The following is an 87,253-nucleotide window of genomic DNA, read 5'->3' on the forward strand; positions in this document are numbered from 1 at the left end:
CATTCTCCCCCACCCCGCCCAACAACCAGCAGGATCACGACCCGAGGCGCCCCACCAACCACCCGCCACGCCCACCCAGGGCAGCACGAAACCGGCGAAACCAGCGGCTCCCCCAAGATCAATGGGATCACGCCCACCAACCCCACCACCACCCCGAACTCCACGTCTGTGGATAAGCCGGCAGTGACCGGGAGGTCGGGATGGGTAGGCGCATCAGGTCACCGGTATGACCTCGGCCAGCGGTGATACGAGGTGTTGCCTGTAGGGCCACTGAAGGGGGCTAGAGCCAGCGCCAAGGCATGACCGTACCCGGCGGTCTACCAGCCCCTGTCCAAGCCCCTGGGCAGGGGCTGGACAGAAGGCCCTGCCCAAGCCCCGCTTCGACTCCGTCTCAGCCCAGGTCCAGAGCCGCGTGCGGGTGCTGTAGGGAGAGCCTTCTCCACCGTCGTCGCTACTGACGTCGTGGCTGCTGAGGTCCGTGAACACGCCCCTGCGTCCCTGACCAAGGCCGCGACACGACAACGACCACAACGGCGCCACCAACCACGACAACGACCACAACGGCCACGACAACGATCACAACGGCGACAACGGCCGCGACATGACAACGTCGGCGACCGCTATCGACTACCACCGATAACACCAGGTGAGGCGCAGGGGTGGGGGGAACCGACCCGTGGTGGGCACGGGTCGTACTCGACGGGCCAGGTCAGGCCCGTGGCGGAGAAACAGCCCCTAGTCTTCGTCGACCTCCGGGGCCTCGATGAGCTGCCGCAGCAGCGCAACGAAATCGTCTTCGCTCATCGCCGACCAGTCCACGTGCTCGTTCATGTCAGCGATCTCCCCAGAACCCACGGCTGATAAGCCTCGGAGAACCGTATTGCTTCGAGAAGTCTGGGTTAACAACCCGTTGCCGCAGGTGGAGACGGGTGGCCGAAAGCGGACATCGGCCTTTAAGAGGTCAGATGCGCTGCTGGAGGGCGGCTCGGCATTCGGGGCAACGGCAGCGCTTGTTGTAGCCGGTGACGGTGCCGTGCGGCAGCGAGGGGTCACGCTGCTCGGTGAGGGTGGCGTCCAGCTGGTCGCCGAAAGCGGTGAGGACGCGGGCGGTCGAGAACACCTGTTTGGGGCCGATCCCGAGTTCCGCTGCCGCGTCGTCGATGTGCTTACCCATACGGAGTTTCGCGATGAGACGGGACCGGGTACTCGGTGGCATCTCCGCCTCCGCGTTCGCGATCAGCTGCTCTGCGTCGTCAAGCGGGTAGCTCATGGGTTTCCTCTACATGTGCGGGTACGCCCGCCGTGGCGGACACCTCCTGCATCGTACGCGCCTCCTGGCGCGCCCCGGTTGGGTCCGACGCGTCATGGGAGGGCCACGACGAGTGAACGACCTCTTGTGGGTCATGTGACCACCCAACACCGAACTTTCGCTCACCCATCGTAACAAATACCTGGAATCGGCGAAGGAGAAGCGAGTCACGTCGCCCTTGTTGCATCGAATCCGCAGCGGTTTTCTAGAAACTCATTGCTAGATGCTAGGCATCGTGTTTCGCTGGAGGGACACTTCCGACACTCTGCGTCATTGGATCAGTGTTATGACCAGTCCCACGGTCCGTCGACGGCGTCTGTCCGCCGAACTTCGCCATCACCGTGTGCGGTCGGGGATGACCCTCAACGACGTGGCCGAGGAGTTGGAGTGGTCGCCGGCCAAACTCGGCCACATCGAGACCGGGATCCGTAAGTGGCCCTCGGTCATGGAGATCTCCGCCCTGCTGAAGCTCTACGGGGTCACCGGCGGTCGACGAGAGGCCATCTTGACCCTCGTTCGAGAATCCCGACTTCGTCCCTGGTGGACGGAGTACGAGGACGTTCTCTCCTCCGCCTACGTGGGCAACGAGGCCGGAGCGGTCACCATCCGCACCTACGCCGGGATCCTCGTCCCCGACCTGCTCCAGGTCCCGGACTACACGGCCACGGTGGCGCGGTCCCTCGGCCATGGTGACCACGGTGCCGAACGCATGGTCGCAGCGCACCTCAAACGCCAGGAGATCCTCGAATCCGGTGCTCTGGGCCGCTACCACGCCGTGATCGAAGAGGACGCGCTCCAGCGTGTCTCCGCGGACCTCTCCCTGCTGCGGGCACAGGCGGGGCGCCTGGTCGAACTCGCCACCGGCTCTGACCACGTCACGGTGCAGCTCCTCCCCACCTCGGCCGGGCCCCACCCCGGGCTGGCCGGCCCGTTCTCGATCATGGGGTTCGAGGAGGACGAGGCCGACCTCGCCTACGTCGAAGCGACCCAGGGCGGGGCGATCGTCGAGTCGGAGGAGGCCGTCCGTTTCTGCCATGGGGTCTGGGACCGGCTCACCGGCATCGCCGTGGACCCTCAGGCCACCAAGGGGATTCTGCGCCGTATGGCACTGCTCACCTGAGGGTCCGAAGTGGGCCGACTCGAGAAACCCGGTGTGAATCGGTCCACGATGGCAGGGACCGCCCGCAATAGCTTGCTAGTCTGCTAGGTGACAACCTCATAAAGTTGCCCTCGGTGCCCTCGCCCAATGGCGGGAGCCCGTGTGTACGACCGGTTTTCCAACTGAGAAAGGGTCCGGACAGTGAAGAAGATCATCGTTCTGGCGCTGGTGGCCCTCGGGGCTTTCGCCGTCTACCGCAAGATCCAGGCGGACCGCGCCGAGCTCGACCTGTGGACGGAAGCCACCGCGGCCAGCGAGAGCTGATCGCGGACCCTCCTGGCCACCGACAGGGGGCCGGTGGGTTTCCCGTCGCGGGTTCGACGGTGCACACCACGTGTGTCGCCCGGCGTCCGCTAGTGACACGAAGACGTGGGTGGGCCGACAACCCCGTGGTGCGACCCACGGCTTTGTGCTGTGTCCGGCCCTCTGTCATGTGCGCCCGGAGCACCCTCCGATACGGGTATGCTCTGCAATGGTGAACGGGTCAGGCCCGGAACCGAAACGGGGCCATAGCTCAGCTGGCAGAGCGCCGGTTTTGCATACCGGAGGTCAGGGGTTCGACTCCCCTTGGCTCCACTCCTCTTCGAGACGACCCTGCTCGCGCGTACGACGCGCCGGCAGGGTCGTTTCGTCTTTCCGGGTGTGATCTGGGCCATCGGCGCGGGCCGGTGGTCGGTTCGAGCCGCCCGGCGGCCACTCCTCTCCCCCCTGACTCCAGGCGTCCCCTCGCGGCCGTCCATGCGTCCAGGCCACTGTCCACCGGACGCGACGACGAGGATCACCGCCGGGCCGAGGCGACGCTTGTGGACACGGAGGAGCTCCTCGCCACGTCGGTGTCACGCCGGTCGTGGTAGTCACCCTGGTCGAGATGGGCCTGGTGGACTACACCCGGATGGTTCTCGGGACGGCCGCCGGTGGTGCTGTAGAGGACCCGGGACGGGGTCATCGTGCCGGGGTGCGGCCTGGCCGCGGCCGACTTCCCCAACGTCGACCTGGTGATCGTCGTGGGAGCCGACGGCGTGGTCGACCCGGTGGCCGACCGGGCGATCGGAGCCCCGAGCGCCGGGGTGCCCATCTGGACGTGGAGAACGCCGACGGCTGACGGTGGTGAAACTGTTCGAGCCGGACCACCACATGAGGCTGTTCGGCGACGCGAAGCAGGGCCCGGAGGACCTGACGTGGGAGTTCCGGGCCGTGCTTCCGGCCACTGAGCCCTGGGAATAATTCGTCGGAAAAACCATTTTTCGGGACCTTCTTCCGGTTGGAAAGAAGGTCCCGGGTGTCGTGCCGGCGCATTTGTCTAGGTTACTGAATAGTAGTTCCTGGGCGCCCCATGCAGGTGGGGAAAGGGCGGGTGGTGGGATTGCGCAGTGTGGTCATCGGAAGGCGTTCTCTAGTCCGTTCGGGTGGGTTCGTGTCCTGCCCGCCCGGTTCGGTCAGGCCTGTCCGTGTGGGGCGTCCTGCTCACGAGATGGCATGAAGTCGCAGGTCATTAAGGTTGTGGAAGAATGGTCCGAAGGGGAGGTTTCCCTCCTTTCCCCGGAGAGGGCTCCTATCACATGTAGTGACTCTCCGTGTGTGTATGATGACACTTCCAGTGGAGGCAATGGTCCTAGTGGGCCATATGAGAAATAGGCCTCTTGGGGTCTGTTGGTGAACTGGGACGATCCGTAGTTTCGACACCAACGACAACGAGGAACACAGCACGCCGAAACGAACGACCCCCGAAGGTGAGCCGAACGGCCCCCCGTCCGGCCTCTTGCAAAGTCCTCGGATCGGTCCGCTGAACCCCTCGCCCGCCGACAGCCGGTCGGCGGGTTTCGATCACCACACATGCTGATCTTGGGAGTGGGGCAACATGTGGAATGAGAAGACGGCGGCTCGTGCCAAGTGCCGCGAAATCGACCCCGACGCACTGTTCGTCCAGGGTGCCGCGCAGAACCGTGCCAAACTGATCTGCCGTGGCTGCCCGGTTCGGACCCAGTGCCTCGCCGAGGCGCTGGACAGCCGGATCGAGTTCGGAGTCTGGGGCGGTATGACCGAGCGCGAGCGCCGCGCTCTACTGCGTCGTCGCAAGGACGTCACCAGCTGGTATGACCTCCTCACCAGCGCCGAGAAGCGTTATGAGGAGGAGAGGACCCAGCAGGAGCCGGTGCACGGCGAACCGGCCGTCGCCGCCGGGCACTGACCCGAGGAGGGCGTTGGGGAGGGGAGCCCCGACGCCGATCGTGACGAGGATGCTCGCGCGAGGCCGTGAGGGAGGCCGGGCGCGGAGCGAGGGGACCAACCCGATTCATCGACATGCCGACCCGGCTGGACGGGCCGATGGTCGGAAGCCGCCACCTCCTTTCGGAGGACCGGCGGATCAGGGGAGGATCAGGGACGACCCCCATATCCGCACCCGTCTCCATGCCGCATTATGGAGGAGGGCGCGATCATCCTCGTACGGTCGAGCCCCACACAGTCTTTGGGAGTGGGGATGTCAGAGCAGAGCCGGCGGGACCCGCGGCCATGGGTCCCGAACGAGCCAAGGCCACAGGTACGTCTCACCCACCAGGACCGGGACGCCGTGGCGGAGGTCCTGCGCGAGGCATACGCCAAGGGGCAGCTGGAGGAGGACGAGTTCGACGAACGGATCGACCAGGCGATGCGGGCCAAGGTCGCTTCGGAGCTCGTCCCGCTCACCACGGACCTGGGTGTTCAGGGATTCGACGGGAACACGCCTCCCGGGCAGGCCCGGGAGGAACGGTCCCGGGGTGGCAAGCGTGGTCCGAACGACCTACGGAACATGCGGACCGACAATCCGGTGGAGAAGGTCGGAGCCGGCCTGAGTCACGCCTCGGCGTTCTTCTTCCCGCTTCTGGGGCCGTTGCTGGTTCTGTTGGTCAGTCCGAACAGCACGAGTTTCATGCGCAGGCACGCGCTGGAGGCGCTGAACTTCCAGCTCTGGTGGCTCGTCGCCATCCTCAGCAGTGTGGTGCTGTCGGCCCTGGTCCTCCCGGTCTTGCTGCTGATCGCCGTGGCCATCGGCGGGTTGGTCCTGCCGGTCATGGCGGCGGCGACCAACATCATGGGCAACGGGTGGCGTTACCCGCTGACCTATCGCTTCATCAAGGACGACCAGGAGTGATGACACACCTCGGGCCCGGGGAGGAGATCCCCGGGCCCGAGGTACAGGATCACTTGCCGGGCCGGCCGTTGTCCTTGGCGCGACCCTCACCGGTGGTGGCGCGCACCTTCTCCTTCGTCTTGGCGGAGGCGGTCTTGGCGTTCTCGGCCGCCTCGTCCGCCACCTCGGCGGCCTTCTCCCCCAGGTTCTCGCGGGTCTCACGGACCTGTTCGCGGGCCTGGTCCAGGTGCTCCTGCCATTCGGCGTCCTGGGAGGCCTGGCGCAGGCGGATCAGTGAGTACACGACCACGCCGCCGACCAGGGCGGCGCCGCCGATCACGACACCGCGGGGGATCCGACGGCCACCTCCGCGGAACAACCGCAGCCCACGACGTGCGGGCTTGGGGTCGATCCGCTGGGCGGCGGTGGTCAGCAGGCCGGCCACTCGCGGGGCCACGGTGTCCTCGACACGCAACGCGGCGCTCTCCAACCGAGGTGCGGTCCAGCCACGGGCCTGGATGAGCTTCAGGGCCGCCTGGTCCCTGGCCTGGTCTGCGTAGGGGCCGAATCGGTCGGCCTGGTCCCTGGCCAGGTCCTGCAGGCGGGCGAGGGCAACCTCCGCCTCCTTGCGTGCCTTGCGACGCTTGGCAGTGATAGGCACGTCGTCAGCTCCTTTGATCGTTTCGCCTGTTCGTACGGATTCTCCACCCGATGGTCGACGCGTCAGACCATGGATGGTGCTGCTCGTCGTCCTTCCCCGTTATCCGGGTGTTATCTCAACATACGTCCTCTGCGTCTGTGATCTACGTTTCGACACTGTGTGCGGCCCTTCGGGATCTGCCTGACCGCCGTGGAGGGAACGGTAACGTGAGCACGTAATCTCACTCGATCGAAAGGCACTGTGGTGTCGGACTCCACGGGTCAGCCCACCGCGCGGCTGAACACCTCCAAGGGAACCATCGTCGTCAAGCTGTTCGAGGAGCAGGCGCCGGAGACGGTCGCCAACTTCATCGGGCTGGCCGACGGCTCCAAGCAGTGGATGGACCCCGCCACGGGCAAGCCGTCCAACAACAGCCTCTACGAGGGCACGATCTTCCACCGTGTCATCGACGGCTTCATGATCCAGGGTGGCGACCCGCTGGGCACCGGTCGCGGTGGCCCCGGCTACACCTTCAAGGACGAGATCCACCCGAGCCTCCGTTTCGACCGTCCGTTCCTGCTGGCGATGGCCAACGCCGGTCCGGGCACCAACGGCTCGCAGTTCTTCATCACCGTCACCGAGCCCAACTGGCTCGACGGTCGCCACACCATCTTCGGTGAGGTCGTCGAGGGCGCCGAGATCGTCAGCGGCATCAGCAAGGTCGACACCGACGCGCAGGACCGTCCCCGCGAGGACATCGTGATCAACAGCGTCGAGATCACCCGTTAAAGACACGGTGAGAACCAAGGAGTGACCAGACGCCCATGACCGCTTCTCCCCCTCCCTCCGGATCCACACCGGGCGCCGGAGCGCCGCGCACCTGTTACCGGCACACCGACCGGGAGACCGGGGTGAGCTGTACCCGGTGCGGGAAACCGATCTGTCCCGACTGCATGGTCGAGGCGTCCGTCGGGTTCCAGTGCCCCTCGTGCGTGGCGGAGGGGAACCGCAAGGTGCGGTCCACCCGGACCACCTTCGGGGGCAAGGTCGTCGCCAAGCCGTACGTGACCTGGACGATCCTGGTCATGATGGTGGTGGGCTTCGTACTCCAACTGGGGACCTCGAACCCCATCGGTCAGGCGACGATGTCGCCGTTGACCGGGTTGTTCAGCATGTGGGGATACGGCGTCGTCGAGTACGGCGAGTGGTATCGACTCATCACCGCCGCGTTCCTGCACGCGGGCGTCTTCCACCTGCTGTTCAACGGGTACGCGATGTTCATCCTGGGCCCGCAGTTGGAGCGGTGGCTGGGCCACGGGCGGTTCCTCGCCCTGTGGATCCTGGGCGCTCTGGCGGGCTCGGTGCTCAGTCTGCTCGCCACACCCGACTCGGGTTCCGTCGGTGCTTCGGGGGCGATCTTCGCGCTCTTCGGCGCGGTGTTCGTGATCGGTCGACGGCTGCGGCTGGACACGCGGATGATCATGGTGCTGCTCGCCCTCAACCTCGGAATCACCTTTTTGGTCCCCAACATCTCCTGGACGGCCCACATCGGTGGTCTGGTCGGGGGGCTGCTGATCGGGGCGGTCTTCGCCTACCTGCCGGGCCGTGACGCCACGGCGGGGCGGCGCACCCTGGTGCACGCCCTGCTCCTGGCGGCCTTCGTGGTCCTGCTGGTGGTGCTGACCCTGGTGGCTCCGAGCCTGTGGACGACGTTCCTGGTCTGAGCACTCATGTGACGGCCCCCGGAGAGCGCGCTCTCCGGGGGCCGTCACGTATGTCCAGGTCGAACCGGCTTTCGAGTACGTCGAACAGAGCTATCCACGCCCTGTGGATAACTCTGTGGAAAACCGGATCAAGGCGGGGCGAACGCCCCTGCCGTTGTCAGGGTGTGGCGGGGGTCAGTGCCAGCGGGTCGACAGAATGACCGCGACGATGATGCCGCTGAACCCGATCAGCAGGTTCCAGTTGTGCCAGTCCTGCATGTACGGGATCTGGGAACCCGCGATGTAGTACACGCCGATCCAGAGGATGCCCACGATGAAGAAGCCCAGCATCGTCGGCACGAGCCAACGGGGACTGACCTTGGGCTGCTCCTTGGAAGGAGGCGGCGTGTAAACGGCCTTCTTCTTGCGATCGTTGCGGGACTTGGGCACGGTCGCTGCTCCAGGACTGTGGGGCGGTTCGGAATAGGCCCACAGTCTACGCCCCGGCCGGTGCGGGCGTCACCGCCGGGGAGGTCCCGAAACCCCAACGGTCCCATGACCGCGAGAAGGGCCGCACCCCGCCGGGTACGGCCCTTCTCATGTCTGTCCCGCGTCCTCTAGCCGCGGCGCGGGACCGCGAAACCGTCGTCCGGCGGGCCCGGGAGATCCGGCGGGCTCGGAATCTCCGGACCGTTCGTGGGCTCATCGGGATCGGTCGGCTCCTCGGGTTCCGACGGTTCGTCGTCCGCCGGAGCGATGGCGAGCGTCACGGTCACCGTGGTACCGGTGTTCACGTTCTGGCCGGCCGAGGGGGACTGGCTCATGACGGTGTCCACCGGGTGGTCCGGGTTCTCCTGCTCCTCGAACTGAGCCACCAGGTTCGCCTGGTCCAAGGCGTTCTGGGCCTGGTCACGGGACATGTTCTGCAAGTCCGGAACCCCGACCTGGTCGGGTCCTGAGGAGACGCGCAGGGTGATCTCGGTGTCTGGGGCGACCTCGTTGCCGGCGGACGGATCCGTACCGATCGCGTTGCCCTGAGCCACCGTCTCGTGGGCCTGCGGCTCGGTGGTGACGTTCTCGAAGCCCGCCTCGCTCAGGGCCGACTGCGCGTCGGCCTCCGTCTGCCCTTCCACGCTCGGGATCTCCAGGGCGCCGGGACCGGAGGAGACCATGATGACGACGGACTCATCGAGCGGGGCCTCCGTACCGGCCGTCGGGTCGGTCTCGATGACCGTACCCTCCTCGACCTCGTCGTCGGCCTGTGTGTCCACGGTGAAGGTCTCGAAGCCTTCCGCCATCAGGGCCGACTCGGCCTCCTCCTGGGATTGGCCGGCCACGTCGGGAACGGTGCCCTGCTCGATCTCCTCGGTCCCGTCCCGGGTCATCAGGAAGACGACCAGACCGATCGAGGCGATGACACCCAGGACGAGCAGGACCCAAAGGGCCGTCTTGTTCCCGCCCTTCTTCTCATCCCGGTAGTCGTCGTAATCGTCGTCGTAGTCGTCGTACCGGTCGTCGTTCGTGGGCGGAAGCGCCGTGGTCGCGCCGGCGGCGGCCATGGCCATGGTGCCGGCCTGCGTGGGCATCCCGGCCATGCCGCGCTGGATGTCGGCGCGCATCTCCGCTGCGTTCTGGTACCGCTCCTCGCGGTCCTTGGTCATGGCGCGGAGGGTGACGTCCTCCAGCCACTCCGGGACCTGCGAGTCCACCTCGGACGGCGGGATCGGGTCTTCACGGACGTGCTGGTAGGCGATGGAGACAGGGGAGTCGCCGGTGAACGGCGGCCGGCTGGTGAGCAGCTCGTACAGCACACAACCGGTGGAGTAGATGTCACTGCGCGGGTCGACGCGCTCGCCACGGGCCTGCTCCGGAGACAGGTACTGAGCGGTGCCGATGACCTGCGACGTCTGCGTCATCGTCGCCTGGTCGTCGCCCATGGACCGCGCGATGCCGAAGTCCATCACCTTGACGTCGGCGTTGCGGGTCAACATGACGTTCGCCGGCTTGATGTCACGGTGCACGATGCCGTTGTCATGGCTGTACTCGAGGGCCTTGAGGATGCCGTCGACCAGCTCCGCCGAACGCTCCGGCAGCAGCTTGCGCTCGTCGTCGAGCAGTTCCTTGAGAGTCCGACCGTCCACGTACTCCATGACGATGTACGGGATGGACACGCCATCGATCATGTCCTCGCCGGTGTCATAGACGGCGATGATCGCGGGGTGGTTCAGGGACGCCGCGGATTGGGCCTCACGGCGGAACCGTGCCTGGAACACGTGGTCCCGGGCCATGTCGTGTCGGAGGGTCTTGATCGCGACGAGCCGGTCGAGCCTCAGGTCGCGAGCGCGGTATACCTCGGCCATGCCACCGCGCCCGACAACCGTGTCGAGTTCGTAGCGTCCGCCGAGGAGCCGGGGCTGGGACATGTCGTGCACTAATCCTCGTGTCTTCCGGTGGCCGCCCGCGGGCCGCCGCCTACCCTGAGCGTCTCTCGCTCATTGCATGGTCACAGGCTCTGGTCTTCGCAGTGGAATCAGGATCCCTCCCCGTTGGCGCCGTCGCCGCCTCCGCTTCCGCCTCCGCCGCCACCTCCGCCGGGGTTCTCACCGCCGGGGTTCTCACCGCCGGGATCCTCGTTCTCGGGCGGATCGGGGACGTCTTCCTCGGGCGGATCGGTGGCATCCTCCTCTGGCGGGGGGGATTCCTCCTCACCCTCACCATGCCCCGGGGCCTCGGTCTGGTCCCAGTCCTGAGGGGGCGGAGTCCACTCAGGGGTGTCCGGGACCGGATCGAGGGGCTCGGGCGGCTCGGTCTCCTCCGGTTCCTCGCTGGGGCTGGGAGCAGGGGACTCATCGGTGACGGCCGGCCGGTCGCTGTTGTTGACCGGTTCGGTTCCGGTGTCAGCCATCATGAACCCGGCCACCGCCGCACCCACGATGAGGACGGTCGCGGCCACGGCCGCGAGCACGACCGGCATCCTGACCCGCCGACCAGAGTCCGGGTTCTCCGTCAGCCTAGTGGAATCCATGCCCTGATCAGGGGGTATGGGAGATTGGCCGGTGGTTCGCCGTACCTGATCGGTGGCGCCGCTACGGGGGCCGAAATCGGGCACCGCGCCGACCACCCTGGTCTGGGCCATGCCGTTGAATCCGGTGGAGGGGGTGGGTGGCCCGGTACCGGCGTTGGAGCGGATCACCGCGGCCAGGTGTGCGACCTCCCCGGCTGAGGAGGGGCGATCCTGCGGGTCCTTCTCCAACATGGAGAAGACGAGGTCGTCGATGTCCGCGGGGACGTGTTCGGGCAGGGAGGGCGGATCGTCGCGCGTGTGCGCCAGGGCCAACGCCACCGGACTGTCCCCGGTGAACGGCGGCTGCCCGGCCAGGCACTCGTAGGCCACCACACCCAGCGCGTACAGGTCCGAGGCCGCGGTCGCGGGTCGTCCCGACGCCTGCTCCGGTGAGATGTACTGGGCCGTGCCCATCACCATGCCGGTCTGGGTCAGGGTCACCGACATGTCCCCGCGTGCGATGCCGAAGTCGGTCAGCTTCAGCTGTCCGTCCTCGGCCACCAACAGGTTGCCCGGCTTGATGTCGCGGTGCACCACGCCACGGGCGTGCGCCGCGGCCAGCGCCTTGGCCGCCTGGCACACGAAGTCGAGGGTCTGGTCCGAGCTCAGCCCCCCCTGTTCCCGCAATACCTGCGACAGGGGTTCGCTGACCACGAGCTCCATGATGAGGAAGGCACGCCCGTGCTCCTCGCCGTAGTCGTAGACCTGCGCGATCCCCGGGTGGGACAGACCGGCGGTGATCCGGCCCTCCGTACGGAACCGTTCACGCGCGGTCGGTTCGGCCATCTGGGCCGGATGAAGCAGTTTGACCGCCACCGAACGGTTGAGCAGGGTGTCGGTCGCCCGCCACACGGTGCCCATGCCGCCGGAGCCGATCTGCTCCTCGAGCCGATATCGGTCGCTCAGAACGGTCCCGGTGAGGTCACCGGGACCGTTCCGGGAAGACGGTTCGTAGGCGTTCACTACAGAACCACTGCCTCCATCATGTTTCGCGCGATCGGCGCGGCCAGCTCGCCACCGCTGCCGCCACCGTGTTCGATGACGACCGCGACCGCGACCTGGGGGTCGTCGGCCGGGGCGAACCCGATGAACCAGTTGTGGGTGCCCTGTTCCCCACCGGTCTCGGCGGTACCGGTCTTGCCGGCCACGTCCATGCCCTGGATGGCTCCGTTGGTTCCGGAGCCGTCCGGCCCGGTCACCCGGACCATCATGTCCGTCAGGTCGGACGCGGTGCTGGCGCTCATGGCCTGGCTGTAGACCTCGGGTGTGGTCTGGGTGACGACGGTGCGGTCGGAGTCGCGCACCGAGTCCACCATGTACGGGTGCATGACCTCACCGGAGTTGGCCACGCCCCCGGCCACCATCGCCATTTGCAGCGGTGTCGCCTCCACGTTGGACTGACCGATGCCCGCGCGGCCCAGGATGTTGCGGTCCTCCTCCACGGGGGCGTAGCTCGGGATGACCGGCAGCGGAACCTGCATTTCGTCCTCGGTGACCTGCGGGTGGAAGCCGAACGCCTCCGCCTGGTCCGCCAGGGCCTGACCGCCCATCTCGATCGCCCAGTTGGCCATCGAGGTGTTGCAGGAGATCTGGATGGAGTGCGCCAGGGTGTCGGGATCCCCGCCGTTGCACGTACCACCGGGTGTGGCGTTGGGCAGCGGGTGACCGAGTTCCAGGGTGTCCGGAGCGTCCATGGTGGAGTCCGGCCCGGCGTCCAAGTGCTCCATGGCCGCGGCGGCGGTCACGACCTTGAACGTGGAACCCGGAGGGTAACGCTCCCTCAGCGCCCGGTTGAGCAGCGGCTGGTCCTCGTCGGCCGCCAAGGTGTCGAAGTTCGCGACCGCGTCCGTGATCTCCTCGATGCTCACGACCTCGTTGGCGTCGAAGGAGGGGTAGGAGACAGAGCCGAGGATCGCCCCGCTGCTCGGGTCGATCGCGACCGCGGCACCGTTCATGCCCAGCTGCTCGAAGCCTTCGTAACCGGCCTGTTGCACGGCGGGGTCGATGGTGAGTTCGACGCGTGCGCCCTCGGGCTCACGGCCGGTGATGACGTCGCGGAAGTTGCGCACCGCGAGCCGGTCGTCGGTGCCGTCCAGCAGCGCGTTCTCGCTCTTCTCGATGCCGTCCGCACCGTAGCTGCGGAAGGAACCGACCACCGGCGTGTACAGGGGGCCGCCCTCGTACACGCGTTGGTAGCGGGCCGGGTCGTCCTCGGCGGCGATGTTCTCGGAGTAGGCGACGTTCTCCCCACCGACGACGATGGGTCCCCGCATCTCGGTGAGTCGCTCGCTGTACTGGCGGGTGTTGAGCGAGTGGTCTCGGATGGCTTCGGCCTGGAAGCCCTGGATCCAGGTGAGCTGGGCCATCAGGGCACCGAACAGGATCATCGAGAAGACGCTGAGGCGTCGGATGGGTGTGTTCATCGTCGGATCACCTGTGTGGCCCCCTCGTCCTGGATGGCCTGTGGCGCGGGCCTGCGCGCGTTGTCGCTCATTCGGAGTAGTAGACCGACCATCAACCAGCTGGCCATCAACGCGGAGCCACCCGCGGCCAGGAACGGTGTGGTCATACCGGTCAGCGGAATGATCCTGGTCAGGCCGCCCAGTACCACGAACACCTGGAAGCACATGACGAAGGCGATGCCGCTCGCCAACATCTTGACGAAGAGCTCACGGGAGGCCAGCGCGATGCGCATACCGCGCTGGACCAACAGGAAGATCACGATCAGGATGGTCATGAGTCCGGTCAGGCCCAGGTCCTCCGCCAGTGAGGCGAAGATGAAGTCGCTGTCCGAGGCGAAGATCTTGTGCGCCTGGCCGCCACCGAACCCGGTACCGAACAGGCCGCCGTAGGCCATGCCCACGATGCCCTGGACCAGCTGCATGCTGCCGCCCAGCCGGTCGTAGACCTCCTGGTCGAAGGCGTGGAACCAGATGTCCACGCGCTGGCGGAAGTGCCAGAAGATGTACATCGCCGCGGTGGCCGCACCGATGAACACCGTGAGGCCGATGAACACCCAGGAGGATCGCTGGGTGGCCACGTACAGCATCGCCAGGAAGGTGCCGAAGAGCAGCAGCGAGGAACCGAGGTCCTTGGTGATGACCAGCAGACCGATCGCCGCCACCCAGCCGACGACCATCGGCATGAAGTCACGGGCGCGCGGCAGGTCCAGGATCTTGAACCGGCCGACCTTGATCGACTTGGCCGCCAGCGACAGCACCTGGCGTTTGGTGACCAGATAGGAGGACAGGAAGATCACCAGTGCGATCTTCGCGAACTCGGACGGTTGCATGGTGAACGGACCGATGCCGATCCACCGTCGGGCACCGAACTCACTGATGCCCAGGCCCGGGATCATCGGCAGCGCGATGAGGACGATCGCGGCCAGGGCGCTCAGGTAGGTGTACCGCTGTAGGATCCGCGGTTCCTTCAGGAAGAACAGCAGCGCGATGCACAGGACCATGCCGACCGCGGTCCACACCAGCTGCATGCCGATGCCGGCGTGCTCGATGTCGCCGGACTTCGCCGCGTCCAGGCGCCAGATCATCGCCACACCGATCCCGTTGAGGAACAGTGCACAGGGCAGGATCAGGGGGTCGGCGTACGGGGCGATGAACCGCAGCGCCACGTGCGTGGCGAGGGCGAGCGCGCCGAAGATGAGGCCATAGCCCCACATCGCGCCCGGGACCTGGTTGTTGAGGTTCAGCCCCGCGGTCGCTACCGCGCTCATCATGATGAAGATGGTGATGAGGACCAGGACCAGCTCGGCGTTGCGCCGTTTGACCGGCGGAAGCGCCGTTGGTGCCTCGGGTTTCGTGGTGCTCAATGGGTCACCCCGATTCCTCGGTCTCGGTCTCCTGGCCACCCGAGTCGGTCCGGGTCCGCTCGGAGTCCTCGACCTCGCCTTGCAGGTCCTCGACCTTCGCCTCGGCGTCCGCGAGGTCTGTCGCATCGATGTTGTTCTGGAGGGCTTCCTGGTCGGTGGGGGCGAGCGAGTCCACTCGGAGATCGGTCCTCTCCACCTCCTCGGACAGGTCGACTCCGGCGATGTTGGTGTCGATACCGCGGTAGATGCTGACGTTCTCCCCGTCGGCGGAGACGCCCACGTAGTACTGATCATCGATGTACCGGCTACCGAAGTAGTAGCCGCCACCGGCGATCGCGCCGACCACGATGACGAAGACGAGGATGATCGGCCACCAGCTACGGGTCCGGTACTCGGGCTCCGGGTCCCGGTCGCCAGGGGGCGAGGCCTCGTAGTCGTCGTAGGCGCGCTCCTCGAAGGGAGACGCGCCGTACGTACCGGGTGGAGGCGGTGCCTGTTCGTCGATGGGGTCCATCTCGGCGGTGTCGCCGCCGCTGCCGCGAAGTTCCTGCGCCCGTCTGGCGGGGCTGGTCTCGTTCGGGCCCGTCGCCACGTCACGCTGGTCCGCGGCGCCCACGACCTGGGAGCCGACGGTCGGGCCCTCGTGGTCGCCGTCCGTCTCGATGACGTCCGCGACCACGGTGGTGATGTTGTCCGGACCGCCGCCGCGGATCGCCAGCTCGATGAGCTTCTTGGCGGCCGCGCGCGGGTCGCTCTCGGTGGCCAGGGTCTCGTGGATGGTCTTCTTGCTGACCACGCCCGACAACCCGTCGGAGCACAGCATGTAGCGGTCGCCGGGCTTGGCGCGGCTGATGGAGATGTCCGGGTCGACCGGGGTCTTGCCGTCCAGGGCGCGCAGGATCAGGGACCGCTGCGGGTGGGTGGCGACCTCCTCCTCGGTGATCTTGCCCTCGTCCACGAGGGTCTGGACCAAGGTGTGGTCGTGGGTGATCTGCTCGAACCGCGAACCTCGCATGAGGTAGGCGCGCGAGTCACCGATGTGGATCAGGGCGACCTGTGAACCCGACCACAGCATGGCGGTCAGGGTGGTGCCCATGTTCTCGAGCTGGGGTTCCTGCCGGATCCGGAGGGCCAGGGACTCGTTGGCCTTCTCGACGGCCTGTTGCAGGACCTCGGCCATCTCTTCGGCCCGCGGATCGTCGGAGGTGTCCAGGCTGCGGATCGACGAGATCGCGATCGAGCTGGCCACCTCTCCGCCCGCGTACCCGCCCATGCCGTCGGCCACCGCGAGGAGGTGCTGACCGGCGTAACCGGAGTCTTCGTTGCCTTCGCGGAGGCATCCTACGTCGGAGTACGCCGCGTATCGGAGAGCGATTGTCATTTGCGCAGTTCCAGGACGGTTTTGCCGATACGGATGGGCTGACCCACCGTGATGGGCTGGGGGCGGTTCAGCTTCTGCTGGCCGAGGTAGGTGCCGTTGGTGGAGTTGAGGTCCTCGACGAACCAGCGGCCGCTTTCGGTGTAAACGCGCGCGTGCCGCCCCGACGCGTAGTCATCGGTGATGACCAACGTCGAATCGGGAGCGCGGCCGATGAGGATGGGTTGGGAGGACAGATTGACCGTCGTCCCCGTCAACGGGCCCTGGGTCACGGCCAGCACCGTGGGCTCGTTGCGCGATGCCCGTGAACGTCCCTGAGAGGAGGCAGAGGAAGGGGAACGACGCGGCGCGGGGCGCGGAGCCGATCGCGGCTTCTTCTTGCGGGACTTCCTCTTCGACTGTCCGAAGAGGTCCGTACTGATAACGCCGACCGCCATGAGGACGAACAGCCAAAGCACCGCGAGATACGCGATCTTGATCAATATGAGGGTCAAGTTGGACATCGAACTGCTCTTCAGCCCCTGTCGTGCTTCGGCCGGGGTGGCGGTCATCGGCGCCGCCACCGTGTCTGCCCCACCTTCGGGTCGGTGAGTCCAGGTCGCTGTCCGCGACCCAGAGCCGGCCGCGGCCATTTTGCCCGATCGGTCAGGTCTTCGCGGAGACTACCCTCCCGGCCGGATCCTCCGACAGTGGTTCCTTGTCGGCCCACCGCCGGACCCGAACCTTCAGATGCCGAAGCGAAGTGGTTGGTTGCGGTCCGGGAGGGACCGGAATCGGTGACCTGTCGGGGGAGCGGTCAGTCGCGGCGGAAGGTCATGGTGGTGCGCCCCAGACTGATCCGGGTACCGTCCACCAGCCGTGCCTGCCTGACCTGCTGCCCGTTGACGAAGGTTCCGTTCGTGGAACCCCTGTCCTCCAGGATGACCTCGTCGCCGTCCACGCGGATCTCCACGTGGTGACGGGAGACACCGTTGTCCACCAGGCGCAGGTCGCAGTCCGTGCCGCGCCCCAGCAGGGTCACCGGCGTGGTCAGTTCGAACGACTGCTGCATGCCCTGGCTGGCGATGTTGCCCTCGGCCGTCGCCCCACCGGGGGAGATCAGCAGACGAGGACGACCCGTCTGGGGCTGCGCCGAGCCCGGAGCCGGATCGCCCACCGGCTGGCGGAGCTCACCGCCCTCCACCAGGCTCCCGCGAACGACACCGGAACGGATCCGGAACCGCCCGGTCTTCAAACCCTCGTCCGAGCGGAACTGCACCCGTACCGGACCGACGAACGAGTAACCCTGTTCGGTGGCGTAGTCACGGGCCAGCTTCGACAGTTCCTGACCCAGGCTGTCGGCGTACACCTCCAGGCGTTCCTTGTCACTGGCCGACAACTCGACGATGAAGTCGTTCGGGACCAGTGTCCGACCCTGGGCGACGATGGCGGCCCGTTCGTCCATCTCTCGTTGAACGGCGCTCGCGACCTCGACCGGCTGGAGCTCCGACTTGAAGGCCATCGCGAAGGTGCCTTCGATCATGCCCTCAAGCCTGCGCTCGAAGCGTTGGAGCACTCCCACGAGGTACCTCCCTTTGTACTCCACTCCGTATGTGTAGACGATCGTAACCGGGCCGAGGCGCCCCTGGTCTCAGGTGCACCCCCGTCAGTGGCGTTGGACGGCCAGGATCGGGGCCGTCCACAAACGATGTGCGAGCCGCCTCCAGCCCGTGCTAGTCTTTTTCTTGTCGCCAGGACGAACCGGAAGAACGTCGGATCACCTGGCACTATAATTGGATAAGTCACTCGGGCGGGTGGCGGAACGGTAGACGCGCACGGTTCAGGTCCGTGTGTCCGAAAGGATGTGAGGGTTCAAATCCCTCCTCGCCCACTTGAATATAGACGACCCTGGAAGCAAGCTCGGCTTGCGACCGGGGTCGTCTTCGTCGTGTCCTCTGCGGTACGAGCTCCTGAACCTCCCGGTACGCCGCTCGGTCGCGGCCCTTGGCCGTCACCTCCTGTCGCGCTACACCCGATGGTGTCGATGGTGCTCATGGGGGCTCTTTTCGGGTGGGCCGTAATCGGGGGCAAGCGGTATCAACGATCTTGGATCGTTAGGTTCGGGGCAACCCGCCCTCCGGGGCCGGAACCGGTCACGGGGTGTGGATCAAGGTGGCACCGTCGAGGTCCCAGGTCTGAAGACCACCGCATATGACCGTTCTGAAATCCTTTGTTGTGGTGAGCGGGGTGGCGTCCGATAAGTGTCCTCCATCACTCTGAGAAAGTGCGTTCAAACGCCTCCGAGCGCTCCTGGTCCATTGAACGACGCCCGCTGAACGTGGTGATGCCGCACCCCACGGCCCTGTCGGCCCTGTCGCGGACCGGCTCGACCGTGGAGGACGACGTAACCCTCGGACGAGGCGGCGCGCGGGTGGGGGGAACCCCGGACCCCCGCTGGGTGAGCCGGTCGTAGGCCCACAGGTGCGAGGCGGTGGTTCCCCCCGGGAACGGGCCCAGGCGGGCTCCCCTCCTCAGGTACGTGGCGTCCGACCGAGGAGCGGTTCCACACGGGTGTCGCAGACGAGTCGACGCCGGTGGTCGACGACCCGGGTGGGGCCGGTCAGACGTACACGTACGGTGTGCCGAACGTCGGCGCTGGAAGCGGCCAGACCGAGGACGAGTTCCCCGGGGTCGACGACGCGTCGCAGGTCACGGCCGGTGTAGGCGGTCAGGTCGGCGGGAACGGTGAAGCGCACCGTCGATCCCTGTCCGGGTTCGAGGTCGACTCGGGCATAGCCGATCATGCGGCGCACCGGCTGCGTCACCTGGGCGACCGGGTCGGACAGGTACAGCTGCACGACCTCGGAACCGGTCCGGGAGCCGGTGTTGTGGACGGTGCAGCCGACGGTCACCTCGCCGTCGGTGGCGACTTCGACCGCGGTCTCCGTGGCCGGAGCGCCCTCGACCTCGGGGGCGGTCCACTCGAAGTCCGTGTACGACAGGCCGTGCCCGAAGGGGTGGCGCGGGGTGGGATCGACCGAACTCACCTGGCTCTTCCCGGCCAGCGGTGCCCCCAGGTAGGTGGCGGGCTGACCGCCGGGGTCCCGGGGGATCGACACGGGCAGGCGCCCACCGGGCTCGACCCGACCGGAGAGCACCCCGGCGAGCGCGGGACCGCCCTCCTCCCCGGGAAGGAACGTCTGGACGACGGCGGCCAGACGGTCGGCCACCGGCCCCAGCACGTACGGGCGCCCGCTCGAGACCACCGCCACCACCGGGGTTCCGGTGTCGACGAGTGCTTCCAGGAGGTCCTGCTGGACCCCGGGCAGACGCAGGTCGGTGGCGTCGCATCCCTCCCCGGAGGTGCCGCGGCCGAACAGGTCGGAGCGATCTCCGAGGGCGACCACGCACACGCGCGCGGAGCGGGCCGCCTCCGTCGCCGCGTCGAATCCGTCCACCGAGTCGCCGTCCACCGAGCAACCCTCGGCGTGGGTGATCCGGTGCCCGGGCAGTTCGTCACGAAGCGCCGACGCCAGGGTGGGGATGGCGACCCCGGTCTCCGTGCCGGGGTGGCGGCGCCCCACGTGGGCGGGGAAGGAGTAGCAGCCCAGCATGGCGTCCTCGGTGTCCGCGAGCGGGCCGATCAGCGCCACGTCCGCGGCGCCGTGGTCTCCGGCCTCCGGCAACGGCAGGGCGGCGCCTGAGTTGTCGAGCAGCACCACGGACCGCTCCGCGAGCCGGCGGGCCAGCGCGCGGTGTTCGGTCGGGTCCAGATCGATGACCTCGTCCCCGTCCCCCTCCGGGGACCAATCCGGATCGAGCATGCCCAGCTCGCACTTTTGGCGCAGGACCCTTCGGGCGGCCCGGTCCACGGTCGCCTCGGGGACGCGGCCGGCGCGGATCTCCTCGACCAACAGGTCCCCGTAGCAGTGGACGGTGGGCAGTTCGACGTCCACGCCCGCCGACAGGGCCAAGGAGCCCGCGTGCGCCGGGGACCCGGCGATCCCGTGCAGCTTGTGCAGGAAGTCGATCCCGAAGTAGTCGGCGACCACGGTCCCCTCGAAACCCCAGGTGTCCCGAAGGAGCCCGGTGAGCAGGCCTTCGTCCGCGGCGGCCGGCAGCCCGTCGTTGTCGTTGTAGGCGTGCATCACCGATCGGGCCCCACCGTCGCGGACCGCCATCTCGAACGGGGGCAGGATGACGTCGGCGAACTCGCGGGGGCCGATGGAGACCGGTGCCAGGTTGCGGCCCGAACGGGACGCCGAGTAGCCGGCGAAGTGCTTGAGGGTGGCCACGATCCCGCTGGACTGGAGTCCGCGGACGTAGGCGGTGGCGACCGTGCCGACCAGGTGGGGGTCCTCACCGATGGTCTCCTCGGTACGGCCCCAACGGGCGTCGCGCACCACGTCCAACACGGGCGCCAGTCCCTGGTGGGCGCCCACCGTGCGCATGCTCCGGCCGATCTGCGCGGCCATACGTTCGACCAGTGGTGGGTCGAAGGAGGCGCCCCAGGCCAGGGGCACGGGGTAGATCGTCGCGGTCCAGGCGGCGAATCCGGCCAGACACTCCTCGTGGGCCACGGCCGGGATGCCGAAGCGGTTGGCGGCCATGATCTCGCGTTGGCTGCGGGCCAGGGAGGCGCGACCCTCGACGGGGTCGACCGGTACGGTGCCGAACGGCCGGGTGAGCTGGCCGAGCCCGTCCTTGACGACCTCGTCCCAGGCGGGGGGTTCCTGGGACAGGTCGTGTTGGTGCGGGGCGACGGGCCCGCCGCCGGAGCTCGCCTGGACCCATACTCCGTACAGCTGGGAGACCTTCTCCTCGATGGTCATCGCGGACAAGAGTGACTCGACGCGCTCGTCGGTCGTCGCGGTGGGGTCCTGCCAGTGCTGGCCGGCCGGCACCGGCGGTGTGTCGGTGGGGCGGGCGGATGACCTGGTCAAGGAGTGCCTTTCCATGGTGGGGACACGGGGCACGTCGGGGGGCCGGCATGCTCCGAAAGTTTCGTAAATTTTCGCGAAACTTGTTGCCGGTGAATGTACGTTCACGTCCCCGCAGGGTCAACCCCCTTCGGAGGAGGGGCCACACTTTTCCGAGAAGCCCCGGCCGTCAAGCATCATCGGAGGTGGATGAGGCGAGGTCGGGGGAACCCGCGACCGACGGATTTCCGAAACTTTCGGTCAGACGGAACCACGCATGGAAAAGGGGCGGACCGGTGTTCGGTCCGCCCCTTCGGAGCCTTCGGAGCCTTCGGAGCCTTCGGGTCAGTGGGGGATCAGTGAGCGATCACGGTCTCGACGTCGCCGAAGCGTGCGATCTCACATCCGTTGCGCTTGTTGAACTCGGTGTCGATCTCGGTGTCCTCGATGTGACCGGTCACATGGGCCTCTTCGGGGCCACCGATCTGCATCGTGCACGCCATGTCGGAGGTGTCCATGGTGAACGGTTCGGTCCCGATCTCGTCGATCGTGGCGCAGGCGGCCTCGGGGTCGGGGTGGTCACCCCCGGCGGGCGAGCAGGTCAGTGTCCACGTGCCCTCCTCGAAGCCCTCCTGGACGGGCAGGTCGTCCTCACCGGACACCGAGGTCTCGATCACGAGCTCCACGGCGGCATCGCCACCGTCGGTGTCCTCGGCGTCCTCATCGTCTTCGTCGGTGGCGTCGGTCTCGGTCTCTTCGGGGGCTCCCGCGCCGGGGGTGGGTGCGTCCACCTCGGCGGGCTCGTTGCCGCAGGCCGTGATAAGCAGGCCAAGGGCTGCGAGAGCGGCGAGGCGGGTCGGCAGGGCCGTTGCGAAGGTGTGCGTACGCATACCGATTCGACGGAGAGCCGGATCACTCGGTTCCTCCGGTTCTCACATTCTTTGTACATACCTGACACAGGGGGTCACATGTTCGGTCGACAGGTCGCAGAGGTGCTGGTCGGCGAGGTACCCGAGGGCGGCTACCTCCTCGACGTCCGCGAGGACGACGAGTGGAACGCGGGGCACGCGCCGGACGCGGTGCACATCCCTCTCGGCGCACTGGGCGATCGTGTCGCCGAGGTGCCCAAGGACAAGAAGGTCTACGTCGTCTGCCGCGCGGGCGGGCGCTCGGCCCAGGCCACCATGGCGCTCAACCAGGCCGGCTGGGACGCGGTGAACGTGGCCGGCGGCATGCAGGCCTGGGAGCAGGCCGGACGGGACATGGAGACCGATTCGGACAGCGAGCCCCGGGTGATCTGAGCGCCGAATCCGGACGGATTGCGCAAAGGTCTGCCACTCGGAGGCTCCTGAGTGGCACTATGACGACGTGAGTTCCGAGCGCGCGCCCCTCAGCGCCGAAGCCATGCTCGCCTCTTCGGCGGACGCGGTCATCGGTATCGACGGCGAGCGCAGAGTCACCTTCTGGAATCCGGCGGCCGAACGGATGCTCGGCTGGTCCGCGGACGAGGTGATCGGTGGTGAACTACCGATCGTCCCGCCGGAGTTGAGGCCCGAGCACGGCGCGGTGCTCGAACAGGTGCGCGCCGGAACCCCGTTGACCATCTTCAGCCGCAGGATGCGCCGGGACGGGACCGCCTTGGACGTGCGGGTCAGCACCGGGTGCGTGTACGACGATCAGGGCCGGCACACCGGGTGGGTGCTGGTCCTCTACCCCCGAGAGAAGGAATCCCAGGCGCAGACCTCGGCGATGGAACGCGCCCGCCTGGTCCGCCGGCTCACCGACGTCGTCGCCGACATCAACGCCGAGCTCAGTCTCAAGTCGGTCCTGGACCGGATCACCAGCAGCCTCACCGAGCTCACCGGCGCCGACGCCGGCGGGTTCGTGCTGTTGGAGGAGGACAAGGTGCGGCTGGTCAGCCTCACCCACCTGTCCGGCGAGTTGTACGGGTTCAGCGCCTCGCTGGAGACCAGCCTGTTCGGTGAGCTGTTGCGCAGCGGCAAGTCCGTGCTGTTGGCCAACAGCGACACCCGCAGCCTGGAGGACCTCATCTGGGCCGACCTGCCCGGACTCCACACCATCGCCCTGTGCGTGTCCAACGCCCAGGGGCGTCCCTATGGCGCGCTGTACGCCTTGTACAGCCGGCGCAAGGTCGGGCACGTGGAGCTGGAGTTGCTGGAACTCCTGGCGTCGCACGCCGGGGTGGCGATCGGCAACGCGATGGCCTATGAGGAACTCAAGTTGCAGCGGGCGCGGGAACAGGCGGTCGCGGACTCCAGCGCGGACGGAATCGCGGTGCTGGACATCAACGGCAAGGTCCGTAAGTGGAACCGTTCCGCGACAGAGCTCACCGGCTACACCTTCGAGGAGATGGAGGGCAAACACCCGCCCTTCCCGATCCCGGTGGCCCACGGTGACCCGGTCAAGCACAAGAACGAGGGCGGTCGCTGGCTGGAGATCCTCATGGCGAGGATCCCCAGCACCGACGAATGGGTGGTGGACTTCCGCGACATCACGGCGCAGAAGGCCCTGGAGGAGGAACGCGAGTTCTTCCTGGCCAGCACAGGACACGAACTGCGGACCCCGGTCACGGTCATCCAGGGGTACGCGGCGATGCTGTCCCGCAAGGGCGAACGGCTGGGACCGGCCGGGCGCCAAGAGGCCAGCGAGATCATCCTCGACCGGGCACGGGCACTGGCCAAGCTGGTGGAGCGGCTTCGGCTGGGCTCGGACGTGGCCAGCGGCGAGATGACCCTGGACCGGGTCCCGTTCGACCTGGTGGAACTGCTCGGCCAGTCGGTGGCGGCGTTCCGGCCGTTGGCCCAGGGCCAGGAACTGGTGCTGGACTCGGAGGGCCCGCTGTGCACCGTGGGCGATCCACTGGTCACCGGCATGGTCATGGACCAGCTGTTGGAGAACGCGCTGAAGTTCTCGCCCGATGGCGGCCTGGTGCGGGTCCACGTGGACGTGGACGAGGACACGCTCACGATCCACGTGGACGACGAGGGCGTCGGCATCGACCCCGGTGACGAGGAACAGATCTTCGAGCGGTTCTTCCAGAGCGGGGAGCGGGGCGACCGCCGAGGATACGGAGGGCTCGGTATCGGTCTGTACATCGTGCGCCAGCTGGTCCGGGAGCAGGGTGGTGAGGTGACCGCGCAGCGGTTGACCAAGGGCACCCGGATGCGGGTCACCGTTCCCAGGCATCGAGGCGAGGATCCCGGCCCGGACGTGGTCCTGTCCGAATCCCACGTCCCGGGGGAGGGCGAAGGGGTGTCCTCTGCCCGTGCCTAGGCAGTGTTCTTGAGAGCCTCCGCTAGCGCTTCGTCCCACCCGTCGCCCGCCACCACCCTCGACGGACGGCCTGACGGCGCCCGAACGGGTGACCCCCGTGGTTGACGAACAGAACCTAGAACCCATGGGCACCAGTGCTCTCAGGAAACCCGAGAAACCCTGGAATTCAGATGATGAGGGGGCCGCACGCATCGTCGAGGGGCACGTGTCCGTAGTTTCACCTCGGGATTGGTTTCCTCCCCGGGTGTTCGGGGCATTTCCACCCCTGGTGGAATTCGCCGGCATACAATGGGCGGGTTCCGGGCCGGCTGATAAGCACGAACGCGCAGGGACGAAAGCCGTGACAGGAGACCACACCCCACTCGACGCCGAGGACCCCCAGAATCCTCGAGAAGTCGAGCGAAGCGTCACCCTTCCCTACGTTCCCGCAAGTGTCACCGACGCCAGACACGACCTTTGCGCGGATCTGCGGTCCCTACGGATCCGTGATTCCCTGGTCGACGACGCCGCCTTGATCCTCAGCGAGCTGGTCGGCAACGCGCTCCGTCACGCCGGTCCCCTGCCCGACGACACGGTGGGTGTCTCCTGGCGGTTGGCGGCGGACAAGGAGGCCTCCGGCGCCCGGTTGGAGATCGCGGTCCGCGACGGTGGGTCGACCACCACGCCGAGGGTGTTCCGTCCCTCGATCTCCGGGTTGGGCGGCCGTGGCCTGGGCATCGTCCAGACCCTGGCCGGACGTTGGGGCACCGAGAGGGACGAGACCACGACCACGGTCTGGGCGGTCCTGGACATCACCACCGACGACCTGCCCGGCGATGACGACGACGCCGTGACCGATTCACCCGTCTCCCTCCTGGAGCGGGCGCGTCGTGACCAGGACCGAGGCGTCGCCGAACCCGATCTGGACGTCCACCATGACGAACCGGCTTGGGGAGCCCTGCTCTGACCGGCCTCACTCTCGCTTCCGTCCCTGGTCATGGGCCCAGGAGTGGATGAACCTGACTGATGGCGCGAAACGCCGTCGGCGAGGTGGCCCGGCTCTTTCATGGGCGCTACAGTCACGACTGTGGAGTTGAAGATATCGAGCCGATCTCAAGATGACGTCGTGGTGGTAACCGTTGGCGGTGAGGTCGACCTGTACACGGCACCCCAGTTGCGCGACGAGCTCGTCGGTTCCCTCGAGGAGGGGACACGACGGCTGCTCGTGGACATGTCCCGGACGGAGTTCTGCGACTCGACCGGGATCAGTGTCCTGCTCGCGGCGATGAAGCGCGCCCGCGAGAAGGGCGGTGACCTGGAGATCGTGGCGCCCCGGCCCGCGGTCATGAAGGTCCTCGAAGTCACCGGGCTGCATGAGGTCTTCGCCATTCACTCCGACCTCGACGTGTTGCCGGTGGCCGCGGGAACCGGCACGGCACAGTAGCGGCCATGCCCCAGGAGCCGTACCGGCCCGGAGAAGCGGCCGGTGCGGCCGTCGCGGTGGTGATCCCCGCGAAGAACGAGGCCGAACGCATCGGAGCGACCGTCGGCGCCGCGCGCGGACTTCCCGGAGTGGACCTGGTCGTCGTGGTCGACGACGGGTCGATGGACGACACCGTGGCCCTGGCCCTGGCCGCCGGGGCCCGCGTGTTCCGACACAGCCGCAACCGCGGCAAGGGCGCCGCCATGGAGACCGGGGCCGAGGGGATCCGCCTGGTGGAGGAACACGAGGCGGCGTCGGGAACCGTGCACCCACCGCGCCACCTGTTGTTCCTCGACGCCGACCTCGCCGGTAGCGCTCAAGGCGCCGCCCCGTTGGTGACACCGGTGCTGGAGGGCACCGCGGACATGACCGTCGCCCTCTTCCCCTCCACTCGTCTACGCCTCGGCGGCCACGGGTTCGTGGTCAGCCTGGCCCGGAGCGGGGTCCACAAGGCCACCGGTTGGGAGCCGGAGCAGCCGTTGAACGGACAGCGCTGTTTGACCCGCTCGGCATTCGAGGCGGCGCGACCACTGGCCCCGGGGTTCGGCGTGGAGACCGGGCTGAGCATCGACGTCCTGCGCGCCGGTTTCCGTGTGGTGGAGGTCGAGGTGCCACTGGAGCACCGGGCGACCGGTACGGACCTGCGGGCCCAGATACACCGAGCGCACCAGTTCGTGGATGTGGCCAGGGCGTTGACCTCCCGGGAGCTGCGTCCGGCCCTGCATCGGACGTGGGGACGCACGGTCGGTGGTGTGCAGGACACTGGTCGGGAAATACCCGGGAAAATCGGGCAGATTACTCGCAAAAAACGCTAAGAGTAACCTCCTCGGTGCTATGCGTGGCGATACGCTCACGCTGTGTTCACTACCATTTTGGCTCTCATCGGACTGCTCATCGGACTGGGCGGCCTCGCCGTCGGCGGCTACGCGTTGCTTCGGGCCCGCGAGGCCCAAGACGAGTACCGGACCCTGGCCAAACGCGCGCTCGCCGTCAACGCCACCGGTTCGGACCCGCGTACCGTCCGCGACGTCGCGGTGCTGCACTACGACGCCCTGGAGGAGATGACCGGCGCACGCTCCTTCTCCTTGGCCCTGCTCAACAGCCACGGTGACGGCGTGGTGGTCACCTCCATAAACGGGCGTACCGAGACCCGTACCTACGCCAAGGTCGTCACCCGGGGCGAGCCCGAGGACCAGCTCAGCCCCGAGGAGTGCAGGGTGGTCCGGTCCGCGCGACTCGGCGACGGGATCGGCGCGACATCACCCGAGCCGGCGCGGGAAGAAGACGACACCGTACTCGCGGAAACGGAGAAGGACCTGGTCACCGTGGTGCCTGAACCCGAGAAGGGGACCGAGGCGGAGGAGACGATCGAGTCGGGTCTCGACGGCGCCGACGAGGCGCGCGCCCCGGAACCCAGGACCCCGGACTCCGAGATGACGGAATCCATGACTCCCGACTTCCGGAACTGATCCCATCTGCTCCACACGTCCCGTATAGCCTGAACAGCATGCCCAACCGTTACGCCTACCTCGGCCCCGAGGGCACCTTCACCGAGGCCGCCCTACGCGCGCTGCGCCCCGACGCTCCCGCGCAAGCCCGCGTTCCCTGCGATGGAGTGGCGGCGGTCTTCGACGCGGTTCGCGCCGGCACCGTGGACGGCGGGGTCGTACCTTTGGAGAACTCGGTCGAGGGCGGGGTCACCACCACCATCGCCGAACTCATCAACGGCGAACCCCTGCTCATCACCGGTGAGACCGCGGTTCCGGTCGAATTCGCGCTCTTCGCCCGGTCCGGAACCGTGTTGGAGGACGTCAAGCGGGTGGCCACGCACCCGCACGCCCTGGCCCAGTGCCGTGGCTGGCTGTCCCGGAACCTCCCGGACGCCGACACCCACACCGTGTCCTCCACCGCGGCCGCCGCCCGCGCGGTCTCCGAACCCGGATCGCCCTACGAGGCCGCGATCTGCGCCGTCATCGCCGGTGAACGCTACGGGCTGCACGCGCTGGCCACCGGGGTCGGTGACCGCTCCGACGCAGCCACCCGGTTCATCTACCTGTCGCGGGCCGGGGCCCTGCCCGAACCCACCGGGTCGGACCTGACCTCCCTGGTCGCCTTCATCGCCGACGACCACCCCGGCGCGCTCATCGAGGTGCTGAACCAGTTCGCCGTCCGCGGCGTCAACCTCACCCGCCTGGAGTCGCGCCCCACCGGCGACGGCCTCGGCAACTACTGCTTCAGCATCGACGCCGAAGGACACGTCGCCGACGCCCGTGTGGGCGAAGCGCTCATGGGTATCCGTCGGGTCTGCCGTGACGTCCGGTTCCTCGGCAGCTATCCGCGCCGCAGCAAGGGCACCGAACTCGACCCGCCGATGCGGCCGCGCGCGGCCACCGACGCCGACTTCGCCGAGGCGGAGCGCTGGCTCGCCCGTGTCCGCTCCGGCGTGATCGACTGAGGCGACCACCTCACCGGCGGTCGCCCGACCGCGCGCTCAACCGGTCTCGGAGAGGTCCTCCTCGTCGAACACCCACTCCTCGGTCGCGGCCCGACGCAGCTCCAGGTACAGCGCCAACCTCAGCGCGGTGTCCTGCGAACCCGCGTCGTCCAGCGCTTCCAGGGCTTCGGTGAGTTCCCCGGTCGTCATCTCACCCAGCGGTTTCACGACAGTCCCCCAAGCTCCGAACGCGCCGCCGGTGTCTCTCCCCGGCGGCCCTTCCTAGGAGGAAGACGGGGGAACGAGCCGTTCATGACGTGACCGCGGGGATAAAGATGTGGGGCCGGACCTGGGCGGGCGGTAACCTGCAAGGCGTGATCGACCTTCGCGCTCTTCGAGAAGACCCCGACCGACTCCGTGCATCGCAGCGGGCCCGCGGGGAGGACCCCTCCGTCGCCGACCGACTGCTCGAACTGGACACCAGTCGCCGTTCCGCGCTGACCCGGTTCGAAACCCTGCGCGCCGAACAGAAGAGCGTGGGCAAGTCCGTCTCCAAGGCGTCCCCGGAGGAGCGCGAGGAGCTCCTGACCAAGGCCAAGTCCCTGGCCGCCGAGGTCAAGGAGGCCGAGGCGGAGGCCGGGCGACTGGGCGAGGAGCTCGACACCGTCCTGGCCCGCGTGCCCAACCTCGTGGAGGAAGGCGCCCCGGAGGGCGGCGTCGACGACTTCGTGGTCCTGGAGACCTCGGGTGAGCCCCGCGAGTTCGACTTCACCCCGCGCGACCACCTGGAACTGGGCGAGATGCTCGGCGCCATCGACATGGAGCGCGGGGCCAAGGTCTCCGGCGCCCGGTTCTACTTCCTCACCGGCGTGGGCGCCCAGCTGGAGCTGGCGCTGCTCAACATGGCGATGAACCAGGCCATCGAGGCGGGCTTCACCCCGATGATCCCCCCGGTCCTGGTCAAGCCCGAGACCATGGAGGGCACCGGGTTCCTCGGTGAGCACTCCGACGAGATCTACCACCTGCCCGAGGACGACCTGTACCTGGTCGGCACCTCGGAGGTGGCCCTGGCCGGGTACCACGGTGGGGAGATCCTGCCGGCGGACGCCCTGCCCAACCGGTACATCGGCTGGTCGTCGTGCTTCCGTCGGGAGGCCGGCTCCTATGGCAAGGACACCCGGGGCATCATCCGCGTCCACCAGTTCAACAAGGTGGAGATGTTCGTCTACACCCACCCGGACCAGGCCCACGAGGAGCACGAGCGGCTCCTGGCCTGGGAGCGGCGGATGCTCGACAAGCTCGACCTGCCCTACCGCGTGGTGGACATCGCCGGTGGCGACCTGGGCACCAGCGCCGCCCGCAAGTACGACTGCGAGGCGTGGGTCCCCACCCAGGAGACCTACCGTGAACTGACCTCCACCTCGAACTGCACCGACTTCCAGGCTCGACGTCTCAACGTCCGCTACCGCGACGAGGACGGTAAGCCGCGCTTCGCCGCGACCCTCAACGGCACGTTGGCCACCACCCGGTGGATCGTCGCCATCCTGGAGAACCACCAGCGCGAGGACGGCTCCGTGGTCGTCCCCGAGGCGCTGCGCCCGTACCTGGGCAAGGACGTCCTGGAGCCGATCCAGACTCCCAAGGGCAAGAAGAGGTAGCGCGCCCACGCTCGCACACGAACACGCGGGAGCCCGGAGGACCTCGGTCGAGGTCCTCCGGGCTCCCGTTCGTTCGGGCGGAGCTCGGGGCGCGACGCCTACAGGTAGGGGCCCGACCCCATGCTCGAACGGTCCTGCTCCTCACCCGGGCCACCGGGGCCCTGCGTCTGGAGACCGGCCACGCCGGGCGGCAGCGCCTTGCGCATGTTCTCCAGCTGGGCACGGGCGGCCATCTGCTGGGCGACCAGGGTGGTCTGGATGCCGTGGAACAGGCCCTCCAGCCAACCCACCAGCTGTGCCTGGGCGATCCGGAGCTCGGCGTCGCTGGGCGCGGCTCCGTCCGCGAAGGGCAGGGTGAGCCGTTCGAGTTCCTCGATCAGCTCCGGCGCGAGACCGTCCTCCAGCTCCTTGATCGAGGAGGTGTGGATCTCCTTCAACCGGGAGCGGCTGGCCTCGTCCAGCGGAGCCGCCTTCACCTCTTCAAGGAGTTGACGGATCATGCTGCCGATCCGCATGACCTTGGCGGGTTGCTCCACCATGTCCGCGAGTGAGCGCGTCTCCTCCGCGCCCTCGCCCCCGTCGTCCTCGTGATCGGCGTCCGCGCCCACCACCAGGACCCGAGGCTCCTTCTGTTCGTCTGCGTTGCTCATCGATCCCCTAGTTCGGCTGTGTTCGGCACGCGTTCAACGGGCGAGAAGGATCTTGCCGGTGTGCGCGCTCGATTCCATGACACGATGCGCCTCCGTCGCGTCCCGCAGGGGCACCGTACGGTCGATGACGGGGCGGATGGTTCCATTTTCTACCAACGGCCAAACCTGCTCCAGTACTCCCGAGACGATCTCCGCCTTCTCCGCGGCCGGGCGGGAACGGAGCGTGGTCGCCTGTACCGAGAGCCGTTTGACCAGCATGCGGCCCAGGTCGATCTCCGAACGGCGCCCGCCCATCAGGCCGATGATCACCAGCCGGCCGTTGGTGGCCAACGAACGCAGGTTGGCGTCCAGGTACGACCCGCCCATGATGTCGAGGACGACGTCAGCTCCGCCCTCGGCGCGCAGCCGTTCGGTGAAGTCCTCGGTCCTGTAGTTGATGGTGATCTCGGCGCCCAGTTCCCGGCAGCGCGCGAGTTTCTCGTCGCTGCCCGCGGTGACCGCCACACGGGCGCCCATGGCGCGCGCGAACTGGATCGCGAACGTGCCGATGCCGCTGCCGCCGCCGTGCACCAGGACGGTCTCGCCGGCCTTCAACCGGCCCGCCATCACCAGGTTCGACCACACGGTGCAGGCCACCTCGGGCAGCGCCGCCGCCTCCACCAGGTCCAGGCCGGGCGGGATCGGCAGGAGTTGGCCGGCCGGTACCGCCACCCGTTCCGCGTAGCCGCCACCGGACAACAGGGCGCACACCCGGTCGCCCACGGACCTGCCCTCGACACCGGGACCGACCTCGACGATGGTTCCCGAGCACTCCAGCCCGGGGTACTCGGAGGCACCGGGCGGGGGCGCGTAGTCGCCCTGGCGTTGGGCGACGTCGGCGCGGTTGACCGCCGTGGCCGCCACGTCCACCAGGACCTCACCTTCCTTGAGGACGGGGTCTGGTACCTCTGACCAGGACAGGACCTCGGGGCCGCCGGGTTCGATGATTCGGATCGCGTGCATGGGGCGACAGTACCCATGACCGACCCGTGGAGTACATCGGAAGGATCGAAGACTGTTCAGGTGACCGGGAAGGATGCTTGGGTGGGCTCGCAGGGGTATGAGACCCCTCGAGGGCTCGATCCCGACATCTCCCACGGGAGGGCCCACCTCCACAGCAAGCCCCTTGACGCAGGAGAAACCCCGGTGGCACAGCACGAACACAACGGGTCAGGCGCCGAGTCGGAGTCGCCGGACCGATCCGAGCCGATCCGGCGTCCCCTGGGCGCTGCGGAGGAACTCGACGAACCGGCCACCGAGTCCACACCGGGCCCCTCCACCCCCAGCCCCCGCGAGCAGTGGTTCGGCGGGTTCGAGGGTGAGGCTCCCCCGCCCCCGCCCTACGCCCGGTTGCCCGAGGACACCCCACCGCCGGTGCCCGGGACCGCCTACGCCGCACCGGATCCAGAAGCGGAGTCGGTGGCCGGGGTCGAGGACGACAACGACGAGGACACCGGCGACGAGCCGGCGGAGACGGGTGGCGGCACGGTCCGGCTCATGCCCGGCGTCCGCCGGAGCGGGTCGGGGGACACCCCGTGGCGGGAGGAGGAGCCCCGGATTCCGCCACGGCCCTCACGACCCGGCCGGGTCGGTCGCGAGGACCAGGACCCGCTCGGCCCCCGCCGGATACGAGGTGACTCGGACGTCCCCGAACCCGAACAACTCCCGCCCCTGGAGGCGGAGCGGACCGAACGGTCGGACGTGGCCTCGCCGGAGCCGGTGGAACGGGCCGAACCCCTTCGGGACCGTTCCGGTCAGGTTTCCAGTGGCCGGAACGGTCCGTCCGCAACCACTGGGTCCACCGGGTCCACCGGGACGATCGAGCCCACCGGGCCGACGGAGGGCACCGAGAAGCGGGAACGCGGCGGTGACCTTGTCTCCCGGGGTACTTCTTCGTCCTTTCGACCATCCGAGTACGAACCCGGGGTGACCTCCGACGCGCTCAACGCCGCCACCCTGGTCCGCAACCGGCGCCAAGGGCCCACCGGGGGGTGGCGCCGCGCCGTGCACACGGCCAGCCTCGGCCTGATCAACCCGGGGGAGTCCCCCAAGGTCCTGCGCGAACGCGAACTCGTCGCCCGGGCCAGCACCCCCGTCGCCACCGGACATCACCGGGTCGCGGTGCTCAGCCTCAAGGGCGGTGTCGGCAAGACCACCACCACCGTCGCCCTCGGCGCGACACTCGGTTCCCTGCGCGGTGACCGGGTCCTGGCCGTCGACGCCAACCCCGACCGAGGCACCCTCTCGGACAAGGTGCGGTTGGAGACCGCCGCCACCATCCGCGACCTGCTCAACGAGCGCCACCTGGTGTCGCGGTACGCCGACATCCGTGGCTTCACCTCCCAGGCGCCCAGCCGGTTGGAGATCCTCGCCTCCGACCGGGACCCCGCGGTCTCCGAGGCGTTCAGCGACGAGGACTACCGCGAGGTGGCCCGCATCGTCGAGCACTTCTACTCGATCTGCATCACCGACTGCGGCACCGGTCTGTTGCACTCGGCCATGAGCGGTGTCCTCGGCCTCGCCGACCAGGTGGTGCTGGTCAGCTCCGCATCCGTGGACGGTGCGCGCAGCGCCAGCGCCACCCTGGACTGGCTCGAAGCGCACGGCCACGGCGCTCTCGTGGCCGGTGCCGTCGTGGTGCTGTCCATGGTGCGTTCCAACAGCAAGAGCAGCGTCGACCTCGACCGTTTGGAGGACCACTTCGCCGGACGATGCCGCTCGGTCGTGCGGGTTCCCTGGGACGGTCACCTGGAGGAGGGCGCGGAGGTCGACCTCGACCGCCTGGCCCCCGCCACCAAGGACGCCTACCTGCAACTGGCCGCGAACGTCGGGGAGGCCTTCGCCCACCACCGCTGACCCGGGGGAGGCCCAGGGGAGGGGGAGGCGACGCTTGGCCCCTACCCCTCTGGTTTATGGGTGGGCGGGCACGACAATGCAAGGGAGGGGAAGGGGTGGACATGAACGCTCAGGAACGCCCACCGGCGATCATCGTGGGGGTGGACGGCTCACCGGCCGCGCACGCGGCGCTGGTGTGGGCCACGGAGGTGGCCGCCAGGCGAGGTGAACAGCTACGGATCGTGCACGGCCTGGGCATGCCCATGGTGATGGGCGTCTTCACCTCAGGCGAGTCCGAGAGGTACGAGGCCGACGACCGGACTCGTGAGGCAGGCCACCGGCTGCTCACCGAAAGCGCCGAGTACGCGCGTGGGGCACGCCCCGACCTGGACGTCGCCATCGTCCTCGCGCCCGAGGACGCGCCGGCGGTCCTGTTGAACGAGGCCGCGCGTGGTGACGTCATCGTCGTCGGCTCGCGGGGATTGGGGGCGGTCCGGGCCATCATGCTCGGTTCCGTCAGCTCCCGCACGGCCTCGCACGCCCCTTGTCCGGTGGTGGTCGTGCCCGAGGACGGGGACGGGAACGAACGACATCACGGCAAGGTCGTCGTCGGTGTCGACGGCTCGGAGTCCTCGCGACGGGCTCTGCGGTTCGCCCTGCGGCACGCCCTGCTCACCGGTTCCTCCGTCGAGGTGGTCAACAGCTGGGAGGTGCCCCTGCCACAGGACGCCGAGTCCCTGGCGGTGGACGCCGAGGCGATGCACGAGGAGGTGTTCGACCGCCAGTCCGAGGAGATCGTCGCGGGAGTGCTCGCCGAGGTCGTCGACGACCAGACCGAGGACCTGGACATCTCCGCCGTTCGGATGCAGGACGACCCGGTCGAGGCGCTGATCCGTGCTTCACGGGACGCCGACCTCCTCGTCGTGGGGTCCCGAGGAAGAGGAGGGGTGCGGGGGCTCATCATGGGCTCCACGAGCCAGGGGGTCCTGCACCACGCGAAGGTTCCGGTGGCGGTCCTGCCACCACATTCGGACGAAACAGACTAATGGGCACGCTTCGGTGACCTTCGGCCTGTGCCGTTCACGCATGAATTTGCTCTACTCGGTGATGATGGGCAGCAGCGCAAAGGGGGATTCATGGCAGACAACAAGGTGGTCGTCGGTGTCGACGGTTCCCACCAGTCTCAGGCCGCGCTCGAATGGGCCTCGGCCGAAGCCGTTCGACGCGGCGTCTCACTTCACATCGTCCACGCCCTGGGGATGCCGCTGATCGTCTCGGCCTACGGGGGGCCGCAGCGTTTCCAGCCGACCAACGAGATGTCCGGTCAGGCGGACGCCGTCGTCACCGCGGCCAAGGAGAAGGCCGAGAAGCTACAGCCTTCGCTGACGATCGAGACCGTCACCGCGCTGGAGGAGGCTCCGCTGGCGTTGATCCGGCAGAGCCACCCGCACGACCTCATCGTTCTGGGCAGTAGGGGACTCGGTTCCGTGGCCGCCCTCTTCGTGGGTTCGGTCAGCGTCCGTGTCTCCGCTCAGGCGCCCTGCCCCGTCGTGGTGGTGCCGTCCGAGAACGGCAAGCCCACCAGGACCAGGCTGGACCGCGTCGTCGTCGGAGTGGACGACTCCAAGAACGCCCGCCGTGCCCTGGGACTGGCGGTGGAACTCACCGCCGAGACCGAGGGTGAACTGGTCGTCGTCAACAGCTGGGAGGTGCCCTTCCCGTATGACCCGGTCGCCATGACCTCGGCGGGGTACCAGCCCCAGGACGACGTCTTCGAGAAGCAGTCCGAGGCGCTCGTCGCCGAGCTGCTGGCCAACGTCATGGACGATCAGCGCGAGGACGTCAACGTCCAGGTCTCCGTGGTCCGGACCCAGTCCAACCCGGTGAACGCTCTGCTGGAGGCTTCCGCGGACACCAACGCCGACGCCATCGTCGTCGGTTCGCGGGGCCGGGGGAGCGTTCGAGGCCTGCTGTTGGGTTCGGTCAGCCAGGGGATCCTGCACCGGTCGAAGGTCCCGGTCGTGGTCCTGCCCAAGCACGCCGACGAAGACGATTAGTCGACAAGGGCGCCTGTCCCACGCCGCCGGAGCGGGATAGAGTGTCCTCGGGAAATGCATTGGGTAATGCATGCGGAAGGCCCCGATCGTTCTGGTCGGGGCCTTCCGCCTTCTCGACTACTCGCGGACGGTACGGAGCAGCGCCGACCACTCAGCGGACACGAACACCAGGTTCCCGGCCTCGCGATTCTGTGTGTCGCGTACCGCTGCTGCGGACGGCAGGTCGGCGACCTCCACGCAGTTCTGGTCGCGGGCGCCGCTATAGGAGGACTTTCTCCAGGTTGTCGGTGTGAGGTGGGAAAAGCTGCTCATGGGAGTGCCGCTTCCTTACGTCGGGGAGTCGAGCAGAGATCTGATCAGCGCCAGGGAATCCTCTACCGAGAGCGCGGTGGCCTGGACGTGCCTCCACAGAGTCTCGTATGCCTCGATCTGATGAGGTTCTTCCAGATAGAGCTCATCCGACCAGGTGGATACGTACACCGTGGACGGGTCGGTTCCTGGAAAGTCCAAGATGACGAACGGCGCTGTGAGCGCGGCATGTGGTCCGACCCTGTCGGGGATCACCTGGAGCCCGAGCCGGGGAGTCTGTACGTCCAAAAGGTGCTGGAGTTGTTCTGAGTCGCTCTTGCGCAGGGCCGCTTCATCGATGATGGCCCAGTACAGCGGGGCGCCCGGGGTGGCCAAGACCTGTTTGCGAAGCATGCGCGCCTGCACCCGCCGGTCAAGCTCGTCTTCGTCGGTGACCCCACCAGAGCGAACGACGGCCCGGGCGTACTCTTCCGTTTGGAGCAGACCGGGGATGGCCAGTGCCTCGAACGTCCTGATCGAGCGGGTCTCGGCCTCCAAACCGACGAACGTTCCGCTGCCGAGCACATCCGAGTAGGACACCCACCATCCTGGTTTCCTGGCCTGCTTCACCAGGGCCAGGAACTCCGAACGTTGATCGTCATCGGTCACTTCATAGACGTCGAGAAGATCTTCGATATCTCGGGCACTCGGCCTTTTCCACTGGTTCTGCTCGATGTGGGTGAGCTTGCCCCGCGACCACCCGAGCTGTTTCGTGACCGCTTGGGCAGTGACCCCGGCTTCTTCGCGAAGCCCACGAAGTAGGTAGCTCAGTCGACGCCTGCGGACGGTGGGGCTTCCAGACACATCGCTCCTTCGGGGTCGGTGCTGGGCCGATCCTACGTCGAACCTCGCACTCTGGGTCATTTGCGCATCCACCAACATTTTTCGTGGCTGCCACGGAAAGTATATTCGACCAAATAAAACTTTGGCATTGCGATTTTGGCGACCAGAGTAGAAGATGGCTTTACCCAATGCAGCGCCGGCCCTCCCAGCCGGCACCCGAACCAGGAGGTGTGCGTCCATGGCGCCCCGATACCTGAACCAGTCCGGACCGGCTTCCGTGCCCCGGTGCACGGAAGAGGTGCTCCGTCAGCGCCGCCCCCGCCGTGCCTCCCGGGTGCGTGCCTACGCCCACTTGTGGCCGGCCACTCGCACGCCCCACATTCCGCAGCCCCGTCCGCCCATGGACGACCTCCCCCTGCTCCTTCGGGTTCTCGACGGTCTCCACCGCATCCCGGTGGCGGCCTAGATGAGCGACCCGACCAACCCGCGCCCCACACCAAGGCCGCGGCAGGAACTCCCCGACGCTCCGGTCCCGCTGTGCACCGAGACGCACCTCAACGCATGCGGTTCCCCCCGCCGCTGCTGCCTGCTCACCGGCCACGGGGGTGACCACATGGAGGCCGGCGGCGACACCTGGGAACCGCCCTCCGTCGTGTTGGCGCGCTTGTACGAACGTTGGGGGCGCACCCACCGCTTCGCTTGGACGGGCCGGTTCTGGATGGCCACCCATCACAACCCCCGCAGCCACTGGCGCAGCGAGATCGAACCCACCCCGGAACTCCTGGAAGCGAGCCTGCGCCGCCATCACGGTGCTCCCTCTGGTCCCGACCCCGAGAACGCACCCCTCACCCCCGAAGAGGAACGTGCCTGGCAACGACAAGGCGAGCGGTTCAAGCGCGAATGGGGCTTAACGGAGCCGGGCAGCGGTTAGAGATCTCCGCGCCCCTCTGCGCGGGGCTCCGCTGGGACACACGCTGGGCCCGTCCCTCTTCCTTCCCCGTCTGGAAGAGGGACGGGCCCGGTGTCCGGCACAGCCGGTCGACATCCAAGGTTCAAGATTTGCGTTCTGAGGCCGGGATCGATGCCTGCCTCAACGCCTGGCCGAACGACTTCGTGACTAGGGGGCGTCCTCGCCCGGTCGGGGACGGTCATGACAGTCGATGTCCTGCGGCTCCTGACCGTCGATGAGGTAGGCCTCCACCGCATCGGCGACACACGGGTACATCTGGTCCCCTTCGTCGTCCGTGAGGGAGGAGCCGTAGTAGACGTGGCCACCGTTGTCGACGACGCTCACCAGCGGGCTGTCGAGCCGATCGGCCATGTTGGCCGCGCCCTGGTACGGGGTCCTGGAGTCGAACTCGCCGGCGATGACGAGTGCCGGGGTCTCCCACTCGCGGGTCAGGTCGACGGTGGGCTCGGTCGGCTGGTTCTCGGAGAACAGGCACACCGGTGGTCCGGCCTGCGACGCCGCCTGACCGAAGTCGTGTGACTCCCGGAGCTCGCGCACGTCGGCCCGGTACTGATCGGGATCCGTGGGCCATTCGGCCTCGCAGAGGAGCGACCAGACCAGGTGCGGGGGACCCTCCAGCCGTCCCAGCTGTTCCTCGGCCTCCTCCGGGTCCTCCGGCGGCATCGGCATGTCGGGCTCCCCCGGGGGCTCGGGGGCCTCCGGAAGGGGGGTCTCCTCGACCAGGGCCTTGAACAACAAGGCCGACTCGTCCCAGGCCCCTTGGTCGTCGGCCGAGATGCTCACCAGGCTGCGGAAGTAGTCCTCGTCGTAGATCATCCCGCTCTCGGCTTCCCGGGGTTCCTCCCGGAGCCGCTCGGAGGTCTGTTCGAACGAGCGCAAGACTTCTTCTCGCGTGGCCCCGAAGTCGAACTCGTCGTCACGCTCGGCCAGCCAGTCCGTGTAGCGCTCGACGTTGTCGGTCGCGGCCTGGGACTGGGACAGGAAGTTCTCGCGCCAGACCCCGTCGGGGTCGACGGCCGAGTCGAGCACGGCCCGGTCGAGTCGCTCGGGGAAGAGGGTTCCGTAGACCGCGCCCAGGTAGGTGCCGTAGGAGGCGCCGAGGTAGTCGATCTGTTCCTCCCCCAACACCGCGCGGACGACGTCCATGTCGCGGGCGGTGTTGGCGGTGGTGAAGTGGGGGCGCAGGTCGCCATCGGCCTCGTCGCAAGCCTTGGCGTACTCGCGCTGGTCGTCGAAGTGCTGTTCGAGCTCCTCGTCGGTGGGGTGCGTGTCAAGGAGGGGAGGGTCGATCTCACAGTCGAGCCAGGTCGAGGCGCCCAGGCCTCGCGGGTCCATGCCGATGACGTCGTAGACCTCTCCGAGCGGGGTGGAGCCGATCTCGTCCGCGGTCAAACGCCCGGTCGCACCGGGTCCGCCCGGGTTGGTGAACAGGACGCCCTGTCGTTCCCCCTCGTCGACCTGGGCGGGCCGGCGGCTCACCCCCACGTGGATCCGTTCGCCCTCGGGGGCGTCGTAGTCGAGTGGCACCTCCACCGTCGCGCAGTCGAGACCGGTGAGGAAGAAGTCCTCGCACTCTTCCCAGTCCACGTTCTGGTCGTGGAAGGCGGCCAACGCCCGGTCCTCGGCGGGCTCTTGTCGGTCGTCGGCGAAGGAATCCGACGGTAGCGCGCCGGTCAGGGAGAGCGCGAGGCCGGTCGTGACCACGGCGGCTCCCGCTCCCGTCAATATGTTCGCTCTTCCCACTGCGCATTCCTCGCTCGTTCGGCCACCGGTCTCGTACTCCACGGCCGGAAGCGCTTATCGGCTGGCGTTCGAGTGGCAATCTAGTGAGGGGAGCACCGCGGGCGGATCCACCTGGCTGACGAAACCGGGGGTGGCGATAGTAGGGCTCTCGGGCACCCGGGAACGGCTCGTCACCGACGAAAGTCGATGGACCACGAGCACAGGCCATCGAGGCCTTCCGCGCGGCAGTCCTCTGGCGGTGCACCCGCCGACCTGTACCGCTCGTCCTCTCCGAGTCCGCAGGTATCAACGAGCCGGATACCGCACGTGCCGCACAACGCGGCGCTGACCTGCACGAAGCGGCCCGACGATCGCCTGTTCCCGGTCCGGTGGGACGAGCTCGTGGGCGTGATGGAGGACGTCTGGCGGAAGGCGCTGGCCACCGACCTCGGGAACGACGAAGGCCGATGCGCCGGTCCATGTGCGATGGACCCGGCTCACCGGCCTTTTCTTCTTCCCCAGTGGGCCTCTGACCTGGGGACTCTGCGGAGGGTGTGGGATTTGAACCCACGAAGCCCCGTCAAGGACTTGGTGCTTTTCAAGAGCACTGCACTCGGCCGCTATGCGAACCCTCCAGGCGAGAGCCGTGGCTCTCTCCGCCAGACATGGTAGCTCACAGCGGGAGCTTCGGCGCAGGGGTACCGGGAGGTATGGCGCATCTGGGTTACTCGGGAGTAACCTACCTGCCATGGAGAAAATGGACGCCGGTACGGCGGAGTTCGTGAAGTCCGGGTTCCTCGCGGCCGTGCCCTTCGCGCGGCACCTCGGGATCGGCTTCGTCGAGGTGGAGCACGGCCGCGTGGTCATGCGCCTGCCCGAGAACGCGAACCACCACAACCACATCGGCGGACCCCACACGGGAGCCATGTTCACCCTGGCCGAGTCCGCGTCCGGCGCCATCATCATCGGTGACTTCGGGGACCAACTGGACCGCGCGGTGCCCTTCCCCAGCCGGGTCGAGGTCGACTTCCTCCAGATCGCCCTGGGCGACGTCATCGCGGAGGCCACACTCACCCACCCGCGCGAGCAGGTCGTGGCCGAACTGGACGCCGGCGAGCGCCCCGAGTTCCCCATCGAGGTGGAGCTGCGCACCGAGGACGGCACCGTCACCGGAAAGATGACCGTCACCTGGACGCTCAAGCCCAACAGGGGCTGACCCACCCCGCAAGCCGGCCCCGGTCCGCCACCCCTTCCGCCGGCCCGACCGGGGCCTTCCCCATCCCGCTCGGGGCTGCCGATTGTCGGTACCGCTGGGTACGTTGACCTGGAAAGGGAACCTGGCTGAAAGAGGAGGCCGTGCGGTGAGACTACGAGTGGATCGCGACGCGTTCGCGGAGGCGGTCTCCTGGACCGCGCGGGCGCTGCCCACCAGGCCGGCCGTACCGGTATTGGCCGGGATGCGCATGGAGGTCTCCGAGGACGGAACCACCCTTCATCTCTCCGGTTTCGACTACGAGGTCTCGACCAGGGCATCGGTGGAGGTCCTGTCGGAGGAACCCGGCGCGGTACTGGTACCGGGGCGTCTGCTGGCCGAGATCGTCAACAACCTGCCGTCCGGTTCCGTGCACATCGACACCGACGGCCCGAAGGTGAACGTGCGCGGAGGCGCCGCCCGCTTCACCCTCATCACCATGCCGCTGGAGGACTACCCCGGGCTTCCCGGAATGCCGGGAAGGATCGGCTCGGTGCCGGCCGACGCCTTCACCGCCGCGGTGCGTCAGGTGACCCCGGCGGCCGGCAAGGACGACACCCTGCCGATGCTGACCGGCGCCTACCTGGACTTCACGGGTGAGGCGCTGAAGATCGTGGCCACCGACCGCTACCGGATCGCGGTCCGCGAACTGTGGTGGCGGCCGGAGGACCCCGGGGTGGACGTGTCCGCCCTGGTCCCCGCTCGTACCCTCGCCAACACCGTGCGTGGGCTGATCGGCCACTCCAACGTGGACATCGCCCTGTCCACGTACGCCGTGGCGGAGGGTGTCGACCTGTCACCGGGCGAGGGCATGATCGGCTTCGCCAACGGCGAGCGACACACCACCACTCGGCTGATCGACAGCGACTTCGTCAAGTACGCGTCCTGGTTCCCCACCGACTTCTCCGGGCGGGCCGAGGTCGCCGTGGGGCCGTTGCTGGAAGCGATCAAGCGGGTCGCTTTGGTGGCGGACCGAAACACGCCTCTGCGGCTGGCGTTCACGGAGGGTGAGGTCGTTCTGGAGGCCGGTTCGGGTGAGGACGCCCAGGCGGTGGAGGCCATCGGCGTGGGGTACGAGGGCGATCCCCTGAGGGTGGCCTTCAAGCCCGACTACCTGGTCGACGGGCTCTCCGGGGTGGGCACCACCACCGCCTACCTCAACTTCACGGAACCGACGAAACCCGCGGTGTTCACCGACGTTCCGGCGAAGGAGGGCGAAGAGCCCTCGTTCCACTACTTGGTCCAGCCATTGCGTAGTACTTGACCAGCGGATTCCCTGTTCTTGGGGAAACCGTCCACAGGGCCGTCCACAAGTTATCCACAGGCTGTCTCCCCAGCCTGTGGATAACCCGGGGTGATCGGTCGCGCAGAAGGGTCGAAGAGCCCTTTGAAACGGCCTGTTCTCCGCTGTGACAAGGGAAAACGGTGTTCCTGTGGAAACTGTGCACAGCCTGTGGACAACTCCGCGTGAGTGGCTATTCGCCTTCGGCCAGAGTGGACGTTCCGCCACTGGTCACCGGGGTGTCCAGGCCCAGTTCGGCCTGGCGTCCGCGGCGGTATCCGGCCCGGTACCCGGCGGCGCTGTGGGTGCGCTCGGGGCGGTGTTTACGCAACTGTGGGAACTGCTTTTGGAACTCTTCGTTCACCCGATGCACATCTTCGCGCAGGACCAGTGCCGCCCCACGGGCGGAACCGCTTTCGTCACCGTCGGTAACGCCATCGGAGTCGGTTTCGGACGCGGCCATTCTCTGCAATCGGGCGCGGAACTCTCGAATGCGTTCGGCCACCGCCTGCCCGTAGGCACGGACGAAGGAACGGTAGTAGCGTTTACGCTCCGTCTCCAAGGCCGACCGTGTGTAGTTGCGCAGTTCTCGAATGTCGGTGATGTGCGCCGAACTCATGAACCGGGCGGAGGCCTCCATCTGCATGGAGATCGAAGGCAACAACATCCGCAGCGCGTCCAGCGCGCTGGCGGTACCCACCAGGATGATGACGCGCTCGGTGTTCTCCGAGTTGTTCCCCCGGACCGCGGACTGGCACCCGTAGGCGGCGGCGATGTCGGCGAGAGCGCGCACCCGGGACTTGCCGTGACCGCCCGCCCCCGAAACGGCGTAGTCCATGCGGCTGATCGTGTCCGGTTCCTCGCCCCGCTCGGCGCGGGCCTCGGCCTCGGCGATCGCGTGGCGGGTCATCAGCTCGGCGGCCTTGGCGGTGAACGCCTGGCTCTCGGCATCGGTGACCGCGGGGTCCTCCGCCATGCGAAGGAGCCCGCGGACCCGCTCGACCATCTTCTGACGGGCAGCTTCAGTCATCGGCGCCGGTTGTCTCCCCTAGGTGAGTGTCTTGTTCCGCCCCGGGCGGAAACAACGAGCCTAAGCCCTCTTGTTCCCCGCCACCGTCAGGGCGGCCTGGAAGACCGCTCACACACCTGTCCGAATCATGCCCGTCCCGTGCGGGGTGGCCGAGGTGATCGACCACCCGTCGGAGACCGCTCAGTTCTTGTTGCCCGCGACCGCGGCGACGACGCCGATGATCAGCCACAGGACCAGGCCCACACCCAGACCGGCGAAGAGACCACCGAACAGTCCGCTGAAGATGGCGAAGCTGCCGATGACGGACCCGATGTAGCTGATGATGGCGGTGGCGCCACCGGCGAACACGGCCGGCGCGGCCGCGTAGCGGAACGGGTAGTTGGCGGCCCAACGGCGACCCCGACGGTCGCTCTTCTTGCTGATCACACCGCCGATTCCGCCGATCAGCGCGAAGAAGAAGATGCCGGTCGTGACCGCGCCGGGGATCCCGGCCAGGCCGAAGTTCATCAGGAAGGAGAGGGCGCCGGCCACGGAGCCGCCCACGACCGAGGCCCCCCACGGCCAGATCATCGTCGCCGAGGCGACGGGAGTGAATGCGTTACCGCGCTCCAGCGTCATGTTCACAGCTCCAGTCGAGTTCGCGTGGCCTCCGCTCGCCGCGGGACCCTCCACCACCAGGATGGTGGGTCGGGGCGTCCCACGCATCAGGGCTCGTCCCTGACTTACCCCGGAGGTGGGGCCCCGGCACCTGGCGCGCCGGGAAAAGACGGCTCGAAGCCCCGAACCAGTGCACGGGGCGCCTCTCCTCCAAGAACGATCAAACGTCCACGGAAGTGCCCGAAGCACCCGGATTCGGTGGATGATCGTCGTAGGCGCCCTCCATGTCGGCCCGCAGACCTGGCCAGGCCGTGCGGAACGCCGGGAGCAGGGGGAGTGACTCCGTGGAGGTCACCGGAACCCACCGGATCTCCTCACTCTCCGAATTGCCGGGGCGGAACGGAGCCAGGGCGGGGACCCGCAGCAGGAAGGTGTCGTAGCGCCACACCGACAGGTCGTGTTCGTGTCGGGCCAGTACCGTGTAGTCGGCGAGATCGCCCGCGACCTCCTCTCGGAACTCGCGTACGGCCGCCTCCAGCGGAGTCTCGTCCCGATTACGCGCACCTCCCGGGATGCCCCAGGTTCCGCCCATGTGTGTCCACCCCGCACGGTGCTGGAGCAGCACGTGGCCGGAACCGGCCGCGTCGGTGGCGTACAACAACAGCCCGGCGGCGCCGTACAGTCCCCACCTTCGGGAGCCGTCGGGCAGTTTCACCCAGCCGTTTCCGTCGCCCTCCTGCATCAAGCCCTCCGATCAGCCCGGTCGCTTCAGGTGCGTGGTCGCCCATCGCACCCTGTGGACAGCGGGAGCCCGATTCGGCGGATCCCGCTAACCTCTTGAACCTATGGCCCCCTCGACGTCTTCCGCAGCCCTCCTGCCGGTTTACGCTCTCGACCTGGTGCGCCGCCACTGGGCTCCTCTGCTGTGCGTCTACACCGGCGGAATGCTGCTGCACAGCTGGCTCATGCGCGGATTGGTGGGTCTCACCGACGCGAACCCCACCCTCTCCCTGACCGGCCTCGGACTCACCCTGCTGATCACCCTGGTGACCTTCGTGGTGATGTTCCAGCTCCTACGCCCGGGGCTCCCCATGGTGGACAGGGAGCTGCACTCCGAGGTCGTCCGACGTGGGAAACGCACCGGCTTCGCCGAACGGGAACGTCGGGTCGTGGACGGGGTCGCCCTCGCGATCATGCCGTTCCTGGTCTTCTACGGGGCCTGGGGATTGATCAAGGAGGAGTACGACACCTACAGCATCGGTCTGCTCAACACCGGCGGCGTCGAGGCCTTCGCGACCCCGACCGAATTGGGCTGGTTCGGTCCGCCCTTGGTGGTGGCGGTCGTGGCCTGGCTGCTGCGGCGCGTGTGCGGATACTTCTACGAGTCGGGGCGCAATCCGGTCCTGGGCGTCCTCACGGCGCTGTTCGAGGGCGTCTGGATGTTCCTGGCCCTGTTCTCCGTCGGGGTCTTCATCGGTTTTTCCCATGAGTGGGTCGGCAACCGGGCCGCCTGGGTCGGGGTGGAGACCACGCTCAAGGACGCCATCGACGGTTTCGGGATCAAGCTGAACGTGCCCGAGCTCTCCGCCGGGATCGTCGCGGCGATCACCGCCGTGTGGACATCGGTCAAGGAGGGCTTCCTCGGCCCGATGCTGTGGCTGACCATCACAGCGGTGGTCTATCGGGCCCAGATCGACGACCACGACTCCCTCTTCGAGGAGCGCCGCGGCGGTGGCCGGGTCGGAGTGGCCGTCAACCTCGCCGCGAGGCTGGGCAAGGTGTTCGGACGGCAGGCGGACTCGGACTTCCGGGACAAGTTCACGCCCCTGCTCAACGCCGGGCGCTTCGTGCTCGGCGCGGGTCCGGTGTTCTACCTGACCTTCTGCCTGTACTTCGTCTTCCTGGACATGGCGTTCAGCCAACTGAACCGGGGACTCTTCGTCCTGCTCGGCCCGGGCGAGTTCCAGGGTGAGCTCTGGCCGTGGTTGCGGCCCATCGACTTCACCGTGGACGCCCTGCACATGTTGTTCCGCCTGTGCCTGCTGGCCGCGGCCTTCGAGATCGCGTTGCGCAAGGCGGAGGAGAACAGTGTGGGCCGGCACCTGTGGCACCCGGCCCGACACGCCTCCTAGGAAGCCCCCTCACCGGTCGGGATCACTCCAGGGGGTCGGCCTCGAAGAGCAGGGCCTGGGGCCTGGGACGGTCGAGGTCGCCCGTGGTCGTCACGGTGACCTCGTACCCGAGTTCCTCGGCCACGTCCTCGGGAACCAGGAAGGACAGCACCAGTGTCTGCTCCTTGCCCGCCGGGATCGGGGCCGCGTCGGCGTCGGAGCAACCGCTCATGGTCACGCCCTGGTCCTCGGAGAGGTCGCGCATGGCGTACTCCGTGGTGGGTTCCCAGGTACGTCCGTCCTCGTCCATGGCGCGGAAGCGGCAGTACGCGTTCAGCAGCTCGCCCGCGTCGTCGTCCTCGGGTGTGACCTTGAAGCCGACGTCGACCAGTTCCACGCCCTTCGGTGGTGGCGTCTGCCCCTCCACGTAACCGACCAGGTAACCGAGGACCTCCCACTCGCTGCCGGCCATGGTCGCGGTCGAACCCTCGACGACCCGAGGCTCGGGGCGGACGAGACCGCGCTCGCTCACTTCCCTGGTCTCCGTCAGGTACGGCCACCCGACCATGATCGGGAACAGCACGACCAAGGCGGCCACGTAGGGCAGGTGCAGGCGCTTCCACAGGGGGAGGGCGCGGCGTGGTCGACCGGAGTAGGGCGAGGGACGGGCGTGGTGTGTCGAGCGAGAGCCCGGTGCGGTCCGGGGCGAACGTGGGTCCCGGGCCTCCGGGTTCCACGGGTGGTTCCGGGGTGGCCGTCCCCAGTGCGGTCCGGGGTGTCCTGGAGGGACCTGGGCGCCGGTGGCCTGCCCACCCTGACCGGGATGCCCTCCGGGGCCTGGAGGCATCGGAGGGGGAGGGCTCGTGGGCGGCCCTCCGGCGGGCCGCCCCTCCCGGGGAGGTCGGCCCTGAGGCGGCCCCTGGGGCGGCCATGGGTGTCCCCCCGGTCCGACCGGGCCGTACGAGGGGTTAGGGCGCCCATACGGGGGCTGAGTGCCCGGCTGAGGACCTTGTCTGCGGGGATCATTCGGATGCATCGATGTTCTCCCCGGCCTGGATCTGCGGCGGAAGCAGTTCCGCGGGTTCGTCGGAGGGCGAGGTGTCCGTCAGCTTCAGGTCCACTACGGCCTGGGCGCCGAGGCGGCCCTCGAACCCGGGGGCGTTCGTGACGACCAGGGAGGGCTCGTCGATCTCCTCCTCGGGCGTCTCGAACACGAACGCGCCGTACAGGGGCAGACCGGGCGACAGGGTGGCACGGTCCATCGCGTCGGGGAACCAGCTCGGTTCGAAGTAGGTGGTGCCGTCCTTCATCCGCAGCTCGGCGGGGAAATGGACCATCGTGGTGTGCTCGGCGGTCATGCGGGCCCAGACCAGCACCCAGACGCCGTTGGCCTCGGCCGGCTCCGTGCTCTCACCGAAGTTGTCGGTGGCGCTCAGGGACGTGCTCAGCTCGACCCGGTCGATCTCCAGGGTGAAGTCGTCGGTGACGACGGGTTCCTCGGCGGACCCGGACGTGCCGATGGGTTCGACCATCTTGTCCTTGGCCACCACGAAGTGCTGGCAGAGGGTGATGCCGGCGGCCAGGAGCAGGCAGACGACGACGGTGAGGGGCCGGTTCATCTTCGTTCAGCCCCCGCCCAGGGGGAGCGAGACCGCGCCCGCCACATCGTTGGTGCCGACCCACAGGGTCCCCGTGCCACCGGTGGTCTGGAGCTCCTCGATCTCGTGCAGCGCCAAACCCAGGCTCTCCACGTCGTCGACGTCGAGGTTCCGGGGGAGTTCCCAGGACAGGATGGCCGACTCCTCCACCGAGTGCGGCTGTAGGTGCGACACGTAACCCGTCGGCTGACGCTCGTAGTCGATCTCCGGCCCCTTCACGCTCTGCCCGCCGGGTTCCGCGTGCACCACCAGGGCGCCGCCGACGTTGCCCATCGGAACGGGTCGTTCGGAGCCGCGCAGCTCGATGTCGGCCTTGACCTGGAGGTAGGTACCGAGGTCGTCGGTGTGGACACGCGCCTCGTGCGGGGTCACGGTGATGAGGTCGTTCTTCAGCTCGGTACCCGGCTCGGCCGGGTCGGCCATCGGGTCGTGGGTGTCGAGCCCACCGAACGCGGCCACACCGAGGAGACCGACCGCGCAGGCCGCGCCGGTCAGGGAGAACAGGGCGAACCTCGCGAAGGGGTTCGCGGGTAGGGGGGAGCGCCGTGGTTCCTCCGCGGCGCTGAGATGGTGCACCACGAGGCGAAAGTCTAGAGGTAATGGGTCGTGGGCACCTCAAAACGTCCGGAACCGGTCGAACAAGGTCGCGAATTCTCGCAGGTCCTGGCGATTTTCGGTGTCGTTCGAGGGTGAAGGTCCGGTCGGGCGGTTCGAGGGGCGCTCGGGTCGGGAAACGGGGCGGGTTATCGAGGGTGAAACCATAATTACCCGGAGTGAATAAATGGCTACGCATGGTGTGGATTCGGTTCGGGGGTTGAACCCGTTAATGCCAGAGGTCAACAATGGGTGTCCGCGGAACGACCTTGGGTTTTTTCCTCCGAACTGAAAGCGGTTTGTAAGCGTCTCGGAAGAGGATCTCCCTAGTGTGAAAATCGATCGCTGAGACCGGTGCCCGCGAGAGGACGGCTCGTGGGAGGCCCGCTGGTCCAGCGACGAATCGGACACGAGCCATCCGTGGTAGCCCCCAGGCGGAGGGCACCACGGATGGCGTTTCCGCCGGAGGGCGGTGAGTCCCATCATGCTTCGAAGACGACGTAGGGCCACATTGCGGCTCTACACGAGTGCGGTCAGAAGAGGAGTTCGAGTGCCGAAGATGCTGACGCTGGACGAGCGGTTCGAGGCGATCGTGGCGGGTGTGGCGCCCGAGGCCAAGATGCGTCCCATGGAGGAGCCCATCCCGAAGGAAGCGACTCCCAACGAAGCCGAAGAGGAGAAGGAGGAGAAGGAGGACAAGTAGTCCTCCCCTCCGGGGCCGTACGTTCCGAGTACCGACTGGAGGGGGGTACTCGGAGCGAACGGTCTCCCCATATTCCTATTCCACGAGTGGCGGCTTGCTAGGGTTGCTACTTGTGGATTTCGGCGTGCTTGGCCCCATTGCCGCGTGGTCGGACGGAAGATCCCTTCCGGTAGGTGGACCACGACAACGTTGTGTCCTGGGCGTGCTCTTGGTATACGCCGGTCGAGAGGTCACTTTCGACCAATTGATCAGCTATCTGTGGAACGACGATCCACCTCGGACCGCACGCTCGGTGATCCAGGTACAGATCTCTCACCTGCGCCGTTCCTTTCCAGGGATGATCAAAACCACCTCCGGCGGCTACCTGGCCGACATCGACCCGGACCGTGTCGACCTGTACAGGTTCCGGCGACTTCGGGAGTCGGCGGAGGGCGTCGCCTCCCCGGAGACCATGACGCGGCTGGCCAAGGCCCTCGAATCCTGGCGTGGGGTCCCCTTCTCGGGGGTCGGGTCGGAACACCTCCTCTACTCGATCGTGTCCCCGCTGCTCGAAGAGCGCTGGGCGGCCGTGGCCGAGTGGGCCGACTGCGCGCTCGAACTGGGCCGGGTCAAAGAGGTGGTCGCCTACCTGACCCCCATCGCCCGGCAGGAGGAACTGCGGGAACGGATCCACCACCTCCTCATCACCGCCCTTTGGCGGAGTGGCGAACGGGCCGCCGCGCTGTCCGCCTACGAGGCGATCCGTTCCCGGCTCGCGGAGGAACTGGGGGTCGATCCGGACCCCGAACTGATGGCCCTGCACACACAGATCCTGCGTGCGCACAGCGTCGAGAAGACACCGGCGAAGGGGTCCGGTGCGCTGGTGTTGAGCAGGGAGGACGGCTTCGTCGTCCGTAACGATCTGCCGCGGGACATCCCCGACTTCGCCGGTCGGGAGAGCTCCCTCACCCACATCCTGGACCTGGCCGCTCACGACGAGAAGCGGGCCAAGGTCTGCGTCATCACCGGGACCGGTGGGGTCGGCAAGACCACCGTGGCTGTTCGGGCGGGCCACGAACTGGCCGAGGAGTACACGGACGGGCAGCTGTTCATCGACCTCTACGGCTACACCCTGGACAAGGAGCCTCTGGACTCCCACACCGCCCTGGGAGCCTTGCTGCGCGCGGTGGGGGTGGACCCGAACGAGGTCCCCGAGTCCCTGGACGAGCGTTCCGCGCTGTGGCGGGCCACCCTCATGGGGCGACGGGTCCTGACGGTTCTCGACAACGCCGTCACCTACTCCCAGGTCGCCCCGCTCCTGGCCGCCTCCCCCGGATCACTGACACTGATCACCTCGCGCAACGACCTGTCGGGCCTCAGCGGAGCCCGGTACATCTCCCTGAACGTCCTGGAGAAGAAGTCCTCCCTGGAACTCTTCGCCCGTGTGCTGGGCGAGGACAAGGTCGCCCAGGAACCCGAACAGGCCCAAGAGGTCGCCAGGCTGTGCGGAGGTCTGCCCCTGGCCTTGAGGGTGGTGGCCGGACGGATGATGAGCCGGCCCCGGTGGACCTTCGCGCACGTGGTGCGGCGACTGAGCGAGCAGAACCGCCAGTTCCAGGAGCTTCAGGTGGACGGGCAGAGCGTCGAGTCGGCCATCGACCTCTCCTACCGCAGCCTCAACCCGGAGCTGCACCGGGCCTTCCTCCTGCTCGGCGCCGCCTTCGGCCGCAACATCGACCTTCACGGGGCCGCCACCATCCTCGCCCTCTCGCCGGTGGAGACCGACGAGGTGCTTCAGGACCTGGTGAGTGTCTGCCTGCTGGACGAACCCCACGCCGACGTCTATCGGTTCCACGACCTGATCCACGTCTTCGCCTCACAGAGAGGGAGGACGGACCTCGGGGTCATGGAGTTCGAACGCGCCCGACGAGCCCACGCCGACTACTTCACCGCGACCACCGATCGGGCGGCGGAACTTCTCGGCGGGCCACGTCACAGCGGTGAGAACCTCGTCAAGCCGTCTCGGTACAGCCCGGAACTGAACGACCGGGCCGAGGCCGAGGAATGGTTCGAGCTCCACCAGGACCACATCGCGGAGGTCGTCGAGTACTTCGCCGCACAGGAACGCGCGGAGGAGGCTTGGCGACTCGCCGATGCGACCTGGAAGTTCTACACGATACGTGGCAGATCCGGGATGATCCTGTCCCTCCACGAACGTGTCCTCGCCGCCAACGACGGAAGCGGACACGAACGTGGACGCGCGGTCACCCTGATCGGGATGGGCATCGCCTACTACATCGCGGGTTCCTTCGATCGTTCCCTGGAGATGTTGACCGAGGCCAAGGACATCCTGGAGGTGGTCGAGGACGAGTGGGGCATGGTCCGGGCGCTCTCCAATCTCGCCATGGTCTACGAACGCGTGGGGAGGTTCCGGGAATCGGCCGAGGCGATCCAGGGGGTGTTGGCTCACGCGACGGCCACCGAGGATCCGAGGGTCGAATCCCTGCAGTGGGGGAACCTCGCGGTCCTGCGCCAGACCCTGGGCGAGCACGAAGAGGCGTTGCGTTGTGCCGAAAGAGCGCTCAAGACCCCCATGGGTGACTCCGACGAGGAGGGCCGGGCCTACGTGAAGCGGGTCATGGGCGAGGCGTGTGTGGGACTCCAACAGTACGATCGCGCGTTCGCGGACCTGGAGGAGGCACTGGAGCTGTCCACACGGCTTCAGCTGGTCGGGAACCTGATCTTCGTGCACAACTCGTTCGGAGCCGCGCACCGCGCCGTGGGAAGGTTCGAATCGGCCGTCGCCGCCCATGTGAAGGCCCTCGAACTGGCGGAGGAAAGCGGCGACCGAAGTGGCGACGCGGAGATCCTCACCGATTACGGGACGACCCTCAGCGTGACCGGCCGTTTCGACGAGGCCACGGAGGTCTTGGAGAAGGCTCTGGCCACCGCCGTCGAGCGGGACGAGCGCTACATCGCCGCTCGGGCCTCGCTCGCCCTGGGCCGGATCCCCGAACCACTGGTGGCCCCGGGCCGGGCACGGGAACTGCTCACCGACGCCCTGCGGACCTTCGAGGAACTCGACCTGTCCGAGGCGGAGCAGGCGCGCGAGGCGCTCCGAGAGCTGGGCGGTTAGACGAGTCGGCGGCCGTTCCGCCTTCGCTTCGTCCCCTTCGTCCCCGGGGCCTTCCAGCCCCCATGACGACGCATCGACCGTAGGTACAGCTTCGATGGCAGGGTCCGTACCGGACGCGGGATCCTCGGATACACCGCCCTGGTCACCCGCATCAACCGGTCGAACCGGCGTTGCCTGGTGGCCGACCACGGAATGCCGAAGTCCCGACGTAGCCCCTCCGGCAGCAACCCACCGGTGAGGAAGCGCTGGGCGAAGGTGAGCGGCCACAGCAATCGGTTCCGTGGCCGGAAGACCCCGTTGGCCAACTCGCGGGCGACCGGTCCGACATCGAGGCACGCGAGGCTCCGCTCCCAGTACGCCTCGAACTCCTCCGGGGTCGAGGGCCACGCCTCCTCCGGCAGGCCCAGCGCGGTGGCGTACACCGCGGCCTCCCCCAGGAACGCCTCCCGCTCGCCCGGCGTGAACTCGCCGATGACGAGCTCGTGCAGCCGTTCCCCCGATCGATAGAGGGTCGCGCCGACCCACAACAGCAGGTCGGGGTCGAGCGCGTCGTAGCCGGGCCCGCGCACCTTGCGGTGCATGGCCCGCACGATCGCTTGGACCCGCGCGCGCTCCTCGTCCGTTCCCAGCGCCGTTCCGTACAGGTAGAACAGGGTGCCGCGCAGACGGTCGAGTGGACGGGACGTGAAGTCGCTGTGGTCGGACACGCCCTGGGCGACGGACGGGTGGGCGATCTGGAGCAGGATCGCGTAGCCGGCCCCGGCCAGGAGTCCGGACTCGGCCTGGACCCGGCGCAGCATCGATTGGTCGGACGATCGGTCCATGTCTGGATGGTAGGTCAAGGTCCGGATCCGTAGGTGATGACGCGCGCGTCCCGAGGAGCGCCGGAGGCGACGGTTCCGAAGCGCGTCGTGACGAGGGTGAGGCAACTGTCACCTGAAGGTGAGGTCCACCCGAAATTCCGCATGACCGGGCGCCTGATCGGCTCCTCCTTGCTCCATACCGGCACCTGATCTGGAAGGTGTCTTTCCAGTTGGGACGTTCATGTCGTCCGGAACCCACCAGTACCAGCGGCCGGAACCGGTTCCTCCGTTTCGGTCCCGCCGAACGGCCCCGGAGCCGGCTCGGGCCAACAGGGGTCTTGACGGGCCGTGACGCTCTCTTTACCGTCTTCGACAACCGGGTGGAGGACTTTCCCGACCACCACGGGGCCGTTCTCGGCCGAGCCCGGAACCCACGGACTAACCGGCCGTGGGACCTCCGCCCGATCCCCTGGACCGGTGCCGGTCCGGGTCATCCCGCTACGACCCTCCGGGGTCGTGACCCCCAGGAAGGGCACGATTCATGACCGTGCGCAGCAAGATCCGATCGACCGCCGCCGTCGCCGCCGGAACCGCCCTGGTCTTCGGCCTCATGCCCGCGGGCACCGCCAGCGCCCACGGCTACATCTCCAACCCGCCCAGCCGGCAGGCCCAGTGCAACGCCGGGGTGGTCGAGTGCGGTCCCATCCAGTGGGAGCCGCAGAGCGTCGAGGGCCCCAAGGGCCTGATGGACTGTGCCGGAGGCAACGAGATCTACGCCGAGCTCCGCGACGACGACTATGGCTGGGACGTCACCCCGGTCGGCACCACCGCCACCTTCGACTGGATCATCACGGCCAACCACTCCACCGCCACGTGGGAGTACTTCATCGACGGGGAGCTGGTCGCGAGCTTCGACGACGGTGGCGCCCAGCCGCCGGACTACTTCTCCCACGACGTCGACCTGTCCGGGTACAGCGGTGAACAGACCATCCTGGCCCGTTGGAACGTCGCCGACACCTCCAACGCGTTCTACAACTGCATCGACGTCAACGTCGGCGCCCTGTAACCTTCCGAGCCCGCCACCGAACCCCTGACCCCCGCGTTCCGATCCGGTCCGGCCCGCCACGGCCGGACCGGCACGCGTTCCCCCACCCTTTGACGGGAGGCGGGGCCCGTGCTCACCCGAAGCGACGTGGGATCATGTGTCGGGTAAGTACTCGACCACGCCGGACGGACCCTCGGATCGGGCGGGGATCGCTCCGGCGGCTGATCACCCAGAGCCGGTGGTGAAGGATCCCGGAGACGACGAAAGCCGGTCCCGTGGGACCGGCCTTCGTGCTCGTCGGGGTGGCGGGATTTGAACCCACGACCTCTTCGTCCCGAACGAAGCGCGCTGCCAAGCTGCGCTACACCCCGAAGCAACATCCCCAAGTCTAGCGGACTCGGGGAGTGCTCGCGACGCGGTTCACGCCACACTGTTCCGGTGCGGGTCAGGGCCCCGGGACCAGGTCCAGCAGGGATGCCTCGGGGCGGCAGCAGAACCGCACCGGAGCGTACGGGGACGTGCCCATGCCGCCGGAGACGTGCAGCCACGCCTTCCCGTACTCGTTCAGCCCCCAGGCCCGCTTGCGGTCGATCCCGCAGTTGGTCACCAGGGTCCCGTAGAACGGCAGGCACAACTGGCCGCCGTGGGTGTGTCCGGCCAACAGGAGCTGGTAGCCGTCGGCCTCGAACCGGTCCAGGTTGGCGGGTTCGGGTGAGTGCAGCACCCCCAGACGCAGGTCGGCGCTCGGGTCGGCCCGGCCGGCGATGGCGTCGTACCGGTCCAGCTTGATGTGCGAGTCGTGTACGCCACCCAAGGCCACGTCCAGCTCGCCGACCTTCAACGAACCCTTGTGGTTGTTCAGGTCCAGCCAACCCGACGCCGACATCGAAGCGCCCAACTCACGCCAGGGCAGGTCCGGCACCCGACGCTTCCTGTAGTCGTTCTTACTGGTCCGCCACAGGTACCGCGCCGGGTTCTTCAGCTGTGGTGAGAACAGGTCGTTCGACCCGTACACGAACGCGCCGGGGCGGTCCAGGAGCGGCCCGAGCGCGTCGATGAACGGCTCCACGGCCTCCGGGTGCGCCAGGGAGTCGCCCGTGTTGATCACCAGGTCCGGCTCGTACCGTTCGAGTCCGCGGATCCAGTCGATCAGCATCTTCCGCCCGGGCGTCAGGTGCGCGTCCGACAGGTGCAGGATCCGCATCCGGGGGCTGCCGGCCGGCAACAGGGGAAGTTCGTACCTGCGCAGCCGGAACCAGTTGCGTTCGATGACCGAGGCGTACCCCAGTCCGGCCACACCGACCGCGCCCGTGATCGCGGCCGTACGCCCGATCCCGCGCAGAAGTCGTCTACCGTCCACGCTCATCCGGCCCTCCTCTTTCGTCGATCGATCGTCTCAGATCCGGAACCGTCCCGTGCGCAAAGCGTTGGTCCGCGCGGGAGTCACGGCAATAGGATCAGGTCATGTCCGAACTCAAAGATCGCCTCAGGTCCGACCTCACCGCCTCGATGAAGGCGCGTGAGAAGGTGCGCACCGCGACCCTTCGCATGGTGCTCGCCGCCATCTCCACCGAGGAGGCGGCCGGTTCCACCCAACGTTCCCTGAGCGACGATGAGGTCACCAAGCTCCTGGTCCGTGAGACCAAGAAGCGCCGCGAGGCCGCCGAGGCCTTCGACAAGGGTGGTCGCGTCGACGACGCCGCCAACGAGCGCGCCGAGAGCGAGATCCTTTCGGACTACCTGCCCAAGCCTCTCACCGACGAGGAGCTGTCCCAGCTGGTCGCCGCCGCGATCGCCGAGACCGGAGCCTCTGGGATGAAGGAGATGGGCAAGGTCATGAAGGTGGTCAACTCGCAGGTCGCGGGCCGCGCCGACGGTGCTCGTGTGGCCGCGGAGGTCAAGAGCCGACTGGCCTGACGGACGGGCTCGAAGAACGAAAGGGGGTGGGGTGACCAGGTCACCCCACCCCCTTTCCCGTGTGTTCGGACCCGCGTCAGTCCTGTTCGCTCCGGCCGTTGTTCACCGGGCCGGCCGGCAGGACCGGGTGCCAGTCGGTGTCCCCGGAGGGACCTCCGGCGCTTTCCTGGCCGGTGCCGTCACTGAGGAAGACGTTGACCGTGGCCCCCTCCGGCAGGCGGCTGCCGGGGTCGGGGTTCACCGCGGCCACCGAACCCTCCGGCTCGGAGGAGCGCAGCGCGGTCCCCGACACGTTCGCGGAGTAGCCGGCCTCCTCCAGCGCGGACACCGCCGCAGACTCCGGCATGCCGACCACGTCGGGCACACCGCCGTCGTCACTGGCCGGGCTGGCCTCTTCGTCGGCGTCATCGTCGTCATCGTCGTTGGAGGAACGCGGCTCGGAGGTGGAGCCGAATCGGCCGGGCGCGGACGCCAGCTGTTCGACCTCCAGGCCCTCGTGGGCGCCACGCATGGTCTCCTGCCAGATGGGCCCGGGGATCGTGGCCCCGTAGACGACCCCGAAGTGTCGGTCGCCGATGGTGACGTTGCGCAGCGGGTACTGCTGCGGGCCGCGCGGGTCGCCGACGAACACGGAGCTGGCCATCTGCGGGGTGAACCCGGCGAACCAGGCAGCCGCCGAACCGTCGGTGGTACCGGTCTTGCCCGCGGCGGGTCGATTGATGCCGAGGCTGGCCGCGGTACCGCCGTTGAAGGGCTGCGTCAGCAGGTAGCTGGTGCCGTCCGCGACGTCCTCATCGATGACCTGGTCGCACTCGGGCTCGATGTCGATCGTGGTGTTGGACTGGTTGTCCTCGATCTTTGTGATGGCCTGCGGCTCGCAGTACCGGCCGCCGGCGGCGAAGGTGGCGTAGGCGTTGGCCACCCGCAGCGGGGAGACCTCTTCGCTGCCCAGGGTGAAGCTGCTGTTGGCGAGCGAGTTGGCGTTCTCCGTGAACAGGGTGCCGTCGGCGCGTCGCAGCCCCAGCTTCTCGGCCATCTCCATGGTGTTGCACAGCCCGGCCCGCGCCTGAAGCTGCGCGAAGAAGGTGTTGGAAGAGGCCTTGGTGCCGGAGATCATGTTGTGGTTGCCGGCGTTGCTGTCGCCCGCGTTGCTCAGCGACCAGCTCTCCAGACGTCCGCCGTTGCAGGCGGTCTGCCCGCTCACCGTGGTGGAACTCGGTGAGTTGAACGAGGTGCTGAACGGCAGGCCCTGTTCGAGGGCCGCGGCCAGGGTGAACGCCTTGAAGGTCGAACCGGCCTGGAAGCCGCTGCTGCCGCCTCGGTCGGAGTCGGTGGCGAAGTTGATGGACGTCTCGCCGAGTTGACTCTCGTCCGGCCCGTAGTTGCGGCTCTGCATCATGCCGAGGATGTGGCCGGTTCCGGGCTCGACCACGGCCTGGGCCGCCACCTTGCGGGACTCGTTCTCACGAGGCACCCACTTGTCCACGGCGGCCTGACCGGCCTCCTGGGTCTGCGGGTCCAGGGTCGTGTGGATCTCCAGGCCCGCGGTGCGCAACCAGCGGGCGCGTTCGGTCTCGTTGGGGCCGAACCGCTCGTCCTGCTCGATCTCCTGCACCACGTAGTCGCAGAAGAAGGGCTGGTCACTGGGCACGCACCCGTTGGGCGGGGTGTCCAGTTCCAGTTCGAGCTTCTCTTCCTTGGCCTCGTCGGCCTCCGCCTCGGTGATGGAACCCGTGGCGACCATGCGGTCGAGGACGACGTTGCGTCTCTCCTCGGTCTGCTCGGGGAAGAAGCGGGGGTTGTACAGGTAGGGGTAGCGGACCAGACCGGCGATGGTCGCCGCCTGGTGCAGTTCGAGATCGGCCGCGGACACCTGGAAGAAGTGCTGGGCGGCGGACTCGACCCCGTAGGCGCCGTCGCTGAAGTAGGCGATGTTGAGGTAGCCCTCGAGGATCTCGTCCTTGGTCATCCGCTGTTCCAGGGCGACCGCGTAGCGCAGCTCCCGGATCTTGCGGGCGATCGTCTCCTCGCGGGCGTGGTCCAGTTCCTCCTGGGAGGTGGCCGCCTCGATCTGCACGTTCTTGACGTACTGTTGTGTGATCGAGGAAGCACCCTCGGTGTTTCCGCCCATCGTGCGGATGGCCGCGCGCAGGGTGCCCGACACGTCCAGGCCACCGTGCTCGTAGAAGCGGGAGTCCTCGATCGCCATGATCGCGTTGGTCATGTTCGGGGAGATGTCCTCGATGTCGACCAGTTCACGGTTCTGGTCGAAGATCTCCGCTATGACGCCACCATCGGCGTCATAGATCGTCGAGCGTTGTGGAGGCGGAGGGGTCTCCAGTTGGCTGGGCATGTCGAGAAAGCCGCTGGCTACGTTCCTGGCCGTGATCCCCAGGCCCCCGACCGCCGGCATGGCCAAGGCGGCGACGAGCAGACCGGCGATCACGCCGACGACCATCAGTTGGCTGATTCTTTGAAGCAATGTCCCCTGACCCACCCCATCAGACTAAGTGACCGCGAACGCGATAAAGCGGTGCAATCGGTGTCGGACGCCGCTTGTTCATGCGGAATCGACCCTGCCGTCGCACGAGCCGTGCCCCACGACCATCTTTTCACGGTTATCGCTGAACGATCCCGGTACGGTTCGGCCGACGAGTCCCTCCGCCGTGGTCGCGGGAGAGTGGTCGACCGGTTACGCAATGGCCCGCTCGGGCCATATCCATGAGATGGAATGTGGGTCGACCGGGTTCTGTTGGCGCGGCGATCCGAACCGTACTTTCGAGATGTGGGGGTGCGGTGCCATCGAGGATGTCACCCACCCCGTCCGGTGACGGGAGGCCACCGTGCTCCCCTCCACTCAACCAGAGCACATCGACCACCCGTGACCACGAGACCCATCACACGTCTGGGAAGTGGGCCACATGTGGACCGATCAATGGACGACACGGGCTCTGTGCCGACGAATCGATCCTGACACGTTGTTCGTGCCGGGAGCGGCGCAGAACCAGGTGAAGACCATTTGCCAGGGCTGTCCCGTGCGCACCGAGTGCTTGGCGGACGCCCTCGACAACCGGATCGAGTTCGGGGTCTGGGGCGGGATGACCGAACGAGAACGTCGTTCCCTACTTCGAAAGCATCCCGGTGTCAGTGACTGGGGGCCGTTGTTGGAGGGCGCCCGCCGCGATGGCTCCGGCGACCTGGCCCACTACGCGAGGACACGACAGAGCGCCTGAGGCACCTACCGTTCGTCCCCCGCCAGAGCCGATCCGATCTCCCGCAGCCCCACCAGGTCGTGCACGTCCTCCGGACGGGCGGCCACCTCCGTCACCCGTGTATCGGGATGCGTGGACGTCATCCGTTCGAGCAGCCATAGTTCCCGCTCGCGCCTGCGTACACGTTCGGCGTGCGACCGCAACGCCGCCACGGCCAACGGATGGGTGTCCGCCAGGGTGTCGGCCGCCGTCGAGGCCCACTCCGCGCTCAGATCGGCTCCGGGGCCCGTGGGCAGTGGATGGGTGCGGTTCACGACCAATCCCGCCAAGGGCATCGCGTCCTCGGCGAGTCGCTTCACGAAGAAGGAGGCCTCGCGCATGGCGTCGGAGTCGGGCACGGCGACCACCACGAACGCGGTCCCCGGGGCGCGCAGCAACCGGTAGGTGCGTTCGGCGCGCTCCTGGAACCCGCCGAACACCGTGTCGAAGGCGGCGACGAAGGATCTCAGGTCGTTCAGGAACCGGGTGCCCACGATCTTGCCCACCACCGAGCCCACCATGTTCATCCCCGCGCCCAACAACCGGAAGGTGCCCGAACCGGCCGGGCCGAGGAAGCGGATGAGCCTGCCGTCCAGGAACCGGCCGAGACGCTTGGGCGCGTCCAGGAAGTCCAGGGCCGAGCGGCTCGGCGGGGTGTCCACGACGATCAGGTCCCACTCGCCGGACTGGCGCAGTTGGCCCAGCTTCTCCATCGCCATGTACTCCTGCGTGCCGGAGAAACTCGTGGAGAGGGTCTGGTAGAAGGGGTTCGCCAGGATCTGGCGGGCCCGTTCCGGGTCGGCGTGCTCCCGCACGACCTCGTCGAAGGTCCGCTTCATGTCGAGCATCATCGCGTGCAGACTGCCCTGCCCGTCCTGCCCGTCCTGCCCGTCGCCGGAGACCCGTGCTGCCTGGCCGTCCCGGGAACCGCCGCCGGCCGTGACGGGCCGCGGCAACGGAACCGGACGCGGGGTGTTGTCCAGCTCCTCCAGCCCCATGGACTGGGCCAGGCGCCGGGCCGGGTCCACGGTGATCACCACCGTGCGCCGACCCCGTTCGGCCGCGCGCAGAGCCAGTGCCGCGGCCGTGGTGGTCTTGCCCACGCCACCGGCGCCGCAGCACACCACGATCTTCGTTCCGGGATCGTCGATCAGCGCGTCCACGTCCATCGGCTTCGGGTCGGCCCTGCGCGCTCCACCGGTCACTTGCGCACCCCCTGCTCGCTCAGCCGCCGAGCCAACCCGGTCAGTGCCGCCCGGTCCATCCCACCCTCCAGCCGGGGCAGTTCCACCAAGGGGCGCCCAACGTCCTCCAACTCACCCCGTACCCGCAGTTCCAGCAGGTGCCGAAGCGCGTAGGACCGAACCTCCCCGGCGAGGTCGGCGGCCAGCCCCGTCGGGTCGGTCGCCCCCACGACCCTCAGCCCGTCGATGAGAGCCACCTCGTCCAGCTCGCCGATGGCCGCGGCGGTCAGTTCGACCCCCTCCAGCAACCTCGGGCCGACCATGTTCACCAGGACGGCGCCCGGCCGCAGGCCCAGGGCCTCGACCTCGGCGATCCCGTCCCGGGTCTCCTGGGCGGGCATCTCCTCCAACAGGGTCACGAAGTGCACCCTGGCCTGATCCGAACGGATCACCGACATGGCGCGTTCGGCGTGTTCGTGGATCGGTCCCATCCGGGCGAGCCCCGCCACCTCGGAGTTCACGTTCAGGAACCGGCCGATGCGACCCGTGGGCGGTGCGTCCATGACCACCGCGTCGTACTGGTGCGGGCCGCCGGGGGAACGACGTCCGCCCTCGCGGCGCCGGACCGCCTCGGTGGCCTTCCCGGTCAGCAACACGTCCCGCAGCCCGGGGGCGATGGTGGTCGCGAAGTCCACCGCGCCCAGTTTCGTGAGGGCCTGGCCCGCCCGGCGCATCCCGTAGAACATCTCCAGGTATTCCAGCAGCGCCGCCTCCGCGTCCGCCGCCAACACCGAGACCGAACCACCGCCGGGCGCGGACAGCATCACGCGTTCCTCGTAGGGGAGGGGCGCGCTCCCGAGCAGGGAGGCCACCCCCTGCCGGCCCTCCACCTCCATCAGCAGCACCCGACCACCGCCGGTCGCCAGGGCCAACGCCAACGCGGTCGCCGCCGTCGTCTTACCGGTGCCGCCCTTACCCGTCACGATGTGCAACCGAGCGCCGGCGAACGCTTCTCCTGGGCCACCGCCACGCGGTCCGTGTTCACGTTCGTTCACCCCACGGAGTCTATGTGGGCCCCCTCTTCGAGGATGGGTGGTGGGTGGGCGGTTCACCTGGTCCGCCGGACGGGCCGGGGTGAGTAAGGTGGCGGCGTTGAGGTGCGGTCCTTCGGGCCGCCGGTCACCGAGAGGGGTAGAGACCAGATGACCAAGTGGGAGTACCAGAGCGTCGCGCTGCTGTCGCACGCCACCAAGCAGATCCTCGACGGCTGGGGCGATGACGGCTGGGAACTCGTCAGCGTCGTCCCCGCGCCGCTGCCCGAGGGCGCCGACCCGCGCAACCAGCAGTACGTCGCTTACATGAAGCGGGCGAAGTAACGATGGCCACCCCCGAAGAGCGGATCGCCGAGCTGGGGCTCACCTTGCCCGAGGTGGTGCCTCCGGTCGCCTCGTACGTGCCCACCGTCCTCAGCGGTGACCACGTGTACGTCTCCGGTCAGCTCCCCTTCGTGGACGGGAAGCTGCCCGCCACCGGCAAGGTCGGCGCCGAGGTCGACGCTCGGACCGCGCAGGAGCTGGCCGCCGTGTGCGTGCTCAACGGCATCGCCGCGGTGCGCGCGGAGATCGGTGACCTGTCCAAGGTCGTGCGGGTCGTGAAGGTCGGCGGTTTCGTCGCCAGTGCTCCCGACTTCACCGGTCACCCCGGCGTGATCAACGGGGCCAGCGATCTGCTCGGCCAGATCTTCGGCGAGGCCGGTGTGCACGCTCGCGCGGCCGTCGGAGTGGCGGCCCTGCCGCTGGACTCCCCGGTCGAGGTCGACATGATCGTCGAGGTCCGTTGACCGACCCGAGGACGCCCCGACGGCTCCCGGTGGGTAGCGCGGGCACGGTGTGGCTTTTGCGAACGACAGGAGTGCTCCGATGACCGAGAACGAGGGTGTGGTCCGGCCTCGTCCCGCCGCCACCGTGATGCTGTTGCGTCCGGTGACGGATGCCGCGGGCGCCTCGGGAGGGCGGCCCATGGAGGTCCTGCTGATGCGCAGGGTTCCCTCCATGGGCTTCGCCCCGGGTGCCTACGTGTTCCCGGGAGGAAGGGTCGACGAGCGTGACGCCGACGGTGACCTGCCGTGGACCGGTCCGGCACCCGAGGAGTGGTCCAGGATCCTCGGCGTCGACGTGCCCATGGCCCGGGCCCTCGTTTGTGCCGCGGTCCGCGAGACCTTCGAGGAGACCGGCGTGCTGTTGGCCAGTGAACCGGAGCACGCGAGTGACACGGCCATCACCCTGGACACCGACACCGACGAATGGGAACGGGACCGGCTCGGCCTCATCGACCGCTCGCGTTCGTTCACCGAGGTGCTGTCCCGGCGCGGCCTGGTGCTGCGTTCGGAGTGGTTGCGCGCCTGGTCGAGGTGGATCACGCCCGCACGGGAACCGCGCCGCTACGACACCTGGTTCTTCACCGCCGAACTACCCCCGGGGCAGCGACCCCGTGACGTGGGCGGGGAGGCCGACCACACCCAGTGGGTCGACCCCGCGGTGGTGGCCCCGGAATGGGACGCGGGGCGGATGCCGATGCTGCCGCCCACCGTCATCGCTTGCGCGGAGCTGGCGGGCCATCGGACCCTCGAAGGCGTACGAGACGCCCAACGGGATATCGTTCCCCTCGAACCGGAGGTTCGGGAGATGGACGGACATCTCCGTGTGGTCGCTCCGGACGGCACGGACTTCCCGTTGCCGAAACCGAACACGAGGACCTGAGGGCACGGCGCCCTGAGGCCGACACCGTGGGGCCCTCCGGCGGTGTGCCGGACACGGTGGAGCCGTTCGACGGTAGGGGACGCCCGGTCGCGGACAGGTATCCCACCATGGTTCCTTGGCCGTCCTTCAGACCGGTCCGGTTCCTGCGAGCGAAGCGAGGTGCGATGAGGATCGACGGTTCCGGGACGCTGCGCGCCGGTTGCGTGCTGTGCCCCAACCCTGGCCCGATGACCCTGGAGGGGACCAACACCTGGATCCTGCGTGAACCGGGAGCGCGGGGGGTCGTGGTCGTCGACCCCGGCCCGCACGACGAGCGGCACCTGGAACGGGTGGCCCGGACGGTGCAGGAACAGGGTGCCCAGGTACAGATGACCCTGCTGACCCACCGGCACTTCGACCACACCGAGGGTTCGCGGTACTTCGCCGAGCTGACCGGTGCCCCCGTGCACGCGGTCGACCCGAAGATGCGCTTGGGCGGGTCCGGGTTCGAGGACGGTCAGGTGCTCAGCGCCGACGGTCTGGAACTCCGGGTCATCGCCACCCCCGGGCACACCGACGACTCGGTCTGCTTCCTGCTGGAGTCGGACGGCGCGATGCTCACCGGCGACACCATCCTGGGACACGGGACCCCCGTGATCGACGGGGACGACGGCCTGGCTCCCTACATGGAATCGATGTACCGCCTGCGCGACCTGGTCAGGGAATACCAGGTCCGGACGCTGTTGCCGGGACACGGGCCGATCCTGACCTCCCCGCTGGCGGTCATCGACTCCTACATCGATCACCGTGAGTCGCGCCTGGAACAGATCCGTGGCGCGGTACGGGCCGGGTCCACCAAGGTGGAGGAGATCATCGACAGGGTCTACCCGGACGTCGTGGAGAGCATCCGTCCGGCCGCGGCCTCCTCTGTGCGGGCGCAACTGCGCTACCTGGCGGTCAAGGGCGAACTCCCCGAGGAGATCGAGGACTGATCCGGGTCCGCGAACCGGGCACCCTCACGCCACGGTGTCCGGTGACCACCGGACACCCCCTGAACACCGCCACCCCCGAAAAGCGCTGCGGCCGTCACCCCGAAGGGCGACGGCCGCACAGCGTCATCGGGTGCTCGATCCCGCTAGCGGGCGCGGCGGCGCATCCGCTCGACGTCGAGCAGCACCACGGCCTTGGCCTCGATTCGCAGCCAACCGCGCAGGGCGAACTCGGCGAGCGCCTTGTTGACCGTCTCACGGGAGGCGCCGACCAGCTGGGCGAGCTCCTCCTGGGTGAGGTCGTGGTGGACGTGCAGGCCGTCGTCGCCCTCCTTGCCGAACTTGTCGGCGAGTTCGAGCAGGGCCTTGGCCACACGGCCGGGCACGTCGGTGAAGACCAGGTCGGCCATCACGTCGTTGGTGCGGCGCAGTCGGGCGGCCAGCGACTTCAGCAGCTGCAGACCCACCTGGGGGCGGCTGGACAGGAACGGCCGCAGGTCGTCGTGGCCGAGCCCGGCGAGCACGGAGTCGGTGACGGCCACGGCGCTCGCGGTGCGCGGGCGCGGGTCGAACAGCGAGAGCTCACCGAACATCTCGCTGGGGCCGAGCACGCCCAGCAGGTTCTCGCGGCCGTCGACGGCCGTGCGGGTCAACTTCACCTTCCCGCTGAGGATGACGTACAGGCGGTCGCCCTCGTCACCTTCGTTGAACAGGGTCTGACCGCGGCCGAGACGCACCTCGTTCACCGAGGAGCGGAGTGCGGCCGTGTCCTCCTCGTCCAGCGCCTCGAACAGAGGAGCCTTACGGAGCACCTCGTTGATCTCGTCCACACGTCCTCCTAAAACCTGACCGTCAACAGTGTGACGTATATCGCAACCCGGTGGGAAACCAGGCCGTTACCTCGGCTTGTCCGCCGGAAGACAACGCGCCCACAACAGCCGACGTCAGCCCATACGATCCTAGTCGCCATCCGCCTGTCCCAAGGCGATCCGCGCCGCATGACCGGGACATTGGTCACAAAATCCCGATCACGGACCGAAACGCCGACGCGTCGTCCGTTCCAGCGATCCGGGCCTACCCTCGCGGGAGGACGCCTACCCTGTGACGATGCCTCGTGACACCCCTGACGCACTCGCGGAGGAGCCCACGCCCACCGGTGAGAGCCGGTTGGCGCTGGTCCGACGCGCACGGAAGATGTACCGGGAGCTCTCCGAGCTCTATCCGGACGCCCACGCCGAACTGAACTTCACCACTCCTTTGGAGCTTCTGGTCGCGACGATCCTGTCGGCGCAGTGCACCGACAAGAGGGTCAACCAGGTCACTCCGGCGCTCTTCGCGCGCTATCCCGACGCCGAGGCCTACGCATCGGCCGGGCGTGAGGAGCTGGAGGAGATGATCCGTTCCACGGGGTTCTTCCGGGCCAAGGCCAACAGCCTGATCGGTTTGGGTCAGGCCTTGTGCGAACGGCACGGCGGTGAGGTTCCGGGAAACCTCACAGACCTGGTCAAACTACCCGGTGTGGGACGAAAAACCGCAAACGTACTGCTCGGTAACGCCTTCGATGTGCCGGGTATCACGGTCGACACCCATTTCGGACGACTCGTCCGACGGTTCGGGTGGACCGAGGAAGAGGACCCGGTCAAGGTCGAGCACGCGATCGGCGAGCTCTTCCCACGCAAGGACTGGACGATGCTGTCCCACCGAGTGGTCTGGCATGGCCGACGGGTCTGCCACGCGCGCCGCCCGGCCTGTGGAGCCTGCGTGGTGGCGCACTGGTGCCCGTCCTTCGGGGAGGGACCCACCGATCCGCCGACCGCCGAGAAGCTGTTGCGCATGCGTTCGTTCGCATGAGCCGGTTCCGGGAACGTTCCCGGAACCGACCGGAGACCGCCCCATCGCACAGGTGAGGGCCGGTCCCCGGGAAGCACCCGGCGGCAGTTTGTACCCTGATCACGTGAGTGCGCACACATCTGCCCCCGAGACGGGCCTGGCTCGGGCCCGACCACGTGCTCCGGCGGACTTCGACACCGTGGCGGAACACGAGAGCTCCCACCATCAGATGACCGGTTGGGAACCACCCGGGTGAACCTCCCGGACGATCTCGCGCGACGCGTGTCCCGCGAGACGTCCACACCCTGGCCAAAGACGACGGCGCGTTGACCCCGGAACAGGTTCCTTCATGAACTCGACCCCGCTCTGGCTGTCCGCCCTCGCGGACGCCGCCCGGACCATGCCGGTGCCCGAACCCATGCGCCCGCCGGCGCGAGGCGGCCGGGAATCGGCGGTCCTCATCCTGTTCGGTGAGACCGACCGCGGACCCGACCTGCTGCTCATCCAGCGAAAGGCCGGCCTTCGCCGGCACGCCGGCCAACCGGCCTTCCCCGGTGGCCGGATCGAACTCACCGACCCCTCACCCGAGGCCGCCGCCCTGCGCGAGGCCGAGGAGGAGACCGGGGCGATCCCGGCCGGGATCGACGTGGTGGGCCGACTGCCCGAGCTCTACCTGAGCTTCAGCGACTTCCGTGTCGCCCCCGTGCTCGGTTGGTGGCGCGAGCCCTCCGAGGTGCGAGCGGCGGACATCGACGAGGTCGCCGCGGTCTCCCGCGTCCCCATCGCCGACCTGGCCGATCCGGCCAACCGGGTCAAGGTGCGCTACGGCGACGGATCGATGTGGGGCCCGGGTTTCCGGGTCGACGGCATGCTCGTGTGGGGCTTCACCGGAAAGATCATCGACGAGCTTCTCGTGCTCGGTGGATGGGAACTTCCGTGGCGCGTCCGGGGTCTCACAGACGAGTTCGAAGCCACCCCGCAGGGTCTGCGTCCGGTCGGTTAACCGCTCACCTTTTGGAGGACAACCGTGCTCGACGCGGTTCTGGTCGTCCTGTTGCTGCTGTTCGCGGTGACCGGCTACCGACAAGGATTCATCGTCGGGGTGTTCAGCTTCGTCGGTTTCATCGGCGGAGGCGTGATCGCCGCCCTGACCGCACCCGGACCGATCCAGAACTGGATCGAGGATCCGGGGCGACAGGCGTTGCTGGCGATCGCGGTGGTGTTCCTGGCCGCCGCGCTCGGACAGTTCCTCGCCTCCTACCTGGGCACCCTGGTGCGTAACAAGGTCACCTGGGATTCGGCGCGCGTCGTGGACGCCCTGGGTGGTGCGCTCATCAGCGGCCTGTCCGTACTGCTCGTCGCCTGGTTCATCGGCAGCACGGTCGCCAACTCCGCGCTTCCACACGTCTCACAGCAGGTCAGGGACTCGCGGATCCTCCAATCGGTGGACACGCTCATGCCCGACGCCGCACACCAGGGCTTCTCCACCTTCCGGCGGGTGGTGGACCAGAGCGCCTTCCCGCAGGTCTTCAGTGGTCTGGGCACGGGGGAACTCGCCGAGGTGGAGCCGCCGGACCCGGACGTCCTCACCACACCCGAACTCATCGAGTCGAGCCGCAGCGTGGTCAAGGTCCTGGGCACGGCCCCCTCGTGCCAGCGACGCGTGGAGGGGACCGGGTTCGTCTACGGGGACGACCGCATCATGACCAACGCGCACGTGGTCGCCGGGGTCACCGACGACATGCGCGTGGTCACCAGGGACGGCCACCAGTTGCCCGCGACCCTGGTGCTGTTCGACGCCCAGCAGGACCTGGCGGTGCTGCACGTTCCCGGACTGGACCTGAACCCGCTGGAATTCGACCACGACGCGGACCAGGGCGACGACGCGGTCGTCGCGGGCTTCCCGCGCAACAGTGGCTTCACCGCGGTGCCCGCGCGTATCCGGGCCGAGCAGACCGCGCAAGGGTCGGACTTCTACCACTCCCAGCAGGTGAGCCGGGAGATCTACCAGGTTCGCGCGGTGGTGCGTCCCGGTAACTCCGGTGGCCCGCTGCTCGCCCCGGACGGATCGGTCTACGGGGTCGTGTTCGCGGCCGCCACCAACGAGGACGAGACCGGTTACGTGCTGACCGCCGACGAGATCGCGGAGAACGCCCAGGAAGGGCTTTCCGCCACTTCCGAGGTCTCGTCCCAGACCTGTGACTGAGCAGGTCTCAGCGCGCCGTACAACGCCGCCCCGGGCCGGTTCCGGGGCGTCCCGGCGGGCGGAGGCCACCAGGGCGGTCGGACGAGTGTGAACACGAAGGGGGCGCCTTCCCGCCCGGGAAGGCGCCCCCTCGTCGTATTCATCTCGACGGTCCGGTCGATCCGGCCTTGGAGACCAGGTCGCCGAACAACCTCAGTTCGAGCTCGGATCCTGGGCTTGATCGGTGCCCAGAGGCCAGCTCATGCGCACCACCGTTCCCAGTTCCTGCGGCTCGATGCTCACCTCGTCCGCGAGGCCGGTGATCACCGCAAGGCCGAGGCCGGGGGAGAACCCGGAGATGCCCCCCGGAGGGGTGTCATCGCCATCGAGGAAAAGGCCGTCGAGTAGGGGTTCGACATGCTTGAAGGTCTCGTCCGAGTCCTTGGAGGGGGCTCGATCGGAGACCACGACCTCGAATCGTCGTGTGGCGCTCCCGTTGGCGCGTGCTGCTCGGCTCGTGGTGTCGGTGCGGGACTCCGACACCGGATCAGCTCCGCTCCCGTCGATCAGCTGGAGCAGGATCGGCTGTGTCGGACAGTGCAGCTTGTGAGCCGCCACCGCCCGGGAGCAGGCCTCACCGACCGCCAGCCTGATCTCATCGATCGCGGAGGCGGCGATTCCCGCCCGCCGCGCGACGGTCGCGGCCATGAGCCGAGCCGTGCGCACGTGAGCGGGGAGCGCGCTGATCGTGAGCGTGATGGTTGCCATCGCTCGCTCTGGGCTACTTCGCGGAGCGCTTGTCGATGGCTTCCTGCACCGTGTCGTGGATGCCGAACACCTTGGTCAGACCGGTGATCCGGAAGATCTTCAGGATCCGCTCCTGGGTGCACACCAGGTCCAGCGTCCCGTCGTGAGCACGGACGCGCTTCAGCCCGCCCACGAGCACACCGAGTCCCGTCGAGTCCAGGAACTCCACCTTCTCCATGTTGACCACGAGGTAGAAGTTGCCCTTGTTCACCAGGTCTATGAGCAGCTCGCGAAGTCGGGGCGCGGTATAGACATCGATCTCACCCTCAACGACAACGATCTCGGTGTCGCCCTCGGTGTAATGATCAAGCTTCAAGTCCACAAGTCCTCCAGCGCCGAACCGCGAATTCTCGCGAATGGTCTCTGCCGGGCGTTACCCCACCAGCACGCATTCAACCACGGGTATCCCGAGTGTCTGCCCGCCCTGGGGGCGGGAAAACGGTGACCCCGCGCAACTCTTCCCTCGGATGTCACACTGAAACCGATGCGCATCGGTACCCGAGCCTTGCCCGGAGGGTCGTGTGCCCTGTGAACGTGTCCACTGAGAGGGGTCTCGATGAGGCGGTCGGAGCCCGTGCTCCCCGGTGTGTGGCGTGACGACACCCGGTACCCGCAGGTCACCCACATCGAGCATGTGACCCGGAACGCGGGAGTGAGCGGGGACTGGCCGCAGTGGACAGCTCCCCACCTGGTCGAACGGCTGGCCGAACGGGGGATCACGAACCCGTGGTCCCACCAGACGGCAGCCGCGGACCTCGCACGTTCGGGCCGCGATGTGATCATAGCCACGGGCACCGCCTCGGGAAAGTCGCTCGCCTTCCTTATGCCCGCCGTGGACGCGATCGACGCGGGCGGAACGGTGCTCTACCTCTCACCCACCAAGGCACTCGCCCAGGACCAACTCCGATGGATTACGGACTTGGGGCTTCCCGGCATGCGTGCGGCCGTATATGACGGTGACACCTCCCCCGAAGAGCGCACCTGGGTACGCGAGCACGCCGGGTACGTGCTCACCAACCCGGACATGTTGCACCACGGAATGCTCCCCAGGCACGGCGCGTGGGCCCGCTTCCTGCGGCGACTCCGCTACGTGGTGATCGACGAGGCTCACCGGTACCGCGGGGTTTTCGGGTCGCACGTCGCCCAGATCCTGCGGCGTCTGCGCAGGGTGTGCGCCCGCTACCGTTCGGAACCGGTGTTCGTGCTGGCCTCGGCCACTTCCGGGTCCCCGGCGCAGAGCGCCACTCGGCTGACCGGTGTACCGGTGACCGCGATCACCGAGGACGGCTCACCACGACCGGCTCTGTCCGTGGCCCTGGTGGAACCGGAGATGACCGACCTCACCGGTGAGCAGGGCGCGCCGATCCGTCGTACCGCACCCTCCCAGGCCGCCGAGATGCTGGTCGACCTGGTGCGGGACCGGGTGCGGACCCTGGTCTTCGTGCGTTCCCGGCAGGGTGCGGAGGTGGTGGCGTTGTCCGCCCAGCGGATGCTCACCGAGCAGGGCGAGCACGACCTGGCCGAACGGGTGGCGGCGTACCGGGGCGGGTACCTGGCCGATGACCGGCGGCGCCTGGAAGAAGCACTCCGTTCGGGAGAGCTGCTGGGTCTGGCGAGCACTAACGCCCTCGAACTGGGGGTGGACATCAGCGGGTTGGACGCGGTGCTCATCGTCGGGTGGCCGGGGACGCTGGCCTCCCTGTGGCAGCAGGCCGGGCGCGCGGGCCGGCGCGGCAACGACGCGCTGGCCGTGTTCATCGCCCGGGACGATCCCCTCGACACCTACCTGGCCCACCACCCCGAGGCCATTTTCGGACGATCGGTCGAGGCCACCGTCCTCGACCCGGAAAACCCGCACATCCTCGGTCCACACCTGTGCGCGGCCGCCCAGGAGCTTCCGATCACCCGTGCCGACTTCGACCTCTTCGGAGAGAGTACGCCGGGCAGACTCGACGAACTCGTGGCGCGAGGGCTGTTGAGAAAACGCCCACGGGGGTGGTTCTGGACCAGCAACGAGAGGGCCAGTGACCTCGCCGATATCCGCGGTTCGGGGGGACCACCCGTGCAGATCGTCGACACGGGCAGCGGCCAACTGCTCGGGGAGATCGACGAGGCCGCCGCGCACGGCACCGTTCACCCCGGTGCCGTCTATCTCCATCAGGGGATCACCCACCTGGTCGACGACCTCGATCTGGACGAGGGCGTGGCCCTGGTGCACACCGCCGAGCCGCCCTACAGCACGTGGGCGCGCGACACCACGGACATCACCATCCGTTCCGTACTGCGCCAGGAGACCTGGCCGAGCGGTGCGAGCGTGCACTTCGGCGAGGTCGAGGTGGTCCGCCAGGTGGTGGGGTTCCTCAAACGCGACGTGCGCACCGGTTCGGTCCTCGGCGAACAGCCCCTCGACATGCCCGAACGCACGCTCCAGACCCGAGCGGTCTGGTGGACGCTGACCGAGGAGGGCGAGAACCGGCTGCGCGAGGAGGACGTGGGCCTGCTCGGCGCCGCACACGCGGCCGAACACGCCTCCATCGGCATGCTGCCCCTGTTGGCCACCTGCGACCGGTGGGACATCGGAGGCGTCTCCACCTCACTGCACTCCGACACCGGCCGCCTGACGGTGTTCGTCTACGACGGCTACGAGGGCGGTGCCGGTTTCGCCGAACGCGGTCACGCCGCCGCCCGAGAGTGGCTCACGGCGACCCGGGCGGTGATCGCGGACTGCGAGTGCGAACAGGGGTGTCCCTCCTGTGTCCAGTCGCCCAAGTGCGGCACGGGCAACGAGCCGTTGAGCAAGTCCGGCGCGCTGCGGCTTCTGGACGAGGTCCTCGGTGAGGTCACCGAAGAGGGCGACTGACCGGGCACCGGAAGCATCTCCGACCAGGGACGGACACCGGGCTCCCGAGGCGGTCCCGGAACAGACCTCGGGTGGCGCGCGGAGTTATCCACAGGCTGTGGATCGTCACTTCCATCACGAACCGGGACCGCGCAACCTGGAAATGGGGCGGAACCTCGTCCGCCCCGTCCCCAGGGAGGTCCCGTGTTCCCCTACCCGTGCTCGACCATGCCCGTCCGTCTCGACGACCGAGGGCTGACCACGGCCGAATACGCCATATGCACCCTCGCGGTGGTGGCGTTCGCCGGACTCCTCTACGTCATCCTCACCGGCGACACCGTCCAGACCGCCCTCACCACGACCATCGTCGATGCGCTCAGCTCCGACCGCTGATCGCGGCTCCACCACGATGGAGACGGCCATGGTGCTTCCGGCACTGCTGCTGGTCCTCGGTATCGCGCTCGGCGCGATCGCGGCGGCCGCCGCCCAGCTTTCCTGCGCCGACGCGGCACGGATCGGGGCCAGGGCGCTCGCCCGGGGCGAGCCACCGGAACGGGCCCGGGCCCTCGCGCTGAAAGCCGCTCCGAACGGCGCCCACATCGACCTGACCAACGACGACGACATGGCCCGCGTCACCGTGCGGGCCCGGGTCCGGCTCGGACCCGCCCTCACCCCGCCCGTGGGGATCGACGGCAGCGCCGCGGTCCCCCTGGAACCAGGTCCATGAGGGGCGGCGACGTAGGTGCCGGCACCGCGGGGAGCGTTTCCGTGTGCCTGGTGCTGATGTTCCTCACCTACGCGCTACTGACCGGCGCCGGGCTGGTCCTGGACCGCGAACGGGTGGGGGCCGCCGCCGACCTGGCGGCGCTCGCGGCGGCGGCCCGTGCCCATCAGGGGGAGGAGCCGGCCTGCGCGGTGGCCGTCGAGACCGCCTCGGCCAACGGCGCGGACCTCGACGACTGTGCGCTCGACGTCCACACGGTCACGGTGACGGCCGTCCTGCCCTCGTCCCTGCTCCCCGTGACCCTGCGGGCCGTCGCCCGAGCCGGCCCCGTCCACGACCCCACCGAGGAGGTGGAATGACCGCTCACTCCGTTGTTCTGTGCGCTCTCCTACTCTGTGTTCCCCCACAGCCCACCGATGGAGCCGCCCACTGCCCCACGTCCGCGCCCCCGACCACCCCCGCCTTGGAGCTCCCCGAGCCGCCGAGCAGGCGAGGCACGTCCCCGGGCGTGGACGCGAAGGCACCCGACGCGGTTGCCGAAACCGACGCTGACGCGGATACCGGCACAGGTTTCCTCGGGCCCCTCGCCGACTGTGTCGCCGTACTGGAGGACGAGGCCTCCGGTGGGGACGACGCGAAGGAGCGCGCGGACGAATTCGAGGATCCGGGCGAGGACATCGATCCGCCGGCCCCGACCCCGGCGGAACCGACGTCCGAGCCATCGGCCGCACCATCGTCCGTGCCCGATCCGGGGCCGGCGGGCCCCGAGGCCGGATCCGAAACGGAACCCACGCCCGAACCGGGGCAGAGGGAGGAGGACAGCGCCGCTCCGGTGGTCGCCCCGTCCCCGTCCCCCGAGCCTCGGCCGACGGAGAACGGAACGGTGAGTCGGGCCTCCGAGACCACGCGTCCGACCCCGTCCGTCGACCACGACCAGGGCGTCGGTGAACGACCACCGAGCAAAAAGGTGGAGGAACCTCAGGAGACGGGTTCCGTGGACGGTCTCGCGTTCGAGGAGGCCTCGGCCACGAGCGCGTTCGGGCGCGCCGTCGGGGTCACTTCGACCACCCTGCTGTTCCTGCTCGCGGCCGGCACCCTCGGGTTGCGCCTGGCCGTGGGCTGGCCGCGATTTCCGCCGCTCTACCTGGGTCGTCGTCGCCTGAGCGATGACCTCGACATCCACTGACGTGAGCCGGGCCGGGGGAGAGATCCCCCGGTGACGGGAAACCGGGCATCGGCCCGCGGGGCGCTCGGACCTGCCGAGACCCACCGGTCATGGTCCTCGACGCACCGTCCTTCGTTCCCGGAGCCCCATCCTCGGTGTGACAGAGCCTCAGGGCACCAGAGCCGAACCCAGCAGTTCCGCGGCCATGGGTACCAGACCGATCAGGACGAACGCCGGCAGGAAGCACAAGCCCAGCGGCGCCACCACCAGTACCCCCAAGCGCTCGACGCGGGCCATGGCGCGGGCCCGCAGCGACCGGCGCAGGTCGGACACGTGGCGGTCGAGCAGGTCGGCGACCGGTGCCCCCGTGTCGGCCGCCCGGGCCAGGTCTCGCCCCACCGCCACCAAGGGCTCGGGCAGAGACGAGCGACGCCAGGCCGAGTCCGGTTCCGCGCCCAACCGCAACCGCTCGGAGACGGCGGCCAACTCCTCGCCCAACGGACCTCGGGCAGCCTCCGACACCGCGGCCAGACACGCGGGAAGGGTCGCGCCGGCCCGGATGCCCGAACCGATCAGACCGATCAGTACCGGCAGCTCGGCGGTGCTCGGGAGCCTGTCCGGATCGACCCGCGCTCGCGCCCCTCGCCACCACGACCAGAGCGTTCCGCCGAGTACGACGGCCCCGGCGAACGGCCCCAACAGTCCGGTCACGGTCGCCACCGCGATCGCCGAGGCCACGAACCGGACCACGGGCCCCGCCGGCCGTCCCCACCAGCGTGGTGGATCCTCCCGTACTTCGTCCGGCCGTGGACGGAACAGCACCCATACGGCGGCCACCACGCACGCCACCGTCAGTCCCTCGAAGAACATCCCCACCCCTCGCACCCCTTCTTCGATCGCCGTGGGCACCATCGACCCCGGTCGTGTCACGCCCCCCGCCCGGCTCATGGGCGGTCCACGGCGCCCCGCACCAGCCGCAGGGTCCACCAAGCACCGATGAGGTCAAGTGACAGGCCACCGCACAGACACAGCAGGCCCGGCGGTGTGGTGAACAGGAACTCCCACGGGGCCCCGCCCAGGCCCGCCGACATCGCCAGCCCCACCAGTGGAAGACCGCTCAGCATCACCGCGGTGGTCCTCGGTCCGGCCGTTCGGGCGGACGCCTCGGCCCGCAGCTCCTCCTGTTCGGTCAGGTTGGCCGCGAGGTCGTCCACCACGACGGCCAGTCCGGCCCCGGTCTCCGACGCGACCTCCCAGCACGCCGCCAGATACGCCAACTCCCACAACCCCTCCTCGCGGCCGGCCGCGCGACGCAGTGACTCGGCGTCGACCGGTTCTCCCACGAGTGGCCCGGCCTCGATCGCGGCCACCCGAAGGGCGAGTTCGGGTGGCTGCCCGGCGCGGAGTTCGGCGGCCATGACCCGGCAGAGCGTGATGACGGCCCGCCGACGTTCGGTCACCACCCGGCGGGCGGCCAGAGGTGACCGGAACGTGGGTGGCGACCAACGTCGAGAGCGGGACCGGGGCAGGATCGTGGCCAGCCGGAATCGGCCGGTCCGGGGCAGTGACCACAACAGCGCCGCGGTCAGCGAACAGACCACCAGCAGGGTCAACGTCGCCACCCCGGCCCCAGCCGCTCGATCAGCTCCGTCGCCCCCGCGTGTTCGATCCGGTGACCTTCGAGGGTGAACTCCACCGCCGGTTCGGCCCGGACCAGACCGGACTCCTCACGGCGCAGGGACCGCACCTCCGCCAGCCGTCGCCCGCGTCGATCCCGGATCAGATGCAGCACGAGCACCCCGGTGGCTGCGAGCTGACTGTGCACCGCGCCTCGTTCCATCCCCGCGGCGCAGCCCATGGCCTCCACTCGGGCGGGTACCTCACCGGCCCCGTTGGCGTGGAGGGTGCCGGCACCACCCTCGTGGCCCGTGTTCAGAGCACTCAGCAAGGACAAGATCTCCGGCCCTCGGGCCTCGCCGACCACGAGTCGGTCCGGACGCATCCGCAGCCCTTGACGGACCAGGGCCTCCAGGGACACCTCACCGCTGCCCTCGATGTTGGCCGGCCTCGTCTGCAACCGCACCACGTGCGGGTGGTCGGGGCGCAGCTCGGGGGAGTCCTCGGCCAACACGATCCGTTCGTCCGGTGGCACCAGGGACAACAGGCACGACAACAAGGTGGTCTTGCCCGTTCCGGTGCCGCCGCTGATCAGGAACGGAATCCGTCGGGTGATCAGGGCCCGGAGCAGTTCGGCTCCGGACGGGGTCAACGTGCCACACTCGATCAGCGCGGGCAGGCCGAAGACCCGGTTCGGTGGCATCCGCAGTGAGACACAGGCGCTCTCCGCCGCTATCGGTGGCAGCACGGCGTGGAGCCGCGCCCCACCGGGCAACCGTGCGTCCACGTAGGGGGAGGCCGCGTCCAACCGGCGGCCGGCGCGGAACGCCAACCGTTGGGCGAGCCGACGCACCTCGTCGGCCGAGTCGAATCGCACGTGCCCGACCCGTCGTAGCCCCTCACCGGTGTCGACCCACACCTGGTCGGGGCCGTTGACGAGGATGTCGGTGACGTCGGTGGTCATCAGTTCCTCCAACGGACCAGCCCCGTACAGGTCGGCGCTCAGCGCCCGGGTGAGTTCGAGCATGTCGGTGCCGCCCAGCAGGGTCCCCTCGGCGCGCAGGGCCGTCGCCACGTTGGCGGGGGTGATCGCAGACCCACTGGCCACGAAGCGGTTGCGGACCCGTTCCAGGAGGACCTTGCGCTGCTCCGGGGAGATCGACCCCGGCGCCACGGTGCTCCCCGCGGGATCCGGTCCCGATCCGCTCCCGCGTGGCGGAACCGGTGTCGGTCCCGAAGGCCCGCCGCCGTCGGAGGTGGCGGGGGAACCGTGCCACAGCCTTTCGATCCGCCTCATCCCGCCTCCCGCAGTCCGGAGAACGTCCCGACCACGCGGTCCGCGTACCGGGCCAGTGGTGACCGGGGGTGCCGCGCGGGCACCTCGCCCACCGTCAGGGCACGGGAGAGCCCGGGTTCCGGTGGCAGGTCCGCGTCCAGGTCCACCCCCAGACTTCCGGTGACCACAGAAGTGGACAGGCCGCCGTGCGACCCGCGCACCACCAGCCGGAGCCGGTCGGTCTCCTGTCGCAGCGCCTCGATCATGCGCGCCGCCGACACCACCGCGTACACGTCGGCGGGTACGACCAACAGCACGAGGTCGGAGTGGTTGAGGAACACCCGGGTGGCGGCGTCGAAGGACCGGGGCAGGTCGATCACCACCAGATCGGAACCGCGTCGGGCGGAGGCCAGCACGGAACGGGCCGCGCCCACGGGCAGTGACGTCCCCTGCCCACCGGTGCCCCGCGCCCAGGTGAGGACGTCCACCAGACCCGCGTGGGGTAGTCCATCGCGCAGAGCTCGCCAGGGGGTGCGGGAACGCTGGTTCACCAGGTCGTTCCAACCGGTGCGTGGGCTCTGTGGGGTGTGGTCACAGCCCAGGTAGATGTCGGGCCCACAACCCAGGGGATCGGCGTCCAGGAGAGCGGTGGAACGCCCGGCGCGCTCTCCGGCAAGGGCGAGGGCCACGGTGAGCAGGCTGGCCCCGGCCCCTCCGCGTCCCCCGATGACCGACACGGTGGGCGCGGGCCGACTCTCACCGACCACGGCGAACAGTTCGACCAGAAGCGACTCGTCCCGGGGGAGCAGGTAGAGGGGTGAACCGTCGTCGAGTCCGGATCCTCGTCGACCGGATCCTCGTCGACCGGACCCCTTCGGGCCGGACCCCTTCGGGCCGGTCACCGCAGGTCCAGGGCCGGTGGTGACCCCGGCGGGTGGTCCGTGAGAGGTGTGTCCCCCCTCGGACCGGTCCGGTGCCGTGATTCGAAGGTCCGGGGCGTCGGGTGCGCGGGAGGCGATCACCAGCCGAGGGTGTGGCGGTGGATCGGCCGCGCCCAGGATCCCTCGCAGGTCCGCGCCGACCACGACCAGTGGTGCCCTGCGCCAGGAACGCAACGCGTGTTCGGGGTCGGGGGCGACGGCCACCTCGGTCGCGGCCGCGGTGGCCAGCCGGAGCAGGTCGTCGAGGAGGGCGGGATCTGCGGTGACGATGAGGGGGCGCTGCGGAACGTCCATCGGACCTCCGGTGAGGGCGGGAACCTACCCTTTCGACCTTGGTCGACACCGAAGCGTGAGAGAAGTGGGGTGCACGGATCTGTGGATAACTCCGGGGAACCCGCCCCGAGAATCGAGCGGCCTCTACCCGCGGGCGGGACATACGTACGGGGGCTGTCGTGTGTCCCGCCCCGCAGGCGAGGCGGAGCGGAAACCGCGGGCCCCGTCCCAGAGGGGGATCTGGGGCGGCCCTGGTCCGGCCCTGGGGGGACGGGTCGGCTGTTCCGCTCTCCTAGGGAGGGCCTTCGGGAGTGGTCATCGAACTCCCGGGACCTCGGAGGTGGTCCGCTGGTGCGCGTTGGTGCGAAGAACGGTCGGTGGGACCATCCGATCGGCGTGTCCGTATTGCCGTCAGCCACTCGAAAGGGGCGTTCCGCCTCGGTTTCACCGAGGATCTAGGTCCTTCGCTCAACTTCTGGGCCAAACGTCCTTCGCTCAACTTCTGGGCCAAACGCTACCACGAGTGCCGCGTATGGGTTCGGGAATCCCGGGGAAAAACCTCCGTCAACCGTCTATTCGATGCGTGGTTGTACGTCGTAGAAAGAAAGTGGACGGTGGCATGAGTCCCACCCCGACCTCGGTCGCGGGAGCCCACGCCTCGCTGGGCCCCATAGGGCCTGTCCAGGTCTGGTGGAATCGAGTTCCACCAGGTCGGACCACGGATCGGTGACGCTTGACAACCCGCGTTTCCAAGGTCGGAAACGGCGCCCCGGGCCAAGGCCCGAGGCGCCGTTCGACGTGCACGTGCAGATGCCCGTGGCATTCTTGAAAGATTGTCCAACGTTCAAGCGTGACCGAACCGATATCGAATGGCCGTTCCACTTGTCGGTTAATGGACGATTGCGAAACTTCGCAGCTTTCCCGCGCAAGGTCCGACAGGGAGTGGACCGAAGCGCGTTCGGTCCGACTTCAGCCGCGCTTGAGCGCCTCGCACGTGGCCATGGAGTCCTGGGCGCCGGCGAACACGGCGCGGCAGCAGTACACGATCCAACCGCCGACGCCCTCCGGGGTGCCCTCCATGTATCCGCGCAGGGCGGGGGCGTATTCGTCCCTCAACGTCTGGTGACCCAGCTCGGAGGCGACCAACGACTTCGGGTCCAGGCCACGTTCGATCAGGGTCAAGCGCTCCGCGGCGCGCGCCACCAGCCCGTCACCCCATCCGAACGGACGGATCGCCATCAGCTCTCCGTGCACCAGCGACGAGGTGATCAGGGCGGGCACCTTCGTGCGGGACTCCAGCAGTCGGTACAGGCCCTCCAGCCGCGCGGAGGCCACCGAGGAACTCGGCGCGGGACCCAGCTCCAGCGGATCCTCGACCCGTTCACCCTCCAGGCGGGGGCGGCCCAGCGCCTCTTCGGAGACCGCGTCGGCGGCGGCCAACGTGTGCAGTCGCGCCAGGGTCTGCCGGGGCGCCTTCGGCCAGGTGTCCACCATCGTGCCCAGCTCGCCGCCGATGCGCAGCGCACCCTTGATCCGGGTGTCGTAGACGTGCCCCTCGCGGATCTCGTCCATCGAGACCTCGGCGCCCTCCAGTACCGCCGACGCGCACGCGCCGCGCAAGGAGGACTCCAGGGACACGTCGTTGCCGCGCCGACGCAGGATCCGGTGGTCCCTCAGCCGGTCGACCAGGGTTCGCGTCTCGTCGACCGCGTCGCTCACCCCCGGCAGCTCGGCGATCCGGGACAGTGGGTCTGACAGGGAGGCAGAACTCGATTCGCTCACGTCGACCAACACTACGCGGCGGTAATGCCGGCCGCTCACATGCCCGGACAGGTTCTGGGAAGACCGTTCATCGCGGAGCGACGACCGTTCGTCGACCGTTCGGCGCTCGCCCGGCGCTCACCGCCGCTGGATCGAGACCCGGCTGTTCACGCACCCCGCGTCACATGATTAATTGGGTGCCCACCGCCAACGTAAGGAGAATCACAGTGGCCGACAGCACTCCCTCGAGCCAGGAGACACTGTCCAACCTTCTCCATGAAACACGTAGTTTCCCGCCGCCGGCGGAGCTCGCCGCGAACGCCAACGTCAAGGCGGACGCCTATGACGCCGCGGCCGCCGACCGACTCGGCTTCTGGGAGGAGCAGGCCCGCAGGCTCCAGTGGGATCGGGAGTGGGACACCGTTCTGGACTGGGACCCGCCCTACGCGAAGTGGTTCGTCGGCGGCAAGATCAACGCCTCCGTCAACTGCGTGGACCGCCACGTCGACGCCGGCCTCGGTGACCGCGCCGCCATCCAGTGGGAGGGCGAGCCCGGTGACAGCCGCACCATCACCTACGCCGACCTCAAGGACCAGGTCTCCCAGGCGGCCAACGCCATCACCGCGCTCGGGGTGAAGAAGGGCGACCGGGTCGCCATCTACATGCCGATGATCCCGGAGACGGTCGTCGCCATGCTCGCCTGCGCCCGCATCGGCGCCGTGCACATGGTCGTCTTCGGCGGGTTCTCCGTCGACGCCCTCGGCCAACGCATCGACGACAGCCAGGCCAAGCTCGTCATCACCGCCGACGGTGGCTACCGGCGCGGCAAGCCCAGCGCCCTCAAGCCCGCCGTCGACGGGGCCGTCGCGGACCGTCCCGTCGTCGAGAACGTCCTCGTCGTCCGACGCACCGGCCAGGACGTCGAATGGACCGACCGGGACGTGTGGTGGCACGACGCCGTCGGCTCCGCGAGCACCGAGCACACCCCTCAGGCGCACGACTCCGAGGATCCGCTGTACATCATGTACACCAGCGGGACCACGGCCAAGCCCAAGGGCATCCTGCACACCACCGGCGGGTACCTCACCCAGTCCTCGTACACGCACTGGGCGGTCTTCGACCTCAAGCCGGAGACCGACGTCTACTGGTGCGCCGCCGACATCGGCTGGGTCACCGGTCACTCCTACATCGTCTACGGCCCGCTCTCCAACGCCGCGACCGTGGTCATGTACGAGGGGACCCCGGACACCCCGCACCAGGGTCGTTTCTGGGAGATCATCGAGAAGTACAAGGTCACGATCGCCTACATGGCGCCCACCGCGATCCGTACCTTTATGAAGTGGGGCGACGAGGTCCCCGCGAAGTACGACCTGTCGAGCCTGCGCGTCATCGGTTCGGTCGGTGAGCCGATCAACCCCGAGGCCTACATCTGGTACCGGGAGAACATCGGCGGCGGCAGGACCCCGGTGGTGGACACCTGGTGGCAGACCGAGACCGGCGCCATCATGGTCAGCCCGCTGCCCGGTGTCACCTCGGGCAAGCCCGGCGCCGCGATGGGACCGATCCCGGGCATCGAGGCCGACGTCGTCGACGAACAAGGGCGATCGGTGCCCGACGGCGAAGGCGGCTTCATCGTCATCCGTGAACCCTGGCCGGCCATGCTCCGCGGCATCTGGGGCGACGACCAGCGCTACAAGGACACCTACTGGTCACGCTTCGAGGGTCTCTACTTCCCCGGCGACGGTGCCAAGAAGGACGAGGACGGTGACATGTGGCTGCTCGGCCGCGTGGACGACGTCATGCTCGTCTCCGGCCACAACATCTCCACCACCGAGGTGGAGTCGGCCCTGGTCTCGCACCCGAAGGTCGCCGAAGCGGCGGTCGTCGGAGCCGCCGACAAGGTGAGCGGTCAGGCGATCGTCGGCTTCGTCATCCTGCGGGGCGGGGAGGAAGAGGTCCCGGAGGACCTGGTCCAGGAGCTGCGCACCCACGTCGGCGGCTCGCTCGGCCCGATCGCCAAGCCCGCCCGCCTCCTCGCGGTTCCGGAACTGCCCAAGACCCGGTCCGGGAAGATCATGCGGCGTCTGCTGCGCGACATCGCCGAGAACCGGGACATCGGTGACACCTCCACCCTGACCGACTCGTCGATCATGGACGTGATCGCCAAGCAGTTGCCCTCGGCCAAGACGGACGGCTGAGGGGTCGGATCACCGACGGTTCGACGGCGCCCCCTCCCCTCCTACGGGGGTGGGGCGCCGTCGACCGCTCACCCACCACCGAAACCGAAGCCGGTCGTTTTGCGTGCCGTGAGAGACATCAGTGGCATGGCATGTGCGAGGATGCGGAGGATAATCCGCGTGTTCGGACCGAGAGAAGGGAACCCCCACGATGGTGGACAAGCCGGGTACCGGCCGACCTGGCGCTGCCGGCGACCCCGAACGTTCCATCGGTGAATTGGTCACCGACGCCACCGACAACCTCTCGCGTCTGGTCAAGCTCGAGATCAGGCTGGCCAAGCTCGAGGCCAAAGCGGACGCCGTCAAGATCGGCAAGAGCATCGGTGAGTTCGGTGCCGCCGGTGTCATCCTGCACCTCGTGGCGATCCTCTTCTCCATCACCGCCGGATTCTTCCTGGCAGAGGTCTTCGGTTGGCAGTACTGGACCTCCTTCCTCGCCGTCACCGGCTTCTACCTGCTGATCGCCCTGATCTTCATCCTGGTCGCGGTCATCAACCTGCGTCGTCGCCAGGGCCTGGCCCGCACGGCGATCACCACCTCCCGCCTCGTGGGCATCCTTCGTGGAGAGATCCGTCCGCCCAGGCACGGCGGGGCCACGGCCGTCACCGAGACCACCGCGGCCGGCGGGGCCTCCTCCGCCGCCGGCGGGGCCACCGCCGTCACGAACGACTAGCGACCCGCGGGTGCCGGACGATTCGGTCGCCTATGTGGACGGCCCCTGGACCCACCGGACGGTGGGCGCGGCCGGAGCCAGGTTCCACATGGCCGAACTCGGTGAAGGTCCACTGGTCCTCCTCCTGCACGGCTTCCCCCAGTTCTGGTGGACGTGGCGCGACCAGATGAGCGCCCTGGCCGGGGTCGGGTACCGAGCCGTCGCCGTCGACCTGCGGGGTTATGGTGCCAGTGACAAGACCCCACGGGGGTACGACCTGGTGGGTCTGGCGCAGGACATGGCGGGCCTGGTCCGTGCCCTCGGGGCCGCCGAGGCCATCGTGGTCGGACACGGGATCGGCGGGTTGATCGGCTGGACCATGACCGCCTATCACCCGGGTACGGTTCGCGCCTTGGCCGCGGTTTCGGCCCCCCATCCCCGACGCGCCGCCCGCGCCTTCCTCTTCCCGGGGCCCGGCGCCGGTCACATGCTCCGCGCCCAGGTGCCGATCCTCCCCGAACACCGGCTGCTCGCCGACGGTTGTGCCCGTGTGGGCGAGCTCCTCCACGCCTGGTCGGCCCCGGGATGGCCCGACCGCGAGGCCGAGGAACGCTACCGTCTCGCCTTCTCGATTCCGAAGGTCTCGCACTGCTCGCTGGAGTACCACCGCTGGATCTTCCGGTCGCGGTGGCGCATGGACGGCCTCCGGTACGCCCACTGGATGCGCGCCACCGTGCGGGTCCCCGTCCTCCAACTGCATGGTTCCCTGGACCCGCTCTGTCCACCGAAGGTCGCCCGATCCTCGGCACGACTCGTCACCGGCTCCTACAGCTGGGTTTCGGTGGCCGAGGCCGGACACTTCCCCCATGAGGAGCGACCGCGTCAGGTCGCGGAGGCTCTCGTAGGGTGGTTGCGGGAGATCGATGGCGACCGGCGGGGAGGCACCCATGACGACACGGACCAAGGGCGAACGCGACCGTAACGAGGTCGGGCGGGCACAGAATCAGCGTCCTCGTGACCGATACGGGCGCCCGATGCCTCGTGGTGGTCGGGGCGAGGTCGAACGTGTGCCCGACGACGCGGAGTTCACCGTGGAGGAAGGGCTGGGCGAGGCCCAACGGCTCTTGGACCAGGGTTACGCGTTCACCGCGCACGAAGTGCTCGAAGCGGTCTGGAAGTCGTCCCCGGAGCCGGAGCGGGAGCTGTGGCGCGGACTTGCGCAGACCGCGGTCGGAGTCACCCACGCCCAGCGCGGTAACCGGTTGGGCGCGGCTCGCCTGTTGCGACGAGGCGCCGACCGGGTGGAGGAGTTCGGCCCGGACGCTCCACACGGGGTGGACGTGGTGGGGATCGCCGCGTTCGCACGGGGTCTGGCCGACGACCTCGACAGCGGTCGTGCCACCTCCGGCGACGGTATCGACCCCTCTGGAATGCGGCTCCGGACGGCCTAATTCCGTCCGGACCGAAACCCGCCAATAGAGCGGTATAACAGGGGTCGGCGATACCACTGACCCGCCTGTGCCTCCAGTGGCTACAGAGGGTGATTTCTGATTCGTGCCCGTATACGTGTTTTGTCATTTTCATGGCACTATCACGTTATGCGATGTTATCTGAGACAAAAAAGACCAACAAAGACATTAATCCGAACCCCGAGATCACCATGGGGTCACATCTTCGACCCCACTTGGGGAAATGGTGAACCGGCCCTCTCAATTATTCTTCCGCGTGCGTACAATCCCCGGATCACCGCTCGCCGGTACGTGACGCGGGCGGCGTGCACCACACAGAAAGGTGGCACCGCTTCGACCCCGACCCGCGTGATGTCTCCCCAGTTCAATACCCCTGTGGACGACGGAACGCATACGGCGGTGCGCGGCACCGAAGCCCAAGAGGCGGCTGTTCCGCACACCTTCGATGACGGGGCCGAAAAGGATGTGCCCGTCTCAAGGAGGACGGATTGTCTGGGCTCAACATCGCCGCGGATAGCGGCATGGCCCTGGCCCTGGAAGGCAGGGACCTCACCCTCGTCATCGTCGTCATGGTGGTCGCGCTCCTGGCGCTCGCCGTAGCGGGGATGCTCGTACGTGAGGTACTCGCCGCCGGGCAGGGCACCGAACGAATGCGCAATATCGCGGTCGCCGTTCAGGAAGGCGCCGCTGCCTACTTGAAACGACAGTTCCGCACTCTCGCGGTCTTCATCGTCGTCATCCCGCTACTACTGCTTCTCCTGCACGCCGACACATGGGCCATCGCCATCGGCCGATCGTTGTTCTTCGCCCTGGGCGCCCTGCTCTCGGCGGCCACCGGCTTCATCGGAATGTGGCTCGCGGTCCGCGGCAACGTCCGTGTGGCCGCCGCCGCCCGTGGTGGTGGCGAAAGCGACGGCCACGCCGCCATGCGCATCGCCTTCCGCACCGGTGGTGTCGCCGGCATGATCACCGTCGGCCTCGGGCTGCTCGGTGCCGCGCTCGTAGTCCTCATCTACCGGGAGAACGCCCCCATCGTCCTGGAGGGCTTCGGCTTCGGTGCGGCCCTCCTCGCGATGTTCATGCGAGTGGGGGGTGGCATCTTCACCAAGGCCGCCGACGTCGGCGCCGACCTCGTGGGCAAGGTGGAACAGGGCATCCCCGAGGACGACCCCCGAAACGCCGCCACCATCGCCGACAACGTCGGTGACAACGTGGGCGACTGCGCCGGCATGGCCGCCGACCTGTTCGAGTCCTACGCGGTGGTCCTCGTGGCCTCACTCATCCTCGGCCGTGTCGCCTTCGGCACCGAGGGCCTCGTCTTCCCGTTGCTGGTCCCCATGATCGGCGTCATCACCGCCATCATCGGAATCTTCATCGTGGCGCCCAGGGCCAAGGACAAGACGGCGATGAGCGCGATCAACCGCGGCTTCTTCGTCTCGGCGGCCATCTCCGCCGTCCTCGTCATCGGCACCGCGCTCTGGTACCTGCCCAGCGGCTTCGACCAGCTGAAGGGCGTCAGCGATGGGGTCCTCGACGAGATCGCCGCCGCCGGCACCGACCCCGACCCCAGGTTCATCGCCATCGTCGCGGTCCTGATCGGACTGGTGCTCGCCGCGGCGATCCAGCTCCTCACCGGCTACTTCACCGAAACCGACAAACGCCCCGTCAAGGACATCGGGCAGAGCTCCGAGACCGGCGCGGCCACCGTCATCCTGTCCGGCATCTCCACCGGCCTGGAGTCCGCGGTCTACTCGGCCCTGCTGATCGCCGGCGCCGTCTACGCCGCCTTCCTCCTCGGCGGAGGTTCCATCACCCTGAGCCTGTTCGCCGTCGCGCTCGCCGGCACCGGACTCCTCACCACGGTCGGCATCATCGTCGCCATGGACACCTTCGGTCCCGTCGCCGACAACGCCCAGGGCATCGCCGAGATGTCCGGGGACGTCGAGGGCAGGGGCGCCGACGTCCTCACCGGTCTGGACGCCGTCGGCAACACCACGAAGGCGATCACCAAGGGCATCGCGATCGCCACCGCGGTCCTCGCCGCCACCGCGCTCTTCGGAGCGTTCCGCACCTCGGTCCAAGAACGCCTCGGCGAGGGCGAGATCTTCTCCCTGTCCCTGGACAATCCGGACGTCCTCGTCGGTGTCATCATCGGCGCGTCCGTCGTGTTCTTCTTCTCGGGACTGGCCATCATGGCGGTCGGCCGGGCGGCCCAGCGGGTGGTCCTGGAGGTGCGCAACCAGTTCCGTACCCGCCCCGGGATCATGGACGGCAGCGAGACACCCGAGTACGCGCGGGTCGTCGACATCTGTACCAAGGACTCCCTGCGGGAGCTGGTCACCCCCGGTCTCCTCGCCGTCCTCGCACCGATCGCCGTCGGCTTCGCCTTCGGGTACGCGCCACTGGGCGCCTTCCTCGGTGGCGCGATCGCCGCGGGTGTGCTCATGGCGGTGTTCCTGTCCAACGCCGGTGGCGCCTGGGACAACGCCAAGAAGTTGGTGGAGGACGGGCACCACGGAGGCAAGGGCTCGGCCGCCCACGAGGCCACCATCATCGGCGACACCGTCGGCGACCCCTTCAAGGACACCGCGGGCCCGGCCATCAACCCGCTGCTCAAGGTGATGAACCTGGTCGCGCTGATCGTGGCGCCCACCGTGGTGATGTACGCGGACAACGTGGTCCTCCGGGTCGGTGTGACCGTCGTGGCGGTCGGCATCCTCGTCGGGGCGGTGCTCTGGTCGAAGAACAGGGGTTCGGGTACGGAGACCGACCTGGCCGAGATCGATGGTCGGACCACCCCTAAGGGGGCCCCGGAGGCCGGTGGGGACACCGAGGTCACCGGGGACGAGAAGCCCGCGATGGGCGACGACACCGCCGCGGACAAGGGTGAGGACACCGAAGGGAACCGGAAGGAGGAGGCCCGAGCCGCCGACACCGGAAAGGGCTGACCCCACCGACCCCGGGTAGGGAGACCTCTTGCCTCCCCACCTTCGCCGAGCGGCCGTCCGGGACCTCCGGGCGGCCGCTCCGTTCACGCACCTACCCTGGTGGAACGGACGTCGGTGCTCGAACGAAGGAGTTGTGTCGAGGTGTCGGGAGCAAAGGGACTGTTCATCATCCTTGGGGCCATGTTCGGCTTCATGGCCTTCCTCGCGGTGGTCGCCACGGTGGTGTCCCCATGAGTCGCACGCTCCTCCTGATGCGCCACGCGAAGGCCGAAGACGGGTTCGGGTCGATCGACTTCGACCGTGCCCTCACCGATGAAGGCCGTGACCAGGCCGAGCGGGTCGGTCGTCTCCTCAAGGAGAAGGGGTACGCACCGGAACACGTCGTCTGCTCCGCGGCCGCACGGACACGGCAGACCCTGGACGGGGTCCTGGGCGCGATGGATCAGGCCCCGGAGGTCGACCACACCGAGGCCGCCTACCTCGCCGGCCCGGACGGCCTCCTGGAACTCATCACCTACGTGGACCCGGCGGTGGACACCCTCCTGGTGGTCGGACACAACCCGACCATCGCTCAGGTGGCCGCGTCATTCATCGGAGAGCAGGCCATGGCGGCGTTCTCGCCGGCCACCGTCGCGGCGATCGACATCGAGGTGGAGTGGCTCTACGCGGCTCCGGGAACGGGCACCGGACGGATCCTCAATTGATGTGACCCACAGCACAGGACCTCCGGGTTGCACGGTCGGAGGCCGGGGGGTAATGTTCTCCGAGTCGCCTCCGAACGGCCCAAGGCCGAGAGGGGGACGAGATCTTCTCGATCGAATCGAACACGGGTTCTCCGTGGGCGTGATCGGATCTTCGAGTCAGACACTTCCTCTTCTTCACCGAAATGGTTCGGGCACTCCCCGAGACATGTAAGATGATG

Annotated in this window: 82 protein-coding genes and 4 tRNA genes; 47 read left to right on the forward strand and 39 right to left on the reverse strand. The window is 68.2% G+C overall.

The window, feature by feature from the left end:
• Positions 1 to 961 precede the first annotated feature (961 nt).
• Positions 962 to 1,270: a hypothetical protein gene (locus NLI01S_RS12365; RefSeq protein ID WP_067603853.1), complete on the reverse strand. Its 309-nt coding sequence runs from the start codon at positions 1,268 to 1,270 to the stop codon at positions 962 to 964.
• A 325-nt stretch (positions 1,271 to 1,595) separates the two neighbouring features.
• Between NLI01S_RS12365 and NLI01S_RS12370 the strand changes: the two genes are divergently transcribed.
• From NLI01S_RS12370 to NLI01S_RS12385, 5 genes are all read left to right on the forward strand, one after another.
• Entirely contained in the window at positions 1,596 to 2,429 is an 834-nt protein-coding gene (locus tag NLI01S_RS12370) for a helix-turn-helix domain-containing protein (protein ID WP_084392530.1), read from the forward strand.
• A 180-nt stretch (positions 2,430 to 2,609) separates the two neighbouring features.
• The gene (locus NLI01S_RS26380) at positions 2,610 to 2,732 is read left to right on the forward strand and encodes a DLW-39 family protein (protein ID WP_014912962.1); all 123 of its coding nucleotides are present in this window, start codon (positions 2,610 to 2,612) and stop codon (positions 2,730 to 2,732) included.
• Between the two features lie 239 nt (positions 2,733 to 2,971).
• Positions 2,972 to 3,044 (forward strand) — tRNA-Ala (locus NLI01S_RS12375).
• A 1,282-nt stretch (positions 3,045 to 4,326) separates the two neighbouring features.
• Entirely contained in the window at positions 4,327 to 4,656 is a 330-nt protein-coding gene (locus NLI01S_RS12380; RefSeq protein ID WP_067603855.1) for a WhiB family transcriptional regulator, read from the forward strand.
• A gap of 291 nt (positions 4,657 to 4,947) precedes the next feature.
• Positions 4,948 to 5,598, forward strand: a complete 651-nt coding sequence (locus NLI01S_RS12385; RefSeq protein WP_067603857.1) for a DUF1707 and DUF4870 domain-containing protein — start codon at positions 4,948 to 4,950, stop codon at positions 5,596 to 5,598.
• Positions 5,599 to 5,647: 49 nt separating this feature from the next.
• Here NLI01S_RS12385 and NLI01S_RS12390 read toward each other — a convergent pair whose 3' ends face one another.
• A complete protein-coding gene (locus tag NLI01S_RS12390; protein WP_067603859.1) occupies positions 5,648 to 6,238 on the reverse strand; it encodes a hypothetical protein in 591 nt (196 codons plus the stop codon).
• A 243-nt stretch (positions 6,239 to 6,481) separates the two neighbouring features.
• On the opposite strand from NLI01S_RS12390, the gene NLI01S_RS12395 reads away from it, so the two are divergent.
• Together NLI01S_RS12395 and NLI01S_RS12400 are read left to right on the forward strand one after the other, a co-directional pair.
• Entirely contained in the window at positions 6,482 to 7,006 is a 525-nt protein-coding gene (locus NLI01S_RS12395; RefSeq protein ID WP_067603974.1) for a peptidylprolyl isomerase, read from the forward strand.
• 35 nt (positions 7,007 to 7,041) lie between these two features.
• Positions 7,042 to 7,941, forward strand: coding sequence for a rhomboid family intramembrane serine protease (locus NLI01S_RS12400; protein ID WP_190318448.1), 900 nt, complete (start codon positions 7,042 to 7,044; stop codon positions 7,939 to 7,941).
• A gap of 174 nt (positions 7,942 to 8,115) precedes the next feature.
• Here the strand turns inward: NLI01S_RS12400 and NLI01S_RS12405 are convergent, their stop codons facing one another.
• From NLI01S_RS12405 to NLI01S_RS12440, 8 genes are all read right to left on the reverse strand, one after another.
• Positions 8,116 to 8,370 carry a cell division protein CrgA gene (locus tag NLI01S_RS12405; protein ID WP_067603863.1) on the reverse strand — a complete coding sequence of 85 codons (255 nt, stop codon included), beginning with the start codon at positions 8,368 to 8,370 and terminating at the stop codon, positions 8,116 to 8,118.
• 167 nt (positions 8,371 to 8,537) lie between these two features.
• Positions 8,538 to 10,343, reverse strand: a complete 1,806-nt coding sequence (gene pknB, locus NLI01S_RS12410) for a Stk1 family PASTA domain-containing Ser/Thr kinase (protein WP_067603976.1) — start codon at positions 10,341 to 10,343, stop codon at positions 8,538 to 8,540.
• 107 nt (positions 10,344 to 10,450) lie between these two features.
• Positions 10,451 to 11,947, reverse strand: coding sequence for a serine/threonine-protein kinase (locus NLI01S_RS12415; RefSeq protein WP_067603865.1), 1,497 nt, complete (start codon positions 11,945 to 11,947; stop codon positions 10,451 to 10,453).
• Positions 11,947 to 13,407: a peptidoglycan D,D-transpeptidase FtsI family protein gene (locus NLI01S_RS12420; RefSeq protein ID WP_067603867.1), complete on the reverse strand. Its 1,461-nt coding sequence runs from the start codon at positions 13,405 to 13,407 to the stop codon at positions 11,947 to 11,949. The genes NLI01S_RS12415 and NLI01S_RS12420 overlap by 1 nt, the downstream gene beginning before the upstream one ends.
• Entirely contained in the window at positions 13,404 to 14,810 is a 1,407-nt protein-coding gene (locus NLI01S_RS12425; RefSeq protein ID WP_067603869.1) for an FtsW/RodA/SpoVE family cell cycle protein, read from the reverse strand. Before NLI01S_RS12425 ends, NLI01S_RS12420 begins: the two co-directional genes overlap by 4 nt.
• A 4-nt stretch (positions 14,811 to 14,814) precedes the next feature.
• The gene (locus tag NLI01S_RS12430) at positions 14,815 to 16,191 is read right to left on the reverse strand and encodes a Stp1/IreP family PP2C-type Ser/Thr phosphatase (protein WP_067603871.1); all 1,377 of its coding nucleotides are present in this window, start codon (positions 16,189 to 16,191) and stop codon (positions 14,815 to 14,817) included.
• Entirely contained in the window at positions 16,188 to 16,691 is a 504-nt protein-coding gene (locus NLI01S_RS12435; RefSeq protein ID WP_190318455.1) for an FHA domain-containing protein FhaB/FipA, read from the reverse strand. Before NLI01S_RS12435 ends, NLI01S_RS12430 begins: the two co-directional genes overlap by 4 nt.
• Before the next feature lie 293 nt (positions 16,692 to 16,984).
• Positions 16,985 to 17,749, reverse strand: a complete 765-nt coding sequence (locus NLI01S_RS12440; RefSeq protein ID WP_449289443.1) for an FhaA domain-containing protein — start codon at positions 17,747 to 17,749, stop codon at positions 16,985 to 16,987.
• 226 nt (positions 17,750 to 17,975) lie between these two features.
• Here NLI01S_RS12440 and NLI01S_RS12445 point away from each other — a divergent pair.
• Positions 17,976 to 18,058: transfer RNA gene (locus NLI01S_RS12445), tRNA-Leu, on the forward strand.
• Positions 18,059 to 18,698: 640 nt separating this feature from the next.
• On the opposite strand, the gene NLI01S_RS12450 is transcribed toward NLI01S_RS12445, so the two are convergent.
• Entirely contained in the window at positions 18,699 to 21,125 is a 2,427-nt protein-coding gene (locus NLI01S_RS12450) for a beta-xylosidase/alpha-l-arabinosidase (protein WP_084392545.1), read from the reverse strand.
• A gap of 317 nt (positions 21,126 to 21,442) precedes the next feature.
• The gene (locus tag NLI01S_RS12455; protein ID WP_067603879.1) at positions 21,443 to 21,976 is read right to left on the reverse strand and encodes an SSI family serine proteinase inhibitor; all 534 of its coding nucleotides are present in this window, start codon (positions 21,974 to 21,976) and stop codon (positions 21,443 to 21,445) included.
• A 78-nt stretch (positions 21,977 to 22,054) separates the two neighbouring features.
• Between NLI01S_RS12455 and NLI01S_RS12460 the strand changes: the two genes are divergently transcribed.
• The 7 genes from NLI01S_RS12460 (at position 22,055) to pheA (ending at position 28,297) form a co-directional block, all read left to right on the forward strand.
• Positions 22,055 to 22,387, forward strand: a complete 333-nt coding sequence (locus tag NLI01S_RS12460; RefSeq protein WP_067603881.1) for a rhodanese-like domain-containing protein — start codon at positions 22,055 to 22,057, stop codon at positions 22,385 to 22,387.
• A gap of 67 nt (positions 22,388 to 22,454) precedes the next feature.
• Positions 22,455 to 24,380 (forward strand): PAS domain S-box protein, encoded by a 1,926-nt coding sequence (locus NLI01S_RS12465; protein WP_067603883.1) that lies wholly within the window; start codon positions 22,455 to 22,457, stop codon positions 24,378 to 24,380.
• Positions 24,381 to 24,720: 340 nt separating this feature from the next.
• The gene (locus NLI01S_RS12470; RefSeq protein ID WP_067603885.1) at positions 24,721 to 25,326 is read left to right on the forward strand and encodes an ATP-binding protein; all 606 of its coding nucleotides are present in this window, start codon (positions 24,721 to 24,723) and stop codon (positions 25,324 to 25,326) included.
• 120 nt (positions 25,327 to 25,446) lie between these two features.
• Positions 25,447 to 25,803: an STAS domain-containing protein gene (locus tag NLI01S_RS12475; RefSeq protein WP_223809216.1), complete on the forward strand. Its 357-nt coding sequence runs from the start codon at positions 25,447 to 25,449 to the stop codon at positions 25,801 to 25,803.
• Between the two features lie 5 nt (positions 25,804 to 25,808).
• Positions 25,809 to 26,657: a glycosyltransferase family 2 protein gene (locus NLI01S_RS12480; protein ID WP_067603886.1), complete on the forward strand. Its 849-nt coding sequence runs from the start codon at positions 25,809 to 25,811 to the stop codon at positions 26,655 to 26,657.
• Positions 26,658 to 26,699: 42 nt separating this feature from the next.
• Positions 26,700 to 27,311, forward strand: coding sequence for a DUF4446 family protein (locus NLI01S_RS12485; protein ID WP_067603888.1), 612 nt, complete (start codon positions 26,700 to 26,702; stop codon positions 27,309 to 27,311).
• Between the two features lie 38 nt (positions 27,312 to 27,349).
• Complete coding sequence (gene pheA, locus NLI01S_RS12490) at positions 27,350 to 28,297, forward strand: prephenate dehydratase (RefSeq protein ID WP_067603890.1); 948 nt, start codon at positions 27,350 to 27,352, stop codon at positions 28,295 to 28,297.
• 36 nt (positions 28,298 to 28,333) lie between these two features.
• Here pheA and NLI01S_RS26015 read toward each other — a convergent pair whose 3' ends face one another.
• Positions 28,334 to 28,504 carry a hypothetical protein gene (locus tag NLI01S_RS26015; RefSeq protein ID WP_190318449.1) on the reverse strand — a complete coding sequence of 57 codons (171 nt, stop codon included), beginning with the start codon at positions 28,502 to 28,504 and terminating at the stop codon, positions 28,334 to 28,336.
• Between the two features lie 146 nt (positions 28,505 to 28,650).
• Here NLI01S_RS26015 and serS point away from each other — a divergent pair, with 146 nt between their 5' ends.
• Positions 28,651 to 29,934, forward strand: coding sequence for a serine--tRNA ligase (gene serS / locus NLI01S_RS12495; protein WP_067603980.1), 1,284 nt, complete (start codon positions 28,651 to 28,653; stop codon positions 29,932 to 29,934).
• 98 nt (positions 29,935 to 30,032) lie between these two features.
• On the opposite strand, the gene NLI01S_RS12500 is transcribed toward serS, so the two are convergent.
• Positions 30,033 to 30,584 (reverse strand): bacterial proteasome activator family protein, encoded by a 552-nt coding sequence (locus tag NLI01S_RS12500; protein ID WP_067603892.1) that lies wholly within the window; start codon positions 30,582 to 30,584, stop codon positions 30,033 to 30,035.
• A 33-nt stretch (positions 30,585 to 30,617) separates the two neighbouring features.
• On the reverse strand, positions 30,618 to 31,586 hold the full coding sequence (locus NLI01S_RS12505; protein ID WP_067603894.1) for an NAD(P)H-quinone oxidoreductase: 969 nt from the start codon (positions 31,584 to 31,586) through the stop codon (positions 30,618 to 30,620).
• 183 nt (positions 31,587 to 31,769) lie between these two features.
• On the opposite strand from NLI01S_RS12505, the gene NLI01S_RS25250 reads away from it, so the two are divergent.
• The 3 genes from NLI01S_RS25250 to NLI01S_RS12520 all read left to right on the forward strand — a co-directional run bounded on the left by NLI01S_RS25250 (position 31,770) and on the right by NLI01S_RS12520 (position 35,515).
• Positions 31,770 to 33,479, forward strand: a complete 1,710-nt coding sequence (locus NLI01S_RS25250) for a MinD/ParA family ATP-binding protein (RefSeq protein WP_084392536.1) — start codon at positions 31,770 to 31,772, stop codon at positions 33,477 to 33,479.
• Between the two features lie 101 nt (positions 33,480 to 33,580).
• On the forward strand, positions 33,581 to 34,504 hold the full coding sequence (locus tag NLI01S_RS12515) for a universal stress protein (RefSeq protein ID WP_067603985.1): 924 nt from the start codon (positions 33,581 to 33,583) through the stop codon (positions 34,502 to 34,504).
• 90 nt (positions 34,505 to 34,594) lie between these two features.
• Positions 34,595 to 35,515 carry a universal stress protein gene (locus tag NLI01S_RS12520; RefSeq protein ID WP_190318450.1) on the forward strand — a complete coding sequence of 307 codons (921 nt, stop codon included), beginning with the start codon at positions 34,595 to 34,597 and terminating at the stop codon, positions 35,513 to 35,515.
• Between the two features lie 117 nt (positions 35,516 to 35,632).
• Here NLI01S_RS12520 and NLI01S_RS12525 read toward each other — a convergent pair whose 3' ends face one another.
• Both NLI01S_RS12525 and NLI01S_RS12530 read right to left on the reverse strand, forming a co-directional pair.
• Positions 35,633 to 35,827, reverse strand: coding sequence for a DUF397 domain-containing protein (locus NLI01S_RS12525; RefSeq protein WP_067603896.1), 195 nt, complete (start codon positions 35,825 to 35,827; stop codon positions 35,633 to 35,635).
• A gap of 15 nt (positions 35,828 to 35,842) precedes the next feature.
• A complete protein-coding gene (locus tag NLI01S_RS12530) occupies positions 35,843 to 36,667 on the reverse strand; it encodes a helix-turn-helix domain-containing protein (protein ID WP_067603987.1) in 825 nt (274 codons plus the stop codon).
• 217 nt (positions 36,668 to 36,884) lie between these two features.
• Between NLI01S_RS12530 and NLI01S_RS12535 the strand changes: the two genes are divergently transcribed.
• Complete coding sequence (locus NLI01S_RS12535; RefSeq protein WP_067603898.1) at positions 36,885 to 37,112, forward strand: hypothetical protein; 228 nt, start codon at positions 36,885 to 36,887, stop codon at positions 37,110 to 37,112.
• Positions 37,113 to 37,577: a hypothetical protein gene (locus NLI01S_RS26385; RefSeq protein WP_223809217.1), complete on the forward strand. Its 465-nt coding sequence runs from the start codon at positions 37,113 to 37,115 to the stop codon at positions 37,575 to 37,577.
• Positions 37,578 to 37,763: 186 nt separating this feature from the next.
• On the opposite strand, the gene NLI01S_RS12545 is transcribed toward NLI01S_RS26385, so the two are convergent.
• Both NLI01S_RS12545 and NLI01S_RS12550 read right to left on the reverse strand, forming a co-directional pair.
• The gene (locus NLI01S_RS12545; RefSeq protein WP_190318451.1) at positions 37,764 to 39,320 is read right to left on the reverse strand and encodes an alpha/beta fold hydrolase; all 1,557 of its coding nucleotides are present in this window, start codon (positions 39,318 to 39,320) and stop codon (positions 37,764 to 37,766) included.
• 564 nt (positions 39,321 to 39,884) lie between these two features.
• Positions 39,885 to 39,973, reverse strand: a tRNA-Ser gene (locus tag NLI01S_RS12550).
• Between the two features lie 122 nt (positions 39,974 to 40,095).
• Here NLI01S_RS12550 and NLI01S_RS12555 point away from each other — a divergent pair.
• Positions 40,096 to 40,554: a DUF4442 domain-containing protein gene (locus NLI01S_RS12555; protein WP_067603902.1), complete on the forward strand. Its 459-nt coding sequence runs from the start codon at positions 40,096 to 40,098 to the stop codon at positions 40,552 to 40,554.
• Positions 40,555 to 40,711: 157 nt separating this feature from the next.
• Positions 40,712 to 41,854, forward strand: coding sequence for a DNA polymerase III subunit beta (dnaN, locus tag NLI01S_RS12560; protein ID WP_084392542.1), 1,143 nt, complete (start codon positions 40,712 to 40,714; stop codon positions 41,852 to 41,854).
• A gap of 211 nt (positions 41,855 to 42,065) precedes the next feature.
• Here dnaN and NLI01S_RS12565 read toward each other — a convergent pair whose 3' ends face one another.
• The 3 genes from NLI01S_RS12565 to NLI01S_RS12575 all read right to left on the reverse strand — a co-directional run bounded on the left by NLI01S_RS12565 (position 42,066) and on the right by NLI01S_RS12575 (position 44,241).
• Positions 42,066 to 42,878 carry a DUF2786 domain-containing protein gene (locus tag NLI01S_RS12565; protein ID WP_067603906.1) on the reverse strand — a complete coding sequence of 271 codons (813 nt, stop codon included), beginning with the start codon at positions 42,876 to 42,878 and terminating at the stop codon, positions 42,066 to 42,068.
• A 204-nt stretch (positions 42,879 to 43,082) separates the two neighbouring features.
• Positions 43,083 to 43,520 carry a hypothetical protein gene (locus NLI01S_RS12570; RefSeq protein ID WP_067603908.1) on the reverse strand — a complete coding sequence of 146 codons (438 nt, stop codon included), beginning with the start codon at positions 43,518 to 43,520 and terminating at the stop codon, positions 43,083 to 43,085.
• A 199-nt stretch (positions 43,521 to 43,719) separates the two neighbouring features.
• Positions 43,720 to 44,241 (reverse strand): NUDIX hydrolase, encoded by a 522-nt coding sequence (locus NLI01S_RS12575; RefSeq protein WP_067603910.1) that lies wholly within the window; start codon positions 44,239 to 44,241, stop codon positions 43,720 to 43,722.
• A gap of 103 nt (positions 44,242 to 44,344) precedes the next feature.
• On the opposite strand from NLI01S_RS12575, the gene NLI01S_RS12580 reads away from it, so the two are divergent.
• A complete protein-coding gene (locus NLI01S_RS12580) occupies positions 44,345 to 45,631 on the forward strand; it encodes a hypothetical protein (protein WP_067603912.1) in 1,287 nt (428 codons plus the stop codon).
• A 22-nt stretch (positions 45,632 to 45,653) separates the two neighbouring features.
• Here the strand turns inward: NLI01S_RS12580 and NLI01S_RS12585 are convergent, their stop codons facing one another.
• From NLI01S_RS12585 to NLI01S_RS12595, 3 genes are all read right to left on the reverse strand, one after another.
• The gene (locus NLI01S_RS12585) at positions 45,654 to 46,208 is read right to left on the reverse strand and encodes a hypothetical protein (protein ID WP_223809218.1); all 555 of its coding nucleotides are present in this window, start codon (positions 46,206 to 46,208) and stop codon (positions 45,654 to 45,656) included.
• 424 nt (positions 46,209 to 46,632) lie between these two features.
• A complete protein-coding gene (locus NLI01S_RS12590; RefSeq protein ID WP_067603914.1) occupies positions 46,633 to 47,229 on the reverse strand; it encodes a hypothetical protein in 597 nt (198 codons plus the stop codon).
• Between the two features lie 6 nt (positions 47,230 to 47,235).
• Positions 47,236 to 47,847 carry a hypothetical protein gene (locus tag NLI01S_RS12595; protein ID WP_067603916.1) on the reverse strand — a complete coding sequence of 204 codons (612 nt, stop codon included), beginning with the start codon at positions 47,845 to 47,847 and terminating at the stop codon, positions 47,236 to 47,238.
• A gap of 565 nt (positions 47,848 to 48,412) precedes the next feature.
• On the opposite strand from NLI01S_RS12595, the gene NLI01S_RS26020 reads away from it, so the two are divergent.
• Together NLI01S_RS26020 and NLI01S_RS12600 are read left to right on the forward strand one after the other, a co-directional pair.
• Entirely contained in the window at positions 48,413 to 48,565 is a 153-nt protein-coding gene (locus tag NLI01S_RS26020) for a hypothetical protein (protein ID WP_190318452.1), read from the forward strand.
• Between the two features lie 337 nt (positions 48,566 to 48,902).
• Positions 48,903 to 51,680 carry an AfsR/SARP family transcriptional regulator gene (locus NLI01S_RS12600; RefSeq protein ID WP_371850613.1) on the forward strand — a complete coding sequence of 926 codons (2,778 nt, stop codon included), beginning with the start codon at positions 48,903 to 48,905 and terminating at the stop codon, positions 51,678 to 51,680.
• Here NLI01S_RS12600 and NLI01S_RS12605 read toward each other — a convergent pair.
• A complete protein-coding gene (locus NLI01S_RS12605) occupies positions 51,677 to 52,504 on the reverse strand; it encodes an oxygenase MpaB family protein (protein ID WP_067603918.1) in 828 nt (275 codons plus the stop codon). The genes NLI01S_RS12600 and NLI01S_RS12605 overlap by 4 nt on opposite strands.
• A gap of 520 nt (positions 52,505 to 53,024) precedes the next feature.
• Here NLI01S_RS12605 and NLI01S_RS12610 point away from each other — a divergent pair.
• A complete protein-coding gene (locus tag NLI01S_RS12610; RefSeq protein ID WP_067603920.1) occupies positions 53,025 to 53,549 on the forward strand; it encodes a lytic polysaccharide monooxygenase auxiliary activity family 9 protein in 525 nt (174 codons plus the stop codon).
• A gap of 276 nt (positions 53,550 to 53,825) precedes the next feature.
• On the opposite strand, the gene NLI01S_RS12615 is transcribed toward NLI01S_RS12610, so the two are convergent.
• Positions 53,826 to 53,899 (reverse strand) — tRNA-Pro (locus NLI01S_RS12615).
• 74 nt (positions 53,900 to 53,973) lie between these two features.
• Positions 53,974 to 54,894 carry a metallophosphoesterase gene (locus NLI01S_RS12620; RefSeq protein WP_067603921.1) on the reverse strand — a complete coding sequence of 307 codons (921 nt, stop codon included), beginning with the start codon at positions 54,892 to 54,894 and terminating at the stop codon, positions 53,974 to 53,976.
• 98 nt (positions 54,895 to 54,992) lie between these two features.
• Here NLI01S_RS12620 and NLI01S_RS12625 point away from each other — a divergent pair, with 98 nt between their 5' ends.
• The gene (locus NLI01S_RS12625; protein WP_067603923.1) at positions 54,993 to 55,445 is read left to right on the forward strand and encodes a GatB/YqeY domain-containing protein; all 453 of its coding nucleotides are present in this window, start codon (positions 54,993 to 54,995) and stop codon (positions 55,443 to 55,445) included.
• Between the two features lie 76 nt (positions 55,446 to 55,521).
• Here the strand turns inward: NLI01S_RS12625 and NLI01S_RS12630 are convergent, their stop codons facing one another.
• A complete protein-coding gene (locus NLI01S_RS12630; RefSeq protein ID WP_067603925.1) occupies positions 55,522 to 57,927 on the reverse strand; it encodes a penicillin-binding protein in 2,406 nt (801 codons plus the stop codon).
• Positions 57,928 to 58,366: 439 nt separating this feature from the next.
• Here NLI01S_RS12630 and NLI01S_RS12635 point away from each other — a divergent pair, with 439 nt between their 5' ends.
• On the forward strand, positions 58,367 to 58,678 hold the full coding sequence (locus tag NLI01S_RS12635) for a WhiB family transcriptional regulator (protein WP_067603927.1): 312 nt from the start codon (positions 58,367 to 58,369) through the stop codon (positions 58,676 to 58,678).
• 5 nt (positions 58,679 to 58,683) lie between these two features.
• On the opposite strand, the gene NLI01S_RS12640 is transcribed toward NLI01S_RS12635, so the two are convergent.
• On the reverse strand, positions 58,684 to 59,865 hold the full coding sequence (locus NLI01S_RS12640; protein ID WP_067603929.1) for an ArsA family ATPase: 1,182 nt from the start codon (positions 59,863 to 59,865) through the stop codon (positions 58,684 to 58,686).
• Between the two features lie 32 nt (positions 59,866 to 59,897).
• A complete protein-coding gene (locus NLI01S_RS12645; RefSeq protein WP_067603930.1) occupies positions 59,898 to 60,935 on the reverse strand; it encodes an ArsA-related P-loop ATPase in 1,038 nt (345 codons plus the stop codon).
• A gap of 147 nt (positions 60,936 to 61,082) precedes the next feature.
• On the opposite strand from NLI01S_RS12645, the gene NLI01S_RS12650 reads away from it, so the two are divergent.
• The 4 genes from NLI01S_RS12650 to NLI01S_RS12665 all read left to right on the forward strand — a co-directional run bounded on the left by NLI01S_RS12650 (position 61,083) and on the right by NLI01S_RS12665 (position 63,610).
• Positions 61,083 to 61,256, forward strand: a complete 174-nt coding sequence (locus NLI01S_RS12650) for a DUF4177 domain-containing protein (RefSeq protein ID WP_157091022.1) — start codon at positions 61,083 to 61,085, stop codon at positions 61,254 to 61,256.
• Positions 61,257 to 61,258: 2 nt separating this feature from the next.
• Positions 61,259 to 61,720, forward strand: coding sequence for a RidA family protein (locus NLI01S_RS12655; protein WP_067603932.1), 462 nt, complete (start codon positions 61,259 to 61,261; stop codon positions 61,718 to 61,720).
• Between the two features lie 79 nt (positions 61,721 to 61,799).
• Positions 61,800 to 62,639, forward strand: coding sequence for an NUDIX hydrolase (locus NLI01S_RS12660; protein WP_067603933.1), 840 nt, complete (start codon positions 61,800 to 61,802; stop codon positions 62,637 to 62,639).
• A 164-nt stretch (positions 62,640 to 62,803) separates the two neighbouring features.
• The gene (locus tag NLI01S_RS12665) at positions 62,804 to 63,610 is read left to right on the forward strand and encodes an MBL fold metallo-hydrolase (protein ID WP_067603935.1); all 807 of its coding nucleotides are present in this window, start codon (positions 62,804 to 62,806) and stop codon (positions 63,608 to 63,610) included.
• Between the two features lie 143 nt (positions 63,611 to 63,753).
• On the opposite strand, the gene NLI01S_RS12670 is transcribed toward NLI01S_RS12665, so the two are convergent.
• Positions 63,754 to 64,437, reverse strand: a complete 684-nt coding sequence (locus NLI01S_RS12670; protein ID WP_014908639.1) for a Crp/Fnr family transcriptional regulator — start codon at positions 64,435 to 64,437, stop codon at positions 63,754 to 63,756.
• 277 nt (positions 64,438 to 64,714) lie between these two features.
• Here NLI01S_RS12670 and nth point away from each other — a divergent pair, with 277 nt between their 5' ends.
• The 3 genes from nth (at position 64,715) to NLI01S_RS12685 (ending at position 67,643) form a co-directional block, all read left to right on the forward strand.
• Complete coding sequence (nth, locus tag NLI01S_RS12675) at positions 64,715 to 65,458, forward strand: endonuclease III (RefSeq protein WP_190318453.1); 744 nt, start codon at positions 64,715 to 64,717, stop codon at positions 65,456 to 65,458.
• A gap of 328 nt (positions 65,459 to 65,786) precedes the next feature.
• Positions 65,787 to 66,440 carry an NUDIX hydrolase gene (locus NLI01S_RS12680; protein ID WP_067603937.1) on the forward strand — a complete coding sequence of 218 codons (654 nt, stop codon included), beginning with the start codon at positions 65,787 to 65,789 and terminating at the stop codon, positions 66,438 to 66,440.
• A gap of 24 nt (positions 66,441 to 66,464) precedes the next feature.
• Positions 66,465 to 67,643, forward strand: coding sequence for a MarP family serine protease (locus tag NLI01S_RS12685; RefSeq protein ID WP_067603939.1), 1,179 nt, complete (start codon positions 66,465 to 66,467; stop codon positions 67,641 to 67,643).
• A 192-nt stretch (positions 67,644 to 67,835) separates the two neighbouring features.
• Here NLI01S_RS12685 and NLI01S_RS12690 read toward each other — a convergent pair whose 3' ends face one another.
• Positions 67,836 to 68,390 carry an ATP-binding protein gene (locus NLI01S_RS12690; protein ID WP_067603941.1) on the reverse strand — a complete coding sequence of 185 codons (555 nt, stop codon included), beginning with the start codon at positions 68,388 to 68,390 and terminating at the stop codon, positions 67,836 to 67,838.
• Between the two features lie 13 nt (positions 68,391 to 68,403).
• Complete coding sequence (locus tag NLI01S_RS12695) at positions 68,404 to 68,751, reverse strand: STAS domain-containing protein (RefSeq protein WP_067603943.1); 348 nt, start codon at positions 68,749 to 68,751, stop codon at positions 68,404 to 68,406.
• A 234-nt stretch (positions 68,752 to 68,985) separates the two neighbouring features.
• Between NLI01S_RS12695 and NLI01S_RS12700 the strand changes: the two genes are divergently transcribed.
• From NLI01S_RS12700 to NLI01S_RS12720, 5 genes are all read left to right on the forward strand, one after another.
• Positions 68,986 to 71,289 carry a DEAD/DEAH box helicase gene (locus NLI01S_RS12700; RefSeq protein WP_190318454.1) on the forward strand — a complete coding sequence of 768 codons (2,304 nt, stop codon included), beginning with the start codon at positions 68,986 to 68,988 and terminating at the stop codon, positions 71,287 to 71,289.
• A gap of 183 nt (positions 71,290 to 71,472) precedes the next feature.
• A complete protein-coding gene (locus tag NLI01S_RS12705) occupies positions 71,473 to 71,661 on the forward strand; it encodes a DUF4244 domain-containing protein (RefSeq protein ID WP_067603948.1) in 189 nt (62 codons plus the stop codon).
• On the forward strand, positions 71,639 to 71,995 hold the full coding sequence (locus NLI01S_RS12710; RefSeq protein WP_157091023.1) for a TadE family type IV pilus minor pilin: 357 nt from the start codon (positions 71,639 to 71,641) through the stop codon (positions 71,993 to 71,995). Before NLI01S_RS12705 ends, NLI01S_RS12710 begins: the two co-directional genes overlap by 23 nt.
• Entirely contained in the window at positions 71,992 to 72,351 is a 360-nt protein-coding gene (locus tag NLI01S_RS12715) for an Rv3654c family TadE-like protein (RefSeq protein ID WP_067603952.1), read from the forward strand. The genes NLI01S_RS12710 and NLI01S_RS12715 overlap by 4 nt, the downstream gene beginning before the upstream one ends.
• A complete protein-coding gene (locus NLI01S_RS12720) occupies positions 72,348 to 73,178 on the forward strand; it encodes a hypothetical protein (RefSeq protein WP_157091024.1) in 831 nt (276 codons plus the stop codon). Before NLI01S_RS12715 ends, NLI01S_RS12720 begins: the two co-directional genes overlap by 4 nt.
• A gap of 147 nt (positions 73,179 to 73,325) precedes the next feature.
• Here NLI01S_RS12720 and NLI01S_RS12725 read toward each other — a convergent pair whose 3' ends face one another.
• From NLI01S_RS12725 to NLI01S_RS12745, 5 genes are all read right to left on the reverse strand, one after another.
• Entirely contained in the window at positions 73,326 to 74,027 is a 702-nt protein-coding gene (locus NLI01S_RS12725; protein WP_067603993.1) for a type II secretion system F family protein, read from the reverse strand.
• Between the two features lie 74 nt (positions 74,028 to 74,101).
• A complete protein-coding gene (locus NLI01S_RS12730; RefSeq protein ID WP_067603956.1) occupies positions 74,102 to 74,779 on the reverse strand; it encodes a type II secretion system F family protein in 678 nt (225 codons plus the stop codon).
• Positions 74,767 to 75,948, reverse strand: a complete 1,182-nt coding sequence (locus NLI01S_RS12735) for a TadA family conjugal transfer-associated ATPase (RefSeq protein ID WP_223809219.1) — start codon at positions 75,946 to 75,948, stop codon at positions 74,767 to 74,769. The genes NLI01S_RS12730 and NLI01S_RS12735 overlap by 13 nt, the downstream gene beginning before the upstream one ends.
• Positions 75,949 to 76,067: 119 nt before the next feature.
• Positions 76,068 to 77,285 (reverse strand): septum site-determining protein Ssd, encoded by a 1,218-nt coding sequence (gene ssd / locus NLI01S_RS12740; protein WP_067603960.1) that lies wholly within the window; start codon positions 77,283 to 77,285, stop codon positions 76,068 to 76,070.
• Positions 77,286 to 78,233: 948 nt separating this feature from the next.
• Complete coding sequence (locus tag NLI01S_RS12745; protein ID WP_067603994.1) at positions 78,234 to 79,046, reverse strand: oxidoreductase; 813 nt, start codon at positions 79,044 to 79,046, stop codon at positions 78,234 to 78,236.
• A gap of 206 nt (positions 79,047 to 79,252) precedes the next feature.
• Between NLI01S_RS12745 and acs the strand changes: the two genes are divergently transcribed.
• From acs to NLI01S_RS12775, 6 genes are all read left to right on the forward strand, one after another.
• Positions 79,253 to 81,223: an acetate--CoA ligase gene (acs, locus tag NLI01S_RS12750; RefSeq protein WP_067603961.1), complete on the forward strand. Its 1,971-nt coding sequence runs from the start codon at positions 79,253 to 79,255 to the stop codon at positions 81,221 to 81,223.
• A 190-nt stretch (positions 81,224 to 81,413) separates the two neighbouring features.
• Positions 81,414 to 81,935: a phage holin family protein gene (locus NLI01S_RS12755; protein WP_067603962.1), complete on the forward strand. Its 522-nt coding sequence runs from the start codon at positions 81,414 to 81,416 to the stop codon at positions 81,933 to 81,935.
• A gap of 10 nt (positions 81,936 to 81,945) precedes the next feature.
• A complete protein-coding gene (locus tag NLI01S_RS12760; protein ID WP_067603964.1) occupies positions 81,946 to 82,896 on the forward strand; it encodes an alpha/beta fold hydrolase in 951 nt (316 codons plus the stop codon).
• Positions 82,862 to 83,365, forward strand: a complete 504-nt coding sequence (locus tag NLI01S_RS12765; RefSeq protein WP_067603966.1) for a DUF309 domain-containing protein — start codon at positions 82,862 to 82,864, stop codon at positions 83,363 to 83,365. Before NLI01S_RS12760 ends, NLI01S_RS12765 begins: the two co-directional genes overlap by 35 nt.
• Positions 83,366 to 83,904: 539 nt before the next feature.
• A complete protein-coding gene (locus NLI01S_RS12770; protein WP_067603968.1) occupies positions 83,905 to 86,331 on the forward strand; it encodes a sodium-translocating pyrophosphatase in 2,427 nt (808 codons plus the stop codon).
• A 230-nt stretch (positions 86,332 to 86,561) separates the two neighbouring features.
• A complete protein-coding gene (locus tag NLI01S_RS12775; RefSeq protein ID WP_067603970.1) occupies positions 86,562 to 87,035 on the forward strand; it encodes a SixA phosphatase family protein in 474 nt (157 codons plus the stop codon).
• Positions 87,036 to 87,253: the final 218 nt, after the last annotated feature.

It is taken from the genome of Nocardiopsis listeri NBRC 13360 (genome assembly GCF_001570765.1).
GTDB classification, from domain to species: domain Bacteria; phylum Actinomycetota; class Actinomycetes; order Streptosporangiales; family Streptosporangiaceae; genus Nocardiopsis; species Nocardiopsis listeri.

What these genes read in the sequence shown, in the direction of transcription:
- NLI01S_RS12520 (WP_190318450.1), top strand. Translation starts at nt 34,595, where the DNA reads ATGGCAGACAACAAGGTGGTCGTCGGTGTCGACGGTTCCCACCAGTCT.
- NLI01S_RS12385 (WP_067603857.1), top strand. Translation starts at nt 4,948, where the DNA reads ATGTCAGAGCAGAGCCGGCGGGACCCGCGGCCATGGGTCCCGAACGAG.
- NLI01S_RS12680 (WP_067603937.1), top strand. Translation starts at nt 65,787, where the DNA reads ATGAACTCGACCCCGCTCTGGCTGTCCGCCCTCGCGGACGCCGCCCGG.
- NLI01S_RS12370 (WP_084392530.1), top strand. Translation starts at nt 1,596, where the DNA reads ATGACCAGTCCCACGGTCCGTCGACGGCGTCTGTCCGCCGAACTTCGC.
- NLI01S_RS12775 (WP_067603970.1), top strand. Translation starts at nt 86,562, where the DNA reads ATGAGTCGCACGCTCCTCCTGATGCGCCACGCGAAGGCCGAAGACGGG.
- NLI01S_RS12665 (WP_067603935.1), top strand. Translation starts at nt 62,804, where the DNA reads ATGAGGATCGACGGTTCCGGGACGCTGCGCGCCGGTTGCGTGCTGTGC.
- NLI01S_RS12700 (WP_190318454.1), top strand. Translation starts at nt 68,986, where the DNA reads ATGAGGCGGTCGGAGCCCGTGCTCCCCGGTGTGTGGCGTGACGACACC.
- NLI01S_RS12710 (WP_157091023.1), top strand. Translation starts at nt 71,639, where the DNA reads ATGCGCTCAGCTCCGACCGCTGATCGCGGCTCCACCACGATGGAGACG.
- NLI01S_RS12515 (WP_067603985.1), top strand. Translation starts at nt 33,581, where the DNA reads ATGAACGCTCAGGAACGCCCACCGGCGATCATCGTGGGGGTGGACGGC.
- NLI01S_RS12725 (WP_067603993.1), bottom strand. Translation starts at nt 74,027, where the DNA reads ATGTTCTTCGAGGGACTGACGGTGGCGTGCGTGGTGGCCGCCGTATGG.
- NLI01S_RS12525 (WP_067603896.1), bottom strand. Translation starts at nt 35,827, where the DNA reads ATGAGCAGCTTTTCCCACCTCACACCGACAACCTGGAGAAAGTCCTCC.
- NLI01S_RS12400 (WP_190318448.1), top strand. Translation starts at nt 7,042, where the DNA reads ATGACCGCTTCTCCCCCTCCCTCCGGATCCACACCGGGCGCCGGAGCG.
- NLI01S_RS12640 (WP_067603929.1), bottom strand. Translation starts at nt 59,865, where the DNA reads ATGGACGTGGACGCGCTGATCGACGATCCCGGAACGAAGATCGTGGTG.
- NLI01S_RS12580 (WP_067603912.1), top strand. Translation starts at nt 44,345, where the DNA reads ATGGCCCCCTCGACGTCTTCCGCAGCCCTCCTGCCGGTTTACGCTCTC.
- NLI01S_RS12500 (WP_067603892.1), bottom strand. Translation starts at nt 30,584, where the DNA reads ATGAGCAACGCAGACGAACAGAAGGAGCCTCGGGTCCTGGTGGTGGGC.
- NLI01S_RS12565 (WP_067603906.1), bottom strand. Translation starts at nt 42,878, where the DNA reads ATGGTCGAGCGGGTCCGCGGGCTCCTTCGCATGGCGGAGGACCCCGCG.
- NLI01S_RS12620 (WP_067603921.1), bottom strand. Translation starts at nt 54,894, where the DNA reads ATGAGCGTGGACGGTAGACGACTTCTGCGCGGGATCGGGCGTACGGCC.
- NLI01S_RS12430 (WP_067603871.1), bottom strand. Translation starts at nt 16,191, where the DNA reads ATGACAATCGCTCTCCGATACGCGGCGTACTCCGACGTAGGATGCCTC.
- NLI01S_RS12650 (WP_157091022.1), top strand. Translation starts at nt 61,083, where the DNA reads ATGACCAAGTGGGAGTACCAGAGCGTCGCGCTGCTGTCGCACGCCACC.
- NLI01S_RS12570 (WP_067603908.1), bottom strand. Translation starts at nt 43,520, where the DNA reads ATGACGCTGGAGCGCGGTAACGCATTCACTCCCGTCGCCTCGGCGACG.
- NLI01S_RS12715 (WP_067603952.1), top strand. Translation starts at nt 71,992, where the DNA reads ATGAGGGGCGGCGACGTAGGTGCCGGCACCGCGGGGAGCGTTTCCGTG.
- NLI01S_RS26385 (WP_223809217.1), top strand. Translation starts at nt 37,113, where the DNA reads ATGAGCGACCCGACCAACCCGCGCCCCACACCAAGGCCGCGGCAGGAA.
- NLI01S_RS12600 (WP_371850613.1), top strand. Translation starts at nt 48,903, where the DNA reads ATGATCAAAACCACCTCCGGCGGCTACCTGGCCGACATCGACCCGGAC.
- NLI01S_RS12450 (WP_084392545.1), bottom strand. Translation starts at nt 21,125, where the DNA reads ATGGAAAGGCACTCCTTGACCAGGTCATCCGCCCGCCCCACCGACACA.
- NLI01S_RS12690 (WP_067603941.1), bottom strand. Translation starts at nt 68,390, where the DNA reads ATGGCAACCATCACGCTCACGATCAGCGCGCTCCCCGCTCACGTGCGC.
- NLI01S_RS12635 (WP_067603927.1), top strand. Translation starts at nt 58,367, where the DNA reads ATGTGGACCGATCAATGGACGACACGGGCTCTGTGCCGACGAATCGAT.
- NLI01S_RS12435 (WP_190318455.1), bottom strand. Translation starts at nt 16,691, where the DNA reads ATGTCCAACTTGACCCTCATATTGATCAAGATCGCGTATCTCGCGGTG.
- NLI01S_RS12535 (WP_067603898.1), top strand. Translation starts at nt 36,885, where the DNA reads ATGGCGCCCCGATACCTGAACCAGTCCGGACCGGCTTCCGTGCCCCGG.
- NLI01S_RS12380 (WP_067603855.1), top strand. Translation starts at nt 4,327, where the DNA reads ATGTGGAATGAGAAGACGGCGGCTCGTGCCAAGTGCCGCGAAATCGAC.
- NLI01S_RS12605 (WP_067603918.1), bottom strand. Translation starts at nt 52,504, where the DNA reads ATGGACCGATCGTCCGACCAATCGATGCTGCGCCGGGTCCAGGCCGAG.
- NLI01S_RS12555 (WP_067603902.1), top strand. Translation starts at nt 40,096, where the DNA reads ATGGACGCCGGTACGGCGGAGTTCGTGAAGTCCGGGTTCCTCGCGGCC.
- NLI01S_RS12575 (WP_067603910.1), bottom strand. Translation starts at nt 44,241, where the DNA reads ATGCAGGAGGGCGACGGAAACGGCTGGGTGAAACTGCCCGACGGCTCC.
- NLI01S_RS12420 (WP_067603867.1), bottom strand. Translation starts at nt 13,407, where the DNA reads ATGAACACACCCATCCGACGCCTCAGCGTCTTCTCGATGATCCTGTTC.
- NLI01S_RS12455 (WP_067603879.1), bottom strand. Translation starts at nt 21,976, where the DNA reads ATGCGTACGCACACCTTCGCAACGGCCCTGCCGACCCGCCTCGCCGCT.
- NLI01S_RS12755 (WP_067603962.1), top strand. Translation starts at nt 81,414, where the DNA reads ATGGTGGACAAGCCGGGTACCGGCCGACCTGGCGCTGCCGGCGACCCC.
- NLI01S_RS12480 (WP_067603886.1), top strand. Translation starts at nt 25,809, where the DNA reads ATGCCCCAGGAGCCGTACCGGCCCGGAGAAGCGGCCGGTGCGGCCGTC.
- pheA (WP_067603890.1), top strand. Translation starts at nt 27,350, where the DNA reads ATGCCCAACCGTTACGCCTACCTCGGCCCCGAGGGCACCTTCACCGAG.
- NLI01S_RS12590 (WP_067603914.1), bottom strand. Translation starts at nt 47,229, where the DNA reads ATGAACCGGCCCCTCACCGTCGTCGTCTGCCTGCTCCTGGCCGCCGGC.
- NLI01S_RS12765 (WP_067603966.1), top strand. Translation starts at nt 82,862, where the DNA reads ATGACGACACGGACCAAGGGCGAACGCGACCGTAACGAGGTCGGGCGG.
- NLI01S_RS12660 (WP_067603933.1), top strand. Translation starts at nt 61,800, where the DNA reads ATGACCGAGAACGAGGGTGTGGTCCGGCCTCGTCCCGCCGCCACCGTG.
- ssd (WP_067603960.1), bottom strand. Translation starts at nt 77,285, where the DNA reads ATGGACGTTCCGCAGCGCCCCCTCATCGTCACCGCAGATCCCGCCCTC.
- NLI01S_RS12610 (WP_067603920.1), top strand. Translation starts at nt 53,025, where the DNA reads ATGACCGTGCGCAGCAAGATCCGATCGACCGCCGCCGTCGCCGCCGGA.
- NLI01S_RS12655 (WP_067603932.1), top strand. Translation starts at nt 61,259, where the DNA reads ATGGCCACCCCCGAAGAGCGGATCGCCGAGCTGGGGCTCACCTTGCCC.
- NLI01S_RS12365 (WP_067603853.1), bottom strand. Translation starts at nt 1,270, where the DNA reads ATGAGCTACCCGCTTGACGACGCAGAGCAGCTGATCGCGAACGCGGAG.
- NLI01S_RS12770 (WP_067603968.1), top strand. Translation starts at nt 83,905, where the DNA reads ATGGCCCTGGCCCTGGAAGGCAGGGACCTCACCCTCGTCATCGTCGTC.
- nth (WP_190318453.1), top strand. Translation starts at nt 64,715, where the DNA reads ATGCCTCGTGACACCCCTGACGCACTCGCGGAGGAGCCCACGCCCACC.
- NLI01S_RS12720 (WP_157091024.1), top strand. Translation starts at nt 72,348, where the DNA reads ATGACCGCTCACTCCGTTGTTCTGTGCGCTCTCCTACTCTGTGTTCCC.
- NLI01S_RS12460 (WP_067603881.1), top strand. Translation starts at nt 22,055, where the DNA reads ATGTTCGGTCGACAGGTCGCAGAGGTGCTGGTCGGCGAGGTACCCGAG.
- NLI01S_RS12625 (WP_067603923.1), top strand. Translation starts at nt 54,993, where the DNA reads ATGTCCGAACTCAAAGATCGCCTCAGGTCCGACCTCACCGCCTCGATG.
- NLI01S_RS12505 (WP_067603894.1), bottom strand. Translation starts at nt 31,586, where the DNA reads ATGCACGCGATCCGAATCATCGAACCCGGCGGCCCCGAGGTCCTGTCC.
- pknB (WP_067603976.1), bottom strand. Translation starts at nt 10,343, where the DNA reads ATGTCCCAGCCCCGGCTCCTCGGCGGACGCTACGAACTCGACACGGTT.